Here is a 114,360-nt window from a genome sequence, read left to right on the forward strand (position 1 = left end):
CGATGTCCGGGACAATTTCCGGGAGACCCAGAAAGCCGACGGTACGGCGGCAGGCGTGCGCGGCCCGATCCGGTTCGCGGTCCGTGCCGTGGTGACCGCGCAGGGCCGCACCGAGCCGTCCGGCTGGGTCCTGCACACCCGGCGCACGCTCTCCGGGTTGTCCGTCTTCACCGACGAGGTGGTCGACGAGCGGCCGCCGCGGGTGGCCCGCCGCCTGGCCGCGGCCGTGACCAGCGTCGAGCTACGGGTGTCCAGCCCGGGTTTCCAGCCGGCCGACCTGGCGTTCGCGCCGACCGGCGGGCAGCGGATCCAGATCGACCTCGCGCCGGGCCTCCGCTATCCGTTCGGCCCGGCCACGCTGCTGCGCGGAACCGTCGAGCGGGAAAGCGGAACCGGCCAGCGGGAGAACGGCACCGGCCAGCGGGAGAACGGCACCGGCCAGCGGGAGAACGGCGGGACCGAAGCCGGCGTGCTGGTGACGGCGCCGGGCGCCCGGTACGACTACCGCACCGCGGCGGACGGCTCCTGGGTCCTGGTCCTGCCGGACCCGCCGGGACCCGTGGACGTCGCCCTGACCCTCACCCTCCCGCGCCCCGCCGCGGTCCTGTCCGCCGGATGGGCTCGGAACGGTCCGGTGGTGACCCGCACGGTGCGGGTGCTGCCCGGCACGACCACGTCCGTACCCGAACTTCGGCTCCGGCTCATCTAGGAGGCCAGAGAAGCATGCCCGAGTACCTCGCTCCCGGCGTCTACACCGAGGAGATCAGCACCGGACCGGTCCCGATCACCGGGGTCAGCACCAGCACCGCCGGGTTCGTCGGACTCACCGAGCGCGGGCCGACGGCCGTTCGCCTGGTGACCAGCCTGCGTGAGTACGAGCGCTGGTACGGCGGACCGATCGGGGACTCCTTTCTCCCGTACGCGGTGAAGGGCTTTTTCGATAATGGCGGCCAGCGACTGTTCGTGGGGCGGGTGATCCGGCCGGACGCGGTGCCCTCCACGGTGACGCTGGCGACCGCCGGCGACGACCTGGAGCTGGCGGCGATCGGGCCGGGGAACCTCGACAACCGGCTGTTCGCGCGAGTGCTGCGGCCGACCCGGCCGGATCCGGCGAACCTGGCGAACCCGGATCCGGAGCGGTTCCGGCTGCAGATCCTCTTCTACAGTCAGCAGCCGCCGACGCCCCTGGTGGATCCGTTCAACCGGGACAACCTGCGCAACCGGGACCGGCGGGAGCCGGACGCCTTCGAGGACTGGGACGACCTGTCGCTGGATTCGCTCTCCGACGCGTTCGCCCCGAACGTGCTGCAGAACTCGCAGCTGATCGCGCTGACGCCGGGCACCCCGGGCCTGCCCACGCTGAACGCGGACTGGACGGCGTTCGCCGGCGGCAGCGACGGCGCGGGCATGGACCTGGACGCCTTCCGGGGCACCGAGGAGCCGCTGACCGGCCTGAACGGGCTACGGATGATCGACGAGATCTCGCTGCTCTGCGTGCCCGACGAGGTGAACGGCACCCTGCTGACCGCCGCGTTGCGCGACGCGATCCGGCAGGAGGTGGTGATCCAGTGCGAGGAGCTCAAGGACCGGTTCGCGATCCTGCAGGTGGACGGCAACCAGGCCGACGTCAACGCCATTCAGCCGCCGCTGACCAGCTCGTACGCCGCGATCTACCACCCGTGGGTACGGGTCCTCGACAGCCGGACGCTGGACACCCCGCTGGTGCCGCCGGGCGGCCATGTCACCGGGATCTACGCCGGCACCGACATCCTGCGCGGCGTGCACAAGGCGCCGGCGAACGTGGAGGTCCGCGGGATCATCACCCGGGACCTGCCGGGCAACCGGAAGCCGCTCCAGTTCCTGGTCAACAAACGGCAGCAGGACATCCTGAACCCCCGGCTGGTCAACGTGATCCGGGACTTCCGGGCCGACCGCCGGGGCATCCGGGTCTGGGGCGCGCGCACCCTCGCGGCGGACGCCCAGTGGCGGTACGTGAACGTCCGCCGGCTGTTCATCTTCGTCGAGGAGTCGATCGACGAGGGCGTGCAGTGGGTGGTCTTCGAGGGCAACAACGAGGCCACCTGGGAGCGGGTCCGCCGCAGCATCGTGAACTTCCTGGTCAGCGTGTGGCGCAGTGGCGCGCTGATGGGCACCCGGCCCGAGGAGGCGTTCTTCGTCCGCTGCGACCGGACCACGATGACCCAGCAGGAGATCGACACCGGTCAGCTCGTCTGCTACATCGGCCTGGCCGCCGTGCGACCGGCCGAGTTCGTGATCCTGCGATACAGCCACCTGACCAGTGAGGCGGAGGCCTGATCATGCCGGCTACCGGGGATCGCAACGACCCGTACAGCGCATTCAACTTCATCGTAGAGATCGACGGGGTGGTCGTCGGCGGGTTCGCCGAGTGCTCCGGGCTGACCATGGAGCAGGAGATCATCGACTACCGCAACGGCGACGAGCCGAACATCAAGCGGAAGCTCCCGGGCCAGCAGAAGCAGGCGAACCTGGTGCTCAAACGCGGCCTGACCCAGTCCCGGGAGCTCTTCGAGTGGCGCAAGCTGGTGATGGACGGGCTGACCGAGCGGCGGCCCGGCAACATCCAGCTGCTCGACGAGGCGCGGCAGCCCGCCCTGCAGTGGAACTTCCGGGAGGGCTGGCCCTGCAAGCTGGAGGGCCCGGCGCTCAACGCGAAGGCGAGCGAAGCCGCGATCGAGACCCTGGAGATCGTCCACGAAGGGCTCGAGCAGCAATGACCGAGCCACTGGTCCGGGGCCGGACGACCGGGCGCGGCCCGGGCGGACCGGCACGCCCGGCGCCAGGCGTCGCGGTGGAGTGGGTGGGACCGCTGTTCCGCCAGGTCAGCGACGTGCGCGGGGACATCGCCGGGTTCGCCGGGCGGGCCGTGCGCGGGCCGGTCGGCGAGCCGCTGCGGCTCGCCGCCGCCGCCGAGTTCGACGCCGCGTTCGGGCCGCCGCCGGCGGAGTCGTTCCTGGCCGACGCGGTGCACGGCTTCTTCGCCAACGGTGGCGAGATCTGCTGGGTGGTGCGGGTCGCGGCGAACGCCGCCGCCGCCGAACTGGTCCAGCCGGGCATCCGGTTCACCGCGCGCAGCCCCGGGACCTGGGCCAACGGCATGACGATCGAGACGCGGCCGTCCGGAGGCGACCGGTTCGCGCTGATCATCCGGGCGCCGGACGGGCGCCGGGAGGTGTGGCGCAACCTCACCGTGGAGACGCTGCCGGAGCGTTTCTCCCCCGAGGCGGAGTCGTCGTCGACGATGTCGGTGCTGGTCGCGGCGGTGGCCACTGGTCGGCCGATCGTGCCGTTCGGCGCGAAGCTGGACGGCGGGACGGATGGCGACACCTCGGCGGACGCCCTGGCGGCCGCGGCGGTCTTCGAGGACGTCGAGGAGATCGGCCTGGTGGCGATGCCCGACCTGACCACGCCCCGGTTCCCGCCCGGCGTGATCGCGGACGCGCAGGCCCGGCTCGCGGCGGCCTGCGAGGACCGGCGGGACCGGACCGCGCTGCTGCACCACCCCGACCCGGCGGCGCTGGCCGACGACGTGATCGCCTGGCGGGAGACGTTCACCACCGCGTTCGCGGCGATCTACTGGCCCTGGCTGCGGACCGCCGACCTGCGGGAGATCCCGCCGAGCGGCCACGTCGCCGGCGTGGTGGCCCGCTCCGAGCTGGCCGCCGGGCCGCACAAGCCGCCCGCCAACGAGCCGGTGCTCGGCGTCGTCGGGGTGAGCGTCCCGGTCGACGACGAGCGGCACGGCCAGGTCAACGAGGCCCAGGTGAACGCGATCCGGGTGGTCGCCGGCCGGGGCGTACGGGTGGCCGGCGCCCGCACCACCAGCACGGACCAGCAGTGGCGCTACCTCAACGTGCGGCGCCTGGTCACGCACATCCAGCGCACCCTCGCGGCGCGGGCCGCCTGGCTGGTGTTCGAGCCGGACAGCCTGGTCATGCGCGACAACCTGGAACGGGTGACCCGGCAGTACCTGGACGAGCTGTGGCGGGCCGGCGCGCTCGACGGGCGTACCGCGGAGGAGGCGTACAGCGTGGAGGTCGCCGACGAGGCCGAGGGACGGGTGGTGGTCGAGATCGGCCTGCTGCCGCCGTGGCCGGCCGAGTTCGTGGTGGCCCGGATCGACGTGGCGGGAGGCGACCGTGCCGACGACAGCTGACCGGGCCGACCCGTTCCTGGCGTTCCGGTTCGAGATCCGGCTCGACGACCTGCCGGTGGGCGGCTTCTCCGACTGCTCCGGGCTCAGCGTGGAGACCGAGTTCCTCGACTACCCGGAGGGCGGGGTCAACGACCACGTGCACCGGCTGCCGGGTCGCAGCCGCTTCCCGAACCTGGTGCTGAAGCGGGGCATCGTCGACAAGCTGCTCTGGGATTGGCACGCCGAGCTGATGCGCGGCGTGGTGCGGTTCCGCAACGGGACGGTGCTGGTCAAGGACGCGGCCGGCGCCCGTACCGACCTGAGTTTCGAGTTCACCAAGGCACTGCCGATGAAGTGGACCGGGCCGGAGCTGTCGGCCGGCGGCAACGCGGTGGCCGTGGAGACGTTCGAGCTGGCCCACCAGGGCCTCGACCGGCGGAAGTGATCATGCCGCTGCACATCGGTTCGCTCACCACGGACATCACCGTCGTCGACGGCGAGCTGCCGCTCTCCGAGCGGCAGGTCTGCCAGATCGCGGCGGCGGTGGTCCGGCTTCTGGAGGTACGCGACCGCGACGCCCGCCGCCAGCAGGAGGCCACCCGGATCCGGCGCAGCGTCCAGCCACCGTCCCCGATAGCGGGTGACTGACGATGGCCCTCGAACACGCCGTCATCAAGATCCTCGACGCCGACGCGATCGACCCGAGCCGGGGCCTGACCGAGTTGCTCCGGGTCCAGTTCAACCCGGCCGAGTACAACCGGACCAAGGCCGCCCAGCTCGCCGAGATCGGCATCCCCGGCCTGGACTCGCCGATCCTGCAGTTCGTCCGCGGTCAGACCGAGACGCTCAAGCTGGACCTGTTCTTCGACACCACGGCCGCCGGGATGGGCGACGGCGCGTCCGACGTGCGGGAGCTGACCAAGGGCTTCTACCAGCTCGTCAAGATCCAGCCGAAGACGCACGCCCCGCCCCGGATCCAGCTGACCTGGGGCGAAGGCCTGTCGTTCAAGGCGATCGCCGACTCGGTGGACCAGAAGTTCACGCTGTTCAGCCCGGCCGGCATCCCGCTGCGGGCCACGGTGACGCTCTCCCTGCGCGAGTACAAGACGCTGGAGGAGCAGCTCGCCGAGCTGAACCTGCAATCGTCGGACCACACGAAACTGCACGCGGTCCTGGAGAACGAGACGCTCGCGTCGATCGCCCTGGCCGAGTACGGCGACGCCCGGCTCTGGCGGCGGATCGCCGACGCGAACCCGGACCTGGTGGAGAACCCGGCCGCCCCGCCGGTCGGCGCCCAGCTGGAGATTCCCAGCGACGAGTCCCGGACCGGTGTGCGATGAGCGCGGCGACCTTGCCGGTCACCACCGCCGGGGACTTCTACGTCCCGGCGTTCGAGCTGAAGCTGCGCGGCCGCCCGGCCACCAAGGACGTGATCCGCGACGTCGTCTCGGTGTCGTACAAGGACGGCATCACCGACATCGACAGCTTCGAGATCGTGATCAACAACTGGGACGCCGCGACCCGGGCGTTCAAGTACTCCGACGACACGCTCTTCGACCCGGGCACCGAGGTGGAGCTGCGGATGGGCTACCGCGGCGGCGACGACCTGGACCTGATGATCACCGGGGAGATCACCTCGCTGCGGCCGTCGTTCCCGTCCGGCGGGCAGCCCACGCTCACCATCGGCGGCCTCAACCTGTTGCACCGGTTCCGGGACGAGCAGCGGTTCGTCGCGTACACCGACAAGACCGACTCGGAGATCGCCGTCGAGATCGGGCAGCGGATCGGCGCGCGGGTGCGCACCGACCCGCTGAACGAACCGCGGCACAAGTACCTGCTCCAGGACGCCTTCGACGTGGCGTTCCTGATGACCCGGGCCCGGGCCAACGGGTACGACCTGTTCGTCGAGGAGTCCGACGGCACCGGGCCCCGGCTGTATTTCGGGCCGTCCACCGAGGTCCGCCGCCCCACCTACGAGCTGGTCTACGGCCGGACGCTGGTCGAGTTCCAGCCCGAGCTGACCACCGCCGGCCAAGTCGGCGAGGTGGTCGTGCAGGGCTGGGACCCGATCCGCAAGGAGAAGATCGAGTACCGGGCCAAGCTGCCGGAGCTGGAGACCGAGGGCCTGGGCGCCGGGGTGCAGCGGTCGTTCGAGAAACGCAAGGAGGTCGTCGCCGACCGCGTCGTGGACAGCCTCGCCGAGGCCCGGCAACTGGCCGTCGAGATCCTCCAGCAGATCGCGAAAGGCCTGGTCAAGGCGACCGGCTCGACGGTCGGGCTGCCCCGGCTGCGGGCCGGCAGCGTGATCGAGGTCGGTGGCCTCGGCGACCGGTTCGCCGGCCGCTACTTCGTCACCGACACCACCCACGCGATCGGCGACAGCGGTTACACGACGCAGTTCGGTTGCCGCCGCGAAGAGGTCAAGGGGAGCTGAGATGACGGCGAACAACGTGGTGCTCGGGATCGTCAAGGACTTGAAGGACCCGCAGAACCTCGGCCGGGTCCGGGCCGTGCTGCCCCAGCACGGCAACCAGCTCTCCGAGTGGGCGCCGATCGTGTCGGCCGGCGCTGGCAACGCCCGTGGCTCCTACTTCCGCCCGGAGATCGACGACCAGGTGATGATCGTCTTCGAGCGGGGGGACCTGCGGCGGCCGTACGTGCTCGGCGGGGTCTGGTGTGTTCCCGGCCCGCCGCCGGAGAAGTCCGGGGTGAACGAGGTCAACGACGTCCGGCAGATCATCACCCGCAGCGGCCACGTGCTGCGGTTCGACGACAAGGCGGGCGCCGAGCGGATCGAGCTGATCACCGCGGGCGGGAAGCAGAAGGTGGTGCTGGACAAGGCCGGCGGCGGCCGGATCGAGGTGACCGCGACCGCCGGGACGGTGGTCGTCGACGCGGCCGGCGACGTGACGGTCAGCAGCAAGGCGAACCTCACGGTCACCGCCACCGGCGACATCTCGATCACCGCGAGCGGCGCGCTCAAGCTGCGCGGCAAGACCGTCGACATCAACTGACGGCGACAGCGACCAAGGGCGGACATCATGGGCAAGCCAGCCGCGAAGCAGGGCGATCGGATCACCGCGCTCGACCGCCACCTCATCCAGCCGCCCGGCGCGCCACCGCCGCCGCCGATCCTGGTGCCGCACCCGTTCAACGGGATCCTGACCCAGAAGCTGAGCGGGGACGTGCGGATCGAGAAGCGGGCCGCCGCGACCGTCGACTCGGTGGCGATCAACACGCCGCCGCACCTGCCCAGCGGCGGGCTCTTCGTGAACCCGCCGGACAACCGGGGGACCGTACGGGCCGGCAGCGCCACCGTGCGGATCAACGGCCGTGCCGCGGCCCGCGCCGGCGACTCGGCCCGGACCTGCGCGGACCCGGGACCCAACCTGTCCGCGAAGGTCGTCGCCACCTCCACGGTCCGGATCGGGGGCTGAGCATGGCCGCCGATTTCCTGGGCAAGGGCTGGGCGTTCCCGATCGCGGCGCCGACCCGCCGGGGCCCAGAGTACGCGCAGGGCGCCGAGAAGATCCGGCAGAGCATCTGGCTGATCCTGAGCACCGCGAAGGGTGAGCGGCCGTTCCGCCCGGACTTCGGCGCCGGCATCCACGACCTGGTGTTCTCGGCCAACACGCCGGGACTGCGCGGCCTGGTCGCCGCGGACGTGCGGGCCGCGCTGACCCGATGGGAACCCCGCGTCGACGTGCTCGACGTGCGGGTCGAGACCCCCGACGACGCCCGCAACCGGCTGATCATCTCGATCGGCTGCCGGATCCGCGCGAACAACGCCGCCCTGAACCTGGTCTACCCGTTCTTCCTCAACGAGGGCGTCGGGCTGGTGGGTGATCGCCGTGCCGATTGAGCCGCCGAACCTCGACGACCGCACGTTCGACCAGATCCACAACGAGATGCTGCTGCGGATCCCGCACTACACCCCGGAGTGGACCGACTGGAACGAGTCCGACCCCGGCGCCACATTGATCGAGCTGTTCGCCTGGCTCGCGGAGACCATCGGTTACCGCCTCAACCAGGCGCCGGAGCGCAGCCTGCTCACCTTCCTCCAGGTCCTCGGGATCGAACCGGTGGCGGCCAGTCCGGCGGCCACCGATCTCACCTTCACGGTTCGTGACGGCGAGCTCCGCCCGATCCCGATACCCGCCGGCACCCCGGTCAGCTCGTCGGTGAGCACCGAGAACGGCCCGATCGTCTTCGAGACCGAACGTGGCGTCGACCTGATCCCGCTGCGGCTGCGCAGCATCCAGGTGGCCGGCCCGAACCGCTTCGACGTGATCTCCACGGACGAGGCGGCGTACACCGCGTTCCGCCCGTTCGGCGGCGACCCGCAGCACGGCGACGCGCTCTACCTCGGCTTCGGCCCGGCCGAACCGACCGCCGCCGTCGAGTTCCCGCAGCAGATCAGCCTGCTGATCGACCCGCCGAAGGACCGGCAGGGCGCGGTGACCGACGCCCGCCTGCAGTGGGAGTTCCGCAGCGACCCGGACAGCGACAGGTGGAGCCCGCTCGGCCTGATCGTCGACGAGTCGCAGGCGTTCACCCGCAGCGGCTACGTGCAGATCGCCGGTCCCCGCACCAGCGCGGCCGTGGCCGGCGTGGGCCGCGAGGACCGGCCGATGCACTGGCTGCGCTGCCGGTTCGTGTCCGGGCAGTACCCGCCCGGTCAGGAGCCGGTCATCGAGCTGCTGCGGCACAACACGGTGCCGGCCCGCAGCCTCACCACCGTGGGCGCCGAGCGGGCCGGGACCAGCGACGGCCGTACCGGTCAGGTCTTCCGGTTGAAGAACCGGCCGCTGCCGGAGCCGGACGCCGCGACAGTGGACGTCGCCGACCCGGCCGGTGGCACCGATCCGGCCGAGATCCGGTGGGCGGTGGTCCGCGACCTGATCGAATCCGGTCCGGACGACAGGCACGTGGTGGTCGACGGCAGCCGTGGCGAGCTGCGGTTCGGCGACGGCCGCAACGGCCGGGTGCCGGTCGCCGGCTTCGAGATCCTGGTCGGCTACCGGTACGGCGGGACCGTGCTGGCCAACGTGCCGGCCGGCGAGGTCGAGGGCCTGCAGACCGCCCCGCCGGGCATCGACGCGGTCACCAACCAGCGCAAGAGCGAGGGCGGCCGCGACGAGGAGACCGCCGCCGAGCTGAAGCGGCGGGCGCCGGCCGCGCTGCGCAGCCGGGACCGCGCGGTCACCGCCGAGGACTACCGGGAGCTGGCCCGGAAGGTCGGCGGGGTGGCCGACGCGGTGGCGATCGGGATGCGGCATCCGAACTTCCCCGATACGGCCGTGCCCGGCAGCGTGCTCGTGGCGGTGCTCGCCCGCTCCACCGACCGGGTGCCGGCCGCCAGCCCCGGGCTGCTCGAAGCGGTCGCGGACGAACTCGCGCCGAAACGGGCCATCGGCACCGAACTGCACGTGCGCGGCGCCCGGTTCGTCGAGGTGGAGGTCACCACGGTGATCCAGGTGGCGCCGTTCGCGGCGGTCGGCGAGATCGTCGCCGAGGCGCAGCGCCGGATCGACGCCCAGCTCTCGCCGAGCGGCGGCGGCCGGTTCGGCGTCAGCTTCTTCCCGACCTCGCTGTTCGGCGTGCTCCAGCAGATCCCGGACGTCCTGGCGGTCCCGGCCCTGGAGGTCCGCATCGACGACGCCGAGCACCGACTGGATCAGGAGGTCGTGATCGCGCCCGACCAGCTGATCGTGCCGGCCGCGAACCACCGGATCGATGTGCGGACGAGGAGCATCCCGTGACCACCGCCGCCACGATCGCGCGGGGCTCATGGTGGTTCGGCCGGGGCTGGCTGCCCTGGCGGGCCGCCACGTCCACGGTGGCCGTCGGCGGCAACGGGTTGAGCCTGACGCCGCGGCCCGGCGGCCCGCTCGGCCTCGGCTCGCCGAACGGCACCCTCGGCGGCCTGGTGCTGCCGCCCACCCTCGCGGCCGATCGCGTCACGCTGTGGCTCTTCGACCGCACGGCGTGCCGGCTGCGGCTCTTCGACCCGATCTCCGGCCGATTCGGTACGGTCGTGAGCTCGCACCACCTCGGTGGGGCGACGAGCATCGCCGCCGCCGGTAAGGGCATCGCTGCCGCCGATCCACACCGTCACGACGTGATCGTGCTGGACCCGGCCACGCTGAGCGTCCGGGCCGTCCTGACACTGGGCGACCGCCACCCGATCGCGCTGGCCTTCGCCGGCGACCGGCTGCTGGTGCTCGACGACGAGGGGACCGTGCACCGGGCCACCCCGGCGCTGGACCGGCTCGAGCCGCTGCTCCGGCCGCCCCCGCCGGCCGGCTCCGGCTGGCGGCGCATCGCCGTGGACACCGAGGGCCGGATCCACCTGGCCGGCGGTGAGCCGCCGAGAATCGTGGCGCGGCTGTCCCCGGGGCGCTGGGAGCACCTGCCCGAAGCACGCTTCCCGGAGCCGCCGATCACCGCCGACCACCTCGGCCGGTTCCGGGTGCCGTCCCGCTTCCGGATCGCCGGCGCGCCCGCCGATCAGTGGTTCGATCCCTGCGGGGAACCCGTCACGATCACACCGGGGGACGCGGCCGGACCCCGTACCCATGGCACCCTCGGCGACTGGACCAGCGCGCCGCTGGACAGCGCGATCCTCGGCTGCCGCTGGCATCGCACCGTGCTGACCGGGGTGATCCCGCCCGGCTGCTCGGTCAGCCTGCGCACGTTCGCCAGCGACACCGCGTTCGATCCGGCCGGGGTCGACGACGCCTCGTGGAGCCGCGCGCACGTGCTGACCGGCGTGCCGCAGCCGGGCAAGCCGGCGGACTCAGCCGTCGACCGGGACTTCGCGGTCCTCGCCGAACGCGGCCGGTTCCTCAGCGTCCGGCTCGGCCTCACCGGCGACGGCTGGGACACCCCGGTCGTCGGGCAGCTGCTGGTCGAGCCGCAGGTGGCCGGCCTGGAACGCTTCCTGCCCGCGATCTACCGCAGCGAGGAGCAGACGACCAGCTTCCTGCACCGGTTCCTGGCGATCTTCGGCGCCGAGCTGGACGCTGTCGAGCAGCGGCTGCGGAGCCTGCCCGCCCGGTTCTCCCCGGCGGCCGTGCCCGCCGGACTGGTCAACGCGCTCGCCGCCGAACTGGGCGTCGCCCTGGAACTGACCTGGACGCCGGAACAGCGGCGGGCGCTGCTCGCCGTGGCGCCCGGCCTCTACCCGCGCCGCGGCACACCGAAGGCGATCCGGGAGATCCTGCGCGCGCACCTGAGGGCGGAGCTCGGGCATCCGGTGCCGGAGTCCGTCCCGGCGCTCGTCGAGGGATTCCGGGAACGGCCGGGCGCCACCCTCGGGCACACCCGGGTGCCGACCGGCGCCGGCGTGGGCCTGTGGAGCGCGTCGGTGGTGAATCGTCCCCGGCTCGGCGCGCGCGGACGGCACGACACGATCAACCTGATCTCGGTCGGCGACCAGCTCACCGACCGGTTCCGGGTGCACGCCAACCGGTTCACCGTCCTGGTGCCGACCGGTCTGCTGCCGGACCGCGACGCGCGGGACCGTTTCGAGCGGCTCGTCGCCGCCGAGAAGCCGGCGCAGGTCGCGCACCAGGTGCTCGAGATCGAACCGCGGACCGTCCTCGGCGGGCAGGCGCTGCTCGGCGTGGACGCGTACCTCGGCAAGCGACCGGCGGCCCGGCTCGCCGACGCCGGCGATCGCACCGGCCCGCCCCTCGGCCGCGGGCTGCGGCTCGGTGGCCGGGGACCGGGGCGGGACCGCCCACCACCCGTCGGACGGGACAGCTATGTCGGCGTCCGCACGGTCCTGGTCTAACCAGATTGTCGTCGTTAAGGAGAATGCCCGATGAACCGACGCACCGGTTCCCCGCGGACCCGACCGCGGTGGTTCACCGGCCGATTCCTGACCGCCCGTGACCTCACCGACGAGCAGGACTACCACCGGTACTGGCGGCACCTGCACAACCGGCTGCTGCACGGCTGGGGCACGGTGTGCGGCCTGCGGGTACGCCCCGACGACCGGCCCGGACACACCCACGACCACGTCCGCGTCGACCCCGGCATCGCGCTCGACGCGTACGGCCGGGAGATCGTCGTGGACGAGCTGGACCGGGTGCACTGGCCGGCCGATCCGCACCGGCCGTACGGCGAGCACACCCTCGGCATCCTCTGCGTCCGGTACGAGGAGTGCGACACCGAGCCGCTCCCGGCGATCGTCGGTGACTGCACCGCGACGGACGCCACCGAGCTGGGCCGGACCGTGGAGAAGCACCGGTTCGAGGTGCACGTGCCGACCGGTGAGCAGGGCGACCCGTGGACCGCGCTGCTCCACGGCCACCACGGCGGCCCCGGCCCGGAGGACGGCTGCGGGCCCGGCGGGGGCTGCCTGGAACCCGCGGACGACCTCGGCGGATGTGTGCCGATCGCGCTGCTCTGCCGTACCGGCGAGGAGCCGATCCGGGTGGACGTGGACGAGCGGGGCGTCGCCCGTACCGTGCGGCGAAGCCTTCCCCCGCCCGCCGCCTGGCTCACCCACATCTCGCACACGAGCTGGGAACACGGGTCCTACGTGCCGGTCCAGGAGCTGATCCGCGACTACGGCCGGCTGCACGTCTGGTTCGACCGGGAGATCGCCGAAGGCGACGAGACGAGGGTCGGCGTCAACTCGTTCACGTTCGTCGTGGAGGTCGAGGACCCGCGCGGCAACCGGGAACGGCTTGCCGCCGACCCCCGGTACCCGCCGCAGCTGGTCGGTGAGCGGGAGGCCGTCTTCACGATCGACCCGGACGAGCTGCAGGCCCGCCGCCGGGGCGGCCATCCCGGCATCGTCGGCGAGACCGTCTTCGTGACGGTCTACGGCGACCTGATCCACGACTGTCACGGACTGCCGGTCGACGCCGACTACCTCGGCTCGTTCCCGACCGGCAACGGGATCAAAGGCGGAGTTTTCCGGAGCTGGTTCACGGTTTCCCAGGAGGCGGGCAAATGATCACCGAAGGGCTGGAGCGTCCCCTCTTCTCCAGCGGGATGGTGCTCTCCGACACCGACCTGACCGCGCTCGTCGACTGGATCCGCGCTCGCTTCGCCCTCGGCCGGCACCGGCACGGCTGGGGGGTCGCCTGCGGGCTCGACGTCGCCTGCCGGCCGGGTTGGCCGGGGTGGGTCACGGTCCGGACCGGGTACGCGGTGAGCAGCACCGGCGCCGACCTGGTCGTGCCCGCCGCATTCCACGTCGATCTGACCGAGTGGACGAAGGTCGCCGCGCCCGAGAACCCCGCGTGCGGCGACGCGGTCGTCGATCTCCTCCTGGAAGCGGCGGAGAAGCGGTCCGGCGCCGAGCTGGTGGACCGGTGCGGCTGCGGCGGCGGATGCGAGCGCGCCGGCATCGTGCAGACCCGGGTGCTGGAGGACGCCGCGGTACGGGTGAAACCGGTGCCGCCGCCGACCGGCCAGGACGACCCGGCCGCGGACGGGGCGGCGCAGTGGCAGGAGGAGTGGACGGCCTGTCACGAGATCGTGCGGGACTACGTCAACGCCGGCCCGGACGCTGGCGGGACGGCCGCGATCCTCACCTGGCTGGACGGGCACAAGGTGCTCGACGAGCCCTGCGACTGGCGGCACGACCTGCGGGCCACGCTGACCGGCCCGGCCGACAAGGATGTCTTCGGCAAGGTCGCGCTCGCGCTGCTGGAACTCGTCGCCGTGTACCGGCACCGGCTGCTGCGCCGGGAGTGCCGGGACGCCGACGAGCCGCTGCGGCTGGCCCGGGTGTGGCTGCGGCGGGCCGCGCTCGACGACAAGCAGAACGTGGCGCGCGGGCCGGTCGTCGCCCGGATCGACGCCTACCCGCCCTACCGGCGGGAGCTGGCCCTCTCGCCGGGGCATCCGGTCGCCGGGGGAACCTACGACCTGACCCCGTTCATCTGGCAGCGCTGGGAGCAGGCGATCGGGTCGTGGCACGCGATCGCCGGCAGCGCCGAGTTCGCGCTGGAGAAGCCGGCGAACGTGGCGGCGCTGCTGCCGCTGCTGGAGAACAGTTCCGCGGTGGCCGCGAAGTGGGGTGACCCGCCGCCGGTGCCGGTGCTGGTCGACGTGCCGTGCCTGGGGCGCCGGATCATCGGCTTCCGCAGCCAGGCCTTCAAGTTCGCCCCGGCCCCGGCCCCGGCGCCTGTTCCTGAGCCCGTGCCGGAGCCCGCGCCTGCTCCTGAACCCGTGCCCGTTCCTGAGCCCGCGCCTGCTCCTGAACCCGTGCCCGTTCCTGAGCCCGTGCCCGCGCCTCCTCCCGGGCCCGCTCCCGCTCCTGATCCGCTTCTGGAGATCAAAGGCGTCGGCCCGAACAACATCGGAAAACTGCACGCGGCCGGCATCACCACCTTCGAGCAGCTCGCGAACGCCCCCGACGCGACAGTGGCGCAAGCGCTGCGCGGCCAGCCGATTCACCGGATCAAGGCGGAGGCCCGGGGCCGGATCGGGCGCAAGCCGTGACCGCGCGCGCCGCGTTCCAGGACGGCGACCGGCTCCGGGTCGACGACCTCAACCAGGAGGCCGCCTCCCGGGCCGCCGACGCCGACACCCACCGGGCGGTCGTACACCCGGTACGCGGCGCCGACCGGGGCCTGCTCGGCGCGTCGATCAGCTCGGCCGCTGAGGGCACCTCGATCAGCCTGGTGCCGGCCGGGCCGTCCAGCAGCGTGCGCGTGGACCTGCCGGACGTCCCGGATGCGCTGCGCCTGGCACCCGGCGGTCATCGTGCCGCCGGGCCGGTCCAGGGTTCCGGGACGTCGCTGACCGTGCACGGCGCCGTCCGGATGACCGCGGCGGCCGTGCCGCCGCCGGAACCGGCGCCCTGGACGATCCGGGCCCTGGACCACCGCGACGACCAGAACCGCCTGATCGGCCGGGAACTGCGGATCGAGCTCGAGGTGCCGGCCGGCTCGTCGCCCGCCAACAGCCGGGTGGCCGTCCGGGTTCGCGCCGAGGCCGACCTGACGGAACCGCCGCCGGATCCGCGCTTCCTGGTGGACGCGACCGGGACGGTCACGGTCTCCGGTGATCTCACCGTCGCCGGCACGGTCTCGCAGGGGCTCGTACCCGCCGATCCGGCCGACCCGAGGTTCGTGGCGGCACTCGTCGACGTGCTGGCCCAGCGGATCGCCGGCCTCGCCACCCAGCCGGAGAACGCCGCGATCAAGCTGACCGTCACGGCCGACCCGTCGGGGTCCACCGCGAACTCCACCAAGCTGGTCGTCGGGTCGACCGTCGACCGGGTGTTCCCGCACTGGGGGGTCGCCCTGGAGATCCACCGGGAGAGCGTGAAGTCCTTCCGGCTCGTCCAGATCGGCGGCCACCCGTTCGCGATGAACCCGATCGAGGCCACGGCCAGGGCGGAGTGGGCGACACCGCTCACCCCGGAGACCGCTGCGACGGTGTTCGTCGCCGTGGTCGCGTTCGATCTCCAGGGTCAGCTGTTCGCCCAGCGAGTGCCGATCACGGTCCCACCGCCCCCGGCGGCCGAGGGTGACGGCGACATCGACGAGGGCCTGGAGTTCCCGGTCTGATCCGATCAAGGAGGCCAGCATGTCGCGCAGCGTGTTCGAGGACGGGCGGATCCTCCGCACCTCCGATTTCGTCGCCGACCAGGCCGACCACCTGACCCGGCACCGGCTGCACAACAACAGCCAGCACCGGTGGGGGATCGTGGCCGGCCTGGAGATCGTGAACGTCGGTGGCGAGCTGGTCGTGCAACCCGGGCGGGCCGTCGACGGGTACGGCCGTGATCTGGTGCTGACCAGCGTGCAGACCCTCGACCTGCGTCTCTTCGAGCAGCGGGACGTGGAGGACGTCGACGTCTGGATCGTGTACCGGCTGGAGATCCTCCGGGCGGCCGGCGACGGTGTGGACCGGGTGAGCGACGGGGCGCGGATCGAACTCGACGACGCGCAGCCCCTGGTGGACGTGCGCAGGCCGCCGGGCGTACCCAAAATTGATCTTGAGGCGACTCCGCCGGTGACGACCGACGATCCGGGGCGGCGATGGCCGGTCTTCCTCGGCCGCGTCACCCGCAACTCCACCAAGGAGGACGGCGAACCCGAACCGGTACCGAGCACCCTTCCCTATGCCGGGCTGATCGGCGCCACCGTGCAGCACCCGAATGGGGACCTCTGGATCGATCTCGGCGCCACGACGGCCCGTACGGTGGCCGTGAAGTTCACCGAGGAGAAGACCGTCGGCGGCAAGCCCACGACCGTGACGGCCACGCCGCTGACGGTCGGCGAGGACGGCGTCGTCTTCGACCGGCAGCTCACCGTGCAGGGTGATCTCGTGCTGCGCGGCGGGTCGCTGGCGATCGAGTCCGTCCCCGCCACGCCGGCCGGCACCCCGCAGACGCCGATCCCGGACTGGTCGATCACGCATATCAAAGCGGGCACCGACCACGAGCTGCGGATCACCATGCCCGACCAGGCCGGCGCCCTGCCCACCCGGCTGACGGTCGGGCAGGTCCGCGACGGCGAGTTCGTGGCGAACCTGACCCTCGACGAGAACGGGACCATGATGATCACCGGCAACCTGATCGTCGGCGGCAACCTGAAGGCCGCGAAGATTCAGGAAGCCGAGCTCAGCGACGACGCGCGGGCACAGCTGGCAGCCGTGCAGGCGAACAGCCTGCTCGCCATCTTCACCGCGTTGCGCTCGGGAAATCCATGATGGATGTGACGATCGGCGCTCTGCACGTGGTCGGGCGGGCGGTCAGCGGCACAGGTCTGGATCTTGGAGAGTTGCTCGGCGCCTCCGCCCGGGACCGGATCGCCGACGCGCTCACCGCCTCGTTCGACGGCGACGAGGTGATTGTGATCCGCTCGCTGAGCTGCCGGGCCGTGATCGGCCTGGATCAGCCGTTCGCCGACGACGTCCTGCCCCGGACGATCACCGCGGCGGTCACGCGCGCCGTCGTGGACCACCCGTTCGACGACGACGAGGTGGTGCGTTTCCCGGACACGGCGGATTATCTGGCCACGTACCTGCACGACTGCCGGGACGGGCTCGCCGACCGGTGGTACTACACGCCGCTGGCCCGTTTCCGCACTGTGGACGGGACGGTGGACTGGGCCGGGCTGCTGTCGTTCCACCATCTGCATCGATGGCGGATCCTCGCGCGGATCGATGGACGTGGTGACCTGGAGGCGCTGCTGGGCGCGCTGGACGGGGACGCGCTGGCCTCGCTGGCCACGGGCGCTGACGATGGTGGGGCGTCGCTTTCCGCGACAGCGATTTCGTTGGTACGGGCGGCAGGCGTCGACCTTCCGGAAGGACTGCGGCCGGCCGTCCCCGGCGTTCCGGATTGGCGGGACCCGGTGAGCCTCGGTGGGGTGCTCGGGGCGATGGTGCGGGACCTGCTCGGGGGTTCGGGCGCCGATGGTTCGGGCGCCGGTGGTTCGGGTGCCGGTGGTGCGGCGGTGCTGGAGGTGGCTCGGGGGTTCGACTGGTTCGATCACGGGGCTTTCGCTGAGGCGCTGTCTGCGGGGGTGATGTCGTCCTCGGCGGCCGGTCTCGCCGAATCCTCGTCGTCCGCTGCCGCCGTCTCTTCTGTTCCCGGCTCCGCAGGTTCCACGTTGGCGTCTGCTGCCCCCGCCAGCTCCACAGATTCTGCTGTCGCTGCATCTACCTTGGTGCCCTCCGCTACCGCCGCCGCCATCTCCGCCTCCTCCGACGCCTCGGTTGCCTCCCAGCCCTCCACGGTCCCGGGAACCTCTGGCTTCTCCGGCGCCGCCGACGACTCGACGTCCTCGGATGCCTCCCTTTCCTCAGCAGCCTCGTTCTTCTCCCACGCACCCGACGCCTCGGCGTCCTCCCAGGCTGCCGCCGCGTCGGCCTCCTCTCTCGCCGCCGACCTCTCGGCCTCCTCCCGGGCCGCCGCCGCCTTGGCCTCCTCCCGGGCCGCCGACGCCTTGGCCTCCTCCCGGGCCGCCGACGCCTCCGCTTCCGGCCCCGCCGCCTCGGGCTACTCCCTGCTCGGCCCCCCAGAATCCGCGATCTTGGAGAATGGGGAGTCTGCGGCTATCCGGAACTCGCCAACATCGCAAGAGTCGGCCGATCGGCCTCCGCAGAATTCCCCGATCTTGGACATTTGGCCGCCTACGGGTGCGCCGGAGGCTCCAAGATCGGGATCTGCGCCGGCGGCACCCCCGATTCCGCAACCGCCTGCCCCGATCGTGGAAACTCCGGTACACCCGGCCGCGGAGACCTCGGGACATATGCCCGCCCCGGCCGCGGAGACCTCGGGACATCTGCCGGCCCCGGTCGCGGAGACCACGGCACACCCGCCCACTTTTGAGATCTTGGAGAGTTCGCGGTCGGCGGGGGCGGTGCTGTCGCCTCGTACTCGGCAGGTGCTGGCTGATCTGGTCGCTGTTGTCGAGCGGGACGGGCGGCTCTACCTCGATCCCGCTGATCCGGGTGGGGCGGCCAACGTGATCCGGCTGGTCGCGGCGCTGATCCGGTACGCGCCTCGCTGGTCGGAGGACGAGCACGCCCGTTCGGTGGCCGCGCGGGTGCTGCGGGTTTGGGGTGAGTCGGTGGCTCTGCCCGGCCGGGCGGTACGCGAGGAAGCCGGAAGAGGCGGGTCAGTGGGGATGGCCTCGTACAAAATCGGTCTTCGGTTTGGTGAATGGAGCGCGAGTTTCGCGCCGTCCCGGACCGCCGCGGGGTTGCTGCTCTTCCGGACGCTGCGAGATCTTGGATTGGGGGCGGCGCTGCTCAGGCCGCTGCCCGGCCCGCGCTCGTCCGACGAGTCCTCGGAGTCGCTGCTCACGGCGCTACTGCGATGTTGGGCCGGTGCGGGCGTGGAACCCGATCCGCTCGTGGACTTCGTCGCGGGGCTGGGAGCGGACGACGGTGCCGTGATTGATTTCGGACAGGTGGCTCGCCGCATGATCGGGCAGCGGCTCGTCGTGGGGCCGTTCCGGATCGTGGAGATTGCCGGCGGACTCGTGATGGTGGGCGCGGATGAGCGGATTTTGCCGCTGCCGGATCTCGGTGTGCCGGGGAACGCGGACGACGATCTGCTGCGTGACCTGGGTGTGGACGTGCGCGATCCGGAGCCGGAGGACGTGGCGAGGGTGACCGCCGCGCTGGCGAGCGTCGATGCGGAAGATCCGCGGGTGGCGCTGCTGGCGGTCTGTTGTGTGCAGGTGTGGGGGCGGTGGTTGCCCGGGTTCGGCAACGCGTCGGCCGGGTTCCTGCTCTATCGGCTCGTGCGGCGGCCGGCGGAGATCAGCATCGACGGGTCGGCGATTCGGGTGCGGATGCCCTCGTGGCCGCACGACATCGTGCTCAAGCTGGCCGGATATCTCGATCCGGTCGAGCCACCCACGATTCTCGGCGGGCGGGGGATTCGCTTTGACTGAGCCCTATTCCAGCAGCTCGGAGCATCTGCACGACCACCTGCGCCGGGTCGAGCAGCTGGTCCGCGCGCAGGTCGAGCGGTGGCGATCGGCGGTCGCCGAGCAGCGTCCGGACGTCCGGTGGGGTACCGGGATCCTGGACCCGGCGGAGCTGTCCCGCTATCTGGCGCATCCGTTCGAGGAGCCGATGGACGATCTCGCCCGCAGTCCGGGCGAGGCGCACGCCGCCGTGCTGCAGGCCACCGCGCTGGCCGCCCGGATCGAGATGCGCCGATTGAAGGAGCCGGTGCCGGACCTGCGCGTCGAACGGCTGCGCGACGCCTTCGATCTGGCGCGGACCGATCTCGACGTGCTGCTGATCTGCCTGCTCGGGGAGCTGGACGCCCGGTATCGGCGGCTGTACGCCTATCTGGCGGACGAGGAGTGGCGGCGGGCGCCGTCGGTGGGGCTGCTCGCCGAGATCCTGCGGCCCGGTGCGGCCGGCTTGGCGGAGTTCCGGGAGCGCTTCACGCCCTCGTCGCCGCTGCTCCGTCACCGTCTGATCAGCCTGGGGGAGGAGGGCGGGCTGTCGGCGCGCTCGGTGGTGATCGACACGCGGATCGCGGCGTTCCTCGGCGGCTCGGACTATCGGGACGGCTGGCTGGCCGACGGCGCCCGGGTGGCCGCGACTCTGGACGCGTCGTCGCTGGCGTTGACCGCCGCGCGCCGAGCGATCTTGGAGTCGCTGACCGAAGCGTGCCGGAAGAATCCGGTGGTCGCGATGCTCGGCGCTGAGGGCAGCGGGCGGAAAGCCTTCGCCCGCGCCGTCACCACCACCCTCGACATGCCCCTCCTGATCGCCGACGCCCGGCCGGACGGTGCGCAGGACGTCTACCGGGAGGCGCTGCTGCGGGGCGCCGCCGTCTACTGGCAGGACTGCTCGTCCCTGGCGGGCCGTTCCGCCGCCGACGACCGCACCTGGTCCGACCTGCTGGAACGCGCGGCCGCCCACCCGAAGCCGAGCTTCGTCGACCATGCCCAGCCCTGGGACGCGTCGCTGCTCCGCGTCCCGTTCCCGTCGCGGTCCCTGGACGAGCGTCGGATGATCTGGGAGAAGCTGCTCGATGATCAGGCGCTGGCCGACCGTCTGGCCGGCACGTTCCTGCTGACGCCCGGCCACATGCACGAGGCGATCCGGATGGCCGGCCCGGATCCCACCCCCGACGCCCTGCACGAGGCCTGCCGCAGGCAGTCGTCCCGCCGCCTGCTCAGCATCGCCCGCCCGGTCGAGGCCCCGGCCGACATGACCTTGGACGACATCGTGCTGCCCGCCGACCGCAAGGCGGAGTTGTTCGCCCTGCGCGACCGCATCCGCAACCGCCCGCACGTGGAGCGCCTGCTCGGCCACAGCGGCGCGAAGGGCCTGGTGGCGATGTTCGCCGGCTCCTCAGGGACCGGGAAGACGCTGGCCGCCGGGCTGATCGCCAAGGATCTGGGCCGGGATCTGCTGAAGGTGGACCTGTCCCAGGTCGTCAGCAAGTGGGTGGGCGAGACCGAGAAGAACCTGGACCGGGTGTTCACCGAAGCCCAGGACGCCCACGCCATCCTCTTCTTCGACGAGGCCGAGTCGATCTTCGGCAAACGGGGAAACGTGACCGACGCCCGCGATCGGTATGCGATGCAGGAGATCAGCTTCCTGCTGCAGCGGATCGAGGAGTACGAGGGTGTGGTCATCCTCGCCACGAACCTTCGCCAGAACGTGGACGAGGCGTTCGCGCGCCGGATCGCGGCGATCGTGGACTTCCCCCGTCCGGACGAGGAATGCCGGCGCCGGATGTGGCGGCTGGCGCTCACCGGTGTCGCGCACGACCTGACGGACGCGGACGTGGAGACGCTGGCCGTGAGCCATCGGCTCTCGGCAGCGGCGATCGCCGAGGTGGTGGTGGCGGGGGCTTTCGTCGCGCTGAGCCGCGACCCGCAGGCCGCGTCGGTCACCGTGGGGGACGTGGAGGACGGGGTGCGGGCCGAGCTGCGGCGGCTCGGCCTACCCCAGACTTCCTAGACCGCCGGCTCGCGATCCGGATCCGCCTCCCTCATGGGACGGTTGCGGAGCGAGTGATAGGCCCGTGTGCGATCGCTGCTGCCTTCGATGAACGCTGCCTCCGACGGGAAGAGAGGGATCACGCGTACCAGACCCATGTCCCGCCCAGGGACGGACAACTCCACTCCGTAGGTGACGCCCCAATCGAGGAGCATGACGGAGCTGAACCGGGAGAAGCCCGGCAGCGTGACGCCTGTCAGGATCTGGCCGGCCTCGTAGGGCTCGCCGGTTCTCGCCGGCGCCGAGCCCAGCTCCGCCAGCGATGCTGCCATCGCGGCGGGCCATGCATCGTCGGGCCGGCCGGCGATCGAGATGCTCAGCTCACAAGGATGGTCGCGGAAGTTGGGATGCGCGCTCAGCCCGGCGGTCCACAGTAGTGTGGTGTCCTCGTCCGGATCCTGTGCTCTCTCGGGGGCAAGGTACAGAAGGAAGACAGCGTGCTCGTCAGCCGGTGCGATGTGATCTGGTTCGTCGAACATCTCGTGATATCCGGCGATGACCGCGGCAGTGAGTTCGTCGTCCACGGCTAATCACCGGAACCATGAGTCGTCGCTGAGTCCGACCACGGGCTGTTTGTATCGGGCGGACTTTCCTCCGCTCTCGGAGGATTCTTGCTTGTGCTCCGGGCCGTGATATGTCGAAAGTGTCTTGTTCCAGGCAGCATTTTCTTCCTTGGTCTGTGTGTGTCCGATCGTGTTCCAGTGCTCCGACGCGCCTAATTTGCCGTGTCCCAGGATGGCATCCGGGTACGCGAAACCCTTGCGGTATCTCGTGAGCCCGCTGATCATGCTCTTGTAGTTGGCGTGGTCTTTGTGGTAGTCGGCATCTTTCTTCTCGCTCGGGGTCGCGGTGATAATAGTTTTCTTGGGCGGGAAGATTCCGCCCCTGAGTCCTAGGGTCAAGATTTCCAGTCCCAGAGCCGAGTCCTTCGCCGGATTCGAGTAACCGTACTTCTCGCGGTTGTCGGGATCCGTCTCACGGTAACCCGCAGTCGCGGGATCGAAAGTGTACACATTCGCGTCTTCTGCGCTGATGAACAGGACTCCCATGCTTTGCCACCGTGTTGACGTCACATGAGCCTGTGACTTCTTGAGCCCGAGGAATCCGCTGAGCCCCTTGTCGTGCACGATCGGGAAGGCATTCGACTTGAAATGAGCCTTGGCGTCCTTGAGTCTTTCTTCGTCGTTGAGGCCCAGCGATTTCTGAGCCGCGGTCATCGCCTTGCGCAGAGCCGCCTGATGAGTCTTGATGGCCTGCTTCTCGGTGGACAGGTCTTTCTTCTTGGCACCACCCAAGATCTTTGTCTCATAGTCGTTGAGCGCGTCCTCGAGGCTGTCGAGACTGGCCGCGGCATCGGCGATCGCATCATTCGCCGCGGCGGCAGTCTTCGCGTCGAGTTGTTGGAACACCACCTGGTCGCGATAGACGTCGAGTGCGTTCCTGACCGGATGCGGCGTTCCGCTGGCCATCATCGGGACGTAGTTGGCACCCTCCTGGGCAATCCAGGTGTGGTGCGACTCGCCCTCGACCGACCAGTCGAGGTCGTCGCCGACCTGGTCGTCCTCCGTCCCCGGCTCCGGCTTCTTCTCCTCTTCCTTCTTCTTGCCGAAACCGAGCTTGGCCAGCAGCGCCTTCGCCTTGGTGATCACCCAGGTCAGTGCGCGCTCGATCATGCCGAGCACCCACTCCTGCATGCTCTCGACCTTCCCGGCCACCGCCTTCGGCAGATCACCGAGACTGAGGTAATCAGCGATGAACGCGATCACCGGCGCGATCAACTGCGCGAGCGCCTTCTCCACCGCCATCGCGACCGCGCCGATGTTGCCGGCCATGATGTCGATGACGCCGTCGACCACTGTCTCGACCAGCGTGAAGATCCGGGCCGCGTTCTGGAAGACCCACTTGAGGACCCGGTAGATCGCTTCGATCGCGGCCAGGATCGCTCCGGCGGGATTGAACATCGCGATGATCCGTACCGTGACCTGCTTGATGATCGCCTCGGTCAGGTACTCGACCGCGAGCTGAATGATCTGGTCGATGATCCCCTGTGGATCGAGCTGATCTTTGATCATCTCGTAGATGCCGTCGACGCCCTGTTCCATCAGCTCCGAGACGATCTCGTAGACCCGCTCCAGCAGCGCGACGTTCTTCTCGCCGACCAGCTTCACCAGGATCTTGCGGATGTTCGGCCAGGTGATGCCCATGATCTGCAGGAAGAAGCCGATGATGCTCTTCAGTGACAGGTCCTTGGGGATCTGGACGTCCTTGATGCCGCCGAGCAGCCAGTCCAGGAACCCGTGCAGCAGGTGCTTCGGGAAGTTGTCGAAGAACCGGCCGAAACCCTGGGCGAGCCCGGCCATCAGGTTGTTCGCGAATCGCATCGGGTCGTCGGCGATGTCCGCGATGACCTTCTTGATCTTCGCGACCAGGGCCCAGAACGCGGGTGGGGAGATGCCCAGCAGCGACAGCAGGCCGTCGATGATGAACTTCGCCGGATCCTCCAGGAACCGGTTGACCGCGTCGATGACCCGGCCGATCAGACCGGCGGCCTTCGCGCGCAGAGCCGCGATCTCGGCGCGCACCTCGTCGACCGCTTGGCTCGAACTCCGTACCAAATCGCGGTTGAAGTTCTTCCGGGTGGTCTGCACCTCCGCATGCAGTTGATCGAGCTGCCCGTCGAACCGGGCCTGTTCCCCGGCCGCCCAGGTTCGCAGGTTCTCCGGGAGATCCGCGAAGATCTTGTGGATTCGGGTACGCGCCGACTCGATGATCTGGTCGCACGCGAGAATCACCGCGTTGACCTCGGTGGAGATCTCCTTGAGTTTGTCGATCACCCCTTCGGCGAAGGCGGTCTCGGCCTTGGCGTAACCCTCCTCGGCCCAGTCCGGCAGCCCGGTCAGCGCGTCCCACCCCGAGACGAACCACCCGCCGACACCGGAATGCCGCTCGTCCACCCGATCCTGCACCGGCTTCAGATCCGCCTTGAACTTCGTGGCGAGCACGTCCTTGGCCGCGTCCCACTCCGCCATCGCGTCCCGCGGCAGATCCGTGAGCAGCACGGTGACCTGGTTGCGGGCATCGGTGAAGATCGTCTGCGCCGACGAGGAGGCCCGCGTGCGCATCTGCTCCTCGGTGCCGATCATCCCGCCCTGTTGCGCGGTGTTGCCGCCGGCGGTCCCGGCCCGCGCCGCCTGCAGCGCGGTCAACGCCTGGTACTGCAGCGCGGCCATGTTGTTCTCGGCCTGCGCGAGCGCGCCCTCCTGCCGGGCCAGGACCTGCGCGGGGCCCTCCTGCGCGACCTGATCGAGCTCCCCCTGCGCGGCCCGCGCGTCGGCGACCGGCCCGGTCTGCACCAGCTGTGCCGGCGCGGTGCCCATCCCGGCGGCCTCGGTCCGCTGCCGGCTCGCCGCGGCATCCTGATCCAGATTGACGTTCTCGGCCGGCACCGGATCCGGGACCGCCGCACCGGCATTCACGTCCGCCGTTTCCGCTGCCGACGGCTGAGGCGGCAGATCCTGGCCCTGCTTCGGCGCGCCGGGTTCCGGCGGCGCCTGCATCGGCCCGTAGTTCTGCTGAACCTTCTCGGTCTCCCCCTGAACGGTCTTGTTCAGCTCGTTCCCGGCGTTGAGCGCCTCACCCGCGGGCTCGGCCGCCATCAGAGCGTCCTCGTCCGGTGGCCGCTTCTCCCGGATGACCTCCCGGATCCGCTCACACAGCGCCACGATCTCCTGGCTCGGCTCGGCGTTGACGCTGGCGATCAGCTCGGCCTGGGCGCGCGCGAGGGCTTCGGCATCCGGTTCGGTGACAGCGTTCTGCGCGTCCTCCACCTGGGTCGCCCCGGCGGGGAGGTCACCCTGAGCGGTCGCGGTGTGCCCGGCCCGGGCCTGAACGGCCCGGGTCCGGCGGACCGTTGCCGCCGACGGCCCGGCGGGTGGTTGCGGCATATGCATGGGTACGGTCGGAGCCGGCGCCGTGGCAGCAGGACCGCGCGGGGAGGTGGCCGATGCGGGGGCGATGGGTTCGGCTTCCGCGGTGCTGGTTTTCGCGGCGGTGGCGTTCTTGGTTGCCGGCTGGGTCTCTGCTTCCGGGGCGGCGGTCGTGGCTGTCGTTTTTGGTGTCTCTGCTGGTTCCGGGCTTGAGTCGGCCCCTGGGGCAGGGCTTAGCGTCGGAGACATGGAAGCCCGAACGCCCGCGACCGTGTTCCCGCCACCCGGAGTTGTCCCAGGAGCCGGAGTTGTCCCAGCAGCCGGAGTTGCCCCACGAGCCGGAGTGCCCCCACCGGCCGGGGTGCCGCCGCTTGCTGCGGTTCGCTCTCCGCCGGCCGGAGTGTTCTGGGGTGCTGCGGTTCGTCCTCGGCTCGCTGGGGCGCTGCTTGCTGCGGTTCGCCGACTATCTGCTGGGGCGTTCCCGCTTGTCGCGGTTCGTGCTGTGGCTGCTGGAGCGCTGGCGCTTGTCGCGGTTCGTGCCGTGGCTGCTGGAGCGTTGGCGCCCGTCGGGATTCGGGCCGCGGCTGCCGGAGCGCTGGCGCCGGTCGCGGTTCGTGTTGCGCCTTCCGGAGCGCCGCCGCCGGTCGGGGCTCGTCCGCCACCCTGAGTGGCCGTCGCCTCGGCCGTGCTCCGCCGAATCCGTGCCTGCATCCCGCCACCGGTCATCCGCGCGGCCCCGCCGCCCGTGGCGCGCCCGGCAGTGCTGCCACCAGCCGTGCTGCCACCAGCGCTCCGAGCGGTCGTTCCGCTGTCGGCGGCGGATCCCGTACCTGTCCCGCCTGACCGCGGCCGCTGCTGAGGCCCACCGGCCGGCGTCCGCTGGCGCGCGGCCGGGGTCGTCGTCGCCGGCGTGGCGAAACTCGACCGCACGGTGGTCGCGAGCGGTGGGGCGAACGGCGAGAGCGCGGCACTCGACGGCTCCGAGACGTCGGTGCTGGAGCGGGCTCGCTCCCGCGTCTTCTCGGTTCCCAACGGAGCCCCCGGATCTCAGCGGTGTGCCATCTCCCGTTGTGCCATCTCCCGTTGTGCCATCTCCCGTTGCGCCGACTCCCGGTGTGCCATGACGTGCGGTGCGAACCCGTGGCCGGGCACGTGGCTGTCAAAGGGCAGCAACTCGGCGTGCTCGGCGGTGAACGACTCTGCCGCCCGGGGCCCGAACGTCTCGCGGAGCAGGTCGTGGTACTGATCGGCCTGCCAGCGAGCCCGGCCCCAGCTGCCCTCGTCGACGAGGGCGTGGATCAGTGCCAGCTGGCTGCGTTCCCGGAGGGGGTCGGTCGCCACGAGACGCATCGCGTAATCGATGGCCCGCGCGAACTTGCCGGACCGGCGCAATGTGTCGACGAGTGCTTCGAGGAAGCGGATCTGGAGTTGACCGAGGCGTTCACGTTCGACGATGACCCAGTCCTCGTACCAGCCGGGCAGCAACTCCTGGGAGAGCCGCTCGAAGCCGAGGCTCGTCGCGGCGGCGATCGAACCGTCGAGCAGTGCCCATCCGGCCTCTTCCAGGGTGACCACGTCCACGCCGAGATCGGGCTGCAGACCCAGGGAGGAGCCACAGCAGACGATCACTCCGGGGGTGTCGGTGCCGTTCATCCGCCACAGAATCGAACGAAGGTTGGCGGACGCCCGCGACTCGGTCTTGTCCGGCCACAGCGTGCCGGCGATCACGGCCCGGCGAACGGGCCGGCGACGTAGCGCGAGGAGCGCGATGAGGCGCTGACCGACGTCCGAGACTTCCACGGCGTCCTGGCCGGCTCGCAGGCGAAACCCGTCGAGCAGCTCGAGGTACAGCCCGGTCGTCATCGCCTGAGTGTGCGAGTCCGCGCGTTACGCCCCCGTCACTCCGGCGTCGCAACCACCGGCCCAAACCGGACACCCCGGCCCTGTCAGATTGAAGGTCTTGACGGAAGCATCTCCGCCGGATTACGTTCCTGAAAACCTTTTCGGCTCTGCTGACGGGACGCCAGCGAACCACTTCACCTGCATCAACGCTGCTAGGAGCGTTCCCGGACGCCGATCGCAACCGAAACACTCGAACCGTCGATTCCGGCTGCCTGGGGATCGGTGGAGCTAGGGGAGTGAGCGCGCACATGACCGACAACTCCATCTCCCGCCGGCAGCTGCTGCAGTACAGTGCGGCCGCCGCCGGCGCGACACTGATCGCCACCGGGACGCCGGCTGAGGCGCACGGCGGAACCGGCGCGCACGGCGGGGCCGGACATCTGCCGCACGGCGGGACCCGGCCGGCCACTGTCAACGGTTTCCCCGTACCGGAATCGTGGAAGGCCGTGCCCTTCGGCCTTGACCAGGTTGATCTGCTGCCGAGCATCTTCACGGAGAAGCGGGACCGGATCCTCGCCTACGCGCGGGCCTACGATCCGGACCGGATCGTCAGCAATTTCCGGACCGCCGCGGGACTGGACAGCCGGGGCGCGCAGCCGCCGGGCGGCTGGGATGACGCGACCGGGAATCTGCGCGGGCACTACAGCGGACATTTCATCTCCATGCTGGCGCAGGCGTGGGCGGACACCGGTGAGACGATCTTCAAGGAGAAGCTCGACTACATCGTGACGGCGCTCAAGGAGTGTCAGGACGCCTGGACCGCGCAGGTCGGCACGCCGGGCACCCCGCCGCCGCCCGCGACCTGGACCACCGGCAAGAGCGGTGGTGGCTTGCGGCTGAGCGGCGACGGACAGTACGTCGGCCTGCCGGACGCCACGATCGACGGCCTGACCCAGGTCACGATCGCCATGTGGGTGAAGCTGGACGAGCAGCGGACCTGGTCCCGTGCGTTCGACTTCGGCACCGGCACGGCCGTCAACATGTTCCTGACGATCCACGACGGCGCCGGGCCGCGGTTCGCGATCACGACGACCGGCAGTGGCGGTGAGCAGCGGATCGGCAGCACGACCCCGCTGCCGATCAACCAGTGGGTGCATCTCGCGGTGACGCTGGACGGCCAGGTCGGCACACTGTACGTCGATGGGCGGGCGGTCGGCGCCAACCCGGCGATGACGCTGACCCCGGCGGCGCTGGGCGCTCCGAAGAACAACTGGATCGGCCGCTCCCAGTACGGCGACGCGCACCTGAAAGGCATCGTCGACGAGTTCCACCTGTTCGACCGGGCGCTCACCGCCGACGAGATGAGCGCCGGAAATCTGCGGGGCAATCTCGCCTGGTACCGCTTCGACGAGACCGAGGGCACCACCGTCGCCGACGCGAGCGGCCGGGGCTGGGACGCCGCGGTGATCACCGGGGTCGGGGGCGCTCCCGGTCCTAGCCACGCCGGCTTCCTCGCCGCGTACCCGGAAACGCAGTTTGTTCTGCTCGAACAACTCACGACCTATCCGGCGATCTGGGCGCCCTACTACACCTGTCACAAGATCATGCGAGGGTTGCTGGACGCGCACACGCTCGGTGGCAACGCGACAGCCCTCGATGTGGTGCGCGGCATGGGCGAGTGGGCGCACAGCCGGCTCAGCAAGCTGCCCCGTGAGCAACTTGACCGGATGTGGTCGCTCTACATCGCGGGCGAGTACGGCGGCATGAACGAGGTGATGGCCGACCTCGCCACGCTGACCGGCGACAAGACGTTCCTGGAGACGGCACGCTTCTTCGACAACACCAAGCTGCTGGCCGACTGCGTGGCCGATGTCGACAGCCTCGACGGTAAGCACGCCAACCAGCACATCCCGCAGTTCCTCGGCTATCTGCGCCTCTTCGAGAACGGTGCGGACCAGAGCTACCGGACCGCCGCCGCGAACTTCTTCGACATGGTGGTGCCGCACCGCACCTACATGCATGGCGGAACCGGTCAGGGCGAGGTGTTCCGCAAGCGTGACGTGATCGCCGGCAGCATCGTGAACACCACGAACGCCGAGTCGTGCGCGGCCTACAACATGCTCAAGGTGGCCCGGAACCTGTTCTCACACACGCCGGACGGCCGGTTCATGGACTACTACGAGAAAGCCCTGGTCAACCAGATCCTCGCCTCGCGGCAGGACACCGACAGCACCACGGATCCGCTCGTCACCTACATGGTCCCGGTCGGTCCGGGTGTGCGCCGCGGCTATGGCAACACCGGCACCTGCTGCGGCGGCACCGGCCTGGAGAACCACACGAAATACCAGGACACCATCTGGTTCCGATCGGCGAAATCGGACACGCTCTACGTCAACCTCTACATCCCGTCGACGCTGAACTGGACCGCGAAGAAGCTCACCGTCACGCAGACCGGCGACTACCCGCGCTCCCCGGAGACGACGCTCACGATCACCGGCAGTGGCCGCCTTGACCTGCGGTTACGCGTCCCCGCATGGGCGCGCGACGATTTCTCCGTCACCCTCAACGCCAAGCCCCATCGGGTACGGGTGAGCCGAGACGGTTACGCGAGCATCCAGCGGCACTGGCGTTCCGGCGACACGATCACGGTGACCTTCCCCTACCGGTTGCACGTCGAGAAAGCGATCGACGACCCGACCCTGCAGGCGCTGCTCTACGGGCCGCTCGCCCTGGTCGCCAAGTCCGCGAGCCCTGACTACCTGCCGATCTCCTGGTACCCGTCCCTGCCGCTGACCGGCGACCTGACCGAGGTCGTCAAGCCCGGCGCCCGGCCGAACACGTTCACCGCCGGTGACATCGGGTTCGAGCCGTTCTACATCGGTGACACGGCCGCCTACCACGCGTACTTCCGCCGCCGGGAGCCGACGATCGTCGTCGCCGGCGTCGACTCGGGTGTCCCGAACCGGCCCGACGACGAGGGCACCACGTTCCTCGACGAGCTGTGGTCGCAGGCGCCGTTCCGTTCGAAGCGCGAGTTTCGGCGAGCGGTTTCGGACACGGCCCGCAGGTGGGAGCGTGCCGGTCTGCTCAGCGGGGAGGAAGCCGCCGCGGTGCGAGAAGCCGCGGCTTGACGGCGAAGGGGTGCCCTCACGAGGGGCATCCCTCGCCCCGGGAGGGAGGGATTTGCCCCGCTGAGGCAGGATGGGCCCGGTGAAACGCCTGCTCTCTCTGCTCATCGTGCCCGTGGTGCTGTCCGCCTGCGCGGCACCGGGGAGAACCGAGCCGGAGACGGGCGGGCCGGGCAACGCCGAGCGCGGGCCAGGCGTGCCGTACGCGACATGGCCGGAGATCGCCACGCCCGGGCGCCCGGGCGAGACCGATCGCCCGAAGCCGCCGGTGGCCGTCACCTGTCCGCCCTCCGGCATCAAGCTGTGGTTCGGCGAGACCAACGCGGCGATGGGCCTGCGCGTGAAAGGCCTGCTCGTCGTCAACTGCGGCGAGAACACCGTGCGCCTCGACGGTTACCCCGAGATCCGGCCACTCGACGAGGACCGAAACCCGATCACGGTACGGATCACCCACCGCACCGCCGAGGTGTCCGCCGCGCTGTCCCACCTCGACGTCCCGCCGCGCCCCATCGACCTCCGCCCCGGCGACCAGGCGTCCGCGGCGCTCGTGTGGCGCAACACCTACAACGACACCACGAATCTGCCGGTGTCCATTCCCCTGATCGAAGTCGGGCAGCCACCGCAGCACGTCATTCCCGACGCACCGTTCGATCTGGGCAGCACGGGCCGCCTCGGCGTCGGGCCGTGGCGGCCCATCGAGCCGGCGCCCACGCCTACCCAGACCGGCGGCGGCGCCATCAGCGAGCCGCCGGAGCTACCCCTGCTCTGACGCCCGGCCCTCGGCCGCGCAGTCCCCTTACGCCTGGTCCCCTTACGCCTGGTCCCCTTACGCCTGGTCCCCTTACGTCTGGTCCCCTTACGTCTGGTCCTCGGACGTCTGGTCCTCGGACGTCTGGCTTTCGGCCAGCGTGGCGAGGCGGTCGATGGAGGCCCGCAGGTTCTCCGACGTCGTGGACTGCGCTTTGGGGATGCGGCGTTCGTCGGTGAGGTTCGTCCAGTCATACGTGTGGGTGACGAGCGTGCGGCCGTCGTCGAGCGGCTCCAGTTCCCATCGCCAGAGGTGGCCGGGCGGCGTCTTGCCCGGCTCGGCCGGCGTCCACGCGACCCGGCGGCCCTCGACGAACTCGACCACGTGGTTCTCCCGCACCTTGCCGCTGGTGTTCGTCATGACGAACATGTCCCCGCGGCTGCGGATCCGCTGACCGGCGGCGGCCTCCGACAGGTTGTCGTTGCCGTCCCAGCGCGGCTGCTGTGACGGGTCGGCGATCAGCTCGAAGATCTCATGGGCGGCGGCCGCGATCTCGCGACTCGCGCTGGCGACACGTTCGGTCATTCCCCCATCCAACACGACGCCATGAGAGTCCAGGTGATCACGGTCGCGCTGGGCCTAGCCGTCGTTGGCGCAGGTTGTGCCAAGTTTTTAGCTGTGTGGGCTACGGCTCGCGTTCCCGTCGCGCTGCCCGTGCTGCCGTCGTGCTGCCAGCCGTCGTTGGCGCAGGTTGTGCCGAGTTTTTAGCTGCGTGAGCTACGGCTGACGGGGCCGAGCCGTAGGTGGTGCGGCTTTTCCGGCGGTTTTAGATGCGTCGGCTACGGCTCGCTCGTCTGGGCCGTAGCCCGTGCAGGTTCCGGGGCGGTTTTAGCTGTGTGGGCTACGGCTCGCGTTCCCGCCGCCCTGCCCGTGCTGCCGTCGTGCCGCCAGCCGTAGTCGGCGCAGGTTCCCGAGCCGTTTCAGCTGCGTGGGCTACGGCTCGGGCCGGCGACGCGGTGCACAGGCCGCAGGCGGGGGCGAGCGGGCGGCGACGAGTGGCGGCGGGCGGCAGTGGGCGTTGGCGGACGGTGGCGGGCGGCATCGGGTGGCGGCGGACGCGGCGGGCGGCATCGAGTGGCGGCGGACGGCGGCGGACGCGGCGGGCGGCATCGGGTGGCGGGTGGCTGCTGTCGGCGGGGGTGGTTCAGCCGGTTGGCGGGGTTGTGGTGGAGGGGCGGAGGGTGTCCGCTGACCGCCGCCCGACGGACCTTGAAGGCATGATCTTGAACGGCGGCGACGAGGAGGCGTTCCGGGACTTCGTGTCGAGCCGGATGGACGGGTGGCGGCGGGCTGCCTACGCCTTCTGCGGCAACTGGCACACCGCCGAGGACCTCGTCTCGATCACGCTGACCAAGGTGCTGCGGCACTGGGCGACCGTCGCGGCCACCGGCAACCCGGACTCCTACGTCCGGCGCATCCTGATCCGGACCGCCATCGACGAGCACCGCCGCACCTGGCGGGAGAGCCCGATGGGGATCCTGCCCGAGCAGCGCAGCACGAGCCGGGAACCGGGGCAGCGCAACGCGAGCCGGGGACCGGAGGCATGCAGTGCGAGCCGGGGACCGGAGGCCGTCGTCGACCGGCAGGAGGTGGTGGGCATGCTGCGGATGCTGCCGCCGGCGAAGCGGGAGGTCATGGTGCTGCGGTACGTCTACGACCTGTCGGTGGAGGAGACCGCGGCCCGGCTCGGGTGTTCGCTCGGAAACGTCAAGAGTCAGACCGCTCGGGCACTGGCGGCATTGCGGGTACACCTGAAATAAATCATGCATGCGAGGAGCGGGGCGGCAGCGGCAGAACGCGATCTACCGGGCCGGTGTGCTGGGACGGCGGCCGGCGGTTCCGACCGATTTCGCCGAGCTGGAGCGGCGGGCGCGGAAGGCCAGCAGCGCGGCCGGGTGGGCCTATGTCGCCGGTGGCGCGGGGGAGGGGCGCACCATGCGCAACAACCGCGCGGCGTTCGACAGGTGGGCGATCGTGCCGCGAATGCTGCGCGACGTGGCGGACCGCGACATGTCCGGTGAGCTGCTCGGCACGCGTCTGCCCGCGCCCGTGCTGCTCGCGCCCGTCGGCGCCGGCCAGCTGATCGCCGCGGACGCCGACCTGCACACGGCACGGGCCGCAGCCGCGGCCGGCGTGCCCTACATCTTCACCAATCAGGGTGGCACGCCGATGGAGGAGACGGCCGCCGCGATGGGCGCGGCGCCGCGGTGGGTCCAGCTTTACTGGAGTACGGACGAAGCGCTGGTCGACAGCCTGATCCACCGTGCCGAGGCGGTGCAGGCGGGCGCTCTCGTGGTCACGCTGGACACCACGGTGCTCGGCTGGCGGCCGCAGGATCTGAATCTCGGTTCGCTGCCGTTCGCGAAGGGGCTGGGAATCGCCCAGTACACCTCCGACCCGAGATTCCAAGATCTCGTAGAACACCGCAGACCGGCGAAGTCAGGCAAGCAAGAGATCACGCTGGGCGCCATCCGCTCGCTCATCGAGATCACCCGCAACCACCCCGGCAGGTTCCTCGCCAACCTGCGCAGCCCGCGCCCCCGCGCCTCCGTCGAGACGTTCCTCGACATCTACTCCAACCCCCGGCTGAACTGGGAACACATCGCCACGCTGCGGGAACGTACCCGATTGCCGATCGTCCTGAAAGGGATCCTGCACCCCGACGACGCCCGCCGCGCCTTCGACGAGGGCATCGACGCGATCGTGGTGTCGAACCACGGCGGCCGCCAGGTCGACAACGCGATCGCCTCGCTCGACGCGCTGGTCCGGGTTCGCGACGCGGTCGGCCCGGAGCCGGCGATCCTGATGGACAGCGGCATCCGTACCGGCGCCGACGTGTTCGTGGCGCTCGCCCTCGGCGCCGACGCGGTGCTGCTCGGCCGCCCGTACATGTACGGCCTCGCGATCGCCGGACAGCGCGGCGTCGAGGAGGTCATCGCGAACGTGATCGCCGAACTGGATCTCACGATGGCGCTCTCCGGCGTGCGGAACCTCTCCGAGATCACCCGGGATGTGCTCGTGCCACAGGGCACACTGAGCGCATGACCAATCACGTGTACCGGCTCAGTGAAGTCGTGGGCAGCAGCCCGGACAGTGTCGAGGACGCCATCCGCACCGCCATCGCCAAGGCGTCCCGGACCGTGCGCAACATCGAGTGGTTCGAGACCAAGGAGATCCGCGGACAGGTGGTGGACGGCGACGTCGCCCACTTCCAGGTGCGGCTGAAGATCGGTTTCCGGGTCGAGGACTGAGGTCCGGCCGCTCAGGCCGGGGACGTCCCGACGCGGTCGCCGTGCGGGCCGAACAGGTGCAGGATCTCGGCCGGCTTGTCGTCGGCGGGACCGAACCAGTGCGGCTCGCTCGCGTCGAAGTCGGCGACGTCGCCCGGCCGCAGCAGCCGTTCCGTGTCGCCGAGCAGCAGGCGGACCGTCCCGGCCAGCACGTAGAACCAGGCGTGACCGGCATGGCTCACGCGCACCGGCTCCTCCCGGGACGGCCCGAGGATCTGCTTGAAGACCTGCAACCTTCCCGGGTACGTGGTGAGCGGCACCACCACGGCGTTCAACCGGGTCCTGGTGTCCGCCCGGTGCGGCGTCAGATGAGCGCGGGGGTCCCCGGTCGGCGGGGCGCCGATCAGGTGATCGAGGGCCAGCCGGTACACCCGGGTCAGGGGTATGAGCAGGTCCAGCGTGGGCCGCCGCTTGCCGGACTCGAGCCGGGACAGCACGCTGACCGACAGCCCGGTCAGCTCGGCCAGGTCGGTCAGCAGCATGCCGCGGTCCTGGCGGATCCGGCGCAGCCGCGGCCCGATTCCGTCCAGCAGCTCTTCCACGTCAGCGTCCACCCGACCAGTTTGCGGTTTCCGCAAGTTCGCTGGCCGGGTGGGGGCGGCCACCGCGACGATCGGCAACCATGAAGGAGACACGTCCCTGGCTGGTGCTGGCGATCTGCTGCACCAGCATCTTCCTGGTCGGCATGGACACGACCGTGGTCAACATCGCGCTGCCGTCGATCGCCGGCGACCTGGGCCTCGACACGGGCCGGCTGCAGTGGGTCGTCGACGCGTACACGCTGGTCCTCGCCAGCTTGCTGATCACCTCGGGTGCGCTTGCCGACAAGCTCGGCCGACGCCGGGTCTTCCGGTTCGGGCTGGTGCTGTTCGCGATCGGCTCGGCCGCCTGCGCCCTCGCGCCGGGAGCCGGGACGCTGGTGGCGGCACGGGTGATCCAGGGCGTCGGCGGCTCGATGCTCAGCCCGGTCGCGCTCGCCATCGTGGTCAGCGCGATCACCGACGCGCGGCGGCGGGCGCAGGCGATCGGCGTGTGGGCGGCGGTGTTCGGCCTGAGCATGGCGGCCGGGCCGGTGCTCGGCGGCGTGCTGACCGGTGGGCCGGGCTGGCGGACGGTGTTCTGGGCCAACCTGCCGATCATCGCGGTGGTGCTCGTCCTGACCGCCTTCTTCGTCCCGGAGTCCCGGTCGCCCCGGGCGCGGTCACTGGACGTTCCCGGACAGCTGCTGCTGATCGCGATGGTCGGCGGGACGGTCGCGGCGCTCATCGAAGGACCGGTGTTCTGGTGGGTCGCCGGACTCGCCACGGTGCTGTTCATCAGTGTCGAATCGGCGCGGGCCGAGCCGCTGATGGACCTGTCGCTGTTCCGGCGGCCGGCGTTCGTGGCGGCGGTCGGCAGCGCGGTGCTGATGTTCGTGGCGCTGAGTGTGACGCTGTTGCTGGGCAGCCTCTATCTGCAGCTGGCGCGGGGGATGAGCCCGCTGGCGGCGGGGCTGACCACGCTGCCGATGGCGGTGGCGGCCACGGTTCTCGCGCCGTACTCGGGGTATCTGACCGGGCGGGTCGGGCCGCGGTTCCCGCTGCGGCTCGCCGGGATCTTCACGTTCGCCGGTGGCTTGATCCTGATCGGACTCAGCGATCGGACAGGTGTGCCGGTGCTGCTGCTCGCCCACCTGCTGCTCGGCGTGGGGGTCGGGTTCGCCAACGCGCCCATCACCAATACGGCGGTCAGCGGCCTGCCGCCGTCGCGGTCCGGGGTGGCCGGTGGGATCGCGTCCACATCCCGGCAGGTGGGGACGGCGCTCGGGGTGGCGTTGGGCGGGGCGTTCATCGGCACCGCGGCGCCGGCCGGTGTGGCTCTCGGCGACGCCGGGCCGGCCGCGCTCGCCGAGGCCACCCGCCCGGGCTGGGTTCTGGTCGCGGGATGTGGGCTGGTGGTGGCCCTGGCCGCCAGGGCGGCCCCGGCCATGGACCGGAAACCGCCGCGTGACCGGCACCGCCCTCCTGTGCCGCCCGGGGTCATGATTGCGGAAACCGCCGCGTGACCGGCGCCGCCCTACCTATGGTGGGGCGGTGCTGACCCGTGCTGTCCTCGTACCCACCCTGGCGGCCGCTCTGCTCGGCGGATCGGCGACCGCGGCCGTGGCCGTCCCGGCGCCGCCGCCGCTGCTGCAGGGCCGGCTGGTCACCGAACGCAACCCGGCCCGCTGCCTGACCGGCGGGCCGATCGGCACGGTCCTGTTCACGGCCGCGTGCAAGGCCGGCGATCAGGCGCAGGCCTTCTTCCAGACCAGCGAGGGCCGCTTCACCACGAACGGCAACTGCGTGGAGCCGGTCGGCTCGCGGCTGCGGGTGACGGCCTGCACGTTCACCGACGACCAGGACTGGTGGTTCACCGGCACGCTGCGGGCCGGCCGGAACGGGCGGTGTGTCACCGAGGTCGCGATCGACCGGGCCGGGGTGGGCACGGTCCGGCTGCGCGAGTGCAGCGAGAAGCCGAACCGGAAGTGGCGCAACCACACCCCGTGGTGACGGTCGTCAGACGCGGGCGCTGATCAGGAACTGCATCTGCACCTCGTGACCGGGCGATACCCCGTACCTCTGGTCCAGGTCGTAAATCGTGGTGAGCGGGGTGACAGTAACGTCCTTCAGGCCGCTGCCGGCGAGGATCAGGGCCGTCTCGTCGATCGACTTGGCGGTGGCGAGCGGCAGCAGCGACCGCACCTCGGCGTCGTAGAACGCGGTGACGCCCGGCTGCGTCTGCTCGTCGAGACCGTCCGGGAACCAGGTGCTGTCGACCATGGCGACCAGGCCGCCGGGGCGCAGCAGGCGGATCCAGTTCGCGACAGCGGTGCCCGGCTCGCGCAGCGTCCACGTCACGTAACGGCCGACGATCGCGTCGAAGCTGCGGTCCGGGAAGTCCGGCGCCACGGCGTCGCCGAGCCGGAAGTCGGGCGCGTTCGCCACCTCGGCGGCATGGCGGCGGGCCTGTTCCAGCATCCCCTCGGACAGATCGATACCGGTCACCCGGTGGCCGAGGCCGGCCACCGACATCGCGACGTGCCCGCTGCCGGTGCCGATGTCGAGCACGTCCAGCGGCGCCGGCGGCAGGGCCTGCTTCCAGATCTCCGCCCAGGCCGCGGTGTCGTCGGCGAGCCGTTCCGGCCGCTGCTGGTAGGCGTCGTAGGCGGGCGCCCGGTGGGTCCAGTAGGCGTTGATGCGGTCCTGCGCGGTCATGCCGGAATCTCCTCGCTCAATGTGTTCTCGCTCGATGTGTTCTCGCTCAATGGATGGAACAGCAGGTGCAGCGAGCCCTCGATCTCCAGCCGGCGGATGCCGATGCGGTAGACCGGTTCGAGGATCTCCGGCCGCAGCACGTCGGTGACCTCGCCGGCCGCGACCACCGCGCCCGAGTCGAGCAGCACCAGGTCGTCGCAGTACCGGGCGGCCAGGTTCAGGTCGTGCAGCACCACCACGGAACAGGTGCCGAGGCCCCGGACCAGGCGCAGGATCTCGTGCTGGTAGCGGATGTCCAGGTGGTTGGTGGGCTCGTCGAGGAGCAGGTGGGTGGCCTGCTGGGCGAGGGCCCGGGCGATCAGCACCCGCTGCCGCTCGCCGCCGGAGAGGCCGGCGAACGAGCGTGCGGCCAGATGGGTGGCGCCGACCCGGTCCAGGCACCGGGCGGCCACCTCGTGGTCGGCGGCGCCGGCGCGCTGGAACGCCGACAGGTGCGGGCCCCGGCCGAGCAGCACCATCTCGGCGACGGTCAGCGCGGTCTCGCCGCCGGACTCCTGCACCACGACCGCCATCCGGCGGGCGGCCTCGCGCGGGCTCAGCGCGCCGAGCTCGTCGCCGTCGACGGTGACCTCGCCGGTGGGGCTGCGCAGCGCGCCGTGGAGCAGGCGCAGCAGGGTGGTCTTGCCGCTGCCGTTCGGGCCGATCAGGCCGAGCACCCGGCCGGGTTGCGCGGTCACGGCGACGCCGTCGATGACCGGGTTGACGCCGTAGCGCCAGGAGACTCCGGCGGCCTCGATCATGAGAAGCGCTGCACGATCTTCTCGAGGCCGTCGATGGCGAGCGGCGACGCCGGCTCGGTGAAGTTGAACAGCTGCGGCAGGACGTTGCCGCTCGCGACGGCCTTGAGCTGCCCGGCGCCGGGCAGACCGGTGACGGCCCGCTCGACGGCCTTCGGGTCGCCGTCGCTGTGGAGCAGGATCAGCACGTCCGGGTTGCGGCCGAGCAGCTCCTCGAGGGTCACCTCGAAGACGCGTTCCCTGCTGTCGCCGAAGACGTTGGTGAAACCGGCCGCCTCCAGCTGCGGCTGCGCCATGCTGGCCGATCCGTAGGCATAGGTCACCCCGCCGCCGACGGTCGGATAGAGGACCGCCGCGGTGCGCTTCGCGGCCGGCTTGGGGATCTTGGCCATCCGCTCCTTGAGCGTGGTCACCGCCGCGAGGGCCTGCGGGCGCCGGTCGAAGACCTCGGCGTAGGCGTCCATCTGGCGGTAGATGTCGTCGAAGGTCGGCGCGGTCGTCGTGCCCGGGCAGAGCGCCGGTTCCTCCAGCAGCGGGATGTCCACCGCCGCGAGGGTGTCCCGGGACAGGTTGTCGACCTCGCCGAGCACCAGGTCGGGCTGCTGGCTGATCACCACCTCCTTGGAGATCTGCAGGTGACCGCTGGTGTCGGTCCGGTCGGTGAGCAGCGGGATCTTGTCGATCTCGGCCCGGGTGGCGGCGTCGTAGTACTCCGCCGGGTACTGGCCGGCGCGCGCGGTGACCCGGTCCATCACGCCGAGCGCGTGCAGGTAGGGGACGGCGGCGCTCTTGAGCAGCACGACCCGCTCCGGCGCCTTGTCGAAGGTGACCTCGGCGCCGCAGTTGGTGAGCGTCAGGGGGAAGTTGGCGTGGCCGGCTGCGCCGTTGGAGGTGTCCACCTCGGGCGCGCCGCATCCGGCGGTGACGAGCAGCGCGGCCACTGCGAACGTGCGGAATGCCTTCATCGGGGGGTCCTCTCAGGAGGCGGTGGCATAGAGACGCCGGATCAGGGCGAGCAGGAACGGGGTGCCGACCAGGGCGGTGATGATGCCGATCGGGATCTCCTGCGGGGCGAGCAGCACCCGCGCGATCACGTCGGCCCAGACCAGCAGGATCGCGCCGAGCAGGGCGGCCACCGGGATCACGCGCACGTGCGGGGCGCCGACGATCCGGCGGGCCAGATGGGGTACGACCAGGCCGACGAACCCGATGCTCCCGGAGGCGGAGACCAGCACGCCGACGCAGAGCGACACCACCACGAGCAGTCGCAGGCGCAGCCGGTCGGGGGAGATGCCCAGCGTGTGTGCGGTCTCGTCGCCGATCGCGAGCGCGTCCAGGCTGCGGCCGATCACGGTGAGGTAGGCGACGGTGCCGGCGATCACGACGGCCGCGACCGCGAGCAGGGCGTCCCAGCGGGCCAGGCCGAGCGAGCCGAGCAGCCAGAACATCACCGATCGGGCGCCTTCGGCACTCCCGGACGCGAAGATCAGGAAGCTGGTGGTGGCGTACAGGGCGTAGCCGACGGCGACGCCGGCCAGCAGCAAGCGGATCGAGGTGACCCGGCCGCCGCTGCGGGCGATCAGGAAGACGCCCAACGAGGCGGCCATCGCGCCGGCGAAAGCGCTGGTGGAGAGCGCGTACTGCCCGAAGCCCGCGCCCGCTCCGAAGAGGATGGCCGCCGCGGCGCCGCTGGACGCGCCGGAGTTGATGCCGAGCAGGTAGGGGTCGGCGAGCACGTTGCGGACCATCGCCTGCAGGGCCACGCCGCAGACCGCGAGGCCCGCGCCGACCAGGATGCCGAGGATCACGCGGGGCAGCCGGACCTGCCAGACGATGGCTTCCTGCGGTGGCGTCCAGGTGACGTCGCCGATGCCGAAGAGCTGGTGAGCGACGATCCGTGCCACGGTGGCCGGGCTGATGCCGATCGCCCCCGTGCCGACGGCGACCAGCCCGGTCACCACGAGGGCGGCGGTCAGGACCGTCAGCCAGATCGTGGTCCGGCGTCGCCGCACGCCGACACCGAGCACGTCGGTGGTCACGTTGTTATTGCTCCCCCGCTGTTGCCAAAGATGTGCAACAACCTAACAGCAAGATCTTCAGGGGGTCCAGCCCAGGGCCTCGTCCACTCTGCTCAGCACCGCGTCGTCGTCCTGCCCCACGCCGCGCAGCAGGTCGACAGCGGTCGTGCGGATCTGGCCGACGATCATCGCGACCGGCAGCGGCGGCGCTTCGTCCAGGAGTTTGCCGGCGATGCGGACCGCCTCCAGCGCGTCCGCGTCCGCCTGCCCGGCGTGCCGGTCCGGGTCGTCGCGCCCGGTCAGGTCGGTGGCGAGCGACTCACCCGCCGACCGCACCGCCGCGGCCAGCGCGTCGATCGCCCGATTCAGATCCGGCGGGGTCTCGCTGTGCAGCCGGGTCAGCGTCACCGCGTTACGCGCCAGTGTCCACACGTTGCCGACGACGTGATCCAGCTGGTGGGTGGTCTGCTCGACGTTGCGCACCTGACGCAGCCGGCGCCGCTTGCGCACCCGCAGCCGCAGCGTCTCGCCGGCGGCCAGGGCGGCCGCGTGCAGCCTCTCCACACAGACATTCAATTGATGGGTACGGTCGAGGACCGCGTCCGCCGCTTCCTCGTCGTGACGTGTCAGCGCCTCGTTCAGGTCGTCGAGCAGATCGGCGAGGTCCGCATAGGTGCGCCGCGCCTCGGCGACCAGCGGAGCGAGAGGCTTGCGGGCCACCAGCAGCTGGCTCGCCGCGATCGCCACCGCGCCGCCGATCAGCGCGTCGGCGAACCGGAACGGGATCAGGCGGCCCTGCGGGGCGGCGACCACCACCAGATAGATCGCGGAGATCGCTGACTGGGTCACCAGCGTGCTGCTCGCGCCGGCCGCGATCATCGGGCCGACCGTGAGCAGCAGGACCACGAAGAGACTGAGCACACCGGAGCCGAGCGCCAGCACCACCAGCTCGGCGACCAGCACCCCGGCGGCCACCCCGAAGACGATCTCGGTGGTCTGCCGGAGCTGGCGGCCCCGGGACTCGGCCAGCACGATGAGCGTGGCGGACGGCGCGAACAGCGGGTCCGGATGACCGATCACGTGCGCGGCGAGAAGCCAGGCGACGGTCCCGGCCGTCGCGGCGACGCCTGCGGTGACGCCCGCGTTGACGCCTTTGCTGACGCCCGCGGTGACCTTCGCGGTGACGCCTGCGCTGATCTTCGCGGTGACGCTGGCCGGGAGCGCATCTTTGATCTTGGACACGGGGCGTTGATCTACCCGAGGCGTCGATGGACGAACCGTGGGTATGAGACCGGGAATGTCGACCCTGCGTGCCGTGGTGCTGGTCTGCACCCTGAAGCCGTCCCCGCCGGCCGTCCCCGCCGGCCGTCCCCGCCGGCCATCCCCGGCAAGGTGGCGGCAGTGGCGGTTGTCGGCAACGAGGACGGGGCGCACCACGTCACCGCTGAGGTGTTGGCGGGTTAGCCCCGTCGATTGCGGGCGCACGGCGGCGCGCGGCGGGCACGGCGGCGCGCGGCGGGCACGGCGGCGCGCGGCGGCGCACGGCCGGCCCAGTGCGCTGCGTGTCACGGTGGGTCCCGGCGGTGGGGAGCGCTGTGGGGTCTGCGTGATTCTGTGGGGCACATAGCGTCCGCGGGTTTCCGTGAAGCGTCGCGTTTACCTCGGATGCCGGCACGCAGGGTGACAAGGGTTCGCCGCGCTGGCCGCCGCGTCCCCGGATCCGCTGTCCCGGGCGGGGCGGGCGGCCCTGGCCGCTGCGGGGGCCTGGTCCTCGGCTGCTCCCGCCGCGGCGATGACGCGCCCGGGAACTTCGCCGCGCCCGGGAGCACTGACCTTGCTGGCTGATCGAGGAGCTGTCGTCCGGTAGGGACGTGAGGTGCCGCCGCGCGGTTGTCGATCGTGGAGCGGTGCGGGCGGGCTGGCGCGCAGTGTTCTCGGAAGAGGCATCCGGCAGCACTGGTGACCAGCTCGTCGTGCCCGGCTGGCTGTCAGTGTTCTCGCCGGCCCGTCGGGACAGCACCGAGCGCCAGCCGGACCACGCGCTTCCACGATCCACCAGCCGAGCACAGCACTGACGACCAGCTGGACCGGCTGGACCAGCCGGACCAGCTGGACCAGCTGGACCAGCCGGTCGTCAGTGCGCTAGGCCGCGGCATTGGTCCCGAGGTGCGTCATCACCGCTGCAGCGCCCGCCGACAACCAGGGCCGGACCGCCCGATCAGCACGAACCGTTGTCACCCAGCGTGCCGGCATCCGCGGTCAACCCCGCGCTGCACGGAAACCCGCGGACGTCCCAGGCCCTGCAGATTGACGCAAACCTCCAGCGCTCCACGGTCAGCGGCGACCGACCGTGACGCGTGGCCGCGTCGGCGCACTACCGGGCGGCGGGTATTTAGCCAACAGGGTCAGCGCTGACCCTGCTGGTCGATTACGGAATTCGTTCACCGGCGGAAACGTGGGTGCGGCCGTCGCTGATCAGTCGCCGGGCCGTCCCCGCGGGCCGATGGATCTTCGTTGAGGTCCGATTTCTGCTACCTCGAGGACTCGGGGTGCCGCCTCGCGACAGCCGGGTAGGCCGAATATGTGCTGGTAGCGGAGTTTTCTGGATGAGCCAGCGGGGTCAGTGCTGCCGGAATGGGTGGCGCCGGCCGTAGGTCCGAGCGGTTACCGGGGCTTGATCACATGCCTGAGCTACGGCCGGGTGGTGCCAGCCGTAGGCCCGAGCGGTTACCGGGGCTTGATCACATGCCTGAGCTACGGCCGGGTGGTGCCGGCCGTAGTCCAGAGCGGTTACCCGGGCTTGATCACATGTGTGGGCTACGGCCGGGGCGGCGGGTTCCAAGATCGGCGAGGTGGGAGGTGCCAGGGGGGAGGGAGGTGCCAGGTGCGAGGTGCCAGCCGCAGGACGCCGGCGCGGGGTCGGCGGGGCACGCAGCGGCGCGGGGGCGCGGGGGCGCAGGCGGTGCGGGGTCGAGCGCGCGGGGCGCAGGCGGTGCGGGGCCGAGCGCGCGGGGCGCAGGCGGTGCGGGGTCGAGCGCGCGGGGCGCAGGCGGTGCGGGGCCGAGCACGCGGGCGCGCAGGACTCAGGGTCTTTCGCGTTTGCGCTAGCACACGGAGAGCCAGCCGGCTTGAGTGGCACCGGTCGCCGTAGCGCGCCGGGCGGCCCTGTGTTGCAGGAGGTCGCGTGGACTCTCGGGGGCGGCGTTGGTGCGGTTGGGGGCGGGGTCACGCGTACAAAATGTTCTCGGATGTCCGGGAGGCCAGGGCCATGATGGTGATCATGGGGTTGGTGCCGGAGGGGGTGGGGAAGGCTGAGGCGTCGCCGATCCAGACGCCGGGGGTGTCGTGGAGTTCGCCTCGGGGGGTGGCGACGCTGGTGGTGGGGTCGGCGCCCATCCGGCAGCTGCCCGTCTGGTGTGCGGCGAAGAGGGTGGCGCCGCCGGCGCGCAGCGGGACCGCTGTCGCGCGGGTGATGTAGGCCTCGAGGTCCTCGCCCTCCTGCCATGCGGAGAGGCCGTGCGCGAACAGCTGGATGCGGCGGGCGCCGGCGGCGTGGTGCAGGCGGATCTCCGCCTCGATGGCGCGCCGGGTGTTGCGGATGTCCAGGTCGTCGGCGAGGTCGTAGAACGCCACCGTGTTGCCGGACTCGTCGAGGGTGACCCTGCCGTGGCCGTGGTCGCGGATCAGGCCGATGCAGGAGCCGGTGTTGCGGAACGTGGACATCGCCTGTTTGTGCTCTTCGGGCGAGGTGAACGGGATCGAGCCGGCGGCGAGGCCGGTCGTGTACTGGACGCTCTCCATGAGGAAGCCGTAGCCGTCCTCGATCGTCGCGAACTCGGTGACCAGGCCGGCCTGCGGGGCGCCCCACCAGCCGCGCATGTCGGTTCCGTAGTCGCCCATCGTGACGGTGCACGGGTGCAGGCGCAGGTAGTCGCCGACGGCGGGGCCGCCGATGCCGGAGCGTAGGAGCACGCCGGGGGATTCCAGGGCGCCGGCGGCCAGCACGACGATCGGCGCGGTCACCGTGACGGTATATCTCCCGGCTTGTCCGACAACACCGGCGGCGCGGCCGTCGCGCGTGACGATCCGGTCCACCCGGCAGTTGTCGATCACCTGGGCGCCGTGCTCCAGCACCGCCCTCTCCAGGTAGACCTTGAGCGTCGACTGCTTCGCGCCGGACCGGTCACCGAAACCCAGATGCCCGGCGGCCGCCGCGTCATGCCGCTTCTCGTCCCAGTTGCGGTGAACCGTCGCGAACGACCAGCCCAGTTTGTCCGCGCCGCGCTGCATCGCCTCGTGGATCCTGTTGAACTCCGAGCACCGATCGTTGACGGACATCTCCCGCCACACGGTGTCGAGGTGCCGGTCGAACTCGGGAGTCGCCACGTCGGTCAGGCCGTATTCGCTGGCCCACTGCTCGCGGACGTGGTCCTTGGTGCGCAGGCAGTTCGTCCAGTTGATGACGGTTCCGCCGCCGACTCCGGCGCCTGCCATCAGCGTGATGTTGCCGTCACCGGTCGGAGTGGGACCGCCGCGCCAGTACGAGCGCTGGTACGCCGGCAGCTCAAGCTGATCGAAGTCGGACTCGGTGCTGTAGCGGCCGGCCTCCAGGACGATCACGCGCTTGCCGGCCGCGGCGAGCCGCCCGGCGATCAGGCCGCCGCCCGCGCCGGAGCCGATCACGACGGCGTCGGCGTTCAGGTCGAGGTCCCGGTCCGGCCGCAGCGGCGTGATCCTCCGGTCGTCGGCGGGCACGCCCGCGTCGACCGGTCCGGGGTAACCGATCGTGGTCCAGAACGGGTTGTGCCCGTTCTCGTCGGTGATCCCGTAGGTGACGAGCAGGATCGCGGTGGTCAGCGCGGCGATCCCGGCGGCGGCTTCCGGTGAGGCCTGCGTGACGCCGGCGAGGACCTGCTCGGGCGCCTGGTGGAAGCCGTTCGCGGCGAGCGCGTCGAACAGCGCGGCGATCCCAGCCTGCTGCTCGGGTGGCATGCCCGAGATCATCGCGAGGACGCCCTGGTCGGCGCCGACGTCGGTGGCGCGGCGGGCCCAGAAGCCGTCCGGGTCGTCGGGGCGGTCGAGGGACGGGACGATGGTGTCGCAGAGAAGCCGGAGCGTCTGAATCTGTTCAGGGTTCACGAAGCGGTCCTCCAACGTCGGTGGTCATCAATCTATGGGTTTCCCTCCATGATTCGGTCAGCCGTTCGTCCATACGTGATTTGCCGTTAACTTCCCGGTGTGCAGTCGAGTAGTTCTGCGTATTCTCCTGCATGGTGTTCTCTCTCCCGAGCGGCTGGAATGTAGATCGAACTTCGAGAGGGAGAGATATGAAGCCCACGATCGTCCTCGTCCACGGCGCCTTCGCCGAGTCCGCGAGCTGGAACGAGGTGATTTCGCACCTGCGGGCCGAGGGCTACCCGGTGATCGCCGCGCCGAACCCGCTGCGCAGCGTCTCCGGTGACGCGGCCGGCGTGTCCGCGCTGCTCTCCACGATCGACGGCCCGGTCGTGCTGGCCGGGCACTCGTACGGTGGTCAGGTCATCTCGAACGCCGCCGTCGGGCACGACAACGTCAAGGCGCTGGTCTTCGTCGCCGCGTTCGCGCCGGAGGCGGGGGAGAGCATCGGCTTCCTGTCCGGCAAGTTCCCGGGCAGCACGCTCGGTGAGACGCTGCGCGAGGTGCCGCTGGCGGACGGCAGCGTCGACCTGTTCATCCGGCCGGAGAAGTTCCACCAGCAGTTCATCGGCGACGTCTCGGCCGAGGTGGCCGCCCTGGCCGCCGCCACCCAGCGCCCGCTGAACACCACGGCGCTCAACGAGGGTTCCGGCGAGCCGGCGTGGAAGAACGTGCCGTCCTGGTTCATCTACCCGGAGCTGGACCTCAACATCCCGCTCGCGGCGCACCGCTTCATGGCGGAACGGGCCGGCGCGCGCACCACGGTGGAGCTGCCGGGCGCGTCCCACGCGATCTCGGTGTCCGAGCCGGCGGCGGTCGCCGAAACCATCCTCCGCGCCGCGCGCTCGGTGTGACCCCAACCCGATCTTGGCGATTTCGGTGACCACGGGGGTGCGCGAAATCGCCAAGATCGGGGACGCTTTTGTCCCGGGCGACGAAAGTGTGGACAGGTACATCGAAAGTCATTAACGTCTCTGTAACCAAGCGGAACCCTCCCTCGGTCCCGCTTCCCTCGCCAGGGTCGGTGAGTAGGCGCAGGTCCCGCACCTGGCATTCGCCAGAGAAGTGGACTTGCCATGCGCCTGTTCCCCCTCCTCGGAGCTCTGCTCCTCGCGCCGTCGCTGGTGCTGACCGCGCCCGCGGCCGCCCGCGCCCATCCGGTCGACCCGGCCGACTTCCAGCAGGTCACGCTCGCCAAAGGCGTCGCCGAAGTTGGTGAGCCGATGGCGATCGCGGTGCTGCCGGACCGGTCAGTGCTGCACACCGCCCGCAACGGGACGCTGCGGCGCACCGACGCCGGCGGCACCACCACCGTGATCGGCACGCTGCCGGTTTACACCCATGACGAGGAAGGCCTGCAGGGCGTCGGGGTCGACCCGGGCTTCGCGGCCAACCGGCAGATCTACCTCTACTACGCGCCACCGCTCGCCACGCCGGCCGGGGACGCGCCCCTCACCGGAACCGACTTCTCCGCCTGGAACGGCGTCAACCGGCTGTCCCGCTTCACCCTCAACGCCGATTACACGCTGAACACCGCGAGCGCGGTCACCGTGCTGGACGTGCCGGCCACCCGGGGCATCTGCTGTCACGTCGGCGGAGACATCGACTTCGACGCGGCCGGCAACCTCTATCTCTCCACCGGCGACGACAGCAACCCGTTCGACTCGGCCGGGTACTCGCCGCTGGACGAGCGCACCAACCGCAACCCCGCCTACGACGCGCAGCGGACCGCGAGCAACACGAACGACCTGCGCGGCAAGGTGCTGCGGATCAAGGTGAACGCGAACGGGACGTACTCCATCCCGAGCGGGAACCTCTTCCCATCGGGTACGGCCAACGCCCGTCCCGAGATCTACGCGATGGGCTTCCGCAACCCGTTCCGGATGAGCGTCGACCGGGCCACCGGCGTCGTCTACCTCGGTGACTACGGGCCGGACGCCGGCTCCACCGATCCGAACCGCGGTCCGAGCGGGCAGGTCGAGTTCAACCGGATCACCAGCCCCGGCAACTACGGGTGGCCGTACTGCACCGGGACGAACACCGCCACCGAGACGTACAACGAGTGGAACTTCGGCACCGGCACGACCGGCCCGAAGTACGCCTGCGCGGCCGGGGCGACGAACAACTCGTTCCGCAACACCGGGCAGACCACGCTGCCGCCGGCCCGGCCCGCCTGGATCCGGTACGCGGGGGACGCCGGCAGCCCGCCCGCGTTCGGCGCCGGCTCCGAGTCGCCGATGGGCGGCCCGGTCTACCGCTACGCCGCCGCCAACACGTCGGCCACGAAGTTCCCGCAGTCGCTCGACGGCCACTTCTTCGCCGGTGAGCTGGGCCGGGGCTGGATCAAGCCGATCCACGTCGGCGCCGACGGCTCGGTCGGGGAGATCTCGGACTTCCCGTGGGGCGGCAAGCAGGTGATGGACATGGCGTTCGGGCCGGACGGCTCGCTCTACGTCCTGGACTACGGCACCGGGTACTTCAACGGGGACGCGAACTCCGCGCTCTACCGGTACGACTACGTCGCCGGCGGCAACCGGGCGCCGACAGCTGTCGCCGCGGGCACCCCGACGTCCGGGCAGGCGCCGCTGACCGTGACGTTCTCGTCCGCGGGATCCTCCGATCCGGAGGGCGGGGCGCTGACGTACTCGTGGGCGTTCGGCGACGGGACCTCGTCGAGTGCGGCGAACCCCAGCAAGACGTACGGTGCGAACGGCACCTACAACGTGACACTCACCGTCACCGACCCGCAGGGCGCGACCGGCACCGCCAGTGTGCAGATCGGCGTCGGCAACACGGCGCCGACGGTCAGCATCGGCACACCCGGCAACGGGCAGCTCTTCTCCTACGGTGACACCGTCCCGTTCACGTTCACCCCGGCCGACCCCGAGGACGGCACTGTCGACTGCGCCCGGGCCAGGATGACCTACGTGCTCGGCCACGACAGCCACGGCCACCAGATCACCTCGGCGAACGGCTGCACCGGCGTCATCACGATCCCGGTCGACGGCGAGCACGACGCGGCCGCGAACATCTTCGCGGTGTTCGACGCCGAGTACACCGACGCGGCCGGGCTCACCACGCACAAGCAGCACATCCTGCAGCCCCGGCACCGGCAGGCCGAGCACTACGGGACGTCGTCCGGGATCAACACGTTCACCAAGACCCCGGCCGAGGGTGGCAAGACGGTCGGTGAGATCAACAACGGGGACTGGATCGCGTTCGAGCCGTACCAGCTCGGCAACGTCACCTCGTTCACCGCGCGGGTGTCGTCCGCCGGGGTCGGCGGGACTCTCCAGGTCCGGGCCGGCTCCTCGACCGGTACGGTCCTCGGCTCGGCCGCCGTGCCGGTGACCGGGGCCTGGGACACGTTCACGAACGTCACCGGCACGATCACCGGCGCGCCGCTCGGCACCACCACGCTGTACCTGACGTTCGCGGGTCCGGCCGGCGCGCTCTTCGACCTGGACTCGTTCACCTTCAGCACGCAGAGCAGCGGCCCGGTCAGGGGCCTGGCGAGCAAGTGCCTGGACGTGGCGGGGGCGGCCTCCGCCGACGGTACGAAGGTGCAGCTCTACACGTGCAACAGCACCGCCGCGCAGCACTGGGCCCGTACCGGTCAGACGTTCCGTGTCCTGGGCAAGTGCCTCGACGCGGCAGGTGGCGCCACCGCGAACGGCACCAGGGTCCAGCTCTACTCCTGCAACGGCTCCGCGGCGCAGAACTGGGCGCCGCAGGCCGACGGCACGATCCGCAACCCGCAGTCCGGACGCTGTCTCGACGTCAGCCAGAACAGCTCCGCGGACGGTCAGCAGATCCACATCTGGGACTGTCACACCGGGGCCAACCAGAAATGGGTGCTGTCATGAGAAGAGCTCTACTCGTTCTTGCCATGGTCGCCGCCGCGCTGGGCGTTCCCACCCCGGCGCAGGCCGACACTCCCTATGACGTGCTGGTCTTCTCGCGCACGGCGGGATTCCGGCACGACTCGATCGCGGCCGGGGTGCAAGCCGTCCGGGAGCTGGGCGCCGCGAACGGCTTCACCGTGACCGCCACCGAGGACCCGGCCGTGTTCACCTCGGCCGGCCTGGCCGGTTACGAAGCCGCGATCTTCCTGAACACCACCGGGGACGTGCTCAACACGGCCCAGCAGACCGCCTTCGAGGACTGGATCCGCTCCGGACGCGGCTTCGTCGGGGTGCACGCCGCCGCCGACACCGAGTACGACTGGCCGTTCTACGGCGAGCTGGTCGGCGCCTGGTTCGCCTCCCACCCGGCGATCCAGCCCGCGACCGTGAAGGTCGAGGACCGGGCGCACCCGTCGACCGCGCACCTGCCGCAGGCCTGGAACCGCACCGACGAGTGGTACGACTACCGGACCAACGCCCGGACCAGCGCGCACATCCTGGCCACGCTGGACGAGTCGTCGTACTCCGGCGGTACGATGGGCGCCGACCACCCGCACGCGTGGTGCAAGCCCTACCAGGGCGGCCGTTCCTTCTACACCGGTGGCGGGCACACCGCGTCGTCGTACAGTGAAGGCCCGTTCCGCTCTCATCTTCTCGGTGGCATCCGCTATGCCGCGGGTCAGGCGAAGGCGGACTGCCGGCCGGAGACCGGGTACACGCCGCTCTACAACGGCTCGACCACCGGCTGGTCGCAGGCCGGGCCGGGGTCCTTCACCAACACCGACGCGACGCTGACCTCGACCGGGGGCATGGGCCTTTTCTGGTACGCGGCCAAGCAGTTCACCAGCTACTCGCTGAAGCTCGACTGGCGGCTCGCCGGGGACGACAACACCGGCGTCTTCCTCGGTTTCCCGCCCTCCGATGACCCGTGGTCGGCGGTGAACAACGGTTACGAGGTGCAGATCGACGCGACCGACGCCGCGGATCGCACCACCGGCGCGGTCTACGGGTTCAGATCGGCCGATCTGGCGGCCCGGGATGCCGCGCTGAACCCGCCCGGCGCGTGGAACACCTACGAGCTGCTGGTCGAGGGTGAGCGGCTGCGGGTGTACCTGAACGGCGTCCTGATCAACGATTTCGTGAATGCGGACCCGGCCCGGTCGCTGGCCGGCCACATCGGCATCCAGAACCACGGTGACGGCGACGAGGCGTCGTTCCGCAACATCCGGATCAAAGAGCTTTCCGCTGCGGGCCCGATCAAGGGCCTGGCGGGCAAGTGCCTGGATGTGGCCGGCGCGGCGACTGCCGACGGTACGAAGGTGCAGCTCTACACGTGCAATGGGACCGCCGCGCAGAGCTGGAGCCGGTCCGGGGTTTCCCTGCGCGCGCTGGGCAAGTGCCTCGACGTCGCCGGTGGCGGCACCGCCAACGGCACGAAAGCGCAGCTCTGGACGTGCAACGGGTCGGGCGCGCAGAGCTGGGCGCCGCAGGCCGACGGCAGCATCCGCAACCCGCAGTCGGGGCGCTGCCTGGACGTCAGCCAGAACAGCTCCGCCGACGGCCAGCAGATCCACATCTGGGACTGCCACGGCGGCGCCAACCAGAAGTGGGTGCTGCCGGCCTAGAGGATCGCTGCCTGCGCACGCGTGCCGCACGCTGCTGCTTTCCAAACATATTCGGCGTCGGGCGGGGTAATCGCGCGGGACGAATCGGGGAAGGGGAACGCGATGACGAACGTCCAGCAACCGGAGATGCGGCGCAGCGGGGAGTCGCCGACCACCAAGCAGCGCACCGAGGACGCCAGCCCGACCGAGGCGCCGCACGGCAGTCACGACAAGACCGGGAACCGGCCGACGCCGGAGGACCAGGTGTCACCGTACGGGCCGTCCGAGAAGTGAGCGGTCAGGCGGCGGGTGGCGTGACGCTGCCCGCCGCCTGCCGCCCGGGTCACGGGGCCATGGCTCTGATGCGGCTTGCGATCATGCGGCGGCCGCTTGTCGCCGGGCCCAGGTCCGCCTCGTCCAGGGCTGCCCGGAGAGCGGCGCGGTCGGCGTCGGTGAAGTGGCGCAGGTTCTTCTCGGCCAGGTCGAGCGCGTGGTACTGCTCGTTCGCGGTGACCGGCATGGTGATCGCCGAGGTCAGCGTTGCCGCGTCGACAAGCCTCGGGTCGCCCTTCATCAGGCCGAGGAGCAGTACCCGTACCCCGGCGGTGGCTTTGGGGAAAAGCTGTTTGATCTCATCGGGGTCGAAGTTACGCTGGCGGGCGAACGCCGATGCCCGGTTGACGAGCTGATCCTGGACCTGCGTGCGGGCCTCCTTGAAGGCGTCGCCGGCGAGCTGGGTGTGCACGACGCCGTAAGCCTCGGCGATCTCCGCGAGCTCGGTGTGGTTCAGCAGGCGGGCCGTTTCCGGGGCGCCTTGGGCCGCGATCTCCCGGACGAGGCGTAGCTCGAACCCGTCGGCGTTGACTGCGATCGTCTGAAGGTATGGCAGCACGAACGGGCTGATCAGCAGAATCGCGCCGATGACCACGAGGGCGATGAGTGCGGCGCCCGAGTCGGCGGAGAAGTAGATCTTCCAGCCGGCCGCGACGAGGGTGACGAGTCCGATGACCGCGATCGCCCACAACAACCATCGTTTTTCGCCGGAATTCGCCTCTGTGGTCATCACGGCAATCTATCGGTTCGTTCGTCGCCTGGTATTGAGTCGGGGCGAGCTCGCTTCGGCGGGGATCTTGTGGGGATCTCGGCGGCGGGGTGTGGATGGTGTGGCTCTTGCTGGTTGTGAATCTTGGAGCGGTGGGGCCGGCTGGTTGTCAGTGCTGACCCTGCTGGTTGATTGAGGAAGTCGTTCACCGGCGGAAACGTGGGTGCGGCCGCCGCTGATCAGTCGCCGGGCCGTCCCTCGTTGGCCGACGGATCTTCGTTGAGGTCCGATTCTGCTACCTCGAGGACTCGGGGTAGCACCTCGCGACAGCCGTGTAGGCCGAATATGTGCGGGTAGCGGATTTTCTGGATGAGCCAGCGGGTCAGTGCTGCCGGAATGGGCGCGCTGGAGCACTGTGTCGACGGTCAAGACGACGTGCTTCCGCTGGTAGCTGGCACGAGCTACGGCCGGGTGGCGCCGGCCGTGGGCGAGAGCGGTTACCCGGGCTTGATCACATGCTTGAGCTACGGCCGGGTGGCGCCGGCCGTAGGCCCGAGCGGTTACCTGAGCTTGATCACATGCTTGAGCTACGGCCGGGTGGCGCCGGCCGTAGGCCAGAACGCCTACCCGGGCTTGATCACATGCCTGAGCTACGGCCGGGTGGCGCCGGCCGTAGGCCAGAGCGGCTACCCGGGCTTGATCACATGTGTGGGCTACGGCCGGGACGGCGGGTTCCAAGATCGGCGAGGCGGGAGGTGCCAGGTGCCAGGTGCGAGGTGCCAGGTGCGAGGTGCCAGCCGCAGGACGCCGGCGCGGGGTGGCGGGGCACGTGGGGGCGCGGGGCCGAGGTCGAATATCTGCTGGTAACGGGGCTTTCTTGATTAGCCGGCGGGGTCAGCACTGAGCGCCAGCCGGGCGACGCCTTTCCACGATTCACGCCGGCCGTCGACAGCATTCACGACCAGCTGGTCCGGCTGGTGGTGAGTGCAGTAGCGCAGAGCGAGCGCCGGCTGGTCCTGCTGGACCAGCCGGCTGTGAGTGCTGCCGGCGCTGACTCGGGGGTGCGCCGGCCGGGTCGGTGGGAGACCGGCCGGCCGGCGCGAGAATCAGGTCGGCGTGAGGATCAGGTCGGCGTGAGGATCAGGTCGGCGTGAGGATCAGGTCGGCGCGAGGATCAGGTCGGCGCGAGGATCAGGAGGCGTATGTCTGGAACTCGGCGATCGACGGCGTACCGGAAGAGGTCTTGATCTTGAAGGTCAGCTTGGTGAGGGACGTCGCCGGGATGGTGATGACGCCCGAGCCGGTGCCGGACTTCAGGATCGCGCCGGTGGCGCCGTTGAGGAGCTCGTAGGAGCCGATGTTGCTGCCCACGATGTTGACCTTGGAGAGCTTGGTGGCGGCGCTCCACTTGATCGAGATGTCGCCGGTGGCGCCGTTCGGGGACCAGACGGTGGTGGTCTTGCCGTCGCGGACGTTGCCGTAGCTGGTGCCGGCGGCCTTGCTGGAGCCGTCCGTGCCGGCGCCGATGCTCAGGTTGGTGCCGGTGGGCTGAGCCGTGCCGGTGGGCTGAGCCGTCGCGGTGGGCTTAGCAGTGGCGCTGGCCGAAGCCGTGGCGCTGGCGGTGGGCGCCTTGGTCGCGCTGGACGTGGGCGCCGCGGTGGTCGGGGCTGCGGTGGCCGGAGCCGTGGTCGGCGCCGCGGTGACCGCGCACTTGCCGTCGGAGACCTTCAGGCCGGCGCCGGCGCCGGCGGTCTGCGCCACCACGGTCGGCACGCAGGCGGCGGTGTCCAGGGCGAACGTGTACGGGACGGTGACGCTCGTGGTCGACACCAGGTTCGGCCCGGCCGGGTTGTTCTCGGCGCTCTTCGCCGACCAGGTCACGTTGTCCAGCACGTTGCCGGAGACCTGCCAGGTGCCGGCCGCGGCGGTGTAGAACGTGCCGAGCACGTCCTTGGAGTCCTCGAAGTAGTTGTTGTCCACCTTGGCCTTCGCGCCGGCGCGGGAGTTGATGCCCGACTCGTTCAGCTTGAAGTAGTGGTTGTTGAACATGTGGGCGACACCGCCACGCAGCAGCGGGGTACGCGAGTCGATGTTCTCGTACTTGTTGTGGTGGTACGTGATGAAGCTGTTCGCCGTGTCGGTCTCGCTGGAGCCGACCAGGCCGCCGCGGCCGGAGTTGCGCAGGATGCTGTAGGACAGCGTCACGTACTGCACGTCGTCCTTCATGTCGAACAGGCCGTCGAAGCCTTCCGACTCACCGCCGGACGCCTCCAGGGTGACGTGGTCGACCCAGACGTTGCGGACGGTGCTCTCCATGCCGATCGCGTCGCCGCCGTTGGAGAGCGGCGAACCCGACTTCTTGACGTTCTTGACCGTTACGTTCTGCACGACGATGTTGCGGGCGTCGCGGATGTGGATGCCGAGCTGGTCGAAGGTCGCGCCGCTGCCGACACCGACGATCGTGACGTTGCTGACGCCCTTGAGCTCGATCCGGTCGGCGGCGGTGTTGCAGCTACTGCCTGCGACCTTGGTGGTGTTGCCGTGGTTGATAGTGCCCTGCACCTCGATGACGATCGGGGTGTCGGTGGCCGCCCGGTTGCACAGCGCCGCGTGGATCTGGGTGCCGGTGGTGGCGCGTACCGTCGTGCCGCCCGCGCCGCCGGTGGTGCCGCCGTTGGCGCTGGCGAAGCCGGACGCGACGTTGGTGGCGGCGGAGGCGTTCTCCTGGGGGAGGCCGAGGGCGATGCCGCCACCGATCGCCGCCACGCCGGCCACTGCGGAGAGTCGCAGCGCGGTAGATCGTTTCATCGGGGTTTCACCTGTTTCGTCGGGGGAAGTGAGGACGAATCAGAGGTGTTCCGGGACGCCCGATCGGTTGCCCGGGGTGCGGTGTGACGGTGGTCACGCCCGCTGATCCGATAGCGTGGTCGCGATGACTCGAGACCTGCACGCGGCCCGTGACCTCGCCGCCTCGCTGGCGGTTCGCGCCGGACGGCTGCAACTGGAACGACGCGACACCCTGACGATGGGCGCGCCCAAGGCGCACGCCAACGACGTGGTCTCCGATGTCGACATCGCCAGTGAGCGCCTGATCGTCGACGCGATCATCGAGGCGTGGCCGGACGACGCGATCCAGGCCGAGGAGGGGAACGGCCGGGAGGGTTCGAGCGGCTGGTCGTGGGTCATCGATCCGCTGGACGGCACCCGGAACTACGTGAGCCGGACCGGTCCGTGGTCGGTCTGCGTCGCGCTGTACCAGGATGACAAGGCGCGGATGGCGGTCGTGCACGATCCGGCCGCGGACGAGACGTTCACCGCTGTCGACGGCGGCGGGGCGTTCCTGAACGGCGAGCCGATCGCGGCGTCGAGTGGCCCGCCGCTGGCCGAGGCGCTGATCGGGGTCAGCTTCCAGCCCAATCCGCGTACCAAGGAGCGGGCCGGCCGGGTGATCCGGGAGCTGCTGCCGCTCTCCGGTGACATCCGCCGGGTGCCGGCCGCGCTGAACCTGGTCTACCTGGCGGCCGGCCGGCTGGACGGCGGGCTGGCCCTGGACACGAAGCTGTGGGACATCGCGGCCGGCGCGCTGATCGCGCGCGAGGCCGGGGTGGTGCTCGGCGGGCAGGGCCCGGATTTCTCCACCGAGCTGACGATCGGCGCGGCGCCGGCGCTGTGGGACGCGTTCGCCGAGCGGGTCCGCGCGGTCGCCTAGGTCTCGTCGATCCGCTCGTCACCCGCCCGGGTCGCCGTCGTGGCGTCGCCGGCCAGCAGAGGGGTGCCGACGGGTTCCTCGAGCAGCCACTGACCGTGCCCCTGGTGCGCCAGCAGGAACGTGCCGTCCTGCGGCTCGGCCAGCGGCGGCCGGTTGACCCAGGATCCCCGGAGTGTCACCGGGGGAGCCTCCGCGGCCGTCCCGGCCCGGCTTCCGCCCAGCGACGCGCTCAACGCCCGGCCCGGCTTCCGCCCAGCGACGCGCTCAACGCCCGGCCCGGCTTCCGCCCAGCGACGCGCTCAATGCCCGGCCCGTATTGTCCACCATGGACCGATCCTATCGTCCCAGCCCGCCGGGGATCAGTTGGTGTCGAGGACCCGGCCGTCGGGGCCGGTGCAGGTGTACGTCGTCGTGGTCTCGGTGTAGGACGAGGACCCGCCGTTGCCGGTGCTGTACGGGATGCTGACGGTCCCGGTCCGGGAGCTGATCGTCCCGCCCTGCTCGCGGCACCAGGACTCCCATCGCTCCTGGTCCCGGGCGGCGGCCGGGGCGGCCAGGGCGATGAACACGGCGACGGCGGCCAGCAGCGCGTAGATTGGCCAGTAGTCGTACAGGTGGTAACGCATCGACAGCTATTATGCCCCTGGCGCGGGCTGCCCGGCTGTGAGACCGGCGGCTCGGGCGGCGTGCGCGGCCCGGCCGAGGGCGTCGCGTTCGGGCAGGCCGAGGGTTCGGGCGAGCGCTGCCACGTCGTCGAACTCCGGTGTTGCCTGGACGATCAGCCCGCCCGTGTGACCGACTTTGATCGGTACGGGATGCCCGGCCACGTCCACTGTCACGAAGATCCGGTCCATCGCGGTCTTGGTGCGGGCCGAACCCCGTACCCCCAAGGTTGTTGTGGTCCGGAAGATCTGGGATCGGACCGCGGCGGCGGTGGCGGGGGAGCAGAGGGCGGCCAGCGTGTGGGCCGGGCGTCCCTTCTTCATCAGGATCGGGGTCAGCCAGGCGTCGTCCGCGCCGGCGTCCAGCAGGGCGGTGAGCACGCCGGGCCACAGGCGCGGGTCGAGATCGTCGACGTTGGCCTCCAGCAGGACGCAGGTGTCCGGTGGCGTGGCGGCCCGTTGGCCGAGCAGGGCTCGGACCACGTTCGGGCGGCCGGGTGTGTCGCGGGTTCCGGCGCCGACGCCGACCGCGGAGAGCGTGAGAGCGGGCAGGTCCTCGCAGGTGGTGGCGAGGGTGCGCAGCAGGGCCATGCCGGTGGGAGTGGCGAGCTCGCCGCTGCCGTGCGAGCCGGTGCCGTGTGAGGCGGTCCCGCCGGAGCTCACCTGCCAGCCGCGGGAGAGTTCGGCGACGGCGGGCGCCGGCACCGGGAGCAGACCGTGCGCGGACCGGACCGTGCCGGATCCGAGCGACACGGCGCCGGCCGAGACGCCGGTGACCCCGAGCGCGTCGATCGCCGCGCAGACGCCGACCACGTCCGCGATCGCGTCGAGCGCGCCGACCTCGTGGAAGTGCACGTCGGCGGGATCGACGCCGTGGACCGCCGCTTCGGCGTGCGCGAGCCGCGCGAAAACCTCTGCGGCGGCCACCGGGACCGAGCCGGACGCAGCCGCCCGCGACGCGCGGTCCAGCATGCCGCTGATGTCGCGCCACGTGCGATGCGGCTGCTCGGCGGCGAGCGCCGTGACCTCGACCTTGCGGGCACGCAGCCCACCCCGCCGCACCTCAGCAGCGCTGATCCGCACCGCGCCGGGCAACACCGCGTCCACCGCCGCCTGGATCCGGTCGAGCGGCGCCCCGGCGTCGTGCAGCGCCCCGAGCAGCATGTCCCCGGCGATTCCCGCCGACGCGTCGATCCAGAGGTGGGTCATCGGGCGGCCGTGATCTGGGCGGCCAGGTGCCCGGCCCCGTACCCGTTGTCGATGTTGACCACCGCGACGCCGGGTGCGCAGGCGTTCAGCATGGTCAGCAGGGGTGCGACGCCGCCGAACGCGGCGCCGTAGCCGACCGACGTCGGTACCGCGACGACCGGTGCGGAGACCAGGCCGGCGACCACGCCGGGCAGCGCGCCGTCCATGCCGGCGGCGACGACTATCGCGTGTGCGGCGCGCAGAGCGGGCAGGTGGCCGAGGATCCGATGCAGGCCGGCCACGCCGACGTCGGCGATCAGGTCGGCGTCGCGTCCCAGGTACCGGGCGGTGAGCAGGGCTTCCCTGGCCACCGGCAGGTCGGAGGTGCCGGCCGCGACGACGAGCACCGGTCCGCCTGACGGCGGGGGCGGCGTCGGGGGCCAGGCCAGCAGCCCGGCGCCGGCATCGTGGTGGGCTTCGGGCAATTGCTGGAGTACGGCCGAAGCATGCTCACCGGAGGCCCGGGTGAACAGGGTGGTCACGTCGGGCCGGTCGCGCACCGTGGCGGCGATGGCGGCGGTCTGCGCGGGAGTCTTCCCCGCGCAGTAGACGGCCTCGGGATAGCCCCGCCGAGCGGCCCGTTCCAGGTCCAGGTCGTGCTCAAGCACCGGCCACCTCGACACTCGAAGAAGCGACGAGCGGGAGGGTGAACGCGCCGGACTGGATGCCGGCGAGGTCGACGGCGGCGAACCGGAAACCGGCGGCGGTGACGGCCGCGTGCACGGCGGTGCGCAGCGGCTCGGTGACGGCGTGGACCAGCTCGCCGGCCGGGAGCTCGATGCGGGCGACGGGGCCGTGATGGCGTACCCGCAGATCGGTGAAACCCAGCCGGCGCAGGGCCGCCTCGGCCCGTTCCACCTGGTCCAGTTTGTCCGCCGTGACGTCGGTGAAATGCGGGATCCGGGAGGCCAGGCACGGCGACGCCGGCTTGTCGGCGCAGGCCAGGCCCAGCTCACGGGCGATCCGGCGGACGTCGGCCTTGGTCAGGCCCAGGTCGGCGAGCGGCCGCATCACCCGGTGGGCGGTGGCGGCGCGGCTGCCGGGGCGGTCCGGGCGGCGGGTGTCGTCGGCGTTCTCCCCGTAGGCGATCGCGTCGAACTCCTCGGGCAGATCGCCGATCGTGGCGAAGAGCTCGTCCTTGCAGTGGAAGCAGCGGTCCGGGCCGTTGGCGCGGTATCCGGGCCGGTCCATCTCCCGGGTCGTCACCTCGATGACCGGCACGCCCAGGTCACCGGCGACAGCGTGTGCGGCGGCCCGCTCACCGGCCGCGAGGCTGGGGGAGACGCCGAGCAGGGCCACCACCCGGTCCGGGCCGAGGGCGCGGGCCGCGAGGGCGAGCAGAACCGACGAGTCGACGCCGCCGGAGAAGGCGACGCCGAGCCGGTCCACGCCGGTGAGCAGGTCGCCCAGGCGGGTCGTCACATCGTTCATCGGCTCATTGCAAGTCGCAGCTCACCGGGCTGGCAAGCGGTTGCCAAATGTTGCGCCCGGGATTAGCGTTCCGGCCAGCGACGCGGGAGGGCGGATGGCTGAGGGACGCGCGCCGACGATCTACGACGTGGCGAAGGCGGCCGGGGTGGCGGCGTCGACGGTGTCGCGCGCGTTCGCCCGGCCGGGGCGGGTCAACGCGGAGACCGCCGAGCGGATCCGGCAGGTCGCCGCCGAGCTGGGGTACCGGGCGAACCCGCTGGCACGGGCGCTGCCGACCGGCCGTACCTCGATGATCGCCTTCGTGGTCGCGGACGTGAGCAACCCGTTCCACAACGAGATCATCCGGGGCGCGCAGACCGCGTGCGCCGACGCCGGGTACTCCATGCTGCTCGCCGACGCCCAGGAGTCCGGCCTGCGCGAACGCGAGCTTCTGGACCGGGCCATGTCGACCGTCGAGGGGATCGTCCTGGCGACCTCGCGGATGCCCGACTCGGCGATCCGGATGATCGCCAAGCAGAAGCCGACGGTGGTGCTGAACCGGGTGCTCGGGGACGTGCCGAGCGTGGTGACCGACAACCCGCGCGGGATGCGGCGGGCGGCGGAGCACCTCGGTGAGTTGGGGCATGAGCGGATCACGTACGTGGCCGGGCCGGAGGCCTCCTGGGCGGACGGCACCCGCTGGCGTGCGCTGCGCGAGGCCGGCCTGGAGCTGGAGTTGCAGGTCCGCCGGGTCGGGCCGTTCGAGCCGACCGTGGCCGGCGGGGCGCGGGCGGCCGCCGAACTGGGGCGGCATCCGACGTCGGCGGTGATCGCCTACAACGACCTGATGGCGATCGGGCTGATCCAGGCGCTGACCACGCGGGGCGTCCGGGTGCCGCACGAGGTCAGCGTTGTCGGCTTCGACAACATCTTCGTGTCCGAGCTGGTCACCCCGGCGCTGACCACGGTGGCCGCTCCGCTGAACGCGATGGGGCACACCGCCGTCGGCAACCTGCTCGCGATGATCCGGGGCGCGACCCCGCGCACCGCCGAGCCGGTCACCCTGCCGTCGCTGCTGGTGGTGCGCGGGTCGACGGCTCATCGCAGGCGGAACAGGACCTCGCCGGCGTTCGGCACCACGAACGCGGCCGGGTCGGCGAGGTCGACCGACGCGGGATCGAGGTAGTCGAGGTTCGCGCCGCGGACCACGTGCTCGTCGATGCCGGTGGCGAGGGTGACGGTGACGCGTGGCCGTTCGCCGCCGACCGGGTCCCAGGTGCCGGCGCCGCGCAGGTGGGTGGAGTGGGCGAGCACGCCCCAGTGCTGGTCGCGGAACCTGTCCCACTGCTTGAGGAAGTAGTCGCGGCAGTGGTAGCCGATCGTCTCGATCTCCGGGTGCATGGCGGAGATCGTGGTGATGTGCGGGGCGTAGACGATGACCCGGCCGCCGTCGGCGACGATGGGTTCGAGCTTGTAGAAGCCCTTGGCGCCGGTCCACATGTCGTCGTACTTCTCCGGGACGATCGAGATGACAGTGTGGACCGGCGCGTCGAGATAGCGGACGTGGGTCTCGGCCGACACGTCGGCGCACGCCGCCCACGCCTGCTCCGGCTCGCCGAACGACATCGCGTGCAGAGCGCCGGTTCCGGACTGGACGACCAGGCAGAGCGCGAGACGCCGGGACGGGATCAGCCCGGCGGCGGCGTCGATCAGGGCTCGCACGGGAGTGATTCCCCGCGTACCGATGATGGAAGCGCTGGTGATGAGCGCGCCGAGCCAGTGCGAGAAGTCGATGATCTCCGGTCCGGCGACGCCGGGGACGAAGTACTTGTTGCCGCCGGAGAACCCGACCACCTCGTGCGGGAAGACCGGGCCGATCACCAGGCACACGTCGTGCTCGACGACCGCGCGGTTGAGCACCACGTCGACGTCCTGCGCCATCCGGCCCTCGGAGAGTTCGGCCACCCGCGCCGCCGGGATGGTGCCGATCGAGGTGAGCGCGGACGGTTCCCACCATTCGTGGTTGCGCACGGTGAAGCCCGGATAGGGTCCGCCGAGGTGGTCCCGCAGCTGCGCGTCGGTCATCGGCGCGTGGGTGCCGAGCGCGATCAGCACGGTGACGGCGGCGGCCCGGCCGTGCAGCGCCTCGTGCAGGGCGCTCATCAGCATCGGCAGCGGGCAGCTGCGGGTGGCGTCGGGCACGATCACACAGATCCGGCGGCCGTCGAGGTCCTCGCCGGACAGCTGAGCGGCGACGAAGGCCCGCACGGACTCGTCGCCGAGGATGTCGCGGGCGCTTCCGATGGTGCGTGTCATCGTCGCACCGTGCCGCGCGCGGCAGGCCGGGAGCAAGGGCACGGTGCAACAGGTGGCAACCGCTTGCCATCGCTCTGATCGGCGTCAACGCTCGACGCCATGCTGCTGACTCTGCATCCGGACCGGCTGTTTCCGGCCGACCGGGAGACCCGGGCCGTCGCTCGCGCGCTCTACGAGACGGTCCGGGACCTGCCGATCATCTCGCCGCACGGGCACGTCGATCCCGGCATGCTGCGCGACGACACCCCGTTCGCCGATCCGGTGTCGCTGCTGGTCCAGCCCGACCACTACGTCACGAGGCTGCTGCACGCCGGGGGCGTACCGCTGGAGGATCTCGGGGTGGGCGAGGGGCCCCTGCCGGAGGCGCGGGCGCGGAAGGCCTGGCAGGCGGTCTGCGCGAACTGGCACCTGTTCCGCGGAACGCCCGTGCGGTACTGGCTGGAGACCGAGCTCGCCGAGATCTTCGGCGTCACCGAGCAGCCTTCCCAGATCAACAGCTTGACTTTGTACGATCAAATAGCCGCCCAGCTCAGCGAGGACAGTCACCGGCCACGCGCGTTACTGGCGACCTTCCGCATCGACTTCCTGGCCACCACCGACGACCCGGCCGACGACCTGACCGCCCACGCGGCGCTCGCCGCCTCCCAGGACGCCCGGATCGTCCCGACCTTCCGTCCCGACCGCTACCTCGAACCGTTCGCCGCAGGGTGGGCAGAAGCGGTCAAACACCTCGGCGAGGTGGCGGACACCGACATCGGCGACCACCACGGCTTCGTGGCCGCCCTGGAACAGCGGCGCCGGCACTTCATCGCCCACGGCGCGGTCTCCGCCGACCACAGCCACGCCGACGTCGTCGCCGCGCCGCTACCGCCCGCCGACGCCGCCCGGATCTACGCGAGCGCCCTGAACGGGGAGGTCACCGAGGCCGAGGCGACCGCCTTCCGCCGGCACATGATGTTCGAGATGGCCCGGATGTCCTGCGACGACGGCCTGGTCATGACCCTGCACCCGGCGATCGCCCGCAATCACCACGCCCCGACGTCCGAACGGTTCGGCCCGGACACCGGCCACGACATCCCGGTCACCGCCGAGTTCACCCGGGCGCTGCGGCCCCTGCTGAACAGATTCGGCACCCACCCCGGCTTCCACCTGGTGCTGTTCACCACGGACGCCACCGTCTACAGCCGGGAGATCGCGCCGCTGGCCGGTTTCTACCCCTCGGTCTACGCCGGTGTGCCGTGGTGGTTCCTGGACAACCCGTCAGCGATCCGTGACTTCCAGCGCGCGGTCACCGAGATCGCCGGGTTCAGCCGCCTCTCCGGCTTCATCGACGACACCCGCGCGCTGTGCAGCATCCCGGCCCGGCACGACATGGCGCGCCGCCTCGACGCCGGCCACCTCGCCGAACTCGTCCGCGCGCACCGGCTCAGCGAGGAGGAGGCCGCCGCTACCCTGGTCGACCTGGTGACCACCCAGCCCCGGAAGGTCTTCAAGCTGTGAGCCGGATGCTGCACCTCGGGCTGGGCAACTTCTTCCGGGCGCATCAGGCCTGGTACACGGCCGCGGCGGGGGACGGCTGGGACATCACCGCGTTCACCGGCCGCTCCCCGGGGATGGCGGATCTGCTGAACGCGCAGGACTGCCGGTACACGCTGATCACTCGCGGTCCGGCCGGCGACGAGGCCGCCGTGCTGCGGCTGGCCGCCGCCCATGCCGGTGACGACCGGGACGCCTGGCTGCGGGAATGGACTCGGCCGGAACTCGCGGTGGTGACGTTGACGGTCACCGAGGCCGCGTATGCGGCGTCGGGGCGTCGCGGGGCGGTGGGTTCCGGGGCGGTGGGTTCCGGGACGGTGGGTTCCGGGACGGTGGGTTCCGGGGTGGCGGGTTCTGGCGTGGCGGGTTCCGGGGCGGTGGATCTTGGATCTGTGCCGGTGCGGCTGGCTGCCGGGCTTGCTGCCCGGCGTGCTGCGGGCGGCGGGCCGGTCGCGATCGTCAGCTGCGACAACCTGCCCGCCAACGGGTCGGTCACCGCTTCGGTGGTGACCGAGGCCGCTGATCCCGGGCTGCGCCGGTGGATCGATGGCAACGTGTCGTTCGTGACGACCATGGTCGACCGGATCACCCCGGCGACCACTGACGACGACCGGCGGGCCGCCGCCGCGCTGACCGGCTGGGCCGATCAGGCGCCGGTCGTCACCGAGCCGTACGCGGAATGGGTGCTCAGCGGCGACTTCCCGGCCGGGCGGCCGGCGTGGGAGAACGCCGGTGCCCGCTTCGTCGCCGACGTCTCCGCGTATGAGCAGCGGAAACTGTGGATGCTCAACGGCGGGCACACGATCCTGGCCTACGCCGGCAGTCTGCGCGGCCACGTGACGGTGGCGGACGCGGTGGCCGACCCCTACTGCCGGTCGCTGCTCGATCAGTGGTGGGACGAGGCGTCCGCCGGGTTGCCGGACGGGCCCTCCTACCGGGCCAGCCTTGTCGAACGGTGGAGCAACGCCCGCATCGAGCACCGCCTCGCGCAGATCGCCGCCGACGGCAGCATGAAGATCCCGATCCGGATCGTGCCGGTGCTGCTGCGGGCCCGTGCGGCGGGTCGGATGCCGGAGCCGGGTGTGCAGGTCCTCGCCGCGTGGATCCGGCATCTGCGAGGGGAGTCCGTGCCGGTCGCCGACGCCGGAGCCGGACCGTTCGCGGCCGCGGCCGGCGCCGGTGAGCCGGCGGGGGTGCTGCGGCGTCTCGACGAGCGGCTCGGCGCCGACCGGGACCTGGTCGCGGCCGTCTCCGATGCGCTGTGATGCCGCCGCCGCGCGAGGTGATGATCGGCATCGACGCCGGCACCACCGCCGTGAAGGCGGCCGCGCTGTCGCTGGGCACCAGTGGGGCGGTGCGGCTGCTTGTCGGAGAGACCGTTTCTGATCGGCTGTTCAGGTATGCGCTGACGGAGGATCTGTGGGTTGTCGGCGGGGCGGTGAGCAATGGGGGATCGGTCGTCCGGTGGGCCGCTGACGTTTTCGGGGGCTTGGATGAATCGGGGGGCGCTGGCGCTTGCCGCTGCTGTTCCGGCGGGCAGTGAGGGGCTGGTGATGGTGCCGTATTTGCTGGCCCAGCGGGCGCCGCTGTGGGATCCGGGGTTGCCGGGCGCCTATTTCGGGGTGCGTCGGGCGCATCGGCCCGGGCTGGCTGATCAACAACGCCGCTCGGGGCCCGCGAAGCGTCAAAGATCGAGGGCTCGACGTGGATGAGGTCGCACACAACGCCATCGTGGTCCCGCCTACGCCATAGCCGTGACGCCGGCACACGGACGGCTTCGGTGTGCTCTCATCCACGCTGGCGCGGGCTTCGGTGCGCTCCTGTCCGCGTTCCGCGACCGGATCGTGTGCCTCAACCTCGTTCCGGCTGCAACCGCGAGCAAACAGCGGGCATAACGAGCGACACATCGATGTCGCGGAAGGCGATGGGCTCACGCGACTCCTGTTCGCATGCGCTGGCCGCCCGCCGAAGAACGCCCTCTCGTCGGCAGGTCCGGGTGTTCGCTGATGGGGGCTGATACGAGCCGCCAGCAGTGCGAACCTCGTATCGTCCATCGGCTAACGTCGTTCGGATGCCGACCCCAGTGCGATATCGCTCGGAGGAAGAGGACAGCGGCCGGTGGATCGACTTTCCGTTCCGCCGGGGTGACATCGTCATCAGCACCCGGTCGAAGTGCGGCACGACCTGGATGCAGATGATCTGTGCGCTGCTGATCTTCCAGACCGCTGATCTTCCCGCGCCGCTGGCGAGCCTGTCGCCCTGGCTCGACTGGCTGACCAGCCCTCGGGAGCGGGTCTACGACCAGCTCGCCGCCCAGCGGCATCGGCGCTTCATCAAGACTCACACACCGCTGGACGGGATTCCTGTCGAGCCCGACGTGGCGTACATCGTGGTGGCTCGTCATCCGCTGGACATGGCGGTGTCGCTGTACCACCAGGGCGACAACATCGACCGGGAACGGCTGCGCCGGCTCACCGGTCGCCCGCTCTCCGGTGAAGCGCCTTCGGCGCGGCCCGACCTGCGCACCTGGCTGACGCGATGGACCGAGAGCACCAGTGATCCGCGCACGGCGCTGGACTCGCTCCCCGGTGTCATGTGGCACCTGACCGACGCCTGGCGGCGGCGGGCCGAGCCGAACGTGCTCCTGGTGCACTACGACGATCTCCAGGCCGACCTGCCGGGGCAGATGCGCTCGATCGCCGCCCGGCTGGACATCACCGTGCCCGGGGAACGGTGGGCGGAGCTGGTGCGGGCCGCCACGTTCGGTGCGATGCGCGAGCGGGCCTCCGACCTGGTGCCTGACGCCGGCGGTGTGCTCAAGGACGCGCGGGCGTTCTTCCGGCAGGGGCGATCGGGGAGCGGGGCGGCCTGCTTGAGCGCCGAGGAGCTCGACCGCTACCACGAGCGGGCCGCTGCGATGGCGCCTGCGGACCTGCTCGCCTGGCTGCACCGGGAGCGGTGACGGGCGACGGGGGGAGGCCGGCGCGACCTCCCCCCGTCACTGTGCGTCTACGGTTGGAGGAGTACCGAGTTGTACGGCGTGTAGTTGTAGTCGCCGTAGGTTCCCGGGGTCTGCGCCCCGCCGCATCCGGTGCCGTTGTAGCCGGTGCAGTTGCGGGCGATCGCCCCACCGGTCTGGTTGTTGAAGAACCGCTTGACGCCGTACTGGCCGCTCAGGTTGTGCGCGCCGTAGGTGTAGAACTTCAGCGACGGCCGGCCGTTGTTCCAACCGGCGTTCGGGTAGATGCACACGTAGCCGGACGGACAGCCCTGGATGGTGCCCGCCGCCTGTGCCGCTGTGGCGTTCGGCAGCAGCGCTCCCGCCGATGCCACGGTCGCGACCGCCAGCATGCCGGCAGCCCTCTTCATAGCATTCATGACAAACCTTCCTGGGTACGGGTGGACGGGCCCCCCTATCACCATGAGTGGCCCGTCGGATGTGTGGCCGGATGTGTCGCCCTCGGCGAGCGGCCATCTCGATGCTGTGCCGGGCGGCGTGAAAGCGACAACGGCGATCTGTCCCCGGGAGCCGGCTACCTGTCTGTCGCCGACAGAAGCGGTCCTTATAGTGAGAGCAATCGATGGGTTGGGGGACGCGTGGACGAGCCGCTGGACCCGTGGTGGCAGGAGGCGCACCAGGCGGCGCAGTTGCTCGCCTCGGCCGTCGGCGCGGCGGCAGCTCGCGCCGGCCGGGACGGCTCCTACACGCCGCCGCCGGGTTCCCCGCCCGGGCGTCGCCGCCGGCAACCGGCGTCACTGCGGCACCTCGCGGAAGTCATCCACGCCCACCGGATGGCACCCGGCTTCTCCATCGACAAGGACATCGTCGCCGCCGTGCTCGCCGGCGACCTGCGCCACATCACCAACCCGGCGGCCGTGGTCGCGGTGGCCCGGGCGGCACACCACATCGGCGGCATGCCCTTCAGCCGCGACGATGCGCAGCGCCTGACCGTCGCGTGCGAACACGTCGCCGCACTCGTTGCCGCTGCCGAGAACGCGGACCGTGCGGCGCCGGACCGGGTGCCCGCCGTGCCGCTCGGTGGCGCCCGTACCCCGGAGGTCCCGGAGACCACGTCGGCACCTCCGGTGATCGACGCCTACTTCACGGCCCGGCGCCCTGCTCGCCTGGCCGCCCGCCTTCCGGTCCGCGGCCGAGTTCTGGCCGGCGCGATCGCCGCAGCGGTCCTGGTCGGCGGCGGGATAACGCTCGCAGCGGTGCTCCGCGCCGGTGACGCGGACCGTAGCAGCTCCGCGGCGAATCAGGCCTCCACCGCGGTAACCGACAGCGACTGCCGGCTCGGCGCCGCCGGCAACGACATCATCATGGAGACCGCGACCGTGTTCGACGACGAGGCGGCCACCCGGCTCGACCCCACCCTCGACTTCGACGAGATGAACGGCTCGGCCCGCTACGCCCGCCACGACGGCCGTACCTATTACTGGGGCCGCGCCGGCTCCGACGACGCCACCCCGCGTTCGGGCGGCGCCCGGGTCCGCTGGAAGACCCCGGACGGCCCTTGGCACAGCTGCGCCACGTCGCTCGCCGTCACCGAGCGCGGTTACGTGCATACCCCTGCCGTCGCCACCACGATCGGGGGCCAGGCCGTCGTCGTCCAGGTCTGCCTGTGGCGCGACACCCCGTCCCGGGAGAACTGCCTGGCGGAGATCTCCACCGGCTGACCGGGGAGCGAGGCGATCGCGTCGAGGGCGGTCTCATGCGTCGCTCGGCGCGGGTTCCCACCCGGTTTGTGATCGATACGCAGTGCCACGTCGCCGAGCGCCCGGCGCAGCGCGGCGCCCGTTTCGGTGAAGCGTGCCGACCAGGCCGGGTCATGATCGACGATCCGGATCACCCGCCCGCCGGCGGCATCGACGTCCGTACCCATCGCGCCATCGTACGGGCGCCGGCAGCGGCGGCCGGGCCGGTCGAGCATCGCACGGCTCAGCGCACCGTCGAACCTGCCGAACGGTGAGGCATGGCGAGGCAGTGGCGTATGCGAGGACAGCGGTTCAGCGGGCCGGGGTGGGCCGGATACCTGTCGGGTGTCGGTGTGCTGATTCTGGTCGGGGTGGTCGCTTACCTCGGTGTCGGTGCGGCTCTGGCTCCGCGACAGTCGATCGACCGCACGCATCAGACCCTGGCTCTGCTGTCCGAGGTACGGAACGGACTGGACGACGCCCAGCGCGGGGAGCAGGGTTTCGCGCTCACCGCCGACGAGCACTACCTGCAGCCCTACACCGAGGCGGCGGCGCAGCTGCCGGCCTCGCTCGCGGCGCTCCGGAGCAGCATCGGCACCGCGCAGCCGGAGACTGTCGACGCGCTGGACGCGGCGGCGACCGGCGCTATGCAGGACCTGGGGACGGCGGTCTCCATGATGCGTGCGAACGGGGCCAAGTCGGTCAGTCCGGCCGTGCTCGGCACGGCCGGCACCGAGTTGCTCGCGAACGCTCACCAGCACCTCGACGTGCTGGAGGGCGAGCAGGTCGCGGGGCTGCGCGCCCAGCAGCAGCGTGCCGCCGACGAGACCGCGGCGGCCACCGCGGCGGTCGCCGGGGTCGTGCTGTTCGGGATCGTGCTGCTCACCGCGCGGGCCTGGTGGAGTGCCCGTTCGGCGGCCCGGCGCGGGTCTGCGGCCACGACGGCCGGGACGGTTCCGGCCGCGGGCGTCGGCCCGGTCGCGCCGGCCGGCGCGGATGAGTTGTGGCACGCCCCGCTGCGCGTCCTGCTGGCCGAGGACGAGCAGGTCAACCAGCAGGTGGCCGAGTTCATGCTGGGCAAACTGGGGCACCGGGTGGACACGGTCGCCAACGGCCTGGAGGCCGTCCAGGCGCTGCGCGCCACGGAGTACGACGTGGTGCTGATGGACGTGCAGATGCCGGTGCTCGACGGCCTGGACGCCACCCGGCTGATCCGCGCGGACCTGCCGGCCGACCGGCAGCCGCACATCATCGCGATGACCGCCAGCGTGCTGGTCGAGGACCGGACCGCGTGCCGTGCCGCCGGCATGAACGACTACCTGTCGAAGCCGGTCCGGCTGCCCGAGCTGACCGCCGCGCTGACTCCGCTGCTGCGCACCGGTTCCGGTGAGCTGGCGGCCGGTACCGTGGCGGACTCCCCGGTGGGCGGCGGCGATCGGGGCGCGGACATCCGGGCGCGGATGGTCGACATCAGCGACGGGGAACCGAGCGGGGCGGAGCGGCAGTTGCTGGCCCGGCTGCTGACGTCGTTCACCCGGCGGATGCCGGGCGGGATCACCGAGCTCGCCGACCACATCACCGCCGGGGACGTCACCGCCGTCCAGCACCAGGCGCACGCCCTGAAGGGGTCCGCGACGAACATCGGCGTCACCGGTCTCGCGCACCTGTTCGCCGAGGTGGAGGCGAACGCTCGCGTCGGTCACCTGCCGTCCGGGCCGGACACGGTCCGGGCGATCCGGGCCGAGTTCGGGCTCGCCGCCCCGGTCTGCGACGACATCGCCCAGGAGCTCGTGGCGGCCGGCTGACAGCCGTACCGACCGGGAGGGCTGGAGCGGCGGCCCCGCGCGCTACGACACGGGCGTCCGGCCGGCACGTTCGACGTGCCGGCCCGGACCCGCGCTGACCCGCCGCCCGCCGGGCAGGACCAGCTCGGCGGTGGCGCCCGGCGGGACCTCGACGTCGACGAGCAGGGCGTCGCCGTCGACGCGCCAGCTCACCGTGATCAGGCCCTGCGGGCTGTCGAAGCTGCCGTTCGCGCGGGTCACCCGCTGGTCCGGCAGCGGCGCCACCACGAACCGCTCCCACGCGACCGAGCCCGGCGCCTGCCGCAGGCCCAGCACGTGGGTGTGCAGGAAGCGCACGACCGCGCCCTTGCTGTAGTGGTTCAGCGACGCCGACGCGGTGCCGTCGGCGTCCACGCCGTCCCATTCCTCCCAGATCGTGGTGGCGCCCCGGTCCAGCATGCCCAGCCAGGAGGGGGTGGTGCGCTGGAACAGCAGCCGGTAGGCGACGTCCGCGTGCCCGGTGTCGGCGAGGACCGGGAGCAGGTCGGCGGTGGAGAGGAAGCCGGTGCCGAGGTGCCAGTCCGCGTCGCGGATCAGGCCGACGAGGCGGTCGGCGATCTCGGCGCGGCGGGTCTCCGGGACCAGGTCGAAGGCGAGGGCGCGGACACACGCGGCCTGGGTGCGCAGGCCGGTGCCGAGGAATTCGGACTGCCACGCCGCGCGGATCCGCTCGGCGATCTCCGCGTAGCCGGCGGGACGGCCGAGGATCTCCGAGATCCGGGCGAGGGTGTGGACGGAACGGAAGAGGTAAGCCGTACCCACCTCGCCCTTGTCTTTCATGAACCATGCCATCGGGTCGGCGGCCGGGCCACGGTCGCCCGGTTCCAGCCACTCTCCCCAGTGGAACGTGCCGTCCCAGATAAACGGGTTGGGGGAGCGCGAGGGGTGGTGGGCGTCGCGGGCCTTGCCGAGGGCCCAATCGACCCAGCGGGTCATCGCGTCGTAGTTCTCGGCGAGGACCTGCCGGTTGCCGTACGTCTCGTAGAGCACCCACGGCACGTGCACGATGGCGTCGCCCCAGCCGGCCGAGCCGGTGATGTGGTCGGCCTCCGGATTCGGGATGGTCTTGAGGCGGGCGTGGTCGGGGGAGGTGTTGACGATCCGGCCGTCGGCGAGCTGGTCGTCGCGGACCGAGCGCAGCCACTTGCGACTGAAACCGTCGACGTCGTAAAGACGAGAGGCGGTGGGTACGAACACCTGGTAGTCCCCGGTCCAACCGAGCCGCTCGCGGGTCGGGCAGTCGGTCGGGATGTCGACGGCGTTGCTCCGGAAACTCCAGTCAGCCACCTCGTGCAGCCGGTTCAGATCGTCGTCGTCGCAGGTGAACGTGGCGGTGCGGCGCAGGTCGGTGTGCACGACGCGCATGACCACGTCGCCGGGGTCGCGGTTGAACCGCGCGTACCGGAAGCCGTGCACGGTGTGCCGGGGCTCGAAGACGGACCGGCCGTCGGAGACGACCTCGTCGCGCTGGACGAACGGGATCGGCGGCTGTCCGGGGCGGGCGCTGTCCAGGTGCGCGGTGGTGAGATCGCCGGCCTTGTCGAGGTGTTCGCCGTGGTCGATAACGGTACGGGTCCCGGCCGGCCCGGTGTCGCGCAGCCGCACCCAGCCGGAGGCGTTCTGCCCGAAGTCGGCGATCCACACGTCGCCGGCCAGCTGCCGCACGGAGACCGCCGGTAGTTCCTGGACGCAGCGGACCGGCGGCGCGGGCGACCAGTCGATCGGGGCCGCGGTGACCGCGTCCACCAGGACCGGAACGGGATCGGCGGGAGAAGCGGTGAAGTCGGTGGTCTGCCCGTCCATCAGGTCGGCGGCGACGATGACGCCGGGCCGGGCGGTCCAGGCGCCGTCGGTGCGGATGACCTCGGTGGCGCCGTCGGCGTACCGCAGGTGCAGCTCGGCGCGGGCCGCGGTCAGCGGGCCCCAGGCGCCGGGTTTGCGCCAGGTGCCGTTCTTCCCCCGGTACCAGCCGTCGGAGAGCCGGATCTCGATCGTGTTCGGGCCCGGTCGCAGGGCCGCGGTGACGTCGTTGACCTGGGCGTACAGGGTTTCGGCGTACGAGGTGGCGCCGGGCGTGAGTTCGGCGTCCCCGGCCCGTTCGCCGTTGACGAAGGCCTCGTAGAGGCCGAGGGCGGTGGCGTAGAGCCGCGCGCGGGCGACCACCCCACGGGCGGTGAAGTGGCCGCGCAGCACGGCGGGGAAGGACGCCGCCGGGGAGATCCAGGAGGCCGTCCAGTCCGCGTCGAGCAGCCCCACCTCGAAACTGCTCCAGGCGGAGGGGCCCACCCGCCACTCGACGAGGGAGCCACTGGTCAGGTCGGGCCACGGCCAGCGGACGTACAGGTGATCGGTGACGGTCACGGCGGGCAGGGCTACCCCGTCGACGCGGGCGTGGAGCTCCCAGCTGCCGGCGCCGCCGGGTTTCCAGGAGAGCAGTGGCCGGGCCACCGGGGCGTCGATGCGCAGGTCGTACGGGATGCTCACGGGGACGTCTCCAGGGGGAGGCCGGCGCGGAGCCGGTCGAGGCAGTCGCGGATCAGGTCGCCCAGCGGGGTGTCGTCGTCGCCGCGCGCCCAGTGGGTCACCGCGATGCTGATCGCGGTCCCGGCGACGCCCGCGAGCAGGCCGGGGTAGACGTCGGTCTGCGGGGTCCGGCCGATGCGTTCGCCGATGGCCCCGGCCATCAGCTGGCGGCCCTGTTCGAGGACGAGCAGGTTCGCGGCGAGCATCGCCGGGCTGTCGGCTATCACCGCGACGAGCTTGGCGAACTCGGCGCGGTCGCCGAACATCTCGGTGACCGCGGCGGGCAGCACGTGCCGCAGCGAGTCCCAGACCGGTTCGCCGGCGGGGCGCTCGCGGATCCGGGCGGCGAGGGCCATGTGCTGCTGCGCCAGGCCGTCGAGGATCGCCTCCTCCCGGTTGCGGAAGTGGTAGCGGAAGGTGCGCGGCGCCATGTCGGCGGCGGCGGCGACGGACTCCGGGGTCACCGCGTCCAGGCCGTGTTCCAGCAGCATGCGCCAGGCGGCCTGGCTCATCGCGGCCCGGGATGCCGCCTTTTTTCGTTCTCGCAGACCGGTCACGCGACCACCATTGCGGTTCGTTGCCAATTTTGCAAGATTGCATCTCCGGCAACATCCGCGACAACAACTGGCAACAGATGGACGGCGTTGCCGGGCCGCGGCTCAGATGAACGCCATCGACTTCCCACTTCGAATCGACTTCCCACTTCGAAAGGCCCTTCTATGACCACGTTCCCGGCCGGCTTCCTGTGGGGCGCCGCCACCGCGCCGCACCAGATCGAGGGCAACAACGTCAACAGCGACTTCTGGGCCGCCGAGGGCGCGATGCCGGGGATGGAGCGCAGCGGCGACGCCTGCGACAGCTACCACCGGTACGCCGAGGACATGCGCCTGCTCGCCGACGCCGGCCTGAACTCCTACCGCTTCGGCATCGAGTGGGCGCGCATCGAGCCGGAGCCCGGCCTGATCTCCCGCGCCGAGCTCGCCCACTACCGCCGCATGATCGACACCGCGCTGGAGCTGGGCCTGACCCCGGTCGTCACGCTGCACCACTTCACCAACCCGCGCTGGTTCGCCGCCGAGGGCGGCTGGATGGGGGAGCGGGCGATCGATCGTTTCCGGTCATATGTCACGGCCGCGACCAGCATCCTCGACGGCGTGCCGTGGGTCTGCACGATGAACGAGCCGAACATGCTCGCGATCATGACGATGATGGCCCGGCTGGCCGCCTCCGGCGAGTGGCAGAGCCCGACCGTCGACAACGGTGAACGACCGGTTCTGCCCAGCCCTGACCCGGCCATCGGGCAGCGGCTCGTCGAGGCGCACCACGCGGTCCGCGACATCGTCCGCGAGCGCACCGGCGCGAAGGTGGGCTGGACCATCGCCAACCAGGCGCTTGTCGCCCGGCCCGGCGCCGACGAGAAACTGCGCGAGGTCCGCTACGCCCGCGAGGACCTCTACCTGGACGGATCCAAGGGCGACGACTTCGTCGGCGTGCAGTCCTACTCCAGCATGTGGGTCAACGAGAACGGCGTCGAGCCGCACCCGGTGCACCCGGACAACACCCTGGTCGGCACCGCGTACCGGCCGGACGCGCTCGGGCTCGCCGTGCGGCACACCTGGGAGCGGACCGGCGGGGTGCCGATCCTCATCACCGAGAACGGCATGGCGACCGATGACGATCAGCGCCGGATCGCCTACACGTCGGACGCCCTGGCGGGACTGGCGGCGACCGTCGCGGACGGCGTGGACGTGCGCGGATACCTGCACTGGAGCCTGCTCGACAACTACGAGTGGGGGCACTGGGCGCCGACGTTCGGCCTGATCGCGGTGGATCGGGAGACGTTCGCCCGTACCCCGAAACCGAGCCTCGCGTGGCTGGGCTCCGTCGCCCGCCGGAACGGGCTCTGAGATGCTGCGACTGCGATCCACCGCCACCCGCGAGCAGATCCGGCTGGACGGCCTCTGGCGGTTCAACGTCGGTCCGGCCGCCGACGCGGCGACGACCCTCGAAGCGCCCGTCCCGGCCAGCTACAACGACCTCTTCACCGACCCCGCGATCCGCGACCACGTCGGCTGGGCCTGGTACCGGCGCGAGGTGCGCATTCCGCGTGGCTGGGCTTCCGAGCGCATCTGGGTACGGGTGGACGCCGCGACCCACACCGGCCGGATCTATGTGGGTGACACGCTGGTGGCCGAGCACGTCGGTGGATACACCCCGTTCGAGGCCGACATCACCGACCTGGTCACGCCGGGCTCGCCGGTGCTGCTCACGATAGGGGTCAACAACGAGCTGACCGAGACGACGATCCCGCCCGGCACGATCACGGTCGACGCCGCGGGTCGCAAACGGCAGCAGTACCAGCACGACTTCTACAACTACGCGGGACTGCACCGGTCGGTGTGGCTGCACAGCGTGCCGTCGCTGCACATCACCGATGTTGACGTGTTGACTGCACTGGACGGGACTGTCACCTACTCAATCTCAACCGCAAGCTCAACGAGTGCACTCGTCAACATTGACGTCAATGTAGACGTAGATGTTGACGTGAAGATCCTGGATCAGTCGGGCGCTGTGGTGGCGACCGGCGTCGACGGGGTCGCGAAGATAGACAACCCGACGCTGTGGAAGCCCGGCGCCGGATACCTCTACACCCTCGTCGCGGAGATCCCCGGGCACGACGTCTACGAGCAGCCGTTCGGGGTGCGGACCGTCGAGGTGCGCGGCACCGAGTTCCTGATCAACGGAGAGCCGTTCTACTTCACCGGCTTCGGCAAGCACGAGGACACCCCGGTCCGCGGCAAGGGCCACGACGACGCCTACCTGGTGCACGACTTCCAACTCCTGGACTGGATCGGCGCGAACTCGTTCCGGACCTCGCACTACCCGTACGCGGATGAGGTCCTTGATTTCGCCGACCGGCACGGCATCGTGGTGATCGACGAGACGGCGGCCGTCGGTCTCAACCTCGCCGTGGTGTCCGGCCTGACCGGGGCGCCACCGAGGCCCACCTTCTCGGCGGAGACGTTCGGCGACGACACCCGCGCCGCGCACGCGCAGGCCATCACCGAGCTGATCGCCCGCGACAAGAACCACCCCAGCGTCGTCATGTGGTCGCTGGCCAACGAGCCCGCCTCCAACGAGGACGGCGCCCGCGAGTACTTCGAACCCCTCGTCGAGCTGGCCCGCACGCTCGACGCCAGCCGGCCGCTCACCTACTCGGCTGTCATGTTCGCCACCGCCGCCAACGACAAGATCGCCGACCTGTTCGACGTGCTGTCGATCAACCGGTACTACGGCTGGTACGTCGCCACCGGCGACCTGGAGACCGCCGAGCAGTACCTGGAAGCCGACCTGCGCGGCTGGCTCGCCCGGTTCGGCAAACCGATCATGATGAGCGAGTACGGCGCCGACACCCAGGCCGGTCTGCACTCGATCTGGGACACGCCGTGGACCGAGGAGTACCAGTCCGCGTTCCTCGCCATGCACCACCGGGTCTTCGACCGCATCGACGGTTTCATCGGCGAGCACGTGTGGAACTTCGCCGACTTCCAGACCTCGCACGGCATCCACCGCGTCGACGGCAACAAGAAGGGCGTGTTCACCCGCGACCGCCGTCCCAAGGCCGCCGCGCAGGAGCTACGCCGCCGCTGGCGGAAGCCGTGACCGCCCCGACCGAGACACCGGCGCCGCCGGCCCGGGTCAGCGGCCGGTACATCTTCTGGATGATGGCCGCCAACTTCGGCGTCTCGATGGCCTTCATCGTTCCGATCGCCTTCTCCCTCGCGGTCCGGATCGACGAGCTCGCCCCCGGACGGGAGGAGGTGCTCGGCTACGTCACCGGCACCGCCCAGGCGATCTTCCTGATCCTCAGCCCGCTGATCGGGGTGTGGAGCGACCGGACCCGCAGCCGCTTCGGCCGCCGCCGGCCGTTCATGCTCGGCGGCGCCGCGCTCGGCCTGGCCGCGCTGCTGGCGATCGCTGCCGCGCCCAACCTGCTGCTCGTCGGCGCCGGCTGGATCCTGGCGATGCTCGGCTGGGCCACCGTGTCGCAGCTGATCCTCAGCGCGCAGGCCGACCGCATCCCCGACGAGCAACGCGGCAAGATCTCCGGTTTGACCGGGCTGACCGGCCAGATCGCGCCGATCATGGGCGTCGGCATCACGTCGCTGGTCAGCGGCAGCACGTTCCTCGTGTTCGTCCTGCCCGGCCTGATCGGCGCCGCCCTGCTCGCCGTCTTCTTGGTCGTCGGCACCGACCCGGACAGCCGCGACCTGCCGCCCGCCCCGCCGGTGTCCGCGCGCGGCCTGCTCTCCAGTTACGTGTTCAACCCGCGCAAGTACCCCGACTTCGGGTGGAACTGGCTGGGCCGGCTCGCCTTCTTCATGGGCCTCTACTTCAACACCACGTTCAGCACGTTCTTCTACGCGCAGCGACTCGATCTTCCGGTACGGGACGTGGCCGGAACCGTGGCCCTGATCGGCGTGATCGGTGTGTTCGCCGCGGCGGCCGGCGCGCTCGGCGGTGGCTACCTCTCCGACAAACTCCGGCGCCGCCGGCTGTTCGCGCTCATCGGATCGCTGTTCTTCGTCGTCGGCGCGACCGTCGAGGCGTTCGCCTACTCGTTCCCGGCCCTGCTCGTCGGCTCGGTGCTGATGCAGCTCGCGATCGCCTTCTTCAGCGCCGTCGACCAGGCGATCGTGCTGTCCGTGCTGCCCAGCCGCGAGGAAGCCGGCCGGTACATCGCCGTCGTCCAGTTCGCGCACAAGCTGCCCAGCGCCATCGCGCCGCTGCTCGCGCCGTTCGTCATCGCGATCGGCGCGACCGGCGGCGCGAAGAACTACACCCTGCTGTACCTGACCGGAGCGGTGCTCGCGCTGCTCGGCGGGCTGATCGTCTTCACCCGGATCAAGTCGGTCCGCTGAGTTTCCCGTGGGGGCTTTTGTGTCTACTGCTGACGTCTCCGGCCGTACCCTGGCTGATTTGATCTCTCTTCGTGGCCGGCGGGCCGTGGTCACCGGCGGGGGCCGGGGCCTCGGCAAGGCGATCGCCGCGCGCCTCGCCGAAGCCGGCGCCGATCTGGTGATCGGTGACATCGACGCGGAGCTCGCCGCCGCGGCCGCCGCTGATCTCGCGGGCCGGTACGGGGTCCGGGTGGCCGGCGTCCACATGGATGTCACCGACAGCGCGTCGGTGGCGGCTGTCGCTGACCGGGCCGTCGCTGACCTCGGCGGCCTGGAGATCTGGGTCAACAACGCCGGAGTGTTCCCCAGTGTACCGCTGCTGGAGATGAGCGATCAGACCTGGGATGACGTGTTCAGCGTGAACGCTCGCGGTGTGTTCGCCGGTGCCCGGGAGGCCGCGCGGCGGATGGCTCCGGCCGGAGGCGGCGTGATCGTCAACATCATCTCGACGGCCGGGTTCCGGGCCAGCGCGCCGGGGCTGGCCGCCTATGTGGGATCGAAGCATGCGGCCCGTGGGGTGACCCGGGAGATGGCGGTGGAGCTGGCGCCGCTGGGGATCCGGGTGCTCGGGGTCGCCCCGAGTTTCGTGCCGACCGAGGGGAACATGGCCGCCGCGGCGGCGATGATGGCCGAGGTGGGTGCGGACGGGCCGCCGCCGACCCCGCTGATGCTGAACAGCCCGATCGGGCGGGTCGGGGTCCCCGACGACATCGCCCGGGTGGTGCTGTTCTGCGCTTCCGACCTGTCCACGTTCATGACCGGCAGCACGCTGCTCGCCGACGGCGGCGACACCGCCTGAACCGGCTCCCGGCGCCGGCCGCGTGCGTTGCCACCTGAACCGGCGCCGGCCGCGCCGGCCGCGTGTGTTGCCGCCGGTCGCCTCGGCGAGGGCCGCTGGAGGACCGGGCGGTGATCCGCCCGGCCTCCGGATCTCCGCTGTGGTTACCCGACCGTCGTGGCGGCGCCGCGACCGAGCGCCTCCGCCTTGAGCTGCTCGAAGTCGGCCGTGGTGATCGCGCCCGAATCGAGCAGCGCCTTGGCCGAGGCGATCTGGTCGGTGGCGCTCTGCTTGCCGTCGGTCGTCGCGACCGACCTGATGTAGGCCTCCTGCCGGCTCTGCATCTCGGCCGCCGACGCCAGCGCCCGGTCGTGCATGCCGGAGCCGCGGGCGATCAGGTAGACCAGCATGCCGATGATCGGCAGGATGATGAGGAACAGCGTCCAGAACGTCTTGGCCCAGCCACCGATGTCGCGGCTGCGGAACAGGTCGCCGAACAGCCAGAAAAGGCACATGAACCAGGCGCAGAAGATGAAGAACTCGAAAGTCGCCAGTAGGAACGATCCATTGTCGTCGAACATCTGAGGTGTCCTCCCGGAGAGCCGTGTTTTCCCAGTACATCGCCGACGGCCGACGGCGGCCTCATCCGTAATGGATTACTTCTCGCCCATCTGCTGGAACGGCTCGATGGAGATCGCCGGCCGGCATGGCCGGAGGCCGGGTGCTGCGCGAGACGGCGGGCAGCGCGCCGAGGTGAAACCTCCGTGAACGCTTCCGGGATCGGGGATGCCGGTGCGGCGAGCGGGTAGAGCGGTGGTCATGACACTTCCGAATCACGACCTGAGCAGCGTCGCGGATCCCGGCTCCCTGGATCCCGAGACCATGACCGAGGCCGACAACGGCAACCCCGGCGACCTCGACCACGACCATGAGCACCTCGCGGACGACGGCAAGGGCACACCCGGCGTGGCCGCCGACAGCCCCGCCGCCCAGGGCAGCCCGGTCGGCCCGCCCGACTGAGCCGCCGACGACGAGCCGGGCGGGTGATGTCCGCCCGGCCACAGTGCGGGGGTGTCCTGGACGGCGGAACGGTGCCGAGAACTACCTGGACAGCCATTCAAGGTGATCTCTGTAAGCGGCAGACTCACGGTGGTCGGCGACGAGCCCGGGAGGTCCCGCATTGACGTACGGCCAGGTGATCGTCGGGTTCGGTGAGCGGCAGTGGACTCTCACGGTCGGTGAGATCGCCACGATCGGGCGCAGTCAGAGCAGCACGATCCCGCTGCCGGCCGACCCGCATCTGTCCCGCCGGGCCGGGTCGCTGCGGGTGCTGGACGACTGCCTGCTGGTGCGCAACGAGTCGGCACGCAAACCGCTGGTGCTGCGCCCGCCGTCCGGTGAGGACCGGGTCGTCGAGCCGCAGGCGGCCACCACGTCGCTGCCGTTCCCGCGATTCGAGATCGTCTTCGCCGGCGTGCACGGTCATGCCGTCTCCGTGCACGTGGATGCCAGCCGGCTGACGCCCGATCCGCTGGTGCCGGATCCGCAGACCCGGGCGCCGGCCACCGCCGCGGATCCGGTCCAGCTCACCGCGGCGCAGCGCCGGATGCTGGTGGCGCTCTGCGCGCCGCTGCTGCGCGAGTCCGGCCCGCGCGCCCTGCCGGCCACCTACGCCGAGATCGAGGCCCGGCTCGACCTGCGTCCGCAGTACGTCCGCAACCTGCTCAAGGCACTGCGGGAAACCCTCACCGGGTACGGGGTGACCGGCTTGATTCCGGACGACGACGGCCCCCGCCACGACGACTTCCGGTGGGCGCTGGCCCGATGGGCGATCCGTGGCGGCTGGGTGACGGCGGCTGATCTGGAGGACGTCACGTGACGGAGGAGCCCCGCGAGGAGACGGCCACCCGTGGTGGTTACGCGCTGCCACCGCCACCGGCCTCCGGCGAGTTCGTGGGCCCCGCCGACGACCCGGACCGCTACGAGCTGATGGGCGCCGGCATCAGCGGCGGCGAGGGCACGACCTGGCGGGCCCGCTACCACGGGCGGCTGCACTCACCGCTGCCGCTCGCGGTCAAGCAGCTCCGGCCGCCGCCCGGCGCCGCGCCCGGCTGGCCGTCGGAGGAGGAGCGCCGGCGCTGGCAGGACCAGGCGGCACTGCTGCGGCATGTCCGGTCCGAGCACGTCGTGGCCCTGTACGAGGTCTTCGCCGGCCCGCCCCCGCACTCGGCCGGCAAGGACACCTCCGACGACCAGCAAGCGGCGTACCTGGTGATGGAATGGGTGGAGGGTCTGACCCTGAGCCAGTTGTGCCGGGACAAACCGGTGGGCCGGGAGAGCGTCGGGGACCGTACCCGATGGGTGGCGCAGGCCGCGGCCGCGCTCCATGATCTCGCCTCGGCGACCCGGTCCGCGGGAAACCCGAGCCTGCACCGCGACATCAAGCCGAGCAACTGCATCGTCAACGACAGCCGCGGCGTGGTGCTGATCGACGTCAGCACGCTGCGGCTGGTGGACGACGGATTCGACGCGGCCGGTTTCCACACGCCGCAGTACACCGCGCCGGAGGCACGCGAAGCGCCGCATCGTCCGCGGACGGTCGCGACCGAGGTGTACGCGTTGGGCGCGCTCGCCGCGTTCTGCCTGACCGGAAAGGATCCGGCGCCCGGCGGTGACCTCCGCACCGAGCTGACCACCGTGGCGCGGCAGGCCGAGGTGACCGATCCGGACGCGCTGGCCGGCCACGTCCTGGCCGCGCTGGAGACGGACCCGCGGCGCAGGCCGGCCGATCCGGACGAGTGGAGCCGGCGGCTGTGCGATCTCGGCCGGGTGCCGTCCCGGTGGCCGATCTATCTGACCGCTGCCCTGTCGATGGTGCTGCTGGCCGGGCTGTTCATCGCCGTCGAGCAGCCGTGGCGACCCGGGGCCCGGCCGTCGGCCGCACCGCCGTCATCCGCGCCACTCGTCACCGGGCGGACCAGTGGGACCATCACGACACCCGTCGGCGGGGGGAGCGTCAAGCAGTGCGCGTACTTCACCGGGACGGCGAGCGTGCCACCCGGATACACCCTGGTCCTGGCGATGCGGAACCTGGTCAACGGCGACCCGGAGCGCTACGCCGAGGTGGTCTTCGGCTGGGACGATCCGGCCCGGCTGAGCGACTGGCGGGGTGCGCAGTACTTCGGCAACGACGACGAGACGGTCGGGCAGCGGTACCGGGTCGAGTTGGTCGCGGTGACCGTCGACGCGGCGCGCGCCTGGCGTGACTCGGACGACGCGACAGGCAACGACATGGTCGCCGCCGGGACCGTTCTCGATCAGGTCGACGTGCGGCGGGTGGCGGGCTCGGAGGCGAACGCCTGCGTCGGCCCGTAGTCGTGTGACAGGTGCGGCCCTGTACTGACCGGCCGGTCGTCGCGCGCGATCCACTGCGCTCATGACGAGAACCCGTATCGGCGCCGCGCTGCTCCTGGCCGCCCTCGGCGCCGTCCTGCCCGGCGACGCGGCTGACGCCGCGACCAACGCATGCAGCAACCCCGTGCTCGCCTACAACCTCAACGGCTGGGGACCGCTGGACGGCGCCGCGGTCTCCCGCGACCCGGTCGGCGACCTGCCCGGCGCGAGCTGGGCGTTCGACACCAGCGGCCGCGAGTTCTACATGCCGCAGGTGGCCGTCTCGGCGGGACAGACCTGGACGTTCGCGGCCAAGGACCGGGTCGTCTTCGGCTCCGGCACCGCGAAGATCGTCGCCGAGTGGTACAGCTCGTCCGGCCAGTACCTCAGCGAACAGGCCGGGCCGACCGTCACGCTGCCCGCCTCGACCGTCTCCGGTGGCACCTGGACGACCGTCTCGGGGACGTTCACGGCGCCGGCCGGAGCGACATCCGCGCACGTGCTCCAGATCGGCGACTTCGGATCCGCGACCGGCACCGACTTCAAGGCGACGATGTGCGACTACCAGGTCGCCACCGCCACGCCCAGTGACCAGGCCGCCGTCCGCCACGGGTGGGGTACCCCGGTCGCCGCGCAGTCCGACGAGTACAACGGCAGCGCGATCAACCTGAACAAGTGGGGGCTGTTCGGGACCGATCCCGGCTCGTACACCGGCTGTTCACCGGGCTATCAGGGCCACGGCCAGCGCTGCGGGTCGCAGACCACCCAGGGCGGCGGCTACCTCAGCGTGACCGGAACCGCGGACGGCAAGACCGGCGGACTCTACGGCCTCATGCCCGCTTTCCGGTACGGGCGGATCGAGGTCCGGGAACGCGCGGTGCCGCTGTCCAGCAACGGCGGGAAGGCGTACCACGCCGTGCCGCTGCTCTGGCCGGAGAACGAGGCCGACTGGATGAACGCCGAGATCGACTTCGCCGAGCGTGACGTCGCGTCCAGCTCGGTGGGCCTGTTCGTGCACCACGACGGCACCCAGACACCCTGCTCGGTGACGATCGACTCGACGAAGTTCCACAATTACGCGGTCGACTGGCAGCCGAACTCGGTTTCCTGGTACGTCGACGGCGTCCTGAAATGCACTGTCCACGAGTCGATCAACTACTTCAGCCGGTCGAACGGCGGCGCGCAGATGGACATGTTCCCGGAGACCGGAGAGCTGATGCGGCCGGCCCGCCAGGACATCGATTGGGTACGGATGTACGCCACTCCCGCCACCCAGTACCAGTGACCCGGCCATGTCCGAGGTGAGTCAGGCCCACGCCGCCGAAGAGGCGATCCGTGCGGAGATGCGGCGACGCCCACCGGTCATCGGCGTCGTCGGCGTCTCCGGAACCGGCAAGTCGTCCACGGTGAACGCCATGTTCCGCACCGACCTGCCGATCAGCCACACCACCGCGTGCACCAAGGACTTCTGGAACGTGGAGCTCGCGGTGCAGACCAGCCAGGGCCAGCGCCTGCTGCGCGTCGTGGACGCGCCCGGGCTCGGCGAGGACATCCGGGCCGACGCGGCCTACCTGGACATGTACCGGAAGAACCTGCCGGCCTGCGACGTCATCCTGTGGACCCTCGCCGCCCGCAACCGGGCGATCGCCCTGGACCAGCAGTACCTGGAACAGCTTGCCCCGTTCCACGACCGGATCGTCTTCGGCGTCAACCAGGTCGACACGATCGCCCCGATGAACTGGGAGCGCCGGGTCAACCTGCCGTCGCTGGAACAGGAGAGCCACCTCGCGGACATCCTGCTGGACCGCAAGGAACGCCTCGCCGGCGTGCTCGGTGCCACCCCTTCCGTGGTCGGCTACTCGGCGGGCCGCGGATACCGGCTGCAGGAACTCTTCACCGAACTCATCGGCGCCTGCCCACCGGACCGCTCGTGGATCTTCAGCGCGATCAAGAACTTCCGCCACGACGATTTCGCGCATCGAGGGCGGCGGCGATGACGATCGGCGAGAACGTCGCACACTACCGGCGTGCGCGGCAGATCTCCCAGGGCCAGCTGGCGTGGCAGCTCGGCTGGACCGAGTACGACGTCGACGACCTGGAGTACGACGCGTTCACGCCGACGTCGCAGGAGCTGCACACGATCGCCGGCTGCCTCGGCGTGACGCCGCAGCACCTGCTGGTGGCGGACAGCCCGTCGCTGCGGAACCAGCTGGCGCGGCTGGAGCAGGAGAGCCGCCGGCAGGCCGAGCAGTTCCAGCGGGAGCGGGTGACGTCGCTGGACGCTTTCTGCGCGTGGCTGGACGTGTTCGGTTTCGGACTGGTCGCGGCAGCGATCAAAACGGGGAGGTGGGGCTGGGACCGGATCAGAGGCTTGTGGCGACGCGTGTTCGGCCGGTGATCCGGTTGCATGCCGCCGTGGGTGGAATCAGGCAAGGTCGTGGCGCATCGAGTCCAGGGTCTTCCCGTGCCGGTCCCTCAGGCGTTCGACAAGTGCGTGGCGCTCGGTCAGGCTGGCGGAGAAGGTGCGGATGAGACGGTGCCGGCCTCACTGCGTTCCACGAAGGAGCGTATGGAGCGTAGCCACTCCTCGTAGATCAGCGCGCGTGTCGCGCGGACTCTCTCCTGCTGGTCGCGGTCCCGCGTCCGGTTGAACAGCGCTTCCTCCCGGATGCGCGCCAGGCGGGCGTTCCAGAGTGTGATGAGAGCGGTCACGAGCGCGCCGACGACTGTGCCGGCAACGCCGACGACGGCTGGCCAGAGGCTCGGCGTGGACGTCATGGCGGTTATCGCCGTTCGAGTCGCAGGAGGCTCGGAGCGAATTCGGGCCGCCATGGCGGTGGCGTCCATTCGTACGCATATGCCCACGGCGCCACGCCGAGGATACCGAATCGTCCGGTGTCACGTTCCATGGGCGAACCCCGTACGACTTCGAGCATGTTGAGAGAGAAATCGACGGCGCCGGGATGACGCTGTTTCAAGCTCGCGGCCCAGGCCAGCTGCTCGGCGGCCTGCTCTTGCGTTTCGCCGGGGAAACCGAACATCAGATTCACGACCGATACGATGCCCGCCCGCGCGAGGTGCTCGACCATCCATTCGACCTCGTCCGGCGATGAGCGTTTACGCATGAGCTGCTGATTGGCGGGGTGGATGCTTTCGACACCGAATTCGAGGGTGCGCAGTCCGCCGCCGGCGAGTTCTGCGGCCATCGTCGCGAGCGTCCTGCGTGGCAGCGTGGTGGCACTCCACACAACCTCAAGGCCATCGGCATGGACCGCCTGGGCCAACGCGAGCAGATCCTTCGCCGGAACCAGGGAGTCCTTCAGCGAGAACCTGCTGACTCCATGCCTCTCGGAGAGGTGACGGAGCGCGGCGGTCGCTCGTGCGGCGTCGATCCTGGTGGCGACCGGTTCCACCACCGGATAGGTGCAGAAAGTGCACTTCCCGTACAGGCATCCTCGGGAGAACTGGACGGGAAGGACCAGTGTGGACTGCCGGTAACGGGCGAGCTGGCCGGGCTCGAAGTGCGGCTCGTAGTCGAACTCGTCGCTCGACGGCGATCGGCGACCGGTCAGCAGATGCGTGAACTCATGCTCCGAGTGCCCGGGAAGCGTCACGTCGGCGAATTGCCGGATCATCGCCGCCCCCTCGGCGGTTCCGGTGAGGAGAGTTACGTGACTCCCGCCGGCCGCCGTGACCGAGTGACGCCAGCGTGATTTGGCCAGGCGGAGAAGAAGCAGACTTGCGAAGACCTGTGACGGTCCCATCAGCGAGACACCGACGACGCCGGGTGTACCCAGCTCCGCTTGGCATTCGTCCAGGTGATGTGAGATCCAGGCGGCGAGGTCGGACCCGCGCGACACGTGCTGTTCGATCGCATGGTTGATAGCCGGTCCGGAGAAGTGCATGCCGGCTTCCGCCGTGGCGACGTCCGGGACGAACATGGCGCCGGCGGGATCCAGGGCGAACTGCCGGTACAACGCGCTCGCGGCCGTGGCGGCCAGCTTCCGATCCTTGCCCTGGTCGCCCAGCGCGGCCGAGTTCTTCTCGGTGACACTGTCGCGATCCTCGAACTGCCGGATGTAGTCGATGTTCAGATCCCGGACGACGACGGCGCCGTTCCATTTCCGGGCCTCGCGTGCCAGGATCGCCGGCCCGAGCGGTGGGTTGGTGTCGGACGGGGATGGCGGAAGAACGAACACTACGGCAGTCGTCGAGGCCACAGTCTCCTCCAGGCAGTGATCACACGAATTTCAAGACGGTCCTTAGGTCAGAGGTGTAAACATCGGCCGGTGCATCCTTGCGGGGAAGGTACTTGTGGTTGTAAAGGACGCGGACGCCGCCGACGTGTTCGCCGAGCCGCATGTCGGTGCTGGAATCTCCGATGACCACTATCTCGTCATACCGAAAGTGGTTCGTCAGGTAGTCGTCGATCACCTGCTCTTTCGTGGCCGTCAGGTCAGTGTGCCCGTCGACGGCGAAGTACTTACCGTCGGGGAAGAACGCGCGGAGCCCGAGCTTGTCCATGAAGCCACGCAGGTTGGCCGGGCGGGTGTTCGAGATGAGGACCTGATCGTGCCGCTCGCCGATCTCACCGAGCACCTCATGGCTGTACGGCGCGGGCGTCATGCACGCAGCCTGGATCTTCAAGTCCTGTTCTGACAGCCGGAAGCACTCGTCTTGGAGCGCATGCCAGATGTGGCTTTCCTGTTCAGGTAGGAGGCTGCGAAAGTACTGCCACCATTTCAAGCCATAAAGGGAGATGGCCTGATTCTCCCGGAATCTCTCGGTGAAACCGCGGTAAGCGAGGACCTCGTTCGACAGGTGGATCACCGCCAATTCGTTCCCGCACTCCAGCGTGCCGTGCAGATCCCAGACAAACAGCTTTCTACCGGTCATGACCTCCCTCATCTCACGTGAGTACGCTGCTCAAGCGGAGTTGGATCTGGCGCGTCACGTCCGGCACACCCAGCCCTTCCGTGACGTGCTGGGCCGCGTCCACGATGGAGGCCAGCCGCTCCCGCGTCACTCGGATGTTCCGGACGTGGAGGATGTCGAGGATGGTGACGAGATCGACCGCCTGCCGCTCCAGTGGAATGTTCTCGCTGGCCGCGGACGCGAAGATTCCGCTGTGCGCCTGCAGGGAGCGATCGTAGGGCCCCAGCGGAGGGGAGTCGAGGTAGGGCGGACCGCTGACGTCCGTCAGATCGCCGTAGTAGTACAGGGTGTAGCCCCTGGCCATGCGCCTCCAATGCTCGTCATCGGAGAAACGACGGAAAAAATCTACGGTTGCCGCTCTGTCGCCCAGATGAGTGAGGGACCATAGCAGCGCGTTCGTCAGGAAGGGATCCCGCTCCCGGCCGAGGAGTCGCCGAAGCGGTACAACGGCGTCCGGCGCACACCGGGAGATCAAATAGACGATCAGGTTGCAGACCACCAAGGTCGCCTGCGTGTCAGTGATGCGCTCGTGGGCTTTGAGGTACTGAGCCACCAGGTCATTCGTCAACTGTGGGCTCATCGTGCCGGTCTGATGCCGGAGATAATGCCGGACCTCACGAGGCACGTCGCGGGACAACGTCTCGAAGAGCTGATCCACTGTCATCGGAAACTCGGAGAGACGTTCCCGGATCCGTGCCGCCAGCAGCCACTCGTAGAACGAATAATGCACGAATTCGAGGCGCTCGCGGCCGGCGTGGGGGACCCGGTCAGCGATGATGTCGATCGCCGACCGTAGACAGGCGGAATAGTGCCCATCGCCTGCAGCGGTAGCTTTGACCAGCGCATGAGGATCCGGCGTCGCTGTTCTGGACGTGTAGGCGGCCCAGACGACGTCCATCCAGAAGCCGAGGGCTCCTTGGGGCAGATGGCAACCGCGCCCCGCCAGACTGGCGTCCGCCACTCGGGCGAGATGGTAGAGGTAGGTGCCGTACAGGTCGTTCTGGCTCTCCGGAGGTCTGGCCGGGTCGACCTCCATGATGAAAGTGAGCATCCGGGCGTGCAGCGGCCTGGTCGCCAGACGCGACAACTGCGGGGATCGTGACACGTCGTCGAGCACCTTGGTGTTCGATATGTGCCCCGAGGTATGAAGCCGCTGGACGAACTGAGCGAATTCCACGTCCGGTCGCCACGGCATCAATTCGTACACATCGTCCACCACGATGCCGTTCGCGTCGAGGTAGGAGGCCTCCTCGAAATCTCGGGATCGCGAGGTAAGGATGGTAGGCGCCGCGTTCATCAGCGTCCTGAGCGCTTTGGCGACCTGAGGCCGGTAGTCCTGAGGTGCCATCGCCTCGTCCAGGCCGTCGAGCAGAAGGACGGGTGGCCGGCCGGTGCTCTGGGAGATCAGCTTCTGCAGGGTCTCGAGTTCCTCGACGGCGTCGGTGATCCTCAGCAGAACGGGCGTCACCGTGGCCGTGGACCACGCTGCCGCGGCCTGCAGCAGCGCCATGCTCTTGCCCGCGCCCGGGGCGCCAAGCATCACTGCCGACCGCTTCGGATGCATCCGGCCCAGGATCGCCGATGGCGTCGTCGCTGCGTCGCGCCGTGTCCGGTCGACGATCCTGGGCGCTATCGCGATGCGCCGTTCGATGAGGTCGGCCAGGGTCATGTCCAGCGGAAAGGCCGTGCGCCGCCGTCCGAAGGCCGACTTGGACATGGCCGCATAGCTCTGCAATGCCCTGTTCGCTGCCGGATCAGCTGTCACGTCGGCTGTCTCTTCCAGAATGGAGTGCCGTCGTGCAGGACCGCAGGTGTGCTGACCGGCAGACGAACGACCTGGCAAGCCAGCGTAGCCCACAACATCCATCGATGTACTGAGGTGGGGCTGCCCGGGTACGCGACGACCCCGTACTCAGAAGAGGTCTTCCTCCCGGAATTCGCCGGTGGCGTCGGCGCGCTCCCGCAACTCCACCCGGCGGATCTTGCCGGAGATGGTTTTCGGGAGCTCGGCGAACTCGATGCGGCGAATGCGTTTGTAGGGCGCCAGGTTCTCCCGGCAGTGCAGCAGGATCGCCCGGGCCGTCTCCGCGGTCGGCGCCCAGCCCTCGGCCAGCACGACGTAGGCCTTCGGCACCGCGAGCCGCACCGGGTCCGGGGCCGGCACCACCGCGGCCTCGGCCACCGCGTCGTGCTCGATCAGCACGCTCTCCAGCTCGAACGGGGAGATCCGATAGTCCGAGGCCTTGAACACGTCGTCGGTTCGTCCCACATAGGTGACATATCCATCCGCATCGCGGGAACCGATGTCGCCGGTGTGGTAGTAGCCGCCGGCCATCGCCTCGGCGTTGCGCTCCGGGTCATCGTGGTAGCCGGGCATCAGTCCGAGCGGGCGCTCCCGCAGATCGAGGCAGATCTCGCCCTCGTCGCTTTCCGCGCCGGTTGCCGGATCGACCAGCGCGACTCTATAACCGGGCGTCGGCCGGCCCATCGACCCCGGTTTCACATGCTGACCAGGGGTGTTGGCGATCTGCACGGTCGTCTCGGTCTGGCCGAACCCGTCGCGGATCGTCACGCCCCAGGCCCGCTGCACCTGCTCGATCACCTCGGGGTTGAGCGGCTCCCCGGCGCCGACCACGGTGGCCGGCGGGTTCCGCAGCTGCGTCAGGTCGGATTGCACCAGCATCCGCCACACCGTCGGCGGCGCGCAGAAACTCGTCACACCGCATCTGTCCATCTGGGTAAGCAGAGCGGAGGCGTCGAAGCGTCTGTAGTTGTAGATGAACACGCATGCCAGCGCGTTCCACGGCGCGAAGACGTTGCTCCACGCGTGCTTCGCCCAGCCGGGGGAGGAGATGTTCAGGTGTACGTCGCCGGGGCGCAGCCCGATCCAGTACATCGTCGACAGATGCCCGACGGGGTACGACGCGTGGGTGTGCTCGACGAGTTTCGGCAGCGCGGTGGTCCCGGAGGTGAAATAGAGCAGCAGCGAGTCGTCCGCCCTGGTCACGCCGTCCGGGGTGAAGTTCTCGTCCGCCTCGTGAGCCGCTGCGTAGGCGTGCCAGCCGTCTGTTGCGGGGCCGACCGCGATCCGCGTGTAATCGCCTTTCACGTCCGCGAACTTGCCGGTGTCCGCCGAGCCGGTGATCACGTGCGCGGCTCGCCCCCGGTCCAGGCGATCACGCAGGTCAGCCGGACCGAGAAGCGGGGTCGCCGGGATGACCACGGCGCCCAGCTTCATCGTGGCGAGCAGGCACTCCCAGAGCTCCACCTGGTTGCCGAGCATCAGGATCACCCGGTCGCCGCGTTTCACGCCGAGGCCGCGCAGCCAGTTCGCCACCCGGCTGGACCGCGCGGACAGCTCGGCGAACGTGTGCCGCTGCTCCGAGCCGTCCTCCTCCACGATCCACAGCGCCGTGCGCGGCCCCGCCTCACCGGCCGCCTCCGCGTCGAACCAGTCGATCGCCCAGTTGAAGGTGTCCAGCTGCGGCCAGCGGAAATCCCGATAGGCGGTGTCGTAATCGTCGCGGTGCGCCAGGAGAAACTCACGGGCCTGCCGGAACGTGGTCATGGCCTCACCCTATTCGCCGCGGAAGACCGGTGTGCGGCGCTCCAGGCTCGCCCGGATCCCCTCGGCGCTGTCCGCTGTCGCCCACAGCACCTTCTGCTCACTGAGCTCATGCGCCAGCGCGTCCCGCACCCGCGCGGCCAGATCCCCGCGCAGCGTCGCCCGGATCGACCGCACCGCCAGCGGCGCCGCCCCGGCGATCTGCGCCGCCAGCTCCATCGCGGACGCGCGCACCCGCCCCGGCTCGGCGAGCCGGTCCGCCAGGCCCAGCCGGACGGCTTCCTCGCCGCCGACCCGCCGGCCGGTGAGCAGCATGTCCGCCGCCGCCTGCCGCCCGACGATCTCCGGCAGCGTCACGCTGATCCCGAACCCCTGGTGGAATCCGAGCCGCGCGAAATTCGCCACGAACCGGCTGGACGCCTCCGCCACCCGGAAATCCGCGGCGCACGCCAGCCCGAGACCACCGCCCACCGCGGTGCCCTGCACGGCCGCGATCAGCGGAGTCCGGATGTCGAACAGCTGAGCGGCCTTCTCATACAGCCGCCCGGCCGCCGTGACATGGTCGGCCGCGAACTCGCCGCTGCCGAAATCCGCGCCGCCACAGAAATGCTTACCCTGTGACGCGAGAACGATGGCCCGGCACTGCTTGTCGCCGTCGAGGTCACGCGCCGCATCGACGATCTGCCCGATCAGGGCCTCGTCGAAATGGTTGGCGGGCGGCCGCCGCATCTCCAGCAGGGCGATCCCGTCACCGACGGTCACCGACAGGTCAGAACGCACGGCTGATCTTATCGCCGTGGCTATGGACCGTGGCTAGCCGCCGCCGGTGCCCGCGCGCTCCACCAGGACGAACACCAGCGCACCCACCGCCACGATCGCCGCTGTCGCAGCGATCACCACCAGCAGGATCGCCCAGCCCCGGTCTTTCGGTTGCGCTCCCTGCCGGGTCAGGCCGATTGAGGGGTACGCGTTGAGCATGTCCGCGGCGGACAGAAGGAGTTCGTCGTGGTTGTGGGGCGGGGGAGGGAGCCGTGATGTCGGAGGTTTGGTGATGAGGGGTTTCGGTGGTTCTGCGGTTGTCTTCGGTGGGTCGGATGCGGCGGGTTCCTGCTCGGGTTCCTCGGGTTCGCCCGGATCCTCCGGGTCCCAGAACGGCTCCACGTAGCGGGACTGCGTTCCTTGTTGCGGTGGCGGCTTCGGGTCCTCCATCTCCGGGATCCAGGGCAGCGGCACTTCCGGCTGCGGGTCTTCCGTCCGCCGGGCTTCCGTCTGCGGGGCCGGTGCCTGTGGCGGAACGCGGTACACGCCGGGCGGATCGGGGAGTTGTCGGTGCGGCGGTGCGGCTTCCGCCCGTACCGGGGAAGGCTCTTGGATCTTGGAGAGATAAGCCCGCGCCCGGGTGACCGCCTGGTGCCCCGCGCCGAGAGCCGCCGGGCCGTGCTGCGCGACCCGGGTGAACGCCTTGCGGGCCTCGTGGCGGTTGCCCAACTCCTCCGCGACCTGGCCCAGGTCGTAGGAGACTCGCAGGATGAGCGGGCTCGCGTCCCCGTGCCGGCGCTGCCCGGCGGCGTAGGCTTCCTCCAGCACCCGGCGCGCCCCGGCCGGATCGCCGACGCGCCGGCAGAGGGCGGCCAGGTGCAGCTGCGTGCTGAGCACCTCGGGATGATCCTCACCGAGCCGCGCCTGCCCCAGCTCCACGGCACGCTCCAGCAGCAGGCGAGCACCATCCGGATCACCCGAGGCGACCAGATGGCGAGCCCGCTCCAGAGCCTGCGTCAGCGGGGGCACGTCCTCATGCTGCCCGCTCCACCGCGCCCCGGCCACCCCTGCTTTGGGCACCGTTCAGAGCCGTGTACAGTTCTGACCTGTGCGGCACGCGGGGCAAGCCCCGCGATAAGCTGCATAAGTGCAGGTCCGGGTGGCGGAATGGCAGACGCGCTAGCTTGAGGTGCTAGTGCCCTTTATCGGGCGTGGGGGTTCAAGTCCCCCCTCGGACACAAAAATGAGGCACCCATGCCTAAGTGCCTGTCTCGCTACTCCAAGATCGATCTAACGCCGGTTCTAGGCTCGCGGGATGAGCGGTGCGAAGCGCGGTGACCGGGGCTGGCTGTCGCTGGTCCCGCAGCCGACCGGCACCGCTGGGAACTCGGCGCAGAAGCCGCCGCGGCGGTGCCCTGGGTGCGGTGACCGGTTACCGGCGGCGGCCCGGATGTTGATGATGTTCTGCTCGCCGGCGTGCCGAGCTCGGCACTGGCGCAAGGTCCGGCGGAGCCGGGCCCGGATCGCGGCGGTGAGGCAGGAGTATCGGGTGGCGTGTCCGCAGTGCGGGGCCGAGTGGGTGGCTGGTCTGGATCGGCCGTTGTCGGCGGTGTTCTGTTCGCCGCGGTGTCGTACGAGGGCGTGGCGAAGCAGGTCACTCACAGCGGGTCGTTCGGACGAGTGACCGCTGGCGGGGGACTGCGACCTTGCTGACCTGCGGTTCAGCCTGACTGGTATCGACCGTAGTTGCTGACGGCGGGTTCTCGCCGCGCTGCGGGCGGCCCCTGGGGCGGTGACCTGATGCCAGCCATGATCGGGAACGTGACGCAGGCCCGGTACGACGAGATCGTGACCGAGTGCCGCACGTTGATGCAGGAGCACACCCGGATGCAGTTCCGGATGGGTGAGTGGGCGTTGGAGATCGAGCCGATGCGCGCGTATGGCGGTGCGCATCCGGCGCTGAGCGAGGAGATGGTGACCGTCTCGCAGGCGCTAGCCATGTTCGCTGAGGACATCGGAGCTGCCGCGACCACGGTGAAGAAGTGGCGGTGGGTCGCCTCGCGCTGGCCCCGGGAGCACCGGCGCGTGGACGCCTCGTTCACCGTGCACGCGATTCTGGCGGAGATCCCGGACGCTGAGCAGCGGTTCGCGGTGATCGCTCAGCCGCCGGTGATCGCTCGCACGGGCGAGCGTCGGTGGAGCCCGGACGAGGCCAGCCGCCGGGTCGGCAACCGGGTGTCGCGCCCGGAGTCGGTGGAGGAGAAGGTCGTGGCGGTCCACGACTTGGTCCGCGACGAGAAGGTCGCCTCGCGTGTCGCCGCCGACCTGTTGCGCCGGCCGGACGTGGCGTTCAAGGCGATGAGTGAAACCACGGTGCAGGAGAAGGTGGTGGCGGCGCAGGAGCTGGTCCGTGACGAGGAGGTCGCCTCGCAGATCGCCACGAATCTGCTGCGTCGCCCGGAGGTCGCCGCGCGGGCGATGACCGACAGCACGGCCCGGCACCAGGTCAACCGCGCCCAGGTCGACCAGTCCCGGCAAGGAGCGGAGATCGTGCGGCAGCGCACGCCCGCGCTGCAGCAGGTCCAGCACACCGCCGAGTTCCTCGACCTGGTCGGCGCGTGCGCCCAGTTCGTCGCGTCCGCCGGCCGGATCGTGCCCGGCCTACGCGGGCAGAACTACACCGGCGACGAGAAGGCGACGGTGCAGCGCAACGTGGCCCGGGTCCGGGCCGCCGCGGACTGGATCGAGGGCGCGGTGGCCACCGGTCAGGTGACCCCGGAGGAGGGCCTGGCCCGCCTCCTGCGCGGCGAGTAGGCCGCCGGTCATGGGACGGGTGCCCGCGAATGTCGCCGGTGATCTGGTCCGGGTCGCGTTGATGGAAGCCCGTCCGGCCGGGCTGACCACCCGGCAGCTGGTGACCGCGACCGAGCTAAGCCAGTATCAGGTCCAGTCCGGGCTCCGGTTCGTGCGTGAGGTCCTCGCGGCGGAGAACCTCACCCCGCTGACCTGGACCCGCCGCGACGGTTACCAGCTGTCGACCGAGCCGGCCGACTGGATCGCCTACGAGCGGGCCTGCGTACGCACCGAGCTGACCCGGATCGCGCGGCTACTGAGCAGCACGGTCATCCCCCACGCTCAACGACTTCCCGACGACGAGTGGGTCCAGCTGGTGCTCGGGCAGCTCACCGGCGTCAAGTCCGCACTCGGGCTGCTCGTCCGCGGCGCATGACGACCATCGAGGGCGCGGACTGGACCACCTACGAACGCGGCTGCGTGCGCGAGGAGATGCTGCGGATCACCCGGCTGCTGGACACCGTGCTCATCCCGCACCTGAAGGGCCATCCCGACGACGAGTGGGCCCAGCTGGTGCTTGGCCAGCTCACCAGCGTCAAGACCGCGCTTGAGCTGCTGGCGCGTGGCGAATGAACGCCACGATCACGGTCCTGCCGCGGCGGCGGCGCTACCCGTCGGACACCACCGACGCCGAGTGGGAACTCCTGGAGGCGCTGCTGCCGCCGCCGGCCAGCACCACACCAACGGGTGGCCATCCGGAAGCGCACCCGCGCCGCGAGATCGTGGACGCGATCCGCTACCTGGTCGACAACGGCTGCAAGTGGCGAGCCCTGCCCTCGGACTTTCCGCCCTTCAAGACCGTTTACGGGTTCTTCGCCCGCTGGGCCAAGGCCGGCGTGCTCGAGCACCTCCGAGACCAGCTGCGCCGCCGCATCCGCGTCGACGCCGGCCGATGCCCCCGCCCGGTCACCGCCATCATGGACTCCCAGAGCGTGAAAGCCGCCGAGACCGTCAGCCGAGACACCCGCGGATTCGACGGCGCAAAACTGATCAACGGCCGGAAAAGGCACCTAATCGTCGACACCAAGGGCCTCTTGATGACGGTGAAGGTGACCCCGGCCGACGTCACCGACCGCGATGCCGCCCGCGAAATGCTGCCGGAGCTACGCAAGAACAACCCTGAGCTGACCCTGATGTGGGCCGACAACGCCTACACCGGCCTGACCGACTGGGCCCGCAACGACCTCGACCTCACCTTCAAGGTCGTGAAGAAACCCCCGAACCAGGTCGGCTTCAAGGTGCTGCCCCGCCGGTGGATCGTCGAACGATCCCTGTCATGGCTGATGCGCGCCCGCCGCAACTCCCGTGACTACGAGCGCCTGCCTGAGCATGCCGAAGCCCACATCACCTGGGCCAACATCACCCTGATGACCCGCCGGATCACCCGCGCGGATAGCCGGCGGGCCGCAGTACCCGAACTCATCGCCGCCTGATCAGCTCGGCATCATGCAGGTCCGCATTCCTGTTCGGGAGGATCGAGGACTGACTGTAGAGTGCCGCCGTGAAAAACCATCCGGTCCGTGACGCCTACTCGTACATGTCGGAGCAGTACATCGCCTTGTTCGATGGTGACTGGCAGGCCCACGCGGACGACACGGCCCTCGTCCGAGGTCACCTCGTCGGCCTGGACGGCACGGTGCTCGATCTCGGTTGCGGCCCCGGCCATTGGAGCGCCTACCTGCATTCGCTCGGCGCCGACGTGACCGGCGTCGACCTGGTCCCCGAGTTCATCGACTACGCCCGGACCAACTTTCCCGGACCGAAGTTCCAGCTCGGAGAGATGACCGACCTGGACCTTCCTGCCCATTCGGTGGCCGGCATCCTCTCCTGGTATTCAACCATTCACATCCCGCCACCGGAGCTGGACGGTGTGCTAGCCCAGTTCCGCCGGATGCTGACCCCTTCCGGGAGGCTAGTAATCGGCTTCTTCGACAGCGACGACGAGGTGGCCGCGTTCGATCACAAGGTCCACACGGCATACCACTGGCCTGTAGACGAGTTCTCCGCTCGCCTGAGAGAAGCCGGTTTCACCGAACTTCAGCGTCTTAGGCAGCAGTTCCCGGACCGCCAGTATGCGGCCATTGCCGCAGCAGCCGCTGCGTCATAGTGGCCGACTGACCAGCCCTGCGGCCAACGCGCATGCTCGGCGGCGACCGCTGCGCGCGGACGGTGCGGTCACCTTCGCAATTCGGCGTTCGGATCGGCGTCACCGTGACGGTGCAACGAACGGCAGAGACGAAGCTCTGCAGGCCAATACTCGCACTAGCTGCGGAAACAGGTTGCGAGACAGCCACTGACCGGGCTGGCCTGGCTGACCTCGCGCCACCGAGCTCCCGCGGACTTCCTCCGTGGTCTGGCTCGCGAAGAGATCCAGCTGAACCACGAGGCGTTCCGCGGCCTGCAGCCCTGGCGGGCGGCCGCGCACCTACAGGAGCTGTTGATGGCCTGCGAGCTGCTGCCCGTGATCGACAAGCAGATCCTCCTGTTCGAGCGCTGGTTGCACGAGCACCTCACCGCCGTCGGCGACCCAGACCACGCCCAGTTGCTGCGCCGGTTCGCGACCTGGCACGTCCTGCCCCGGCTGCGGGCCCGCGCCGAGACCCGACCGATCAGTTCAGCTGGTCGCCGCTACGCAGGCGAACAGATCGGCCAGGCCAGCGCCTTGCTCGGCTGGCTCGCCGCCCGCGGCCGCTCGCTCGCCGACTGCACCCAGACCGACGTCGACGCATGGGCCGTCGAGCACAGCGCCAGCGACCGCGTCAACGTCCGGGCCTTCCTGCAATGGTCGGCCGCGAACCGGCTCCGCCCACGATTCGAGCTGCCCGCCATCCAGGGGCCGGGCGGCACGCCGCTGCCCGAACGCGACCGCACCCGGCTGCTCGGCCAACTCCTCACCGACGACCGCAGCCCGCTGCGCACCCGGGTCGCAGCAGTGATCCTGCTGCTCTACGCCCAGCCCGTCAGCCGGATCACCCGGCTGACCATCGACGACATCATCCGCGACGGCGACCAGATCCTGGTGCGGCTCGGCGACCCACCCTCACCGGTGCCCGACCGTGTCGCCGTCTTACTGCTCCAATACCTCGGCCACCGCACCAACATGCGCACCGCCACCAACCGCGACTCACGCTGGCTCTTCCCCGGCCGCCGCGCCGGCCAACCACTGCACCCGCGCACGCTGTCGCCGCTGATCCACGAGCTCGGCGTCCCGACCACCGCCGGCCGCGCCGCCGCGATCCGCCAGCATGTCCTCGATCTGCCGGCCCCGATCGTCGCGACCGCGCTCGGCTACCACCAGGTCACCACCGCCCGCCTTGCCGCCGAGGCTGCACCACCTGGTCCAATTACGCAGCAGGTGACCGAAGCAATGAGGATGAATGATTACGGCTTGACCAGCCGATCTATCGTCCACGGCTGGAAGAGCGAGTCCCATGCATCGCCTTGATCGTCGTCATCCAACAGGACGTAGTCCGGCTCCGTCGAATGCACCGATGTCCACAGGACAGCGACCGGATCGTCGATCGCTGCGAGCCCGAGTTCTTCCAACAATCTTGGACCTGCGGTATCAAGGTCAGGAAAGTCCCGGTGCAAACCGTCCGCCAGCCACATCGAAGCTCGTCGCATCTCGCTGAGGTCGCCACCTCGGGAGAAGCCGAGCAGGTCATGCCAGTTCGGCAACGCGATCAGGGTGGCAAGCGCGGTTGCGAGGTCTGGACCGACCACACCAGCGTTTCCCTCGGAGTCTGCATAGAGCACCGGACGACTAGCGCCGCCCGCTCCCACCAGGAAGAAGGCGCCTCCAGCGCCGTCTGCGGCGATGATCTGAAGAGGGAATCCACACGACAATCTGACAGGACAACCGAAGTCTGCAGGCCTGTCAGCTACATCGAAATCGGCGAGCCTGCTCAACTCTTGATTCATCGCTGGGGAGGCTTCGATCATCCGCAAGAACGCAACGTCATCACGCACAAAGCCGAGTCTAGGCATCTTCAGGTAGTCAAGATCGCAACGTCGGGACGCATCCGTCCGGCTCGCGCGTGACTCTCGCACGAGCATAGGCCCCTTGGCAGTCCCTGCAGCCCTCGGCCAACCACGGAGAGTGGCGATCAACTTGCGGTTGAGGCGCTTTCAGAGCGAATCCGCGACAGTTGAATAGGCGCTCTCACCAGTAACCAGTAAAGGGCCTGGAACTCGCCGCCGACGACCGCCGCGACGCCGAAGAGGCCGCAGCCGAGATTGTCACCGAGGTGACCACCGGCCAACCCGATCCCGGCAAGATCCGCCGCGCCGTCAAGGTGCTCAAAGGCGTGCTGGCTCCGATCGGCGCCGGCGTGGCCGGTGCCGCGACCGCTGAATCCCAGGAGTGGGCGCGGACCGCCATCGACCAGCTCGGTGCCGTTCTGTAGCAACCCGCACTGGTGTATGGCCCTCACGCCGGTCACGGCGCCCAGCCTCACGTCTGTAGATGGCCAGCAGCGGGGTCGGGAGCGAGGGAGGGCTCAGGTTACGGGAAAGCCGATGTCGTACTGACACGGGATGAGAACGCCGCTGACGTCCTGGTGAGAATCAGGCGCTGACGTCGCGGCGAGAAGTCTCATCGGGGAACAACGAACTGCCGGACTCGTAAAGCCCGGCAGTTCGTATAGTCCACACCTAGGCGGCGTAGTCAGCACATCGTCAATTCTCGAATGGACTAGCGGGGCGGTCAGTGGTGGCTTCGACGCTGGACGCTTTTGATTACCGTGAGCGAACCCAGTAGTGCAAGAGTGAACCCGATGATGGCCAACCATCGTGGCCCTTCTGACCAAAAGATGACTGACCAGTACAAGGCGACGAGAACAGCGAAGACGCGGACTGCGAGTTCCGTCTGTGGCGCCCGCCACCATGGGGTGCTGTTCCGGCTTTGCATCGGGTTCCTCTCTGTCCGGTCCCGGAGGTCCGGTAGCCATTTTAGTTGCTGGGGATGATGTAGGTGGTGGGGTCGATTGATCCGCCCGGCGTAGGGGCGCAGCGTCTGACCGCACCGGTGAGACGCTTCTGCAGGCCGTCTGTGTGGGTTGGGCTGTCGTAGCAGCCCAACCCACACAGACGAGATCAGATCGTGGTGTCTAGAAGCAGTAGCTCACGTCAAGAAGCAGTTGTTGATGACGCCGCTGACAGAAAAGAGTGAGAGGAGGGCGGCGACGGTCTCGGTTCCCAGGCCCTTGGCGGCCTCATTGACGCCCCACCGGATCGCGTCAGTTCTGCTGAACTTTGCTTTCCGTGCCACCTTATACTCGGCGATGATTTTCTTGACCATCTTGGCCGTGCCTTTAGCGGCCTTGAACGCGGCTTTGATCTTCAGGATCTTGCTGATGGTGAATAAATTCGAGAAAATTGCGACGGTGATTGCAGACGCGCAGGCGTACCCCCAGCCCGCCGTGTGGGCCTTGCTGGCTTCCTGATCGAGGTAGGCCTGAACGGCGGCCTCTCCCTGGGCTTCGACGCTGTCGGGAATGTTCTCAATGACCGAGAGGGCCTGGGTCAGCTCCGCTTCGAGGGGTTGCGGCTCGTAGTAGACAGTCGCGGTCGGTGACTTCGAGGTGTCGCTGTAGTTCTGGGAGTAGAAGCGTTTCTGGGTGCTGTTGCTGGTCTCGTCGGTGGCCCGCACGCCCATGTATCCGATGTTGCGGCCGACGTCGGCGGCTTCCTGGAAGAAGGCAGTGGCGTCGACCCAGATGAAGCCGGGATCGGTGCAGGTGGGGCCGCCCTTGACCGTCGAGGCGGTGCCGGCGCGGAGGTTCCAGGCGGGCTGGTTCGTCCAGCGGGTTTCCTTGTTGGAGCCACCGACGGTCCAGATCTCCCAGCCGGTGCGTTCGCAGCTGGACGACATGTAGTTGTAGAGGCCGACGGTGGCGTCGGTGATGAAGGTTCCCTTGAGCGCCGACACGTTGAAGTTGACCAGTGAGCGGGATGCCTTGCCGCCGCTGGTGCCGATTTCAAGGTAGGTGGTGGTCGACAGGTCGGTGGTGGTGCCCTGTCGGACCCAGGTGTCCCAGGTGGGGTCTTCGTAGGTGATCTCCGGGTCGATCGTGACCGGGTACACCGTGTTCGGGTCGGTGAAGAAATCTGCGTCGGGGGTAATGGCCAGGTTGACGCCGGCGCCTTCGATCGGTGCCGCCGCCGCGGTGGCGTCGGTCGCCTGGCGGGCCGTGGCGGTGCTGTCCATGACCACGACGTTGGTCGGGTCGCCGGTGCGGGGGTCGGTCTGCGCGTCCCACATCAGCGGGGTGGGACTGGTCGCTACCGGCTTCTTGTTCTCGTCGAGCAGGACGAGGTTGCCGTCTTTACCGAGCTTGTGAGAGGCGACCTCGTCGCCAGTAATGGGCACGGACAGCTCGGTGACCTGGGTGGCAGCCTGCGGAGTCTTCACGATGTAGAAGGACTCCATGCCGCGGGTGGTGGCCTGCACGACCAGGTCGACGCCCGACATCACCTCGGGATAGGTGGCCTTGTCCCCGGACAGCACCGGTGTCGGCAGCGGCCCCTCCCAACCCATCGCGACCTTTTGTCCACCCTCACCCAGTGTCGCCAGCTCGTGCACGCCGGCGTCGGCGGTTGCACCCGCGAAGACCAGGTTGCCGGGATGCGCCTTGGGCGTCACGGTGCCGTCAGGCTGCTGGACGAGGGTGAGATCGGTCGAAACCCACTTCCCGTCCTGCTGCACACGGACCGGTGCGGCACTGATTTCCTGACGGATCCGGCCGTCCGGCAGTGCCCAGGCCCGCGTAGTTGCGTCTGTCGCCTCCGTGATCTCAACCGCAACATTGCAGTCCACCGCGGCCTCGATAGCTGCATCCTGGGTGGGCTGCCCCGACGCCGCGCAGTCGACCGGGTCGGGTACTGCGGCGACTGCCGCTCCGGCCGGCGCGACGAGGATGCTGGCCATCAAGGCCAGCGGGAGGCCGAAAACCATCGGCCGCCACAGGCTCGGCCGGAGACTGGAATTCCCATCGATGGCGGTAGCGGCTTGATGCCGACGCCTGCTGCGCAGAGGCTGCACTCTCGTTACTCCATGTGTTCGCACCCGGGGGACATGCGAACTCTAAGTAGCGAGGCCTGTGACCAGATAGCACCTTGCGTGAAACTAAAATCGTGATCTTTCATGTTATGTACAGTTTTAAAAGTATTTACACAGCTTCTACACAGGCAGGACTGTCTTTCCGGCCGATTCAGGCGCACCCATGCGGTGGAGGGCAAACACCCTCTAACCGCAGCCAGATCCCCAGCTAGACGTACTGTTCATCCGCAGCAAGCTGCTCGAGACCCCGATCGCTGTAACGCCGCGGAGGAGATGGCCGCGGCCACGTACGAACCGATCATCGTCCGCCTCGACTGAGGTGCGAGTCACCGTTGGCGTGGACACCCACGCCGACGTGCACGTGGCCGCGGCAATCGACCAGCACGGTCGGCTACTCGGCATGACCAGCGTGCCGAGCACCGCTGCCGGGCATGCCGAGCTGACGGCCTGGGCGCAGCAGCTCGGCGCGATCGACCAGGTCGGGATCGAGGGCACCGGCAGCTACGGCGCCGGGCTGACCCGGCACCTGCTCGACCAGGGCATCTCGGTGGTGGAAGTGGTGCGGCCGAACCGGCAGACCCGCCGCCGGCGCGGTAAGACCGACGCGATCGACGCCGAGGCAGCCGCTCGGTCGGTGCTGGCCGGCACCGCGCTGGGCATACCCAAGACCGCCGACGGTGCGGTGGAGATGATCCGCACGCTACGGCTGGTCCGCCGATCCGCGATGAAGGCCCGCACCCAGACGGCCAGTCAGCTGCGCGCCGTGCTGGTCACCGCCCCGCAGGCCCTGCGCGACCGGCTGCGCACCCTGTCGCTGCCAAAACTCGTCGACGCCGCGACGCGGTGCCGGCCCGGCCACCTCGCCGGAATCGAGGCGGCCAGCAAGTTGGCACTCAAGTCTCTCGCCACCCGCTACCAGCAGCTCACGGCAGAGATCACCACGCTCGACACCGAGATCGAGAAACTCGCCCACCAGGCCGCGCCGCAGCTCATGGCGGTCAAGGGCAACGCTGCAGGGCTTCGCTGAACCGGGCACACCCGAGCACTGCGCCGCTCCGGAACGGCACCCGCTCACCGGCGGCGCGGTGGACCGTCAGCTGGCTGCCGTGCGTCTGCTGGCCGCCATCGACAACCAGAACGGGGCACCGGGCCTGACGGTGCACGGCGTGCACCGAGCTGGGCCGGACCGACCCAACGTTGCGGCTGGCTTGCACCCCCAGCCCGCCGACTGAAGCGCAGGGCGTTGCTACCCGCTGAGCTGGGCGGCAACGGCAAGTCGGCCAGCGTTCCGTCAGGGAACAGCTCAGCGCCCACCCGCGCGTTAGCGGCCCACAGTGCGCCGCTAACGTTCGGCCATGCCACATGACGTGACGCTTCCCAAAGAGCACGCCACCGACATCCTTCGCATGCTGACCGCGTTCCAAGCGATCCTAAAAACTGGCCCCCTGCCGGAGAACCTGTGGACCGCCGTAGGCTCCGCGATCGGCACCGACGAGTTCCGCTACGGCACCGTGATCAGCACTCAGGACCTGCAGAAGAAGGTCGAAGAGCAACTTGCCCGCCTGACTCGGGCACTCGGCGACCAGTAGCCCGCACCCCCTTGGGTAGAAGCGCCCAGGGGGCTGAGTGTGGGCGGAGAGGGGATCCGAGACCTCCGGAGTCCACGCCGAGAGGTGCCGGCACCCGTAATCTCCGTTCCTGGGCGCCACCCGCTCCACCGGCAGCGCGGTGACTTTCCGGGTTGCCGGGAGCGATCGCGGCGAACGGCCGGCGGACCATGCCGCCGCGGCGGACGCTCCGGGTATGACCAAGTCGAACACGAGCAAGGCGAGCAAGAGCAGCGGCCGGTCGACGCCGACGACCACCGCGGCGGCCGCCCGGATCCAGTCGACGGCCGCGAAGCACCCCACCAGCGCCACCGCCCGGACCGGCTTCGCGCCGCGAGCTCAACGCGCGGCCGCGGGCAACGCCCGCCGCGGCGCCACCGGCCAGTAGGCGTACACCCTCAAACCGGGTTCTGTCAGCTCCGGCGAACACCCTCCGGTCTGACACGGATCTCACGGTTTTCTGACAGTGCAGGTCAAGGACCGGTTCTGTCGATCATCGACGTGTGTGCGCGGACCTATCAGGCACCATAACGCCGGGCAGTTGGGCATTGAGGTACAGCGAGACTCCGTCGCCGGACCGGCGCGGCACCGGCCGACTGGTCCGGGTAACGGTCAGCGCCGCCTCGATGAGGGCGGGCCACCTCGGCGTGCAGCTTCGTCGGCGTCGCCGGCGACCGGCCGCACCCGGATCACGACGCCACCGCCGCGGTGGTGTCACGAAACTCCGAAGTTAGGGCTGGTTGCGCGGGTACCTCATGCCAGCAGAGCCCGCACATCTACGGTGACCTGCTAAAACAGCGCACGAGTCGGCTCAGAAATTTTCAAGCCCCAATAACCTTGATGTACCATTTATAACTAAAGATAGGGTTGCTTCGATACTGTTTTCAAAGTTAATATTCACCTGTCAGGGCATGCATGTGCCCACATCGCCTTCAGCGGCCACCTCGCTGAAGGCTTTTTTGTGTCTTGGAACCCCCGATCGCCACCTGGCGGTCGGGGGTTTTTCTGTATCTACACCTCGGAGAAGGGACCTCCCCCCGTTGACCGCCACCTGGATCCTCGCGTTCATCTCACCGGTGTTCGCCGTCGCCGCCGTTCTGGCCGCCGTCATCATCACTGCTTTGATCCGGGCCCGGCCGGAGGATGTCCCGAAGGTGATCACGGCCTTCGTGACGGCCTTCGGTAAGTTGGCGGAAGCCGCGGTCGCCTCCACCAGGGTTATAGGCCGAATCCGGCCCGACCAGCAGCTGCGGACGGGATCTGAACCGTTGGCGCCCGATCCCGGAGCGTTGGCCGCTCAGCCAGCCGGCGAGCCCAATGTCGGCACTGAAACCCCTCGGGAACTCGCATGAGTCGCCGAAATCCGGTCACGTCTTACAGCCCCACCGAGGCGGCGGCAATCGCCCCTGAGGCCTTGGAGGCGATCGTCACGGCTATCGAGACGCTGTCCGAGAGGCCGGCGGCAGTCCTGCGGATGCGGTTCGGACTCAATGGACCGGTGAAGTCACATGCCGAGATCGCCGCGTTCTACAACACCACTACCAGCAGAATCCGTGACATCGAGATCGCAGCGCTCTCTGCGCTGCGCCACCCCTCTCGGGCCGCCTACATGTATGGCATCGACACGGATGACTTGGCGCGGTTGCCTCAGATCTTGCGCAACCGAATCCTTCAGGCTGTCGGCCAGCAGAGCGCACCGGTCTGGTGTGAAGAGCACGGCTACACCCAGCCCAGCAACCTCCTTCCGACCAAGACGTGTAGTCAGTGCTCGTGTCTCATGACTGTCGCGGAGACGGGGCGGCCGCGGCAGTACTGCAGTGCCACCTGCCGCAAGCGGGCCCAGCGGGAACGCGAACGGCGTCAGCGTGAACTTGGCCAGTAGCGACCCGACCAGCCGTAGACGTATCACGACGCCACCGCCGCGGCGCGTCCGACAAAACCGCTCCCTCGCTAGCGCGACACATCAGCTGTCCGTCGCGACCACCGGGTCGGCGAGGTAGCGGTGCAGCGACGTCTTCGGAATGCCGGTCTTGCGGGCGATCTCCGCGAGGCTGTCGCCCTGGGCCTTGAGCAGCCGGGCGTGCTCGATCTTCTCCGGCGAGTGCGCGGCCGGCCGCCCGACGTGACGGCCGCCCTTCTCGGCCACGTTCCGGGCGTGCGCGGCCCGCTCGGCGGTGAAGGTGCGTTCCATCTCGGCGAAGAGCGCCAGCAGCAGGAACGCGATCTGGCCCATGCCGCCGGCGTCGGTGGTGTCGATCCGGATCGGGTCGGCCAGCGACCGCACCCCGATCTGCTGCTCGCGCAGCTCGTGCACGAGGTTGAGCACCTCGCGCAGGTTCCGGCCGAGCCGGTCCAGGGTGTAGACCACGATCGTGTCGCCGGGCCGGGCGTAGGCGCGCAGCGCGGCCAGGCCCTCGCGCTCGACGGTCGCGCCGGTCTTCTTGTCGGTCCAGGTCCGCTCGGCCGGGATGCCGGCGGCGGCCAGGGCGTCGAGTTGCCGTTCGAGGCTCTGCTTGGTCGTCGACACCCGGGCGTAGGCGAGTTCCAGGCCGCGGGAAGGGTGCTCAGGCGTGGTCACCCGACAATCGTACCGAAAATCGGGTCCGTACTAGAATTTCGGAACACCTTTTGTGGAACGAATTCCGGAACGAAAGACGATCCTGACGCGCACGGCCGACCTGGGAAGACGGCAAAGCGCCGTCCGAGCCGTGGGGCCGTTCCACAACCATGGAAGTGGAACAGGACAGCAGGCAGAGTGAACTCAGCCAGACGTGCGCGGCTTCTCTGGCACCAGCCGACCCCAAAGACCACTTAGGTAATCCGGATCGATCTGCCACCCACGCGGCCATACGTCCTGCCGGCCCGCAGCGAAAAAAATCCGAGCCTTGGCCATACTCAGCTTCCTCGCAGAGCTGGTGAAGGTTGCTTTGTCGAACCTCGCAGAGCCGGTGAAGGTCACCCCGTCGAACCCCGCCTCGCCGGTGAAGGTCGTCTCACGGAACACCGCAGTGCCGGTGAAGGTCGCCCCGTCGAACCCCGCCTCGCCGGTGAAGGTCACCCTGCCGAACCCCGCCCCGCCGGCGAAGGTCGCCTCAGGGAACACCGCAGAGTCGGCGAAGGTCGCCCCGTCGAACCTCGCAGAGCTGGTGAAGGTCGCCTCACGGAACACCGCCTCGCCGGCGAAGGTCGCCCGGCCGAACCACGCCTCGCCGGTGAAGGTCGCCTCACGGAACACCGCCTCGCCGGCGAAGGTCGCCCGGCCGAACCACGCCTCGCCGGCGAAGGTCGCCCCGCCGAACCCCGCCCCGCCGGCGAAGGTCGCCTCAGGGAACACCGCAGAGTCGGCGAAGGTCGCCCCGTCGAACCTCGCAGAGCTGGTGAAGGTCGCCTCACGGAACACCGCCTCGCCGGCGAAGGTCGCCCGGCCGAACCACGCCTCGCCGGTGAAGGTCGCCTCACGGAACACCGCAGAGCTGGTGAAGGTCGCCTTGTCGAACCACGCAGAGCTGGTGAAGGTCGCCTTGTCGAACCACGCAGAGCTGGTGAAAGTGGCCTCGCCGAACCTCGCGTCGCTGGCGAAGGTCGCCTCGCCGAACAACGCCTCGCCGACGAAGGTCGCCCCGCCGAACAACGCCTCGCCGGCGAAGGTCGCCTCGCCGAACAACGCAGAGCTGGTGAAGGTCGCCCCGCCGAACCACGCCCCGCCGACGAAGGTCGCCCGGGTGAAGTCGGCCTGGCGGACGTAACTGCGCCTCATTGCCCAGTCAAGGAGGAAGGCGCCGGTGAGATCGATGTCGATGCCGGGCCAGAACGTCTGATCGGCGATAGGCGTGAGAGTGCGGGCCCGCTCAACAGGAAGTTCTTCAGGCAGGGTCAGGTGGGCGGTCAAGATGCGCTGGGAGGTGAGCCGGACTTGCAACTCTTGCAGCGGGTCTCGGCTTGCGGCCGCAGGCGCGGGCCTGGACAGGGGCAGACCAGCGACAGGCTCCGATGAAACCGATGTCGCGACGATCGGGGTGTAGGGCATGCGCAGGTAGGCGCACAACACGTTGACGATGGTCTGCCGCTGCTCGGGGTTGTTCTGCGCGACGCGTTCCAGGGCGTAGAGGCCGCCCAGGCGGACGGCGGCGTCGGCGGAGCCGAGCTGCTCGACCGCTTTGGTGTACAGGTCGGTGACCCGCCGTTCGGCAGCGTCTATCTCGGTGTGGGCCTGTGCCTGGAGTGCGATCTGATGGTTGCGTTCGGCCAGTTCATGAGCGGTTTCCGCAAGCAACTGACGGCGGATCGCCAGGAGCAGCGCGGCGACCGCACCGGCGGCGGCAAAGAATCCCAGTCCGTACTTCAAGGCGTCAATCTGAAGCTTCGCCTGCTCCGTTCCCCTCGCTTTCCCGGCGATCAGCAGCATCACCACCAGGGCGGTGATTCCGATCGCGGCGACGACCACGGTGGCGGTCATGATTCCCGTGTTGGACAGCAACCACGGCCACCGCCGCCGCGGCTCGATGCGCTGATCGGTCATGCCCGCATAGTCGCCGATCCTGTCCATACGAGACGACCACCCTGTACGCCGCTGTCACCGTGGATGGGGCGAGTCGCCCCGGTGGTAGACACCCGGGCCGACCGGTGGCTCCTGAGCGCCCAGCAGGTCAGCGACTCCGGAGACCCGGAACTGGTGGTAGGGCTGCAGGTTGGGATGCGTCACGACGAGGTTCTATCCGTAAAGCGCTCGGTTAGAGGGACGTACCGACACAAAGACCTCGTCGTGGGGTCCGATCGAGTTTCCACACAAGAACCGACACCACGACGAGGTCTTGCGCCAGTATGCGTCCTGCGCACCGTTATGCCACGCTCACCGAGCAGCAACACACCGAACTGTTTACCGCCCTGCAAGGCCCCTGGCGGACCGCCACCCGGATAGTGATGATCCTGCTCTCCGCAGCCGGCTGGTCCGCCTCCGAGATCGCCGACGTGCTGGCCCACGACCCCAAGACCATCCGCGCCTGGATCACCCGCCACGAGGCCGAAGGCCTGGCCGGACTACCCGACCGGCCCCGCAGCGGACGCCGACACCACCGCCGCACCCTGTACCTCACCCTGGCTCCCCGAGGGTTACGGACAACACTTCAGATCAAGCGCTTAGCCCCGCGCGGCGTGCAGTACCACCAGCGCTCCACGTTCGGCTCAGGGTCTGTCCCATGTTCCTCGGGGCAGACCCTGAGCGTATAGAAGGTGTTGCTGCGATCGTGACAGACAGGAGCCCCCGGTCGAGTTTCCAACCGGGGGCTCCTGTCTGGGGCGGATTCCTCACTGCTTGAAAACGCGCACCTCGACCTCGGACGGGCCGGTGACGCCGTAGACATCGTGCAACGTCGACACCATCAACTCCGCGATCCACGTGGCGTCACGGCTGTGCAGCGGCCACTTCCGGAACAGCAGCCACCAGTTGGGCTGGTCCGGCTCGTCCGGTGGCTGCCAGCCCTTCGCCCGCATCGCGGCCTCCTGCTCGGCGGCGAGCTGACCTTCCGGCGGCAGGAAGGTGTTGGAGACCGCATCCAGCGCGAGCCCGTCCGTCAGCTGGAAGAGTTCGGTGTATCGGTTACCGGGCGCCTCCAGGATGACGACGTCGCCGAGCTCCAACCACGGAAGGCGGTCGGCGAGCTGCTCGGTCAGCTCCGCCCACGACGATGCATTCACGCCAGTGCCTCGGTGACCTCGTCCCATTGGTCCTGGAACCTGTTGCTCGCCCACGTGACCGTCACGATGCTCTCGAGGTTCTCGACCAGAACAGTGGAGGCGTCGTCCAGTCGCCAACGTACCTTCGGCAGCTTCGTGTGCTGCCGAACAGTCGGTTCGCCGAATGCCGCCACACCTTCGGCGGCGGCATCGGCGAAGGCGTCGCCGACGAAACGGTCTCTGTCGCGTCCGTCTTCCTGGACGGGCTCGGTGATCCGGACACAGATGTCGTCGACGTACCCGTCACGGATCAAGAACCGGACCTGACGTCCGGGCACACCCAAGCCGGCGTCCGCGACAGCTATGGTGCCTGCGACCACATTCAGCAAGGTCCAGCCCATCTGCCGGCACAGATCGTCGATGTCGGTCTCCTGCCAAGACCATTGCGTGTCCCTCATGCCGGCCAGCATGGACCGGACCGCTCCGGGGTCGGCTCTCAGCCAGCTTGCCATGTGATCTCCTTGCCGGATGTCGGTCGAGTCCTGCTACCGCAATCCTGCTCTACGGGGTTCCGGCAACGGAGATCGAGCCCAAGCCGACTCCCTTTATGTGACGTGCTGCACAGCCCTAGGACTAGGTCGATTTATGTGCAATTGAGCACTAGTAAACAAGGTTAAATGAGAGCTGAGTCACATCCATGCTGGCGATACGCAGGTGTGTACCTGCGAGGCCAACGCGCCCCCACCTGCCGCAGCCATGCCGACGACTTCGCCCGGCGGCTCGGGGTCGCGAGCCATCAGCCCGGGGCCCGGTGCGTCCCACACTGCGCCCAGGGGTGCTGGCGGAAGGTGAGATGGTCCGTACTTTTGGTCACCGGATACCCCACGGAGAGGTGAATCCGGAGCGGGGCGGCTACGTTCTGCAATTGTCGTGCGCGCCCGTTTCTGTCAGATAGCGTACTCGATGATGTTCTCGCATCGAGATTATGATCTTTATGTGCCGACAATAAAACCGCGATCTACCTGCGCATATATTGTCGGGTCGCGGCTGCTGTCAAAGAACGGGTTTGGTCAGCGGCGAAAACTGTCTGCCGACAACAATCAACTCGCCCCGTGGCGTCGGGTGCATTGATCTTTCGTCGCGTTTCACAATTACGTCCGTGACACGACGCCGTGTCCTGGCGTGACATTCACCTCCGGCGTCTTGACCGAGCGACCGGAGGACGACCGAAGGCCATGGGCGGCGAAACACCGACGAGGGCTGCCCGCGAACCGGGGCGGGGACGGGGAGCGCCGGCGCGGCCGGTGGACCGCAAGATGCGCGCCGGCGACACGGTGGTCGCGCTGGCGGCCAGCGTGCAGGAGCTAATCAGGGCCCGGTATCCGCATCGGCCGTGGTCGCAGCTGGTGGCCTGCCTGGATGCTGAGGAACGCAAGGCGCTCGGCGGTGGTGATGACCGGCAGTTGGCGCAGCGAATCTCCGCGCAGTTCGGGGCCCGCTCGCAGCGGGGTCCGTGCCGGCCACTGGTCGACGTGGCGCTGCGCCGCTGCCTGCCGGCGATGCCGGTCGACCAGCAGGACTCGCGGCGCGCGCAGGTCGAGCGGTGCTGGCAGGCCGTCCACGGCGCCGTGCCGGCCGGCACGGCGCCACCCGTGCCGGTGGCCCGTGCCCGTGGTGCCGGCCTGCGCGAGCAGCTGCGCCAGGAACAGGAGAAGAGCGCCGCGCTGGCCGAGCAGCTGACCGACGCCTGTCCAGTCGGGCGCTGCTGGAGAAGGAGCTGAAAGGCCTCCGAGCGCGGCTGACCGCGCTGGAAGCCGACCGGATCCCCACGACAGCGCTGCCGCGGGCGGTGGGGATCCGGACCCGGCCACGGGACCAGGAGTACCCCGAGCTGGTCCGCCCGTACACCCCGCTCTACGAGCCGGTAGATCCCGGCCGCGGCGGCACCGGCCCGGCCGCCCCGGGAACGGGCGCCGCAGCCGACGACGCGGAGACGACCGTCGAGACGGCGCCCACCGGGGCGCAACTGACCCGGGCGTATCGCGACGCCAACCGGCCCCGGGAGTTCCTCCCCCTGCCGCGGTACCGGCCCGACCTGGAGGACCTCGCCCCGCCCACCTCGCTGGTGGTGCCGGGGCAACGTTTTGTCGGGCGGTCCGCCGTGCCCGACGACTGCCTGGTCGCGGTACCTCGGCAGCGCAGCAGCAGCGCGGTGGTGTGGGGCACCGGCCCCAACCTGCTGCGCCGTCCCGGCCCCGACCCCGGCGCCGACACGGTGGTCATCGAGCAGCAACGTCAGCGGGCCCGGTGTGAAGCCGCGCGGATCCTCACCGAACTCGGGGCCGCCTGGGCGGATCAGTGGGCTGACCTGCCCGTGGACACTCTGCCCGACTTCGAACGAGGCGGCGCCCAGCTGCCGCTGCTGACCGCAGCGTCGATGCTGGCCGCGCTGGTCGCGACGATGCCGTCGGTGTTCTTGTGACCGACAAACACCGGCGGCCGACAAACACCGCAGCCGGAGTCGAGGGGCCCCGCGGGGTGAACCGCAAGACCCCTGACGCCGTGCGTCTCCTTCACGGAGAGACGCAACCACTTGTCCCGTCGGGCGTGTCGGCGCGGCCGATCGCACCGACCGGGCCTGCCGGCTCAGCTCCGGCGGGCCCTGCGGGCTCTGCTCCAAAGGAAACCCGACAAGCCACGCTGGGGCAACGGGTGTACGGCCCTAGTTCGGGTTGGTCATCCCGACGGTGACCAACCCGGGATTGGTCGATTGGTCCGCGAACCCCGGTGACCAACCCCCAGGACTGCCTTTTGTCGGCAAAGAATTGTCGGATGTAATTCTTGGTCACGTTTCCGGTGACCAATGAGATAAGCGATTCCGGGCTCTTTAACCCGGCCGCCGTGAATGCCACACTCACCTCGGGACTTCGACGAGCCTGCCCGACGCGTTCACGGCGTGGACGGCAGACGCACCACGTCGAAGACGCTTTTCACCACTTGTCCCCGAAGGAAGGGTGGTCCTTGGCATGCCTGGGACCCCCTTCCGCCATTCGCGTGTGAAAGGCGCTCGTCATCCGACACCACGTGAGCGCCTGGCCCTCGCCGCGCCCATCCACGCCCCGGGGATCTGCGCAAGCTCCAGGCCCTCCGCATCTTGCTGGGATCAGTGCAAGTGCAATACGCGGAGCTCAATGCCTTGGCGGCGCGCTGATGCCAGCAACGTCGATGCTGCCGGAGCTAGGCGAAGACGGCGTCACCGCCTCCGCGGCAGACAGCCGACTAATCCTGCGTTATCATGCGAACATATGTTCTAGTCGGCCCGCGGACCGGCTGGTCAACGCGCTGCACTTCCCCGCAGCCAACGACAGTGCGGGGAGAGCCATGAGCAAGACGTGGGCCAGCCAAGGGCATATCGCTGGCAAAGCAGACGCGCTCGCTGCCCTGCAACGCGTCAACCAGAGCGCCACCTCGCGCGGCAACTTGGCACTGGTCACCGATCCGGTCCGCACCGCCGGAGACGCCGAACTCCCCGCCCCTGACTTGTCGAAGGTTCTACCTGCCGACCCGCAGCTACTGCCGCTGCTGCCCTGGCCCGGAGGGCTACGCCGCGGCGCCACTGTGTCTGCCATCGGCTCTACCAGCCTGCTGATACTGCTGCTTGCCGGCGCCATGAGGGACTCAGGGGCGTGGGCTGCCGTGGTGAGTGAACCCATGATCGGCGGACTCGCCGCAGCAGAGATGGGTGTGCCACTGGACCGTCTCGCCCACATACCCAACCCTGGCTCCGACTGGCCGCAGATCGTCGCCGCCCTCATCGCCCTCATCGACGTCGTTGCAGTACAGCCACCACCCGGCACCGCGGAAGGTGTGCTCCGCTCTTTGTCGGCCCGGGCCCGCCAGAAGGGCTGCGTCCTTTACCGGACTACCGTCGCGATCGAACGAGGCGCGCCAGAGGGCGATTTCGTCGGCGGAGGATCAGCGCCGAACTAGTCTCGGCCCGTGGACGAAAGCCTCCTTCGCCGGCTCCGGGTTGAACAGGCCCGGGCACTTCTCTACGACACCGAACCCCATCACGCGGTGATGCTGGCCTGCGACCTCCTGCTGGCCGGCGTCAACGGGGAAGCCGTGGTGGCGCTCGCGGCGGAGTCGGCCCGGACGCTGCCGACGCAAGACGCGAACCGGCGCCTGGCGGCGGTCACCGCCGAACTCGGCCTCGCAGAACCAGACCAGGCGACTGCGGTGGAACTGATTGCCGCCGACACCTGCGAGCGCATCCTCAACCGCAGCATCCCCGCCGAAGAGGGAACCCACCGTCTATACGTGGTGGGACATGAAGGCAGCCCGCTGCACGACCTGCTCCCTGCGGTCGCCGCACTGGCCGAACGCCTGGAAGACGAGTTCGATGGACGCGCCGACAACGACCTGCAAACCCGACTAGACGCCCTGGCCCGGACCATCCTGAGCCGCCCGCTGCCCTCGTGAGCGCCTCAAACGAGCCGACTTTCCTGACAGCTCGCCTGCATCGACGCTGTGGTCATGGTTCAAGCCTGACGTCGCGATGCAGTGGTCATACGATTCGACGAGCTGAACGGATCGCGCGAATCTCGTCTGGGTCGGAAAATGGATGGGCCAGCCGTTCGAAGACGACCGCCGCGACGTCATGGACGCGATCTTGGTGCCAAATGAGTACGCCAACCGGCGCCTGAACTGGTGCGGCCAGCCGCCGCCATGCTCGCCGGAATAGGCCTCTCTTGGCGGAGTTGAAACTCGCGGTCGATGCGGGTCACGTCGCGTTCCGCAGAGCGGTAGGTCGCGGATGACTGCAGGTCCGGCCCTGCCGGGACCAAGACATCTGGCCTCCTACGTCTGGCTCACCAGTTGCCCGGCGATCTCGGCGGTGATCGCGTCGCCCGTGGCGGCCAGGTCCGCCAGCAACTCGACAGCGCGGGTGCTCCTGTCCACCCCGGGGTGCTGTTTCTCGAAGAGGAGGACGTTGACAATGACGTTCCCGACAAGGGTCGTCTGCGACACTTGGTCAGCGCCGGACTTGTTGGTGCTGGATTTTTCCGCGTTGGCGACGACGTAAGCCGGACCGGACGGAGTCGTGCGTTTGGTCGCCCGGATCGCCGAGGAGAAGTTCGCTCTGCTCGTGTCGTACTCGAGGCCCTGGTTGAAATACTGCTCGGCGGCCTGTCGCGCGGTGTCGGGACCGTGGTAGATCATCAGAGCTACGACGACCCATGGTGGGGTGACGTCCGCGGACGACCAGGCGCAGTCGATTCGCTCATAGTCGCGCTGCTTCGGCGAACGGATCCCCTCGGCCTTGTGGGAACTGGTGAACCTCACGGCCTCCGGGGATGTCAGCGTGGGGCACTCGCCGCTCAGGCCGGTGTAGTACGCGGGCGCCGCGGATGGCGACGCCGGCACCGGCGCCGGACCGGCCTGGTGCCCGGCAGCACAGCCGGTCACCGCCGCCAGCGTTGCGGCGGTCCACAGGGTTGGCCAAGATCGACTCACGCGGCGATTCTACGGGATGACGGAAGGCCCCTTGGGGCCGAGCGGGGATGGGCAATCATCACGTAGGCGTCGAAGTAGACGCCCTTGACCGGTCCGGCGAGTTTCGTGATGTCCCAGCTGTAGACCTGCCGGGGGGCGTCGGCGACCAGCTCGGGACGGGTCCGGGCCGGATGCCGGGCCTGCCGGCGCCGTTCGCGGACCTGTTCGTGTTCACGCAGCAGCCGGTACATCGTGGCGATCGAGCCCACGTAGACGCCCTGGTCCAGCAGCGCCGCGTAGATCTGCGCCGGGGCGGCGTCGACGAACTGCGCACTGTTCAACAACCTCAGTACCTGCTCACGCTCGGCCGCGGTGAGCGCGTTCGCCGGTGCCCGCCGGGCAGGCCGTGACGGTGCCGGGCGGTGCCGGTCCCGATCCGCGCTGGACCGGGCGATCCCGGTCAGCCGCTTCGCCTCCCGCGTCGTAATCTTCACGCTGGTCAGCTGGCGGTAGGTGTCCATCAGCGCTTGCCGAGCCCGAACACGTCCGGACCGTCCGGCTCGCTCCTGGAGATGTCCTCCAAGAGCTCTCGCGCTTTTCCCATGATCGTCAACGCCGTCTCCGTCCGCGCCAGCTTCGCCTGCGCCAGCTGCAGCTCACGCCGCAACCGGGCGATCTCGGCCTGTTCCGCCGACGGCCGCCCGACGGTCTCACCAGCGGGTTTGCCCTGCAACAGCCCGGCATCACGGGCCGGCGCCACTCCGACATCAACGATGAGTACAAGCCCTCACAGCGCAGGAACGCCCCGCCCTCACCGGCCTCCACAGCCTGCTCGTAGCGGGTCAGCAGGTCCAGCTTCTGCCCGGGAGTAGCGGCGCGGTCGAAGGCAACGTCTGCAGACTCAAGACGATCAAGCGTCAGATGTA

The 114,360-nt window shown here is 69.9% G+C and carries 103 protein-coding genes, 1 tRNA gene and 3 pseudogenes (1 of these 107 only partly in view); 67 read left to right on the forward strand and 40 right to left on the reverse strand.

Annotation, left to right across the window (positions count from 1 at the left end; translation table 11 throughout):
- The 19 genes in view from AB0F72_RS17165 to AB0F72_RS17255 are tightly spaced (at most 30 nt apart) and all read left to right on the forward strand, a layout consistent with a single transcriptional unit that may run on beyond the window.
- Positions 1-709: the 3' portion of a hypothetical protein gene (locus tag AB0F72_RS17165; protein ID WP_360431528.1), read on the forward strand. It extends 38 nt beyond the left edge of the window; the window shows 709 of its 747 coding nt (coding positions 39-747); the start codon falls outside the window, past its left edge; the stop codon is at positions 707-709.
- 14 nt (positions 710-723) lie between these two features.
- Positions 724-2,316 carry a phage tail sheath C-terminal domain-containing protein gene (locus tag AB0F72_RS17170; RefSeq protein WP_360431531.1) on the forward strand — a complete coding sequence of 531 codons (1,593 nt, stop codon included), beginning with the start codon at positions 724-726 and terminating at the stop codon, positions 2,314-2,316.
- Positions 2,317-2,318: 2 nt separating this feature from the next.
- Entirely contained in the window at positions 2,319-2,756 is a 438-nt protein-coding gene (locus AB0F72_RS17175; protein ID WP_360431534.1) for a phage tail protein, read from the forward strand.
- On the forward strand, positions 2,753-4,195 hold the full coding sequence (locus tag AB0F72_RS17180) for a phage tail sheath subtilisin-like domain-containing protein (protein ID WP_360431537.1): 1,443 nt from the start codon (positions 2,753-2,755) through the stop codon (positions 4,193-4,195). The genes AB0F72_RS17175 and AB0F72_RS17180 overlap by 4 nt, the downstream gene beginning before the upstream one ends.
- Positions 4,179-4,619 (forward strand): phage tail protein, encoded by a 441-nt coding sequence (locus AB0F72_RS17185; RefSeq protein ID WP_360431540.1) that lies wholly within the window; start codon positions 4,179-4,181, stop codon positions 4,617-4,619. Before AB0F72_RS17180 ends, AB0F72_RS17185 begins: the two co-directional genes overlap by 17 nt.
- 2 nt (positions 4,620-4,621) lie before the next feature.
- Entirely contained in the window at positions 4,622-4,822 is a 201-nt protein-coding gene (locus tag AB0F72_RS17190) for a hypothetical protein (protein WP_360431543.1), read from the forward strand.
- A gap of 2 nt (positions 4,823-4,824) precedes the next feature.
- The gene (locus AB0F72_RS17195; RefSeq protein ID WP_360431546.1) at positions 4,825-5,514 is read left to right on the forward strand and encodes a peptidoglycan-binding protein; all 690 of its coding nucleotides are present in this window, start codon (positions 4,825-4,827) and stop codon (positions 5,512-5,514) included.
- Positions 5,511-6,608 carry a hypothetical protein gene (locus AB0F72_RS17200; protein WP_360431549.1) on the forward strand — a complete coding sequence of 366 codons (1,098 nt, stop codon included), beginning with the start codon at positions 5,511-5,513 and terminating at the stop codon, positions 6,606-6,608. The genes AB0F72_RS17195 and AB0F72_RS17200 overlap by 4 nt, the downstream gene beginning before the upstream one ends.
- A gap of 1 nt (position 6,609) precedes the next feature.
- Positions 6,610-7,188 carry a phage baseplate assembly protein V gene (locus AB0F72_RS17205; protein WP_360431552.1) on the forward strand — a complete coding sequence of 193 codons (579 nt, stop codon included), beginning with the start codon at positions 6,610-6,612 and terminating at the stop codon, positions 7,186-7,188.
- Positions 7,189-7,215: 27 nt separating this feature from the next.
- A complete protein-coding gene (locus AB0F72_RS17210) occupies positions 7,216-7,611 on the forward strand; it encodes a PAAR domain-containing protein (RefSeq protein WP_360431555.1) in 396 nt (131 codons plus the stop codon).
- Between the two features lie 2 nt (positions 7,612-7,613).
- Complete coding sequence (locus tag AB0F72_RS17215; RefSeq protein ID WP_360431558.1) at positions 7,614-8,036, forward strand: GPW/gp25 family protein; 423 nt, start codon at positions 7,614-7,616, stop codon at positions 8,034-8,036.
- Positions 8,026-9,936 carry a putative baseplate assembly protein gene (locus tag AB0F72_RS17220; RefSeq protein WP_360431561.1) on the forward strand — a complete coding sequence of 637 codons (1,911 nt, stop codon included), beginning with the start codon at positions 8,026-8,028 and terminating at the stop codon, positions 9,934-9,936. The genes AB0F72_RS17215 and AB0F72_RS17220 overlap by 11 nt, the downstream gene beginning before the upstream one ends.
- Entirely contained in the window at positions 9,933-11,972 is a 2,040-nt protein-coding gene (locus tag AB0F72_RS17225) for a phage tail protein (protein ID WP_360431564.1), read from the forward strand. The genes AB0F72_RS17220 and AB0F72_RS17225 overlap by 4 nt, the downstream gene beginning before the upstream one ends.
- A gap of 30 nt (positions 11,973-12,002) precedes the next feature.
- Positions 12,003-13,145, forward strand: a complete 1,143-nt coding sequence (locus AB0F72_RS17230; RefSeq protein WP_360431567.1) for a hypothetical protein — start codon at positions 12,003-12,005, stop codon at positions 13,143-13,145.
- A complete protein-coding gene (locus AB0F72_RS17235) occupies positions 13,142-14,641 on the forward strand; it encodes a hypothetical protein (protein WP_360431570.1) in 1,500 nt (499 codons plus the stop codon). The genes AB0F72_RS17230 and AB0F72_RS17235 overlap by 4 nt, the downstream gene beginning before the upstream one ends.
- On the forward strand, positions 14,638-15,714 hold the full coding sequence (locus AB0F72_RS17240; protein WP_360431573.1) for a hypothetical protein: 1,077 nt from the start codon (positions 14,638-14,640) through the stop codon (positions 15,712-15,714). The genes AB0F72_RS17235 and AB0F72_RS17240 overlap by 4 nt, the downstream gene beginning before the upstream one ends.
- Before the next feature lie 19 nt (positions 15,715-15,733).
- The gene (locus AB0F72_RS17245; RefSeq protein WP_360431576.1) at positions 15,734-16,861 is read left to right on the forward strand and encodes a hypothetical protein; all 1,128 of its coding nucleotides are present in this window, start codon (positions 15,734-15,736) and stop codon (positions 16,859-16,861) included.
- Positions 16,858-19,560, forward strand: a complete 2,703-nt coding sequence (locus tag AB0F72_RS17250) for a hypothetical protein (RefSeq protein WP_360431579.1) — start codon at positions 16,858-16,860, stop codon at positions 19,558-19,560. The genes AB0F72_RS17245 and AB0F72_RS17250 overlap by 4 nt, the downstream gene beginning before the upstream one ends.
- Complete coding sequence (locus tag AB0F72_RS17255) at positions 19,553-21,598, forward strand: ATP-binding protein (protein WP_360431582.1); 2,046 nt, start codon at positions 19,553-19,555, stop codon at positions 21,596-21,598. Before AB0F72_RS17250 ends, AB0F72_RS17255 begins: the two co-directional genes overlap by 8 nt.
- Here AB0F72_RS17255 and AB0F72_RS17260 read toward each other — a convergent pair.
- The 3 genes from AB0F72_RS17260 to AB0F72_RS17270 form a co-directional block, all read right to left on the reverse strand.
- Positions 21,595-22,161 (reverse strand): hypothetical protein, encoded by a 567-nt coding sequence (locus tag AB0F72_RS17260; RefSeq protein WP_360431585.1) that lies wholly within the window; start codon positions 22,159-22,161, stop codon positions 21,595-21,597. The genes AB0F72_RS17255 and AB0F72_RS17260 overlap by 4 nt on opposite strands.
- Positions 22,162-22,167: 6 nt before the next feature.
- On the reverse strand, positions 22,168-25,581 hold the full coding sequence (locus AB0F72_RS17265) for a hypothetical protein (protein ID WP_360431588.1): 3,414 nt from the start codon (positions 25,579-25,581) through the stop codon (positions 22,168-22,170).
- Between the two features lie 1,029 nt (positions 25,582-26,610).
- Positions 26,611-27,426: a BTAD domain-containing putative transcriptional regulator gene (locus AB0F72_RS17270; RefSeq protein WP_360431591.1), complete on the reverse strand. Its 816-nt coding sequence runs from the start codon at positions 27,424-27,426 to the stop codon at positions 26,611-26,613.
- A gap of 287 nt (positions 27,427-27,713) precedes the next feature.
- Between AB0F72_RS17270 and AB0F72_RS17275 the strand changes: the two genes are divergently transcribed.
- Together AB0F72_RS17275 and AB0F72_RS17280 are read left to right on the forward strand one after the other, a co-directional pair.
- Positions 27,714-30,536 (forward strand): beta-L-arabinofuranosidase domain-containing protein, encoded by a 2,823-nt coding sequence (locus AB0F72_RS17275; protein WP_360431594.1) that lies wholly within the window; start codon positions 27,714-27,716, stop codon positions 30,534-30,536.
- Between the two features lie 79 nt (positions 30,537-30,615).
- Complete coding sequence (locus tag AB0F72_RS17280) at positions 30,616-31,302, forward strand: DUF4232 domain-containing protein (protein WP_360431597.1); 687 nt, start codon at positions 30,616-30,618, stop codon at positions 31,300-31,302.
- A gap of 87 nt (positions 31,303-31,389) precedes the next feature.
- Here the strand turns inward: AB0F72_RS17280 and AB0F72_RS17285 are convergent, their stop codons facing one another.
- Positions 31,390-31,866 (reverse strand): SRPBCC family protein, encoded by a 477-nt coding sequence (locus AB0F72_RS17285; protein WP_360431600.1) that lies wholly within the window; start codon positions 31,864-31,866, stop codon positions 31,390-31,392.
- A 692-nt stretch (positions 31,867-32,558) separates the two neighbouring features.
- Here AB0F72_RS17285 and AB0F72_RS17290 point away from each other — a divergent pair.
- From AB0F72_RS17290 to AB0F72_RS17300, 3 genes are read left to right on the forward strand one after another with little or no spacing between them, the layout of a single operon-like run.
- Positions 32,559-33,101, forward strand: coding sequence for a SigE family RNA polymerase sigma factor (locus tag AB0F72_RS17290; RefSeq protein ID WP_360431603.1), 543 nt, complete (start codon positions 32,559-32,561; stop codon positions 33,099-33,101).
- Positions 33,102-33,108: 7 nt separating this feature from the next.
- Positions 33,109-34,386, forward strand: coding sequence for an alpha-hydroxy-acid oxidizing protein (locus tag AB0F72_RS17295; RefSeq protein ID WP_360431606.1), 1,278 nt, complete (start codon positions 33,109-33,111; stop codon positions 34,384-34,386).
- Complete coding sequence (locus AB0F72_RS17300) at positions 34,383-34,592, forward strand: dodecin (RefSeq protein WP_014442614.1); 210 nt, start codon at positions 34,383-34,385, stop codon at positions 34,590-34,592. The genes AB0F72_RS17295 and AB0F72_RS17300 overlap by 4 nt, the downstream gene beginning before the upstream one ends.
- Before the next feature lie 11 nt (positions 34,593-34,603).
- Here the strand turns inward: AB0F72_RS17300 and AB0F72_RS17305 are convergent, their stop codons facing one another.
- Positions 34,604-35,185 carry an XRE family transcriptional regulator gene (locus AB0F72_RS17305; protein WP_360431610.1) on the reverse strand — a complete coding sequence of 194 codons (582 nt, stop codon included), beginning with the start codon at positions 35,183-35,185 and terminating at the stop codon, positions 34,604-34,606.
- A gap of 68 nt (positions 35,186-35,253) precedes the next feature.
- On the opposite strand from AB0F72_RS17305, the gene AB0F72_RS17310 reads away from it, so the two are divergent.
- Positions 35,254-36,675, forward strand: a complete 1,422-nt coding sequence (locus AB0F72_RS17310; protein WP_360431613.1) for an MFS transporter — start codon at positions 35,254-35,256, stop codon at positions 36,673-36,675.
- A gap of 28 nt (positions 36,676-36,703) precedes the next feature.
- A complete protein-coding gene (locus AB0F72_RS17315) occupies positions 36,704-37,162 on the forward strand; it encodes an RICIN domain-containing protein (RefSeq protein WP_360431616.1) in 459 nt (152 codons plus the stop codon).
- A 6-nt stretch (positions 37,163-37,168) separates the two neighbouring features.
- Here AB0F72_RS17315 and AB0F72_RS17320 read toward each other — a convergent pair whose 3' ends face one another.
- The 6 genes from AB0F72_RS17320 to AB0F72_RS17345 all read right to left on the reverse strand — a co-directional run bounded on the left by AB0F72_RS17320 (position 37,169) and on the right by AB0F72_RS17345 (position 45,821).
- Positions 37,169-37,867, reverse strand: a complete 699-nt coding sequence (locus AB0F72_RS17320; protein ID WP_360431619.1) for a class I SAM-dependent methyltransferase — start codon at positions 37,865-37,867, stop codon at positions 37,169-37,171.
- Complete coding sequence (locus AB0F72_RS17325; RefSeq protein ID WP_360431621.1) at positions 37,864-38,667, reverse strand: ABC transporter ATP-binding protein; 804 nt, start codon at positions 38,665-38,667, stop codon at positions 37,864-37,866. The genes AB0F72_RS17320 and AB0F72_RS17325 overlap by 4 nt, the downstream gene beginning before the upstream one ends.
- Complete coding sequence (locus AB0F72_RS17330; protein WP_360431623.1) at positions 38,664-39,629, reverse strand: ABC transporter substrate-binding protein; 966 nt, start codon at positions 39,627-39,629, stop codon at positions 38,664-38,666. The genes AB0F72_RS17325 and AB0F72_RS17330 overlap by 4 nt, the downstream gene beginning before the upstream one ends.
- Before the next feature lie 12 nt (positions 39,630-39,641).
- Positions 39,642-40,703 (reverse strand): iron ABC transporter permease, encoded by a 1,062-nt coding sequence (locus tag AB0F72_RS17335; RefSeq protein WP_360431626.1) that lies wholly within the window; start codon positions 40,701-40,703, stop codon positions 39,642-39,644.
- A 57-nt stretch (positions 40,704-40,760) separates the two neighbouring features.
- Positions 40,761-41,924: an FUSC family protein gene (locus AB0F72_RS17340; protein ID WP_360431629.1), complete on the reverse strand. Its 1,164-nt coding sequence runs from the start codon at positions 41,922-41,924 to the stop codon at positions 40,761-40,763.
- Positions 41,925-43,907: 1,983 nt separating this feature from the next.
- Positions 43,908-45,821, reverse strand: a complete 1,914-nt coding sequence (locus tag AB0F72_RS17345; protein ID WP_360431632.1) for a GMC family oxidoreductase N-terminal domain-containing protein — start codon at positions 45,819-45,821, stop codon at positions 43,908-43,910.
- A 188-nt stretch (positions 45,822-46,009) separates the two neighbouring features.
- Between AB0F72_RS17345 and AB0F72_RS17350 the strand changes: the two genes are divergently transcribed.
- The 4 genes from AB0F72_RS17350 to AB0F72_RS17365 all read left to right on the forward strand — a co-directional run bounded on the left by AB0F72_RS17350 (position 46,010) and on the right by AB0F72_RS17365 (position 51,660).
- Positions 46,010-46,711 carry an alpha/beta hydrolase gene (locus AB0F72_RS17350; protein ID WP_360431634.1) on the forward strand — a complete coding sequence of 234 codons (702 nt, stop codon included), beginning with the start codon at positions 46,010-46,012 and terminating at the stop codon, positions 46,709-46,711.
- Between the two features lie 222 nt (positions 46,712-46,933).
- Positions 46,934-49,723, forward strand: coding sequence for a PQQ-dependent sugar dehydrogenase (locus tag AB0F72_RS17355; RefSeq protein WP_360431637.1), 2,790 nt, complete (start codon positions 46,934-46,936; stop codon positions 49,721-49,723).
- Entirely contained in the window at positions 49,720-51,387 is a 1,668-nt protein-coding gene (locus tag AB0F72_RS17360; protein ID WP_360431640.1) for a ThuA domain-containing protein, read from the forward strand. The genes AB0F72_RS17355 and AB0F72_RS17360 overlap by 4 nt, the downstream gene beginning before the upstream one ends.
- Before the next feature lie 102 nt (positions 51,388-51,489).
- Positions 51,490-51,660, forward strand: coding sequence for a hypothetical protein (locus AB0F72_RS17365; protein WP_360431643.1), 171 nt, complete (start codon positions 51,490-51,492; stop codon positions 51,658-51,660).
- 49 nt (positions 51,661-51,709) lie between these two features.
- On the opposite strand, the gene AB0F72_RS17370 is transcribed toward AB0F72_RS17365, so the two are convergent.
- Together AB0F72_RS17370 and AB0F72_RS17375 are read right to left on the reverse strand one after the other, a co-directional pair.
- Positions 51,710-52,429, reverse strand: coding sequence for a hypothetical protein (locus AB0F72_RS17370; RefSeq protein ID WP_360431646.1), 720 nt, complete (start codon positions 52,427-52,429; stop codon positions 51,710-51,712).
- Between the two features lie 1,170 nt (positions 52,430-53,599).
- Positions 53,600-55,216 (reverse strand): pectate lyase, encoded by a 1,617-nt coding sequence (locus tag AB0F72_RS17375; protein ID WP_360431649.1) that lies wholly within the window; start codon positions 55,214-55,216, stop codon positions 53,600-53,602.
- Between the two features lie 124 nt (positions 55,217-55,340).
- Between AB0F72_RS17375 and AB0F72_RS17380 the strand changes: the two genes are divergently transcribed.
- The gene (locus AB0F72_RS17380) at positions 55,341-56,117 is read left to right on the forward strand and encodes an inositol monophosphatase family protein (RefSeq protein WP_360431652.1); all 777 of its coding nucleotides are present in this window, start codon (positions 55,341-55,343) and stop codon (positions 56,115-56,117) included.
- Here AB0F72_RS17380 and AB0F72_RS17385 read toward each other — a convergent pair.
- The 5 genes from AB0F72_RS17385 to larE all read right to left on the reverse strand — a co-directional run bounded on the left by AB0F72_RS17385 (position 56,114) and on the right by larE (position 59,458).
- Positions 56,114-56,296: a hypothetical protein gene (locus AB0F72_RS17385; protein WP_360431655.1), complete on the reverse strand. Its 183-nt coding sequence runs from the start codon at positions 56,294-56,296 to the stop codon at positions 56,114-56,116. The two genes, AB0F72_RS17380 and AB0F72_RS17385, sit on opposite strands and share 4 nt — an antisense overlap.
- Positions 56,297-56,476: 180 nt before the next feature.
- Entirely contained in the window at positions 56,477-56,743 is a 267-nt protein-coding gene (locus AB0F72_RS17390; protein ID WP_360431658.1) for a hypothetical protein, read from the reverse strand.
- Positions 56,744-56,752: 9 nt separating this feature from the next.
- Complete coding sequence (larC, locus tag AB0F72_RS17395) at positions 56,753-57,988, reverse strand: nickel pincer cofactor biosynthesis protein LarC (protein WP_360431661.1); 1,236 nt, start codon at positions 57,986-57,988, stop codon at positions 56,753-56,755.
- On the reverse strand, positions 57,985-58,635 hold the full coding sequence (gene larB / locus AB0F72_RS17400; RefSeq protein ID WP_360431664.1) for a nickel pincer cofactor biosynthesis protein LarB: 651 nt from the start codon (positions 58,633-58,635) through the stop codon (positions 57,985-57,987). The genes larC and larB overlap by 4 nt, the downstream gene beginning before the upstream one ends.
- Positions 58,628-59,458, reverse strand: a complete 831-nt coding sequence (gene larE / locus AB0F72_RS17405; protein WP_360431667.1) for an ATP-dependent sacrificial sulfur transferase LarE — start codon at positions 59,456-59,458, stop codon at positions 58,628-58,630. Before larE ends, larB begins: the two co-directional genes overlap by 8 nt.
- A gap of 94 nt (positions 59,459-59,552) precedes the next feature.
- On the opposite strand from larE, the gene AB0F72_RS17410 reads away from it, so the two are divergent.
- Positions 59,553-60,623: a LacI family DNA-binding transcriptional regulator gene (locus AB0F72_RS17410; protein WP_360431669.1), complete on the forward strand. Its 1,071-nt coding sequence runs from the start codon at positions 59,553-59,555 to the stop codon at positions 60,621-60,623.
- Here AB0F72_RS17410 and AB0F72_RS17415 read toward each other — a convergent pair.
- Positions 60,536-61,753, reverse strand: coding sequence for a lactate racemase domain-containing protein (locus AB0F72_RS17415; RefSeq protein WP_360431672.1), 1,218 nt, complete (start codon positions 61,751-61,753; stop codon positions 60,536-60,538). The genes AB0F72_RS17410 and AB0F72_RS17415 overlap by 88 nt on opposite strands.
- A 99-nt stretch (positions 61,754-61,852) precedes the next feature.
- Here AB0F72_RS17415 and uxaC point away from each other — a divergent pair, with 99 nt between their 5' ends.
- The 4 genes from uxaC to AB0F72_RS17435 all read left to right on the forward strand — a co-directional run bounded on the left by uxaC (position 61,853) and on the right by AB0F72_RS17435 (position 66,251).
- Positions 61,853-63,253: a glucuronate isomerase gene (uxaC, locus tag AB0F72_RS17420; protein ID WP_360431675.1), complete on the forward strand. Its 1,401-nt coding sequence runs from the start codon at positions 61,853-61,855 to the stop codon at positions 63,251-63,253.
- Positions 63,254-63,258: 5 nt separating this feature from the next.
- Positions 63,259-64,554, forward strand: coding sequence for a mannitol dehydrogenase family protein (locus AB0F72_RS17425; protein WP_360431832.1), 1,296 nt, complete (start codon positions 63,259-63,261; stop codon positions 64,552-64,554).
- Positions 64,554-64,832, forward strand: coding sequence for a hypothetical protein (locus AB0F72_RS17430; protein ID WP_360431678.1), 279 nt, complete (start codon positions 64,554-64,556; stop codon positions 64,830-64,832). Before AB0F72_RS17425 ends, AB0F72_RS17430 begins: the two co-directional genes overlap by 1 nt.
- Before the next feature lie 528 nt (positions 64,833-65,360).
- Positions 65,361-66,251: a sulfotransferase domain-containing protein gene (locus tag AB0F72_RS17435; RefSeq protein ID WP_360431681.1), complete on the forward strand. Its 891-nt coding sequence runs from the start codon at positions 65,361-65,363 to the stop codon at positions 66,249-66,251.
- 47 nt (positions 66,252-66,298) lie between these two features.
- On the opposite strand, the gene AB0F72_RS17440 is transcribed toward AB0F72_RS17435, so the two are convergent.
- Positions 66,299-66,658: a hypothetical protein gene (locus AB0F72_RS17440; protein WP_360431684.1), complete on the reverse strand. Its 360-nt coding sequence runs from the start codon at positions 66,656-66,658 to the stop codon at positions 66,299-66,301.
- Between the two features lie 228 nt (positions 66,659-66,886).
- Between AB0F72_RS17440 and AB0F72_RS17445 the strand changes: the two genes are divergently transcribed.
- The 3 genes from AB0F72_RS17445 to AB0F72_RS17455 are packed head-to-tail and all read left to right on the forward strand — an operon-like array spanning position 66,887 to position 69,792.
- Positions 66,887-67,969: a hypothetical protein gene (locus AB0F72_RS17445; RefSeq protein WP_360431687.1), complete on the forward strand. Its 1,083-nt coding sequence runs from the start codon at positions 66,887-66,889 to the stop codon at positions 67,967-67,969.
- Between the two features lie 35 nt (positions 67,970-68,004).
- Positions 68,005-68,262: a hypothetical protein gene (locus AB0F72_RS17450; RefSeq protein ID WP_360431690.1), complete on the forward strand. Its 258-nt coding sequence runs from the start codon at positions 68,005-68,007 to the stop codon at positions 68,260-68,262.
- A gap of 21 nt (positions 68,263-68,283) precedes the next feature.
- Positions 68,284-69,792 (forward strand): response regulator, encoded by a 1,509-nt coding sequence (locus AB0F72_RS17455; protein ID WP_360431693.1) that lies wholly within the window; start codon positions 68,284-68,286, stop codon positions 69,790-69,792.
- A gap of 42 nt (positions 69,793-69,834) precedes the next feature.
- Here AB0F72_RS17455 and AB0F72_RS17460 read toward each other — a convergent pair whose 3' ends face one another.
- Both AB0F72_RS17460 and AB0F72_RS17465 read right to left on the reverse strand, forming a co-directional pair.
- Positions 69,835-72,315, reverse strand: coding sequence for a family 78 glycoside hydrolase catalytic domain (locus tag AB0F72_RS17460; RefSeq protein ID WP_360431695.1), 2,481 nt, complete (start codon positions 72,313-72,315; stop codon positions 69,835-69,837).
- Positions 72,312-72,911 (reverse strand): TetR family transcriptional regulator, encoded by a 600-nt coding sequence (locus tag AB0F72_RS17465; RefSeq protein ID WP_360431698.1) that lies wholly within the window; start codon positions 72,909-72,911, stop codon positions 72,312-72,314. The genes AB0F72_RS17460 and AB0F72_RS17465 overlap by 4 nt, the downstream gene beginning before the upstream one ends.
- Positions 72,912-73,073: 162 nt before the next feature.
- Between AB0F72_RS17465 and AB0F72_RS17470 the strand changes: the two genes are divergently transcribed.
- From AB0F72_RS17470 to AB0F72_RS17485, 4 genes are read left to right on the forward strand one after another with little or no spacing between them, the layout of a single operon-like run.
- On the forward strand, positions 73,074-74,261 hold the full coding sequence (locus AB0F72_RS17470; RefSeq protein ID WP_360431701.1) for a family 1 glycosylhydrolase: 1,188 nt from the start codon (positions 73,074-73,076) through the stop codon (positions 74,259-74,261).
- Between the two features lies 1 nt (position 74,262).
- The gene (gene uidA, locus AB0F72_RS17475; protein WP_360431704.1) at positions 74,263-76,017 is read left to right on the forward strand and encodes a beta-glucuronidase; all 1,755 of its coding nucleotides are present in this window, start codon (positions 74,263-74,265) and stop codon (positions 76,015-76,017) included.
- Complete coding sequence (locus tag AB0F72_RS17480; protein WP_360431707.1) at positions 76,014-77,276, forward strand: MFS transporter; 1,263 nt, start codon at positions 76,014-76,016, stop codon at positions 77,274-77,276. Before uidA ends, AB0F72_RS17480 begins: the two co-directional genes overlap by 4 nt.
- A 58-nt stretch (positions 77,277-77,334) precedes the next feature.
- Entirely contained in the window at positions 77,335-78,114 is a 780-nt protein-coding gene (locus AB0F72_RS17485; protein WP_360431710.1) for an SDR family oxidoreductase, read from the forward strand.
- A 143-nt stretch (positions 78,115-78,257) separates the two neighbouring features.
- Here AB0F72_RS17485 and AB0F72_RS17490 read toward each other — a convergent pair whose 3' ends face one another.
- Positions 78,258-78,674 (reverse strand): SHOCT domain-containing protein, encoded by a 417-nt coding sequence (locus AB0F72_RS17490; protein ID WP_360431713.1) that lies wholly within the window; start codon positions 78,672-78,674, stop codon positions 78,258-78,260.
- 238 nt (positions 78,675-78,912) lie between these two features.
- Here AB0F72_RS17490 and AB0F72_RS17495 point away from each other — a divergent pair, with 238 nt between their 5' ends.
- The 6 genes from AB0F72_RS17495 to AB0F72_RS17520 all read left to right on the forward strand — a co-directional run bounded on the left by AB0F72_RS17495 (position 78,913) and on the right by AB0F72_RS17520 (position 83,884).
- A complete protein-coding gene (locus tag AB0F72_RS17495; RefSeq protein WP_360431716.1) occupies positions 78,913-79,113 on the forward strand; it encodes a hypothetical protein in 201 nt (66 codons plus the stop codon).
- Positions 79,114-79,273: 160 nt separating this feature from the next.
- Positions 79,274-79,972: a hypothetical protein gene (locus AB0F72_RS17500; RefSeq protein ID WP_360431719.1), complete on the forward strand. Its 699-nt coding sequence runs from the start codon at positions 79,274-79,276 to the stop codon at positions 79,970-79,972.
- Complete coding sequence (locus AB0F72_RS17505) at positions 79,969-81,468, forward strand: protein kinase (protein ID WP_360431722.1); 1,500 nt, start codon at positions 79,969-79,971, stop codon at positions 81,466-81,468. The genes AB0F72_RS17500 and AB0F72_RS17505 overlap by 4 nt, the downstream gene beginning before the upstream one ends.
- A gap of 61 nt (positions 81,469-81,529) precedes the next feature.
- Positions 81,530-82,771, forward strand: coding sequence for a glycoside hydrolase family 16 protein (locus AB0F72_RS17510; RefSeq protein WP_360431725.1), 1,242 nt, complete (start codon positions 81,530-81,532; stop codon positions 82,769-82,771).
- Between the two features lie 7 nt (positions 82,772-82,778).
- Positions 82,779-83,483 (forward strand): GTPase, encoded by a 705-nt coding sequence (locus AB0F72_RS17515; protein ID WP_360431728.1) that lies wholly within the window; start codon positions 82,779-82,781, stop codon positions 83,481-83,483.
- Positions 83,480-83,884, forward strand: coding sequence for a helix-turn-helix transcriptional regulator (locus AB0F72_RS17520; protein WP_360431731.1), 405 nt, complete (start codon positions 83,480-83,482; stop codon positions 83,882-83,884). The genes AB0F72_RS17515 and AB0F72_RS17520 overlap by 4 nt, the downstream gene beginning before the upstream one ends.
- 107 nt (positions 83,885-83,991) lie before the next feature.
- Here the strand turns inward: AB0F72_RS17520 and AB0F72_RS17525 are convergent, their stop codons facing one another.
- From AB0F72_RS17525 to AB0F72_RS17555, 7 genes are all read right to left on the reverse strand, one after another.
- Complete coding sequence (locus tag AB0F72_RS17525) at positions 83,992-84,264, reverse strand: hypothetical protein (protein WP_360431734.1); 273 nt, start codon at positions 84,262-84,264, stop codon at positions 83,992-83,994.
- 5 nt (positions 84,265-84,269) lie between these two features.
- The gene (locus tag AB0F72_RS17530) at positions 84,270-85,706 is read right to left on the reverse strand and encodes a B12-binding domain-containing radical SAM protein (protein ID WP_360431737.1); all 1,437 of its coding nucleotides are present in this window, start codon (positions 85,704-85,706) and stop codon (positions 84,270-84,272) included.
- A gap of 19 nt (positions 85,707-85,725) precedes the next feature.
- Positions 85,726-86,382 carry an HAD hydrolase-like protein gene (locus AB0F72_RS17535; RefSeq protein ID WP_360431740.1) on the reverse strand — a complete coding sequence of 219 codons (657 nt, stop codon included), beginning with the start codon at positions 86,380-86,382 and terminating at the stop codon, positions 85,726-85,728.
- A gap of 13 nt (positions 86,383-86,395) precedes the next feature.
- Positions 86,396-88,186: a hypothetical protein gene (locus AB0F72_RS17540; protein ID WP_360431743.1), complete on the reverse strand. Its 1,791-nt coding sequence runs from the start codon at positions 88,184-88,186 to the stop codon at positions 86,396-86,398.
- 147 nt (positions 88,187-88,333) lie between these two features.
- Entirely contained in the window at positions 88,334-89,989 is a 1,656-nt protein-coding gene (locus AB0F72_RS17545) for an AMP-binding protein (protein WP_360431746.1), read from the reverse strand.
- 9 nt (positions 89,990-89,998) lie between these two features.
- Positions 89,999-90,766 (reverse strand): enoyl-CoA hydratase/isomerase family protein, encoded by a 768-nt coding sequence (locus tag AB0F72_RS17550; RefSeq protein WP_360431749.1) that lies wholly within the window; start codon positions 90,764-90,766, stop codon positions 89,999-90,001.
- A 33-nt stretch (positions 90,767-90,799) separates the two neighbouring features.
- On the reverse strand, positions 90,800-91,774 hold the full coding sequence (locus AB0F72_RS17555; RefSeq protein ID WP_360431752.1) for a tetratricopeptide repeat protein: 975 nt from the start codon (positions 91,772-91,774) through the stop codon (positions 90,800-90,802).
- A gap of 124 nt (positions 91,775-91,898) precedes the next feature.
- Here AB0F72_RS17555 and AB0F72_RS17560 point away from each other — a divergent pair.
- The 7 genes and pseudogenes from AB0F72_RS17560 to AB0F72_RS17590 all read left to right on the forward strand — a co-directional run bounded on the left by AB0F72_RS17560 (position 91,899) and on the right by AB0F72_RS17590 (position 97,043).
- A tRNA-Leu gene (locus AB0F72_RS17560) sits at positions 91,899-91,983 on the forward strand.
- Between the two features lie 562 nt (positions 91,984-92,545).
- Positions 92,546-93,559 (forward strand): DUF6192 family protein, encoded by a 1,014-nt coding sequence (locus AB0F72_RS17565; protein ID WP_360431754.1) that lies wholly within the window; start codon positions 92,546-92,548, stop codon positions 93,557-93,559.
- A 10-nt stretch (positions 93,560-93,569) separates the two neighbouring features.
- On the forward strand, positions 93,570-93,974 hold the full coding sequence (locus AB0F72_RS17570; RefSeq protein ID WP_360431756.1) for a hypothetical protein: 405 nt from the start codon (positions 93,570-93,572) through the stop codon (positions 93,972-93,974).
- Complete coding sequence (locus AB0F72_RS17575) at positions 93,971-94,171, forward strand: hypothetical protein (RefSeq protein ID WP_360431759.1); 201 nt, start codon at positions 93,971-93,973, stop codon at positions 94,169-94,171. Before AB0F72_RS17570 ends, AB0F72_RS17575 begins: the two co-directional genes overlap by 4 nt.
- Positions 94,168-94,986, forward strand: a pseudogene (locus AB0F72_RS17580) (IS5 family transposase); the annotation flags it as partial. The gene AB0F72_RS17575 and the pseudogene AB0F72_RS17580, both read left to right, overlap by 4 nt.
- Positions 94,987-95,135: 149 nt before the next feature.
- On the forward strand, positions 95,136-95,705 hold the full coding sequence (locus AB0F72_RS17585; protein WP_360431835.1) for a class I SAM-dependent methyltransferase: 570 nt from the start codon (positions 95,136-95,138) through the stop codon (positions 95,703-95,705).
- A 333-nt stretch (positions 95,706-96,038) separates the two neighbouring features.
- Entirely contained in the window at positions 96,039-97,043 is a 1,005-nt protein-coding gene (locus tag AB0F72_RS17590) for a hypothetical protein (RefSeq protein WP_360431762.1), read from the forward strand.
- Here the strand turns inward: AB0F72_RS17590 and AB0F72_RS17595 are convergent.
- On the reverse strand, positions 96,980-97,567 hold the full coding sequence (locus tag AB0F72_RS17595; RefSeq protein WP_360431765.1) for a hypothetical protein: 588 nt from the start codon (positions 97,565-97,567) through the stop codon (positions 96,980-96,982). The genes AB0F72_RS17590 and AB0F72_RS17595 overlap by 64 nt on opposite strands.
- Before the next feature lie 278 nt (positions 97,568-97,845).
- Between AB0F72_RS17595 and AB0F72_RS17600 the strand changes: the two genes are divergently transcribed.
- Positions 97,846-98,004 carry a hypothetical protein gene (locus AB0F72_RS17600; RefSeq protein WP_360431768.1) on the forward strand — a complete coding sequence of 53 codons (159 nt, stop codon included), beginning with the start codon at positions 97,846-97,848 and terminating at the stop codon, positions 98,002-98,004.
- A gap of 716 nt (positions 98,005-98,720) precedes the next feature.
- Here the strand turns inward: AB0F72_RS17600 and AB0F72_RS17605 are convergent.
- Positions 98,721-100,526 (reverse strand): hypothetical protein, encoded by a 1,806-nt coding sequence (locus AB0F72_RS17605; protein ID WP_360431771.1) that lies wholly within the window; start codon positions 100,524-100,526, stop codon positions 98,721-98,723.
- A 451-nt stretch (positions 100,527-100,977) separates the two neighbouring features.
- On the opposite strand from AB0F72_RS17605, the gene AB0F72_RS17610 reads away from it, so the two are divergent.
- The 5 genes from AB0F72_RS17610 (at position 100,978) to AB0F72_RS17630 (ending at position 104,147) form a co-directional block, all read left to right on the forward strand.
- Positions 100,978-101,685, forward strand: a complete 708-nt coding sequence (locus AB0F72_RS17610) for a transposase (RefSeq protein WP_360431774.1) — start codon at positions 100,978-100,980, stop codon at positions 101,683-101,685.
- Between the two features lie 328 nt (positions 101,686-102,013).
- Complete coding sequence (locus tag AB0F72_RS17615; protein ID WP_360431777.1) at positions 102,014-102,247, forward strand: hypothetical protein; 234 nt, start codon at positions 102,014-102,016, stop codon at positions 102,245-102,247.
- 214 nt (positions 102,248-102,461) lie between these two features.
- Positions 102,462-102,653, forward strand: coding sequence for a hypothetical protein (locus AB0F72_RS17620; RefSeq protein ID WP_360431780.1), 192 nt, complete (start codon positions 102,462-102,464; stop codon positions 102,651-102,653).
- Between the two features lie 652 nt (positions 102,654-103,305).
- Positions 103,306-103,617 (forward strand): hypothetical protein, encoded by a 312-nt coding sequence (locus AB0F72_RS17625; RefSeq protein ID WP_360431783.1) that lies wholly within the window; start codon positions 103,306-103,308, stop codon positions 103,615-103,617.
- Entirely contained in the window at positions 103,614-104,147 is a 534-nt protein-coding gene (locus AB0F72_RS17630; RefSeq protein ID WP_360431786.1) for a sigma factor-like helix-turn-helix DNA-binding protein, read from the forward strand. The genes AB0F72_RS17625 and AB0F72_RS17630 overlap by 4 nt, the downstream gene beginning before the upstream one ends.
- An 81-nt stretch (positions 104,148-104,228) precedes the next feature.
- Here AB0F72_RS17630 and AB0F72_RS17635 read toward each other — a convergent pair whose 3' ends face one another.
- From AB0F72_RS17635 to AB0F72_RS17645, 3 genes are all read right to left on the reverse strand, one after another.
- Positions 104,229-104,843: a recombinase family protein gene (locus tag AB0F72_RS17635; RefSeq protein WP_360431789.1), complete on the reverse strand. Its 615-nt coding sequence runs from the start codon at positions 104,841-104,843 to the stop codon at positions 104,229-104,231.
- Positions 104,844-105,026: 183 nt separating this feature from the next.
- Entirely contained in the window at positions 105,027-106,811 is a 1,785-nt protein-coding gene (locus AB0F72_RS17640) for a pentapeptide repeat-containing protein (RefSeq protein ID WP_360431792.1), read from the reverse strand.
- 27 nt (positions 106,812-106,838) lie between these two features.
- Positions 106,839-106,967, reverse strand: coding sequence for a hypothetical protein (locus AB0F72_RS17645; RefSeq protein ID WP_360431795.1), 129 nt, complete (start codon positions 106,965-106,967; stop codon positions 106,839-106,841).
- A 119-nt stretch (positions 106,968-107,086) separates the two neighbouring features.
- Here AB0F72_RS17645 and AB0F72_RS17650 point away from each other — a divergent pair.
- Positions 107,087-107,329, forward strand: a pseudogene (locus AB0F72_RS17650) (helix-turn-helix domain-containing protein); the annotation flags it as partial.
- A gap of 240 nt (positions 107,330-107,569) precedes the next feature.
- On the opposite strand, the gene AB0F72_RS17655 reads toward AB0F72_RS17650, so the two are convergent.
- Both AB0F72_RS17655 and AB0F72_RS17660 read right to left on the reverse strand, forming a co-directional pair.
- Positions 107,570-107,959 (reverse strand): hypothetical protein, encoded by a 390-nt coding sequence (locus tag AB0F72_RS17655; protein WP_360431798.1) that lies wholly within the window; start codon positions 107,957-107,959, stop codon positions 107,570-107,572.
- Positions 107,956-108,450, reverse strand: a complete 495-nt coding sequence (locus AB0F72_RS17660; protein WP_360431800.1) for a DUF6301 family protein — start codon at positions 108,448-108,450, stop codon at positions 107,956-107,958. Before AB0F72_RS17660 ends, AB0F72_RS17655 begins: the two co-directional genes overlap by 4 nt.
- Before the next feature lie 792 nt (positions 108,451-109,242).
- Here AB0F72_RS17660 and AB0F72_RS17665 point away from each other — a divergent pair.
- The 4 genes from AB0F72_RS17665 (at position 109,243) to AB0F72_RS17680 (ending at position 112,420) form a co-directional block, all read left to right on the forward strand.
- Positions 109,243-109,719 carry a hypothetical protein gene (locus tag AB0F72_RS17665; RefSeq protein ID WP_360431803.1) on the forward strand — a complete coding sequence of 159 codons (477 nt, stop codon included), beginning with the start codon at positions 109,243-109,245 and terminating at the stop codon, positions 109,717-109,719.
- A gap of 68 nt (positions 109,720-109,787) precedes the next feature.
- Positions 109,788-110,420, forward strand: a complete 633-nt coding sequence (locus AB0F72_RS17670) for a hypothetical protein (protein ID WP_360431806.1) — start codon at positions 109,788-109,790, stop codon at positions 110,418-110,420.
- 899 nt (positions 110,421-111,319) lie between these two features.
- Positions 111,320-111,928: a hypothetical protein gene (locus tag AB0F72_RS17675; protein ID WP_360431809.1), complete on the forward strand. Its 609-nt coding sequence runs from the start codon at positions 111,320-111,322 to the stop codon at positions 111,926-111,928.
- Positions 111,929-111,937: 9 nt separating this feature from the next.
- Positions 111,938-112,420, forward strand: a complete 483-nt coding sequence (locus AB0F72_RS17680; protein ID WP_360431812.1) for a hypothetical protein — start codon at positions 111,938-111,940, stop codon at positions 112,418-112,420.
- A gap of 378 nt (positions 112,421-112,798) precedes the next feature.
- Here AB0F72_RS17680 and AB0F72_RS17685 read toward each other — a convergent pair whose 3' ends face one another.
- The 3 genes and pseudogenes from AB0F72_RS17685 to AB0F72_RS17695 all read right to left on the reverse strand — a co-directional run bounded on the left by AB0F72_RS17685 (position 112,799) and on the right by AB0F72_RS17695 (position 114,194).
- Positions 112,799-113,455, reverse strand: coding sequence for a hypothetical protein (locus tag AB0F72_RS17685; RefSeq protein ID WP_360431814.1), 657 nt, complete (start codon positions 113,453-113,455; stop codon positions 112,799-112,801).
- Positions 113,456-113,508: 53 nt separating this feature from the next.
- A pseudogene (locus tag AB0F72_RS17690) lies at positions 113,509-113,799 on the reverse strand (IS3 family transposase); the annotation flags it as partial.
- Positions 113,800-113,954: 155 nt separating this feature from the next.
- Positions 113,955-114,194, reverse strand: coding sequence for a hypothetical protein (locus AB0F72_RS17695; protein WP_360431817.1), 240 nt, complete (start codon positions 114,192-114,194; stop codon positions 113,955-113,957).
- Between the last annotated feature and the right edge of the window lie 166 nt (positions 114,195-114,360).

This window comes from Actinoplanes sp. NPDC023936, assembly GCF_040639325.1.
In the GTDB taxonomy this organism is placed as follows: Bacteria; Actinomycetota; Actinomycetes; order Mycobacteriales; family Micromonosporaceae; genus Actinoplanes.

Excerpts from the sequence above, each read along its gene's own strand:
- AB0F72_RS17490 (WP_360431713.1), bottom strand. The coding sequence starts at position 78,674 with ATGTTCGACGACAATGGATCGTTCCTACTGGCGACTTTCGAGTTCTTC.
- AB0F72_RS17210 (WP_360431555.1), top strand. The coding sequence starts at position 7,216 with ATGGGCAAGCCAGCCGCGAAGCAGGGCGATCGGATCACCGCGCTCGAC.
- AB0F72_RS17350 (WP_360431634.1), top strand. The coding sequence starts at position 46,010 with ATGAAGCCCACGATCGTCCTCGTCCACGGCGCCTTCGCCGAGTCCGCG.
- AB0F72_RS17425 (WP_360431832.1), top strand. The coding sequence starts at position 63,259 with ATGCTGCACCTCGGGCTGGGCAACTTCTTCCGGGCGCATCAGGCCTGG.
- AB0F72_RS17250 (WP_360431579.1), top strand. The coding sequence starts at position 16,858 with ATGATGGATGTGACGATCGGCGCTCTGCACGTGGTCGGGCGGGCGGTC.
- AB0F72_RS17525 (WP_360431734.1), bottom strand. The coding sequence starts at position 84,264 with ATGACGTCCACGCCGAGCCTCTGGCCAGCCGTCGTCGGCGTTGCCGGC.
- AB0F72_RS17365 (WP_360431643.1), top strand. The coding sequence starts at position 51,490 with ATGACGAACGTCCAGCAACCGGAGATGCGGCGCAGCGGGGAGTCGCCG.
- AB0F72_RS17435 (WP_360431681.1), top strand. The coding sequence starts at position 65,361 with ATGCCGACCCCAGTGCGATATCGCTCGGAGGAAGAGGACAGCGGCCGG.
- AB0F72_RS17590 (WP_360431762.1), top strand. The coding sequence starts at position 96,039 with ATGGCCTGCGAGCTGCTGCCCGTGATCGACAAGCAGATCCTCCTGTTC.
- AB0F72_RS17270 (WP_360431591.1), bottom strand. The coding sequence starts at position 27,426 with ATGACGACCGGGCTGTACCTCGAGCTGCTCGACGGGTTTCGCCTGCGA.
- AB0F72_RS17265 (WP_360431588.1), bottom strand. The coding sequence starts at position 25,581 with ATGCCGCAACCACCCGCCGGGCCGTCGGCGGCAACGGTCCGCCGGACC.
- AB0F72_RS17230 (WP_360431567.1), top strand. The coding sequence starts at position 12,003 with ATGAACCGACGCACCGGTTCCCCGCGGACCCGACCGCGGTGGTTCACC.
- AB0F72_RS17495 (WP_360431716.1), top strand. The coding sequence starts at position 78,913 with ATGACACTTCCGAATCACGACCTGAGCAGCGTCGCGGATCCCGGCTCC.
- AB0F72_RS17370 (WP_360431646.1), bottom strand. The coding sequence starts at position 52,429 with ATGACCACAGAGGCGAATTCCGGCGAAAAACGATGGTTGTTGTGGGCG.
- AB0F72_RS17195 (WP_360431546.1), top strand. The coding sequence starts at position 4,825 with ATGGCCCTCGAACACGCCGTCATCAAGATCCTCGACGCCGACGCGATC.
- AB0F72_RS17630 (WP_360431786.1), top strand. The coding sequence starts at position 103,614 with ATGAGTCGCCGAAATCCGGTCACGTCTTACAGCCCCACCGAGGCGGCG.
- uidA (WP_360431704.1), top strand. The coding sequence starts at position 74,263 with ATGCTGCGACTGCGATCCACCGCCACCCGCGAGCAGATCCGGCTGGAC.
- AB0F72_RS17510 (WP_360431725.1), top strand. The coding sequence starts at position 81,530 with ATGACGAGAACCCGTATCGGCGCCGCGCTGCTCCTGGCCGCCCTCGGC.
- AB0F72_RS17320 (WP_360431619.1), bottom strand. The coding sequence starts at position 37,867 with ATGACCGCGCAGGACCGCATCAACGCCTACTGGACCCACCGGGCGCCC.
- AB0F72_RS17235 (WP_360431570.1), top strand. The coding sequence starts at position 13,142 with ATGATCACCGAAGGGCTGGAGCGTCCCCTCTTCTCCAGCGGGATGGTG.
- AB0F72_RS17675 (WP_360431809.1), top strand. The coding sequence starts at position 111,320 with ATGAGCAAGACGTGGGCCAGCCAAGGGCATATCGCTGGCAAAGCAGAC.
- AB0F72_RS17380 (WP_360431652.1), top strand. The coding sequence starts at position 55,341 with ATGACTCGAGACCTGCACGCGGCCCGTGACCTCGCCGCCTCGCTGGCG.
- AB0F72_RS17175 (WP_360431534.1), top strand. The coding sequence starts at position 2,319 with ATGCCGGCTACCGGGGATCGCAACGACCCGTACAGCGCATTCAACTTC.
- AB0F72_RS17190 (WP_360431543.1), top strand. The coding sequence starts at position 4,622 with ATGCCGCTGCACATCGGTTCGCTCACCACGGACATCACCGTCGTCGAC.
- AB0F72_RS17575 (WP_360431759.1), top strand. The coding sequence starts at position 93,971 with ATGACGACCATCGAGGGCGCGGACTGGACCACCTACGAACGCGGCTGC.
- AB0F72_RS17605 (WP_360431771.1), bottom strand. The coding sequence starts at position 100,526 with ATGGCCAGCATCCTCGTCGCGCCGGCCGGAGCGGCAGTCGCCGCAGTA.
- AB0F72_RS17215 (WP_360431558.1), top strand. The coding sequence starts at position 7,614 with ATGGCCGCCGATTTCCTGGGCAAGGGCTGGGCGTTCCCGATCGCGGCG.
- AB0F72_RS17515 (WP_360431728.1), top strand. The coding sequence starts at position 82,779 with ATGTCCGAGGTGAGTCAGGCCCACGCCGCCGAAGAGGCGATCCGTGCG.
- larE (WP_360431667.1), bottom strand. The coding sequence starts at position 59,458 with ATGAACGATGTGACGACCCGCCTGGGCGACCTGCTCACCGGCGTGGAC.
- AB0F72_RS17430 (WP_360431678.1), top strand. The coding sequence starts at position 64,554 with ATGCCGCCGCCGCGCGAGGTGATGATCGGCATCGACGCCGGCACCACC.
- AB0F72_RS17390 (WP_360431658.1), bottom strand. The coding sequence starts at position 56,743 with ATGCGTTACCACCTGTACGACTACTGGCCAATCTACGCGCTGCTGGCC.
- AB0F72_RS17620 (WP_360431780.1), top strand. The coding sequence starts at position 102,462 with ATGACCAAGTCGAACACGAGCAAGGCGAGCAAGAGCAGCGGCCGGTCG.
- uxaC (WP_360431675.1), top strand. The coding sequence starts at position 61,853 with ATGCTGCTGACTCTGCATCCGGACCGGCTGTTTCCGGCCGACCGGGAG.
- AB0F72_RS17300 (WP_014442614.1), top strand. The coding sequence starts at position 34,383 with ATGACCAATCACGTGTACCGGCTCAGTGAAGTCGTGGGCAGCAGCCCG.
- AB0F72_RS17520 (WP_360431731.1), top strand. The coding sequence starts at position 83,480 with ATGACGATCGGCGAGAACGTCGCACACTACCGGCGTGCGCGGCAGATC.
- larC (WP_360431661.1), bottom strand. The coding sequence starts at position 57,988 with ATGACCCACCTCTGGATCGACGCGTCGGCGGGAATCGCCGGGGACATG.
- AB0F72_RS17205 (WP_360431552.1), top strand. The coding sequence starts at position 6,610 with ATGACGGCGAACAACGTGGTGCTCGGGATCGTCAAGGACTTGAAGGAC.
- AB0F72_RS17245 (WP_360431576.1), top strand. The coding sequence starts at position 15,734 with ATGTCGCGCAGCGTGTTCGAGGACGGGCGGATCCTCCGCACCTCCGAT.
- AB0F72_RS17455 (WP_360431693.1), top strand. The coding sequence starts at position 68,284 with ATGCGAGGACAGCGGTTCAGCGGGCCGGGGTGGGCCGGATACCTGTCG.
- AB0F72_RS17660 (WP_360431800.1), bottom strand. The coding sequence starts at position 108,450 with ATGGCAAGCTGGCTGAGAGCCGACCCCGGAGCGGTCCGGTCCATGCTG.
- AB0F72_RS17615 (WP_360431777.1), top strand. The coding sequence starts at position 102,014 with ATGCCACATGACGTGACGCTTCCCAAAGAGCACGCCACCGACATCCTT.
- AB0F72_RS17325 (WP_360431621.1), bottom strand. The coding sequence starts at position 38,667 with ATGATCGAGGCCGCCGGAGTCTCCTGGCGCTACGGCGTCAACCCGGTC.
- AB0F72_RS17570 (WP_360431756.1), top strand. The coding sequence starts at position 93,570 with ATGGGACGGGTGCCCGCGAATGTCGCCGGTGATCTGGTCCGGGTCGCG.
- AB0F72_RS17565 (WP_360431754.1), top strand. The coding sequence starts at position 92,546 with ATGCCAGCCATGATCGGGAACGTGACGCAGGCCCGGTACGACGAGATC.
- AB0F72_RS17470 (WP_360431701.1), top strand. The coding sequence starts at position 73,074 with ATGACCACGTTCCCGGCCGGCTTCCTGTGGGGCGCCGCCACCGCGCCG.
- AB0F72_RS17535 (WP_360431740.1), bottom strand. The coding sequence starts at position 86,382 with ATGACCGGTAGAAAGCTGTTTGTCTGGGATCTGCACGGCACGCTGGAG.
- AB0F72_RS17180 (WP_360431537.1), top strand. The coding sequence starts at position 2,753 with ATGACCGAGCCACTGGTCCGGGGCCGGACGACCGGGCGCGGCCCGGGC.
- AB0F72_RS17355 (WP_360431637.1), top strand. The coding sequence starts at position 46,934 with ATGCGCCTGTTCCCCCTCCTCGGAGCTCTGCTCCTCGCGCCGTCGCTG.
- AB0F72_RS17410 (WP_360431669.1), top strand. The coding sequence starts at position 59,553 with ATGGCTGAGGGACGCGCGCCGACGATCTACGACGTGGCGAAGGCGGCC.
- AB0F72_RS17200 (WP_360431549.1), top strand. The coding sequence starts at position 5,511 with ATGAGCGCGGCGACCTTGCCGGTCACCACCGCCGGGGACTTCTACGTC.
- AB0F72_RS17360 (WP_360431640.1), top strand. The coding sequence starts at position 49,720 with ATGAGAAGAGCTCTACTCGTTCTTGCCATGGTCGCCGCCGCGCTGGGC.
- AB0F72_RS17640 (WP_360431792.1), bottom strand. The coding sequence starts at position 106,811 with ATGGACAGGATCGGCGACTATGCGGGCATGACCGATCAGCGCATCGAG.
- AB0F72_RS17375 (WP_360431649.1), bottom strand. The coding sequence starts at position 55,216 with ATGAAACGATCTACCGCGCTGCGACTCTCCGCAGTGGCCGGCGTGGCG.
- AB0F72_RS17290 (WP_360431603.1), top strand. The coding sequence starts at position 32,559 with ATGATCTTGAACGGCGGCGACGAGGAGGCGTTCCGGGACTTCGTGTCG.
- AB0F72_RS17585 (WP_360431835.1), top strand. The coding sequence starts at position 95,136 with ATGTCGGAGCAGTACATCGCCTTGTTCGATGGTGACTGGCAGGCCCAC.
- AB0F72_RS17450 (WP_360431690.1), top strand. The coding sequence starts at position 68,005 with ATGCGTCGCTCGGCGCGGGTTCCCACCCGGTTTGTGATCGATACGCAG.
- AB0F72_RS17415 (WP_360431672.1), bottom strand. The coding sequence starts at position 61,753 with ATGACACGCACCATCGGAAGCGCCCGCGACATCCTCGGCGACGAGTCC.
- AB0F72_RS17545 (WP_360431746.1), bottom strand. The coding sequence starts at position 89,989 with ATGACCACGTTCCGGCAGGCCCGTGAGTTTCTCCTGGCGCACCGCGAC.
- AB0F72_RS17440 (WP_360431684.1), bottom strand. The coding sequence starts at position 66,658 with ATGAAGAGGGCTGCCGGCATGCTGGCGGTCGCGACCGTGGCATCGGCG.
- AB0F72_RS17295 (WP_360431606.1), top strand. The coding sequence starts at position 33,109 with ATGCGAGGAGCGGGGCGGCAGCGGCAGAACGCGATCTACCGGGCCGGT.
- AB0F72_RS17275 (WP_360431594.1), top strand. The coding sequence starts at position 27,714 with ATGACCGACAACTCCATCTCCCGCCGGCAGCTGCTGCAGTACAGTGCG.
- AB0F72_RS17330 (WP_360431623.1), bottom strand. The coding sequence starts at position 39,629 with ATGAAGGCATTCCGCACGTTCGCAGTGGCCGCGCTGCTCGTCACCGCC.
- AB0F72_RS17285 (WP_360431600.1), bottom strand. The coding sequence starts at position 31,866 with ATGACCGAACGTGTCGCCAGCGCGAGTCGCGAGATCGCGGCCGCCGCC.
- AB0F72_RS17170 (WP_360431531.1), top strand. The coding sequence starts at position 724 with ATGCCCGAGTACCTCGCTCCCGGCGTCTACACCGAGGAGATCAGCACC.
- AB0F72_RS17310 (WP_360431613.1), top strand. The coding sequence starts at position 35,254 with ATGAAGGAGACACGTCCCTGGCTGGTGCTGGCGATCTGCTGCACCAGC.